Raw genomic sequence first — 115,343 nt, forward strand, 5'->3', positions numbered from 1 at the left:
ATCGGAACGCTGTTATTCTCATAAAAACCGCTATCCGCGGTCTTAATGTCCAAATCCGTAAACGGTTCTTTAATCGACATCAATTTCCTCCCATTTTCATGTTTCTTGTAGACGTTGCACGCTGGAAAATCCGGTTTGCTGTCAGCCTATCTTCTTAAAGGGCCAAGACGAGACGGTCCGATTTTGCTCTGGATACACAGGTGCACAGAAAGCCGTTCGACGCTTGCTCTTCAGGGGTCAGAATGCCGTCCCGGTGGTCCACCTCACCTTCGACAACGTCCACCATGCACGACCCGCACAGACCTTCGGAGCAACCGAAATCCACGTGAACCCCGTTGGTTCTTAGGACGTCGAGAACTGTTTCATCCTTCGACACCTTGTAGACGGCGCCCGTCGACTGGACCTCGACTTCAAAGCTGTCATTGGGCGCGTGCTCGATATCGGAAGCAGCCGCAAAACGCTCAAAGTGGATGGCCCCACCGCGCAGAGCGCTGCCAGACTCGAGGACCGCGTTCAGCATCGGTTCCGGACCGCAAGTGTAGACATCAGCGCCCATCGGCATGGATTGCATGACAGCGGTCAAATCGAACTGCCCGTCTGTGTCGTCGCAATGCAGATGGTACCACTCATCCAGACCCAAAGCGCGAAACTTGTCATCCATCGCGGCTAGATCTTTGGATCGGACCAAGTAATAGACCCGGAAATCCTGGCCCCGATTCAGCAGCTCACGCGCCATCGCGACCATCGGGGTGGCACCAATACCGCCCGCGATGAGGGTCACGTGGCGATCATGGCTTTCAAGCTTGAAGTGGTTACGCGGACCTCCGATGGCGAGCTCGACGCCCTGTTCCAAGGCGTGCATGGCCAGTGAGCCACCGCGACCACCATCCTCGCGCTTGACAGCGACGTTCAGGGTGCGACCGTCCTGGCTCCAACTCCAGAGAGAATACTGACGCACCAGATCGTCACCAAGGTGGATATCCACGTGCGCGCCGGGTTCAAGTCCGGTGAAACGCCCCTGTTCGATTTCAAAGCAGAAATCCGAAGTGTCCGAACTGAGTTCAGTTTTTCGGATCAGACGCGCTTTCTGAGTGTTCATCGGGCTACTCATCTTATCTTGCGCCGAAAAGAACCGCAGAAAGGCGGTCATTGTGTCGGCCTTGGTGTTGACTACTACCTGGCTTGGGTCGGGGCGCGCCTCGGAAGGACGGCAAAGGACTGGAATACCGCCCTTCGAGAAAGGCGGAACTTCATCGGGCGCAAAACTGCAGAAAAAAAGACAGTTTTCAATTGCAATATTTTTCGCACTCAGGTGAAGGTAGCTCAATCAAAAAAACCTCAGAGCCACGTATCCCTCATGTCGCGACGCCACTACAATCTACCTCCGCTTGCCTCGCTTTCTGCCTTCGAGGCTGCCGCCCGGCACCTCAGCTTCAAGGTTGCTGCAAGCGAATTGTCCGTCACGCCCGGCGCTGTCAGCCATCAGATCAAAGCATTGGAGACCGAGTTGGCATCCCCGCTTTTCATACGTAAACATCGCGGCGTTGAGCTGACCGAGGATGGCGCCGCGCTGCTAGAGGCACTGGGAAGTTCTTTCCTGAAAATCTCGAAAATTCTTGAGCAGATTCGCAGTGGGGATTCCGACAATCATGTCACCGTAGGGTCCACAACAGCAGTTGCCGCCTTGTGGCTTTCCCCGTCGGTCATTCGGTTTTGGCAGGACTATCCGCACGTAAAAGTGAACCAAATGGCCGAGGACACGTATTTCGCAGATCGTTCTGACGTGGACTTTTTCATTCGATACGGCAAAGACCCGAATGCCTCTCTGCCGCATACTAAGCTGTATCGGGATATCCTGACACCGGTTTGCAGCCCCGAACTGGCGGAAGAGCTCAAAGGGGCCAGCCTCCGGGACCTGACAGAACACCGCCTGATTCACCTTGCTACCAAACACAGCAACTGGACCACGTGGACGGACTGGTTTCAGGCGTTAGGGTTTAATGAAAGTATTCAGACGCAGGCGCGTGTCAGCAGCTATGCTCTGGCCCTGCAGGTCGCCAGAAAGGGCGCTGGCGTCGCCCTCGGCTGGAAGCGTTTGCTAAAACCCATGCTGGATTCCGGAAAACTTGTGGCTTTAGAGGATTTCAACATACCTGCGCCGCATAACTTCTATCTGGTTGAACGGGAAAACGATAGCCTGTCAGAAGGGGCGCTGGCCTTGAAGGAATGGCTGCTGAATGAGCTACAGGAGAATTCGGTTTAGCTCCCCTCATCCATTGGTTAGGATTTTTAGTATTGAATGCAGGGCCTCTGCGCTGCCAATGGAGACCCAGAAAAACGCCAATTCAATAGTCTTAGGAGTGACCGATGAACAAGCATGCACCGCTTTCGTCTGTTCTGACCCCGGTAAACACAGCAAAGGGGCTGCCAAACGCGCACTATATCGACCCTGAAGTGTTTGCCGAGGAACGCGACTCGGTCCTGTTTGCGAACTGGTCCGGGATCGGATTTGGCAAAGACATCCCCGAGGCAGGCGATGCCTATCCGATTGATTTCCTTGGTATGCCCCTGCTGATGGTCCGTGATCGCGACGGTCAGATTGGCGTGTTCCAGAACACCTGCCGCCACCGCGGCATGATCTTGGTCGACAAGCCTCAGAAAATCCGCGGCGCGATCCGTTGCCCCTATCACAGCTGGTGCTACGGCCTGAACGGCGAGCTGCGCACTGCCCCTCATGTCGGCGGTCCCGGCCAGAACACCCACGAAGATCTGGATTTCTCGGAACTGGGTCTGATCCGCATCCGTTCCTACGTCTGGCGCGACGTGATTTTTGTTAACGTCGACGGCAACGCCCCCGAGTTCGAAAAAGTTCACGGCGAGCTGATGGAGCGTTGGAAAGAGTTCGAACAGCCCATGTATCACGGCGGCGCAGGCGCGTCGGTCCGCCTTGAGCTGGATTCGAACTGGAAACTGGCGGTCGAAAACTTCTGCGAAAGCTACCACCTCCCTTGGGTTCACCCCGGTCTGAACAGCTATTCGCGTCTGGAAGACCACTACAACATCAACGAACTGGGCAAATACTCGGGTCAGGGCACCCTTGTATATCGTCAATTCGAAGGCGAAGACGGCTCGAAACTGGCTGATTTTGACGGCCTGAGCGAGAAGTGGCGCGAAGGCGCGGAATATATCGTGGTCTACCCGAACACCCTCTTGGGCGTTCAGCGCGACCACGGTTTTGCCTTCATCATCGACCCGATCACTCACGAGCGGTCGAACGAGCGGATTGAGCTGTACTATGCTCAGAAACCCGAAGACAGCCCCGAACACGCTGGCCTGCGCGCGCAAAACGCGTCGCTTTGGAAAACCGTGTTCGAAGAAGACGTCTTCGTGGTCGAAGGCATGCAGAAAGGCCGCCATGGCATCAAATTTGACGGTGGTCGCTTCTCGCCCGCGATGGACGGCCCCACCCATTGCTTCCACCATTGGGTTGCAACGCAGATCGAAAAGGCACGCGCGGAGGCATGACCACTTTTCTGAACGACGGCTTGGCCAGGAATTTCCTGGCCGGGTCGTGGATGGAGGGCGACAAGGGCGCCTCCATCGCAGTGGAAGATCCCGGCAACCAGGATCACGTGGCGGACTGCGCGCAGGCCGGTGAGGAATCGCTGGCTCTGGCGCTCGAGACCGCTCGAGCCTCGTTCGATCGGGGTGATCTGGCAGACATGATACCAGCCGAGCGCGGCCGTTTGATGATCCGCATCGCGCAGGAAATCCGCAACCTCGAGGATGAAGGGGCTGACTTGCTGTGCCGAGAGAGTGGTAAAACCCTGGACGCGGCCCGGGATGAGTTCATCGAGGCGGCTCAGTATTTCGAATACTACGGCGGCGTCGCGGACAAGATTGAGGGCAAGTCGATCCCTCTGGGTCCCGACTATGCTGATTTCACTGTATTTGAACCCTACGGCGTGTCGGCGCAGATCGTGCCGTGGAACTTTCCTGTTTCGATCGCCGGTCGTTCGCTCGCCCCATCTATGGCGGCGGGAAACTCGACTATCATCAAATCGTCCGAGCTGGAACCGCTTGCGCTGGCGATGCTGGGCGTTGCCTTGGAACGCGCCGAGGTGCCTGCCGGTGCGGTTTCGATCCTGAACGGTATCGGCTCGGATCTGGGCGCGAAACTGGTGGCAAGCTCGCAGGTGGATCAGATCGTCTTCACCGGATCGGTGCCGACCGGCCAGCATATCCTGCGCTCGGCCGCAGACAACGTGGTACCGTCGCTGATGGAGCTTGGCGGCAAATCCGCCGCTGTGGTCTTTGACGACGCGGATCTGGATATGCTGATGTCCAGCCTTCAAAGCGGTATTTTCTATAATGCCGGTCAGGTCTGCTCTGCCATGGCCCGCGTGTTGGTGCATCGTTCGATCTACGATCGGGCCGTGGAACGTGCGGCTGCGCTGGCCAATGGCCTAAGCGTCGGTCACGGGCTCGAGAACCCCGATCACACTCCGGTCGTGTCCAGCCTGCAGCTGCAGCGCGTGGAAGAGATCACCTCTACCGCCCGTCAGGACGGTGCGCGGGTAGCAGCCGGTGGCGCGCGACTGGATCGCAATGGGTATTTCATGGCTCCTACCATTCTGGCTGATGTCGACCCCGCCAGCCGCATCGCGCAGGAGGAGGTCTTTGGCCCGGTCACCTGCTTTACGCCCTTCGATACCGAAGAGGAAGCCGTCGCCATGGCCAATGGCACCGAATTCGGGTTGGTCGCGGGCGTCTTCACGCGCGATCTCGCCCGCGCCCATCGGGTGGCGCGCAAATTGCGGGCGGGTCAGGTTTTCGTCAACGAATGGTTCGCCGGAGGTGTCTCAACCCCGTTCGGCGGCGTCGGCAAATCCGGCTTCGGTCGCGGAAAGGGGCTCGAGGCGCTCTACAACTATGTTCGCACCAAAAACATCGCCATTTCGCTAAAGGGATAGCCATGGATCGCGAAGCCTTAGACCGTGAACTGCTAGAGGCACATGCCAATTGCGACCAAGAGGCGCTTGTGCGCCTGTACACGATTGCCGCCGACGAACGAGAGCTGGCCCAGGACATTGATGCCGCCTGTTTCTATCTAACCCATGCCTTCGTCTTTGCACTGGAATCCGGCCACCCAGAGGCAAGCAATCTGAACAAACGGCTGGCTGACTATGGCCGCGCCCACAGACTGGAGTTCTGAGCAATGTCGGCAAACTCTAAGTGAATTTGTACGCGGCACCGGCGGTGCCCGTATCCCCAAGAAGTGAATGCAGGCTGCATCTCTGGTCAAACAGGGTTCTCAGTTGACGCGTTTAGAACAGTTATGGGTCTGAATCGCCATATTCTTAACGAAAGACCGGTTCTGACATGACACAGCAAATCAGGAAGATGAAATGCGCGAAGAAGCACAGGCGGTAGTTATCGGCGGCGGGGTGATCGGTTGCTCGATCCTCTACCATTTGGCCAAATTGGGATGGTCCGATGTGGTCCTGCTGGAGCGGGATGAGTTGACCTCTGGCTCAACCTGGCATGCGGCAGCCAACATTCACGGTCTGCATGACAGCACCAATATCAGCCGCATCCAGCACTATACGATGAACCTGTATAACTCGCTGGAGGAAGAAACCGGCCAAAGCTGCGGTGTCTTCCAGCCCGGCTCGCTGTATCTGGCTCAGACTGAAGAGCGGGAACATCAGCTGAAGCTGCAGGCGGCCAAAGCCAAGCTCTATGGCATGAATTTCTATGAGATCAGTATTGAAGAGGCGCAAAAGCTGAACCCGCTGGTCAATTACGAAGGCATCCGTTGCGTGATGTTCGAGCCCGATGGCGGCAACGTTGACCCGTCGGGCGTGACCAACGCCTATGCGGTCGGTGCCCGCCAGCGCGGCGCCGAAATCCATCGTTTCACGCCCGTCACCGCGACCGAACAGCAGGGAGACGGCACGTGGATCGTCAAAACGCCCAAAGGTGACATCAAAACGCCTTGGGTCGTGAACGCGGCAGGCCTCTGGGGCCGCGAAGTCGCCAAGCTGGCTGGCATCGAGTTGCCGCTGCAGCCCACCGAACACCAGTATTTCGTGACCGAGGGGATGTCTGACGTCGAAGGCCACGGCACCCGCCTGCCCTCAGTCTCAGACCGCGATGGAGAGTACTATCTGCGTCAGGAAGGTAACGGCCTGCTGGTCGGCGCTTATGAAAAGGACATGAAATTCTGGGCCGAGGAAGGCACACCTCTGGATTTCGCTCATGACCTCTTCCCCGACGATCTGGAGCGGATCGAAGAGAATATGATGAACGCGATCGAACGCCTGCCCGCAGTGGGCGAGGCCGGGATCAAGCGCGTCATCAACGGCCCGATGATCTGGTCTCCGGACTCCAACGTGCTGATGGGGCCAGTACCTGAGGTGGATGGTTATTTCTGCTGCAACGGCATCATCCCCGGGTTCTCGCAATCGGGTGGCATGGGCCTGATGGCGGCGCAGTGGATCATCGAAGGTGAAACCCAATACGACATGTTCGCGTGGGACATAGCGCGCTTTGACACCTGGGCCACCAAGGAATTCACCAAGGCCAAGGTTCAGGACCAATACGCGCACCGTTTCGCCATTCACTTCCCGAACGAAGAACGCAGCGCTGGCCGCCCTGCCCGCGTGCGTCCGATCTACGAGACGCAGAAAGCCATGGGCGCTGTCTTTGGCCTGAACGTCGGTTGGGAACACCCGCTGTGGTTCGCTGATGAGCCGGGTGTCGTGGATAAAAACGGCTTCACTCGTCAAAACTGGTGGGCCCCGGTTGGTGAAGAATGCAAAATGCTGCGCGAGCGTGCGGGCATCATCGATATTTCGAACTTTGCCAAATACATCTGCAAAGGCCCCGGTGCTGCGGATTGGCTAAATGCTGTCTTCGCCAACAACATGCCCAAGGCTATCGGCCGGTCGTGTCTAACGCCGCTGATCTCGAAACGCGGCGGTATTGCCGGGGACTTCACCGTTACCCGCGTGGCCGAGGATGAGTTCTGGGTCATTGGATCGGGTATGGCGGAACGCTATCACAAGCGCTTCTTCAAGCAGGTCCCCCTGTCCGAAGGCACCACATTTGAAAGCCACACCGAGGCCATGTGTGGCTTCAACGTGGCTGGTCCGCAATCGCGCGAGATCCTGCAGCGGCTGACCAACACGTCGCTGGCGAATGAGGACTTCCCCTTCATGCGCTCGGCCAAAATCGAGCTGGCAGGCGTTGAACTTCTGGCCCTGCGTGTCTCCTTCACCGGCGATCTGGGGTGGGAGCTGCACTGCAAGACCGAAGACCAGGCGCGCCTATATGATGCTCTGCTTGAGGCGGGCAAAGAATTCGGCGCAGGACCTGTTGGCAGCCGTGCCCTGATGTCGATGCGCGTGGAAAAGGGCTATGGCTCCTGGAGCCGCGAATACAGCCCCGAATACTGGCCGCATGAGGTGGGTCTAGACCGTCTGTGCAAGTTCGAGAAAGACTTCCTCAACAAAGACGCCGCCCAGAAAGTTCTGGAAAACCCTGCACGTGAACAGCTTGTCCTGCTGCATCTGGATGAGGCCGACGTGACGGCCTCCAACGCGGACGCCACTGGTGGTGAGCCGATTTTCAAGGACGGCGAAGGCATCGGTCGGGTCACCTCGGGCACTTATGGCTATACCGTGGGCATGTCACTGGCCTTGGGTTACGTCAAAAACGCCCAACCCGGAGACGAAGTTGAGGTTATGGTTCTGGGCCAACCTCACAAAGCCACCATCCTGCACGAGCCGCCCTTTGACGCGGCGGGCAAAGTCCTTCGGGGCTAAACTTTAGACAATCATGTCAAAGCCAGTCCTTTTCTCGGCTGGCTTTTTCACTGTGCGTTTAAGTCGCGTGGCACCGCAAAGGCGCGTTCGATCCAGCTAAGCGCAAGCAGATTTCAGACAAACAAATGGCCAGCACCCCAAATGCTGGCCATTTTCGAGTGAGTGATAGGCCCGAAGGCCTCACCGGTGAATCTCTTGTCTTGGACAAGTTATCAAGCGGGGACGGATCAGTGTATTGGGGGAATCCCGTAGATCATGCAGTTTTAATCATGTCTTGCGGGCAAAGCTTCGCAACAGTTTGAAGCAAAAGAAAAAACTGGTTGGGTTTCCGCACCAGTGGGAAGGACCCGCGCCACTAGGGCGCGGGTCGTTTTCTTAGCCGATAATGGCGTTCAGCGTCGCACTCGGACGCATTACAGCAGCGGTTTTGGCGGGATCGGTGTGGTAGTACCCACCCAGATCGGCAGCCCCGCCCTGGGCCGAGGCAAACTCACCCAAAATCTGCTCTTCCTTGTCGGCCAGAGCACTTGCAAGCGGGGCAAATTCAGCTGCCAGTTCCGCATCATCCGACTGCGCGGCCAACGCTTCGGCCCAATAGCGCGCGAACCAGTAGTGGCTGTCACGGTTGTCCGGCTGGCCGACCTTACGGCTAGGGGACCGGTCGTTGTCCAAAATGCCCTGCGTTGCAGCTTCGGCTGCCGCACCCAGAACACCCGCCTTGGCGTTGCCCTTGCTGTCGGCGAGGAAGTTCAGCGATTCACCCAGTGCGCAGAACTCACCCATCGAATCCCAACGCAGGTGGTTTTCTTCGACCAGCTGCTGCACGTGCTTCGGAGCGGAGCCGCCTGCACCGGTCTCGAACAGACCACCGCCGTTCATCAGTTTGACGATCGACAGCATCTTGGCCGAGGTGCCCAGCTCGAGGATCGGGAACAAGTCAGTCAGATAGTCCCGCAGCACGTTGCCGGTGATGGCGATGCTGTCATTTCCGGCGGTGATCGTCTCCAGCGATTGGCGGGTCGCCTCACGCGGAGCCATGATCATGAATTTATCCGCAACACCAGCCGCTTCCAGCGCGGGCTTAACATATTGGATCAACTCGGCATCATGGGCGCGGTTTGCGTCAAGCCAGAAGATCGCCTCGGACCCGCTCAGGCGCTGACGATCCATCGCCAGTTGGATCCAGTTCTCGATGGGCGCTTTCTTCACAGTGCAGGCCCGCCAGATATCTCCGGCCTCGACCTCATGCGAATGCAGCGTTTCGCCATTGGCCAGAACAACGCGGATTGTGCCATTTGCAGGTGCCTGGAACGTGGTCGGGTGCGAGCCGTACTCTTCGGCCTTTTGAGCCATCAGGCCAACGTTGGCCACCGCACCAGCAGTGGCCGGGTTCAGCGCGCCATTGGCTTTGAAGAAATTGATGGATTCGTCATAAACCGACGCGTAGCAGCGATCAGGAATCACGCAATTGGTGTCGCCTTTGGCTCCGGTTTCATCCCAGCCTTTGCCACCTGCGCGGATAACGGCGGGCATCGAGGCGTCGATGATCACGTCGGACGGAACATGCAGGTTGGTAATACCACGGTCCGAGTCGACCATATACATGGACGGACGGTCACCCTTGATCGCGTCGATGGCGGCCACGATGTCGGCATTGTCCTTCACGCGGTCCAGCAGATCACCCAGGCCCGAGTTAGGGTTGACACCCAGGGCCTCAAGCTCTGCGCCAAATTTCTCGAATACCGGAGCCAGCCACGCACGCACGGCATAGCCGAAGATGATCGGGTCGCTGACCTTCATCATCGTCGCCTTCATGTGCAGCGAGAACATGGTGCCGTCTTTCTTGGTGTCCTCGATGGCATCGGCCAGGAAGGCCGACAACGCTTTGACCGACATGAAGGTCGCATCGGCAACGGTTCCCTCTTCCAGCGGCCAGCCGTCTTTCAGCACGGTCACGCTGCCATCTTTGCCGACAAATTCGATCTTCGCGTCACCGGCTTGCGCTGCGGTGATCGTCGCCGATTTCTCATTGGCGTAGAAATCGTTGCCGGACATTGAGGATACTTTGGTCTTACTGTCCGAGACCCATTCCCCCATCGAATGAGGGTTCTTCTGGGCGTAGTTCTTCACCGCGCGCGCCGCACGGCGGTCGCTGTTGCCTTCGCGCAGAACCGGGTTCACAGCCGAGCCTTTGATCGCGTCATAGCGCGCGCGGATCGCCTTTTCTTCGTCACTCGAAGGCTCTTCGGGGTAGTTCGGGATGTCGTATCCCTGCGACTGCAGCTCTTCGATAGCGGCCACAAGCTGAGGAACCGAGGCCGAGATGTTAGGCAGTTTGATCACGTTGGCGTCGGGCGTTTTTACCAGATCGCCCAACGCGGCCAGATCATCGGTGATGCGTTGCGCGTCGGTCAGCTTTTCCGGGAAGGTCGAAATGATACGGCCTGCAAGCGAAATATCTTTGGTGCCAACGCTGACACCCGCCGCCGAGGCGAATTTGCGAATGATGGGCAGGAATGAGGCGCTGGCCAGCTCGGGCGCTTCGTCTACAATGGTATACAATATGTCGAAGTTCGATTTATCTGCCATATTCTTTCACCTTTTTTAAGCCTTTAAGGGGCAATCGCTGCAAGAGTTTGGGCCGCTTTATTGCGGCGCGGGAGGGGCGCGAATGACATAACACCCCTGAGTGACTCTGATTTGACAGGGCTTCCCTTAAATCAGGTTTGCGTTGGGATCAATCGTCTACTGGGGGCGCAAATTGCCACGGTTGAGGAAAAACACGCCAATCGGCTTTTGATTGCGCACCTTTCAGCGCCCAACGCCCCAAGTATCACTTAACCGATATCCGCCGGGCCAAGGGTCATCCGGGTCCAGCATGTGCTGATGAACGCCGGTGATCCAACCTCGGCCACTGATCTCGGGGATGATGGCCGCGCGGTCCCCGACCTTGGCGTCCTCGACAATCCGGCCGGTGAAACGGGATCCGATGATCGAAACGGCCTCGAAGGATTGACCAACCTTCATCTGCCCTTTCGCGGCCATCAGGGCCATGCGCGCCGAGACCGCCGTTCCCGTTGGCGAGCGGTCAACTTTGCCGGGCTGGATCGCAACAGCGGATTTCCCTGTGAGTCCGGTTTCGGTTGTCTTCAAAGGCCCGCAAAACGCGCAGAAAGAGATATGATCCCAAGCCGCGTTTTGCGGGTGGGTAAAGCCAAGCTGATCATTGGCGGCATTGGTGATGGCAACGCCCAGACGGGCAATGTCATGGGCCTCGGCCTCGACAATTTCGAACCCTAAGGCCTCGGCATCGACCACCACGAAACTATCCCCTCCATAGGCCGTATCCACGGTAAGGGTGCCCACGCCCGGCACCTCCAGAAGGACCGCGATTTTGTCTGCAAAGCTTGGCAGGTTTTGCACATAGATACGCTGGGCTTTACCATCCCGACACTCTGCCCGGACCCGTACCAAACCGCCCGGAGCCTCGAGTGTCATATGCGTTTCCGGCTCTTGCATGGGAATGATGCCGCTGTCCAAAAGAACAGTGGAGACACAGATCGAGTTTGACCCCGACATGGGCGGCGTGTCTTCCGGCTCCATGATGATAAAGGCTGCTTCCGCCTGCGGATGTTTCGGAGGAACCAGCAGGTTGACATGGCGAAAGACGCCGCCTCGGGGTTCATTCAGCACGAAATTGCGCAAGCTCTGATCCTGCGCAATGAATGTGCGTTGATCCCACAGGGTTTCTCCGGGTGGTGGTTGCACGCCACCGACGATGACGTCGCCCACCTCGCCTTCCGCATGGGCCGAGATCACGTGGACGGTTTTGACGCTGCGCATGAGGCCTCTCTACTCGAAATGAGTCGGGCCGACTGGCCTCGTGTGAGCCAGTTCAGAGAACGACCCCGTTTCGGTCAAGCCTAAACCTGTACTCAGAACACCCCGGCTGAACTTGAACCGCTGCTACCTAAACCGAACGCCAGTCTCAGGGTCGAACACCATGGCACGTTCGGGTTGGACCGTGATCCCGATCTTCTCGCCTGTCGTGCTGCGTTGGTCATCCCGTTCTTCAACGATCAGCTTGTCGCCATTCGGGGTCAGAAGATAGGAATAGGACACGCCCCCAAGCGCCTCGGTCAAATCAACGGTGCAGGTATCGGCACTGCGGTCGATCTGGATGTGTTCGGGCCGCATGCCAAGGGTCACTTTGTTTACCCCAGCCGGAACTTGGGCCGATACCGGCAACGGTTGACCAAGGGCCGGATGCGTGACGTGGCCGTCTGCATAGTCGCATTCGAGAAAGTTCATCGCTGGCGAGCCGATGAAGCCCGCCACAAAGCGATTGTCCGGATCGCGGTACAGGTCCATCGGCGCGCCCACCTGCTCGATCCGGCCATCGCGCAACACGACGATTTTGTCGGCCATTGTCATCGCTTCGACCTGATCGTGGGTCACATAGATCATGGTGGCGCCGATCTCTTGATGCAGGCGTGCGATTTCGACCCGCATCTCAACCCGAAGCTCGGCATCTAGGTTGGAGAGCGGTTCATCGAACAGGAACACCTCGGGACCGCGCACAATCGCACGCCCGATGGCGACTCGCTGGCGTTGACCACCGGACAGGGCCTTGGGCTTGCGTTTCAAATATTGATCCAGTTTAAGAATGCTGGAGGCACCCTGAACCTTCTGGTCGATCTCTGCCTTGGGAACGCCATTCATGCGCAGGCCAAAACCCATATTCTCGGCGACCGTCATATGCGGGTACAAAGCGTAGGTCTGGAACACCATCGCCACGCCGCGTTTTGCCGGATCCATATGGGTCACTTCGCGCGCACCGATATGGATTTGGCCTTCCGAGGTTTCCTCGAGACCCGCGATCATCCGCAAAAGGGTGGACTTGCCGCAGCCCGAGGGGCCGACGAACACACAAAACTCACCGTCTTCGATTTCCAGATCAATCCCGTGGATCACCTGAGTCTGGCCGTAGCGTTTGATCGCCTGATTGAGCGTTACACCTGTCATGTCGATTGTATCCTGTTGTTCTGTCCATTCGGGCGGGTTTCAGGGAACCGCCAAGCCTGCGCCTCGGTTGCGATCTGGTCGGCAACGCGCCGCACCCGAGGAACCCAGGCCTCTAGTTGATTGAAATCCATCCGCCCGGTTGAACCGGTTACCGAAATCGCGCCCAAAACACGCCCGCCCGAGGTCAGAACGGGACAGGCAACGCAGATAATGCCGGGTTCATGCTCTTCGTCGTCGATCGCGTAGCCCCGTCTGCGAATCAGTTCCAAATCCGCCCGCAAATCCGCCTCGGAGGTCAGAGTCTTGTCCGTAAAACGGTGATAGCTTTGCTGCGATACGGCGCGATCCAGGGCAGGCTCATCCAGAAACGCCATCATCGCCTTGCCGACGCCCGTGCAATAGGCCGGGCCGACTTTGCCGGCCTGCGAGTACATCTCGACCGGCTGCGCAGCGTTGCGTTTGTCTACATATAGCACCTGATTGGAGTCCAGCTGCGCCAGATGCACCGTTTCCCCCGTCTCAGAGCTGAGCGTATCCAAAAACGGCCTCGCGATAGGGGCCAGAGAGCTTTGCGTCCACGCCGTATGCGCCAGACGGACCAGCCGCAGGCCCGGCGAATAGGTCTGGCGGTCTGGCTCATAGGCCAGCATGCCCTGATTGGTCAGCGATTGCAGAAAGCGATAGAGCGTCGCTTTGGGAAAGCTGCTGTTCTCCAGCAGTTCCGCGAACCGCACCGGGCGCTCGAACGAGGCCACGTGTTCCAGCACATCACATGCTTTGCCTATTGTTCCGTCACCAGCCACGGGTGTGTGTTCTCCTCCGTTTGACCGCCGTGTTTGCACGAGGGTCTTGACAAGACTAGCCGAGTCGATGTGTAGTTTTCAATATATAAAACACGGTTTCATTATTTGGAACCAAAATGGAAACTAAGGGAGGACACCATGCATTCCATGTTCAAGCGCACCGCCGCCGCACTGGCGGCGAGTGTGGCACTAGCTGCACCCGTCGCCGCCGAACTGACCGGCGAACTGCGCATCTTTCTTGACACCTCGAACCCGGCGCCGCGTGCGACGATGGAAGCGATGATCGCACAGTTTCAGGCCCAGCACCCGGATCTGGCCATTGAAACCACAGTGATCGACCGCGAGGCGTATAAGACGCAGATCCGCAACTTCCTGACGGCTGATACTCCGGATGTTGCTACATGGTATGCCGCAAACCGCATGAAGCCTTATGTTGAGGCGGGTCTGTTCGAAGATGTTTCGGACCTATGGGCCGAACCTGAGATCGCCGAAAACCTAGCCTCGACCAAAGGTGCGATGACCCTTGATGGTAAGCAGTGGGGCGTGCCCTATACCTACTATCAGTGGGGTGTTTACTACCGCAAAGACATCTTTGATGAGCTGGGCCTGACCGAGCCGACCACCTGGGAAGAAGAACTGGCGAACTGCCAGAAGATCATCGACTCGGGCCGCGCCTGCTATACCATCGGGACCAAGTTCCTGTGGACCGCCGGCGGCTGGTTTGACTATCTGAACATGCGCACCAACGGGTTCGACTTCCACAACCAGCTCGCCAATGGTGAAATCAGCTGGGAAGACGATCGCGTCAAGCAGACCTTCGCCAACTGGAAGCAGCTGGTCGACATGGGTGCCTTCATCGACAACCACCAGACCTATAGCTGGCAGGAAGCCCTGCCCTTCATGGTGAACGGAGATGCGGCCGCCTATCTGATGGGCAACTTTGCCGTTGCACCTCTGCGCGAAGCGGGTCTGACCGACGATCAGCTGGACTTCTACCAGTTCGTCGCGATCAACCCTGATGTTGAACTGGCCGAGGACGCCCCGACCGATACGTTCCACATCCCTGCCAACGCTTCGAACAAGGAAGCCGCGCGCGAGTTCCTGCGTTTTGTCGTGTCTCCGGACGTCCAGACCGAAATCAACAATGGCTCAAACCTGGGTCAGCTTCCGGTCAACGCGCAATCCTCGGTGGATGATGACAAGTTCTTGCAGCAAGGGTTCACCATGCTATCCTCGAACAGCCCCGGCGGTGTCGCACAGTTCTGGGATCGTGACGCTCCGGCGGAAATGGCCAAGGTCTCTATGGAAGGCTTCCAGGAATTCATGGTCAAGCCCGACAATCTGGACAAAATTCTGGCCAAGCTGGAACGCGCTCGTAGCCGTATCTACGACAACTGATCTGGCAGGGGCCGGGTAAAAAACCCGGCCTACGCCTTCCTCAAATGCAAGGCGAGCTTCAACTCGCCTTCGCCCCCAGATCCGAGATAGCCCATGTTAGCCGTCGACACACCGGAACAGGAAAGCTGGTTCCATCGCAACCAACAACGCATCGCGCCCTGGCTCTTCCTTGCGCCGGGCCTGTTGTTCTTCATGGTCTATGTGATCATCCCGGTCTTTCAGTCCTTCAACCTGTCACTCTATGAATGGGATGGGCTGGGCGCCGCAGAATATGTAGGATTCCGCAACTACGAGGACCTCTATTGGGAGTGGGTTGACCGCGACGCGTTCTACATCTCACTCAAGAACAACCTGATCTGGTTGATCCTGTATTTGGCAGCGATCCCGGCGGGCTTGTTCATCGCCCTGTTCCTGAACCAGACAGTCTGGGGCATTCGACTCTACAAGTCTCTGTTTTTCTTTCCGTTCGTGATCTCTCAGGTCGTTGTTGGGCTGGTTTTCACATGGTTCTACGATCCGACATTCGGGTTGCTGAACGAATTCCTGAGTTTCTTTGGCCTTGGTCCGCTGAATGTGCTGGGGGATGAAAAACTGGTCACATACGGCATCATCGTCGCCGGCCTGTGGCCGCAGACGGCCTATTGCATGATCCTGTATCTGACCGGCCTGAACGCCGTGGACCCCGAACAGATTGAAGCCGGACGACTGGACGGCGCAAAGGGAGGGCGGATGTTGTGGCACATCATCCTGCCGCAACTGCGCCCGGCCACGTTTATCGCCTTTGTCGTGACGATCATTGGCGCTCTGCGGTCCTTCGACCTGATCTCAATCATGACGCAGGGCGGGCCTTTCGGGTCGTCCCGCGTGCTGGCCTACTACATGTTTGAGGTCGCCCTGTCTGAATACGGCTTCCGCATGGGATATGGCGCCGCCATCGCTGTGATCCTGTTCCTCATCATGCTGTGCTTCATCGCCTACTTCCTGTGGTCGATGTACCGCGAAGAAAGGGGGCACTGAGATGTTTCCCAAACCCATCGAAAAACAACCCCGCGCGGCGCAGATCACTTATCAGGCTATGCTGCCCTTTGCCCTTCTTCTGTGGCTAGGCCCCTTGCTTGCAGTTGCCTTGTTCTCAATCAAGCCCGAGGCGGATTTCACCAACGCAAACTACTGGGGCTTGCCGTCCCGATTTGAAGGCGCGGTCAACTATGGACAGGTCTTCTTCAACTCGGACATGCCGCGATATCTGCTGAACTCGTTCATGATCACAATCCCAACGGTGATCGGAGCGGTTGCACTCAGCTGCATGACAGGGTTCGCGCTGGGGATCTACAAATTCAAGTCGAACCTGTGGATCTTCTTCATGTTCGTGGCGGGCAACTTTGTCCCGTTCCAGATCCTTATGGTTCCGGTCCGCGACCTGACTTTGGAGCTTGGCCTCTACAATACCAAAACCGGTCTGGTCTTGTTCCACATCGCGTTCCAGACCGGGTTCTGTACACTGTTCATGCGAAATTTCATCCGCGCGCTGCCTTTTGAGCTGATCGAAGCCGCCCGGGTCGAGGGCATCAGCGAGGTCCGTATCTTTTGGTACGTCGTCCTGCCCCTGATGAAACCCGCTATCGCAGCGCTGAGCGTGTTGATCTTCACCTTCATCTGGAACGACTATTTCTGGGCCGTGGTCCTGACTCAAGGGGCTGAAAGCCAGCCTGTGACCGCCGGGATCACCAGTTTCAACGCGCAGTACCGTGCGGCCTACCAACTGATGAGCGCGGGTTCCCTCGTTGCCGCCTTGCCGCCCGTGGCCATGTTCTTCCTGATGCAGAAACACTTCATCGCGGGTTTGACCCTTGGAGCTGTTAAATAACGCCAAACGAGAGTTTTGCAAAATGACCAAAATCACCTTTATCGGCGCGGGTTCCACGATCTTCATGCGCAATATCGTGGGCGACGCGCTGCTGACCCCTGCCCTCGCCGACAGCCATTTCGCGCTGATGGATATCGACCCGCAGCGCCTGGCCGAAAGTGATACCGTGGCGCGGGCCATGATCCGTTCAGTGGGCACCGGAGCAACGGTGACCACCCACACCGACCGCCGCGCGGCGTTAGAGGGGGCTGATTTCGTCATCACCGCCTTTCAGGTCGGCGGGTATGAACCCTGCACGGTGACGGATTTCGAGATCCCCAAGCAATACGGGTTGCGCCAGACCATCGCAGATACGCTCGGGATCGGAGGGATCATGCGCGGGCTACGCACCGTTCCAGTTCTGTGGGGCGTGGCACAGGATATGATGCAGCTCTGCCCCAACGCGACGCTGTTGCAATATGTGAATCCGATGGCGATCAACACCTGGGCTCTGGCCGAGCAATTCCCGGACCTGAAACATGTCGGCCTGTGCCATTCGGTCCAGAATACAGTCGAAGAACTTGCCCATGATCTGGACCTGCCCAAGGATGAGATCCGCTACAAGGTCGCAGGCGTGAACCATGTGGCCTTCTTCCTGCGGCTGGATCATCAGGGCCGCGACCTCTACCCCGCATTACGCCGAGGCTATGCGCACGGTACTCTGCCGAAACCACCTCTGTTGATGCCACGCTGCCCCAACAAGGTGCGGTACGAGGTGATGGACCACTTGGGCTACTTCTGCACCGAGAGTTCGGAACATCTGGCAGAATATGTGCCGTGGTTCATCAAGGACGGTCGGCAAGACCTGATTGAACAGTTCTCGATTCCGCTGGATGAATACCCAACCCGCTGTGTCGAGCAGGTCGCGGATTGGAAAGAACAGGCTAAGACACTTACAGACGGGCGCGATGTCTCGGTTATTCGCAGCCACGAATTCGCGGCGGACCTGATGAACGCCGTCGTCACGGACACGCCCTATACGGCCTATGGAAACCTGCCCAATACGGGTCAGATCCCGCAATTGCCCTTGGGCGCTGCGGTGGAAACCCCTTGTCTGGTCGATTCAAACGGCGTTCAGCCCTCGGTCGTTACCGACATACCGCCGCAGTTGGTGGCGTTGATGCGCACCCAAATCAACGTGCAAGAACTGACCGTCCGGGCGCTGACCGAGCAAAACGCCGAATACATTTACCATGCCGCTATGATGGATCCGCATACCGCGGCCGAACTGGACCTGCGCCAAATCCGAAGCCTTGTCACGGACCTTCTGACTGCACATTCGGACTGGCTGCCCGACTGGTGCCGCCCGCTCCGCGCCGCATGATCTTCAATTTTTCATGAACCGCAATTCCAACGCCAGCTAAAGAACCAAAGCCAGAATGACAAAGAAACGCCGCTCATCTCATTGGTACGGAAAACTCGACAAAGACGGGTTCATCCACCGTTCCTGGATGAAAAACCAAGGCTTCCCCGATCATGCCTTTGACGGGCGGCCCATCATTGGCATCTGCAACACCTGGTCGGAACTGACGCCCTGCAACTCGGGCTTGCGAGATCTGGCCGAAGGCGTGAAGCGCGGTGTGTGGGAGGCCGGAGGCTTCCCGGTCGAATTCCCGGTCATGTCGCTGGGCGAGACCCAGATGAAGCCCACCGCCATGCTGTTCCGCAATCTGCTGGCCATGGATGTTGAGGAATCCATCCGCGCCTATGGCATTGACGGCGTTGTCCTGCTGGGCGGGTGTGACAAGACCACGCCGGGGCAGCTGATGGGCGCGGCCTCGGTCGATCTGCCCTCGATCGTGGTAAGTTCCGGGCCGATGCTGAACGGCAAGTTCAAAGGCAAGGATATCGGATCGGGCACCGATGTCTGGAAGTTCTCTGAAGAAGTCCGCGCAGGCGAAATGACGCTGCAGGATTTCATGAAAGCTGAATCCGGCATGTCACGCAGCGCCGGAGTTTGTATGACGATGGGTACGGCCTCAACCATGGCCTCGCTGGTCGAAGCGATGGGCATGTCCCTGCCCACCAACGCCGCACTGCCCGCGGTTGACGCCCGCCGCATGGCACTGGCACACCTGACCGGCAAGCGGATTGTCGAGATGGTGGACGAAGACCTCAAGCCTTCGGACATCCTGACCAAAGAAGCGTTCGAGAATGCCATTCTGGCAAACGCCGCCGTAGGTGGCTCGACCAACGCCGTGGTTCACCTGCTGGCGCTGGCAGGTCGGGTTGGTGTGGATCTGACGCTAAAGGACTTTGAAATCGGCTCCGAGATTCCCCTGTTGGTCAACTGCATGCCGTCTGGCAAATATCTGATGGAGGACTTCTGCTACGCGGGCGGCGTGCCTGTGGTTCTGAATGAAATCAAGTCCTTCCTGCGCCCTGCCAAGACAGTTCTGAACAAAGATATCTCGGCTCACTACGACGGGGCAGAATGCTACAACCCCGATGTGATCCGCCCCTTCGATGACCCGGTGAAGCCCGCAGCCGGTCTGCGCGTTCTGCACGGCAACCTTGCGCCGAACGGGGCGATCGTAAAACCTTCGGCAGCAACGGATGAGTTGCTGGAAACCGAGGCCGAAGCCTTTGTTTTCGAAAACATCGAAGACTTGAAGGCCAATATCGACCGCGAAGACCTGCCTGTGACGCCCGAGACCATTCTGGTTCTCAAAGGGTGCGGGCCCAGGGGCTATCCCGGCATGCCCGAGGTCGGTAACATGCCGATCCCTGCCAAGTTGGTGAAAGAAGGCGTGCGCGACATGATCCGCATTTCGGACGCGCGCATGTCGGGCACAGCCTTCGGTACTGTCATCCTACATGTCAGCCCCGAGGCGCAGGCCGGTGGCACTCTGGCGCTGGTCAAGACCGGCGACCGCATCCGCGTCTCAGCCAGCAAGGGAGAGCTTGAGCTGCTGGTCAATGAGGCGGAACTCGACACCCGCCGCGCGGCCTGGCAACCGGAGGCACCGCATTACACGCGCGGCTACGCCCGACTTTACATCGACCACGTACTGCAAGCCGATCAGGGCGCTGACCTTGATTTCCTTGTCGGCAAAGACACACGCCTCGTTACAAGAGAGAGCCACTAATGGACCAACCTGCTGTATTCCAGGACCTGCAAGGGGCCTCAGTCTATATCACCGGCGGCGGCTCGGGCGTTGGCGCTTCGCTGACCGACGGGTTCATGGCGCAAGGGGCCAACGTGGCCTTCATCGGTCGATCGGACGCAAGCGCCTTCGTGGAAGAAATGCGTGCCAAACACGGTCGCGCGCCCTTGTTCATGCAAGGCGATATGACCGATACGGAACTGTTGCACGCCACCATGCAAAAGGCCGCCGAGGCCCATGGACCAATCAAAGTGCTGGTCAATAACGCCGCCAACGATCAGCGCCACTCACTGGATGAGACTACCTCTGAATTCTGGGACTGGATGATCGAGGTGAACCTCAAGGCCTACTACTTCGCCTGTCAGGAAGCCGCACGCCAGATGGAGAATGGCGGCTCGATCATCAATTTCAGCTCGATTAGCTACATGATGGGCAACGCAGGCTATCCGATCTATACCACCTCTAACGCCGGCATCACCGGCATGACCCGCTCGCTGGCGCGTGAGCTTGGACCGAAAGGCATCCGCGTCAACGCGTTGGCCCCAGGTTGGGTTCTCACGCAAAAGCAGATGGACATGTGGGCCACGCCCGAAGACCTCGCCGCACATTTGGATCGCCAATGCCTTAAAGAACATCTAAAGCCCGACGACATGATCGGACCCACCTTGTTTCTGGCCTCGGACGCCAGCCGCGCCATGACCGGACAGTGCATGGTTGCTGATGGTGGCGTCGTGGTAACGGGGTAGAACGATGAAACCAGAATGGATCGCAGCGGACTGGGGCACCTCGCACTTGCGCGTCTGGGCGATGGAGGGGTCGACCCCTATTGACCACGCCCAGTCAGACATGGGCATGGCGCGCGTCTCCAAAGGCGGGTTTGAGGACGCCCTGTTGGCATTGATCGAAGGCTGGTTGGGCAGTGCCCCTGTCGATGTCGTCGCCTGCGGCATGGTCGGCGCCCGTCAGGGATGGGTTGAAGCACCCTATGCTGCTGTTCCAACCCCGCCTGTGCAGGGCGCTCCGATCCGCGTGCCCGCCACCGACCCTCGGATCCGTGCTTTTGTCGTGCCTGGTTTGAAACAGGTGTCCCCGCCGGATGTGATGCGCGGCGAAGAAACGCAGATCGCGGGATTTCTGGATACGCACCCCAATTGGGATGGGGTAATCTGCTTGCCCGGCACTCACACAAAATGGGTGCAGGTCAGCGCGAACGAGGTCGTCAGCTTCCGCACATTCATGACCGGAGAACTTTTCGACCTGCTGAGCGGTCAATCGGTCCTTCGGCACTCGGTAAGTGAAGGCTGGGACGAGGCCGCGTTTGCTGAGGCCGTCGAGGATACTCTGTCCAAACCCGAACAGCTTGCCGCCCGCCTGTTCAGCCTGCGTGCCGCAGATTTGCTGAACGGGGAGGATGGCAGCACGGCCCGCGCGCGTCTGTCCGGGCTATTGATTGGGGCCGAACTTGCGGCCTCACGCCCCTATTGGCTGGGTCAGAAGATCGCGATCATCGGGGCCGAGGGGCTATCGGCCGCCTACGCGCAAGCGCTGCAACCGCAAGGCGCGTTTGTCGAGATGGCCGACGCCACCACATCCACTCTGGCCGGGTTGAACAAAGCCCGCAATATGACAAGAGAAACCGTATGAGCCGCCCTATCATTGCCATTCTGCGAGGTTTGACCCCCTCGAGCGCCGAGAAAGTCGGTCGACTTCTGATCGAAACCGGGATCGACCGGATAGAGGTGCCGCTGAACTCTCCAGATCCTCTAGAGAGCATCGGGATTCTGGTCGAGGCGTTCGGCGATCGCGCCCTGATCGGCGCGGGCACGGTGTTGACACCCGAACAGGTTGAGGCCGTAAGGGATGTGGGCGGCAAGCTGATTGTCTCGCCCAATGCCGATCCTGATGTGATCCGGCGCAGCCGTGAACTGGGGCTGCAATCCTGGCCGGGCATCTTCACCCCGACCGAGGCCTTTTCGGCCCTCAAAGCGGGTGCAACCGGTTTGAAGCTCTTCCCCGGTTCCTTGGCAGGCCCCGCAGGTCTGTCTGCTTTGCGGGCGGTCTTGCCAGAAGGCACGCAGGTCTTCGCGGTTGGCGGCGCGGGCACAGACAACTTCGACGAATGGATCGCAGCCAGCGCGGACGGGTTCGGCATCGGGTCGGCACTGTTCAAGCCCGACATGGAGATCGCGGAAATCTCGGAACGAGCCATCCGGATCGTAGCCGCCTATGACGAGGCCGTTGCATGAGCGTCACTTTCGACGACCGCCCGTGTATGCTGGGCGAAGGCCCCCTCTGGCATCCCGAGCGGAAGCAGTTGTTCTGGTTCGACATCCTCGGCAAACGCCTTCTGACCCGTGAAGGCGAGGCGCAGAAAAGCTGGGATTTCGACGAATATGTCTCGGCCGCAGGCTGGGTGGACCGTGATACTTTGCTGATGGCCTCGGAAAGCGGTTTGTGGAGACTTTCGCTCACAACGGGTGAGAAATCACTGGTTGCCCCGCTCGAGGCTGACAATCCTGTCACCCGCTCGAATGATGGCCGCGCCGATCCGTGGGGCGGGTTCTGGATCGGGACGATGGGCAAAAGCGCGGAACCTGGTGCTGGTTCAATCTACCGGTACTACAAGGGCGAGTTGCGCCGTCTGGTGCCGGGTATCACCATCTCAAACGCGATCTGTTTCGCTCCGGACCGGTCCTCCGCCTTCTACGCTGACACCGCAAGACGACAGGTGATGCGGTGGGGTCTGAACTCCGAAACAGGCTGGCCCGAAGGAGAGCCTTCGGTCTTTCTGGATCTGAACGAAGACGGTTTGAACCCGGATGGCGCGGTGGTTGATACCGCCGGGAACATCTGGATCGCTCAATGGGGCGCGAGCCGGGTCGCGGCCTATGATCAGGCGGGCCAGTTCCTGTGCGCAGTCACCATTGACGCCGCCCATACATCCTGCCCCGCCTTTGGCGGAGACGACCTGACGACGCTGCTCTGCACAACCGCCCGCCAAGGGCTGAGCGCGGAAACGCTTGAAACACAACCCACGAACGGAATGACCTTTGCCGAGCCGAACGCAGGCCAGGGTCAACCGGAACACAGAGTCCTTCTATGACCCCCGAACTTGGCGTTTGCTATTACCCCGAACACTGGCCCGAGGCTGTTTGGGCCGAAGATGCCGCGCGCATGGTCGAAACAGGCCTGAGCTGGGTACGCATCGGCGAATTCGCCTGGAGCCGGTTGGAACCCTCGCCCGGAGATCTGCAATTCGACTGGCTTGATCGCGCGGTCGAGGTATTGGGATCGGCCGGTTTGAAGGTGGTTATGGGGACACCCACAGCGACGCCTCCGCGCTGGATGCTGGACAAACACCCCGATATGCTGGCCGTCGACGCCCAAGGTCAGCCGCGTAAATTCGGGTCGCGTCGGCACTATTGCTTCAGCCATGCGGGCTATGTCGACGAGTGCGTCCGCATCGCCCGGATCTTTGGCGAACGTTATGGCCGCAATCCACACGTCGCCGCCTGGCAAATCGACAATGAATACGGTTGCCACGACACCACGATCAGCTACAGCGCCCCGGCGCTAAAGGCGTTTCGTCTTTGGCTGGCGGATCAATATGGCAGCATCGACGTCCTGAACGAGGCTTGGGGCAATGTGTTCTGGTCGATGGAATACGACCACTTTGACCAAATCGACCTGCCAAACCTGACTGTGACCGAGCCGAACCCGGCCCATGTTCTGGCCTTACGACGCTTCAGCTCGGATCAGGTGGTGGCCTTCAACAAGGCTCAGGCCAATGTGTTGCGCCCGCTGACCGATGCACCGCTGTCGCATAACTACATGGGACGTGTGCTTGAGTTCGACCATTTCGATGTTGGCGCGGACCTCGATATCGCCACCTGGGACAGTTATCCGATTGGGTTTCTATCGGACCGGTTGGAGGACGATACCGAACACAAGGCCAAATTCCTGCAGCAAGGCGATCCGGATATGCAAGGTTTTCACCACGATCTCTATCGCGCGGTCGGCCATGGTCGTTGGTGGGTGATGGAGCAACAGCCCGGCCCGGTGAACTGGGCCCCGTACAACCCTGCTCCCCTGCCCGGCATGGTCCGGCTTTGGTCGCTTGAGGCCGTGGCCCACGGGGCCGAGGTGGTCAGCTATTTCCGCTGGCGCCAAGCGCCCTTTGCGCAGGAACAGATGCACGCCGGATTGCTGACACCAGACAGCCGCGCGGCCCCCGGTCTGGCCGAAGCGCGCCAGACGGCGGATGAATTGAAGGCCATCGGTCCAGTTCACCAGAAACAGGCGCAGGTTGCGATCCTGTTCGACTACGCCTCGGATTGGGCGTGGACCACGCAGCCGCAAGGCGCAGGTTTTGACTATTTCCGGCTGGTATTCTCGGCCTATTGCGCTCTGCGTCGTGCCGGGCTGTCGGTGGACATTGTTTCACCTCAAGACTTGGCGAAAGGTTACGCGGTGATCCTTGCGCCAGGGCTGGCCACAATCAATGCCGCGTTGGAAGCGCGTTTGGCCGAGGCCTGCGATCTTGCCATCCTTGGCCCACGCAGCGGCGCGATCACCCGTGATTTCCAGATCCCTCTGTCGGGCCGCCCCGGCCTTGATGGCGTCGATTGCCATGTCGATCTGGTTGAAACCCTGCCGCCCAATGTCAAACGCCCGGTCGTCGGGGGCGGAGCCGCACAGCACTGGATCGACCGTCTGTCAGGAGGCGGAGAGGACCTTTTGCAGTTTGAAGATGGTACCCCTGCTTTGAAAACGGGGGACGGCATCTGGTATCTGGCGGGTTTCCCCGACGAGGCGCTCTGGGATCGCCTAATCGGGCTGGCGGCGGACCACAACGGGCTGAATTTGCAGCCGTTGCCCGAGGGCCTGAGGCTTCGGGAATCAGCCGCGCATACGTTCCTGATCAACTACAATGCCGATCCGGTGGAATGGAACGGACACACCATTGCGGGCTGCGATGTTATTGTCCTCGAAAACGCGTCACCGGAGGGTTGAGCCGGGCGCGCTACTCCTTCCAGATCGCAAGGTTGTGGGGGGCGACCGGGTCTTCTCCGACCAGAAGCGGGCGCTTTGTGTTCGCGGGCAGTGGTTGGTCTTGATCGCCAAAGTTAAAGGCAAAGCGCAGGTCCCCGCGTCGGGTGAGCCTCAAATCCTGATGCGTTTTAGAGACTTCCAGCCCAGCCCAATCCAATACGTCGCGCAGGATGTCCTGCAACAACGCGCCGCTCGGGACCATCGCAAGATAGGTCGCCCTGCTCGAGCGAATGACCGCGGGACTGCCATTCTGATATCGGCTGACGAAATGGCCGATAGCTTGTTCACTTGTCTCGACAATTTCGCGCCAACCTGTGAAGGGCAGCGGGTTTTGCTCGCCCAACTGCACGGCTTCATCCGCAAGATCGGGCAAGGACTCGACCCTCAAAACGCGAACACCTGTCAAATCACTCAACACCCCCGGCGCGAGGCTATCTGGGCTGTGCATGTCTGTCGTCTTGCTGCCCGACCGCGCACCGATCAACAGTTTCGCTGTCGTCGCTTGAAGTCTTGAGGCCAACCCGTCGCTGACAATCATGCTCTGCGGCAAAACGATCAAGGCATAGCCATCGAGGTCGTCCTCTGGCCCGACAAAATCCAGATCGACGCCGAAACCGCGCAAACCCGCGTACCAGTCTCGCAGGATGTTCGTGTTGGGAAATGCATCGTCATGCGGCAGGATGTCTGCCGCCCAGATCGACGTATAGTCGATCAACATTGCAACTTGAGCCTTCTGCCTTTTGGCCGGCGGCAAAGCCGCGCGATCCTTCACAACCTGCGCCAGCTCAACCGCTGCCTGATCCGGACTGCCATCCGACCGTAAAAGAGCGGTGTGGAACTGCTCCTGAGCATACTTCGCCTGACGCCAGCGAAAGAACATCACCGCCTGCGCGCCATGGGCATAAGCTGCCCATGTCCATAGCCGGACAACGCCATCTACTGGCGACGGGTTCTTTTCCGCCCAGTCGACGGGACCGGGTTGTTGTTCCAACACCCACATTCGACCGCGCCCTTGCGAGCGATAAAGATCGCAGTGAAACCCCTGATAGTCTGGTGCCCCGGTTCGCAAATAGCGATGCTTGTCCTGATCAGACAGGGATGATCCAAGCAGATTGCCCAGCGGGTAGCTGTCGAAACCTACGATATCCAAGTCGGCGGCCACCGCGTGGTGATCAAACTCAAAACTGCCCGCCATGAAGTTATGCGTGATATCCCGGCCCGGCGAATGCGCCCGAAGAATATCCACCTGAGCCTTGTTGAACAGTCGAACCCGGTCCGAGGAATAACGCGCAAAATCTAAAGATTGCGTCGGGTTCGCGGCCGCGACCAAGCCGTTTGGTAGCTCGATCTGGTCAAAACTTGAATACTGCGTGCCCCAGAAGACCGTACCCCATCTCTGGTTCAATTCTTCAATCGTGCCATAGCGCTCTTGCAGCCATCGGCGAAACCCATTGCGAGCACAGTTGGAGTAGCTGAGGACGGTGTCATGGTCGTTGTATTCATTGTCGATCTGCCACGCGTGAACATGCGGGTTTTGCCCATAGCGCCGGGCGTATTCGGTGGCGATCCGTTTGGCCTCCTCAAGATAGATATTGCTGGAAAAGCAATAGTGGCGTCGCGATCCAAAACCGCGCACCCGGCCATCTGGGCCGACGGGCAAAATCTCTGGATACTCGTCGATCAGCCATTTGGGGGGCGAAGCCGTGGGCGTAGACATCATGACCCGCAGGCCAGCCTCACCCAAAATCCCGATGACCTCATCGAGCCAACCCCACTTGAACTGACCGCGCCGGGGTTCGATCAGGCCCCAGGTGAACTCTGCAATCCGCACCCAATCGAGGCCCATGTCGACCATACGCGCGGCATCGTCCCGCCATTGGGACGGGTCCCATTGTTCGGGGTAGTAGCAAACCCCCAGTTCAAGCTTGCTCATCTGGTGTCCTTCGCGGTTCGCCGCTCGATCCATTTCAGGAAGCTGGCGCAACCCAAAGTGATCACGACATAGAGGATCGCCGCTGTGTTGAAGGGCGCAAATGGCAAGAAGCTAGAGGCCTGAAACTCGCGCATGCGTTGGGTCATGTCGCGCACAGACAGGATCGACAGCAGTGAGGTGTCTTTGATCATCGCGATGAACTCATTGCCCAGGGGCGGTGTCACGATCCGCAAGGCCTGTGGCAGTACGATCAGCCGTGCGGTCTGCCAGCGCGACAAACCCAGTGAGCTGCCAGCCTCAAGCTGGCCTTTGGGTATGGCTTCGATGCCAGATCGGAAGATCTCGGCCATGTAGGCGGAATACCCAACCGAAATGGCGATGATCCCGCGGGTCATGTTGGTCATGTCGATGCCACCGCCGGTGGCATCCTTGACAGCGCCTGCCAGAGGAAGGCCGATATAGAGGATGATCACCAGCATCGGAATGCCTCGGATCGTGTCCACGAAAAACTCGGCCCCGACCGCAAGTGGGTGCAGTTTGTGTTGGGACCCGCCGACCGTAAGTGTCAGCAAGAGGAAACCGAAAACGGCAAAGGCCAGCCCCGGATTTCGAAACTTGTCCGGCAGAAAGCTGGTTTGCCAGATCACCGGATAGCCCTGCGTATGGGACTCAACCGGAACAAACGCACCCGAGACGCTGTCGACTGTCTCAATCTGTTCGATCGCAGATGCAGCGTCCGGAGCGCTCCGGATCCGGATTTGCTCATCGTCGCCGCCTTCGAATTCACCGAAGCGGATCACATCGGCTTGCGCCTGAGGGGTGCCGCGCACAATGGCAATGCGGCCCTCGATATTGCCGACAAGGACGTAGCTGACCTGAGGCTGCATGAAAAAAAAGGTGGATACCGCAAGCAACGCCAGACTGATCGCGCCATAGACCATCGTTGTCCGGGCCTTTGGCTTGAATGACTGGAGCCCGACCCAGATTAGACCAAGGATCGCGGCGAAGATATAGGCAAAGATCGCCGCGCGGAACGTGATGGCGACGCCTGTTGCGAATTGCCAATGGGCCATGAACATCAGGTAGAACAGCGCGACGCCCGTCAGAATTTCGAACCCAAGCTGTACGCGCCCGCGCATTGGTTTCGTCAAACGACCAGAGATCAGGCACAACGCGATGATCACAGCATAGACCGCTAGAAGGATTTGCAGGCCGCTCTGAACTTGTGCCACCACTTCGGGAAACAAAACCCACGTCTGGTTGGTCCGATCAATCAGGGTCGAGGTGTTCTCGCTGAGCGCGTGAAAAAAAACAGACTCGGCGAAGGGCATCAGGACGTGCGGGGCAACAAAAGCCAGAATGGACAGGGCAACAGCCGCCGGAAACGCCGCCAAAGCGGAAATGCGAAGCCATGCGGGCGCTTGCGCTTCGAACCGGGTGTGCCGTGCGCAAAGATAGCCGAGGATCGCCGTAGCAAGGACCAGTAGGAACCCCACGAAAATCGGCCCTGCATTGTTGCCGATCCCCAGAATGGCGACCAGAGATCGCAGGTATTTGGATGAGGTGGCAAACAGATAGATGATAAACGGCGCGGCTGCGAGCAACACGAGGTTGCTCGGGCGGATCGAGCTGAGGCGCGACATGGGGTTCTCCGCTAAATCAAAGCCCCGGCGGCAGAACCCGCCGGGGCTGGAGGGGGGTTAAAGGATCAGTTGGTGCCCCAGTATTTGGCTTTCAGCTCATCCAAAGTGCCGTCTTGCTGAATTGCGGCCAGACCTTCGTTGATCGCATCGACAGTCGGATCGCCTTCCTGAAACACGATGCCCAGCGGGTCGGACTGCAGGCCCGTGATGCCCACGGTCAACTCGCCCGCGAACTCCTGCTCATAAGCGGTGGCCGAAGTTCCGTCGATGATCACACCTTCTACATCGGCATTCTGCAACGCCAGAATGGCGGCCGAGAAGTTGTCGTAGAGGCTGACATTCTCGCGCCCCACCAGCTCTTCCGCCAGCTGCGCGTTGGTCGTTCCGGTTTGAGCGGCCAGTTTCAGACCTCCGGCCTTGAAGTCATCCAGGGTCGTGTCGCCCTTGTCGACTTGCAGCAGGATGGCCTGGCTGACCACGATATACGGCTCCGAGAAATCCATGGTCTCTTCCCGTTCCGGCGTGATCGACACGCCCGAGATGACCAGATCGAACTCACCTTGCTGAAGGGCTGCGAAGATGCCATCCCACGCGGTGTTGACGAAATTCGGCACGCAGTTCACGCGCTCGCAAATGGCGTTCATTACGTCGACGTCAAAGCCTACGATCTCGCCCGTTGTCTCGTCGACGGTTTCCATCGGAGGATAAGTCGCATCCGTTCCGATTTTCAGAACGCGTCCTTCCAAATCGGCGGCAAAAGCGGCTGGGACCGTCATCGTGGCAACGGCTGCAGCGGCAAGTAGATGTTTGAACATGTTCGGTTTCTCCTTTGTTGGGTCAGGTCAGATCGCCGGGTTCGGCGGAGGTGTGTCAGGTTGCCGCTCGATTAACGTGGCCCTGATCTTCTTTTGAATTTCAGACGGATCGGCCCCGTCCAGTGATTTTAACATGAACGCGCCCAGCAACCGGCTGGTCTTGTCAATCGGCACGTAATAGGCACTGGGCGCCGGTACGAAATACTTGCTGAGTTGGAGGTCATCGGTCGAAATGACCACAACATCGCGCCCGACCCTGATGCCATCTTCGGCGGCGGCTGACAAAACGCCCAATGTCATCGCCTCGTTGGCGCAGATGATGCCGGTCGGGCGGTCTGCGCGTTGCATCAGGCTGCGAAAAGCCTCTTGGCCGCTTTGCGCCGTTGTGGGGCCGTTGTAGATCAGATCGGGTTGAACGGGCACGCCCGCCGTCTGTAGTGCGGCGGCATAGCCAGTCTGACGCTGTCCAGTGTAAACCAATTCGGCGGGTGGATTGATGAGAGCAATTCGTCGATGACCTAAACGCAACAGCCGCTCTGTCGCGTCGCGCGCCGCGCTTTTGCTATCGAAATCGACATAGGGATGAGGTTCAGAACTGTCGCTCATGCCATAGGTTACAAAGGGGAAATTCTGGTTTTGTAGATAGGCGATACGCGGGTCGTTATGTCGAGTGCCCGAAAAGATCACCCCATCCGCCGAGCGTTCCTGTACGATCGCGCGCAGGGCGGCCATCGCGTCGTCCAAATCGGCCACGCTGCACACGCTCAGCTCATAGCGTGATCCCTGCAAAGCGGTTGAAATACCAGCCACAATTCGGGTGAATTCCACGCCCTCCCACTCCTCGGTGGCGTCGGTGGAGACGCCCACCAGCAGTGCGATCCGGTAGGATTTGTTGGTGCGCAATTTCAGCCCGGCGAGGTTTACTTTGTAACCCTGTTCCACAGCCACTTTCTGTATCTCTTTACGGGTTTCGCGTTTGACCGAGTCCTCTCCGCGCAAGGCATTGGATACGGTCCCGACGGAGTAGCCTGTCTGCTTGGCGATAGACTTGATCGTTGCGCGGGCCATCTAGATACGACCTTTCAAAAGGTCGCTCAGAAAGCGCCTGCCTGTTGTCAGAGTCGTCGCCGGGCTCGGCGACTCGTCATGCTCAACGAACAGGTCCGAACACGCCGTACGATGCAGCGCTTCAACAACCGCGCTCCAATCTATGTCGCCCTGCCCCAGATCCCGCCACCTAGCGTCGCCCTGTTGGCTGGGGTCCACGTCCTTGGCATGGACCGAGACCACACGGTCGGCATAGCGCTCAATAATCTCAACCGGGTCCAGGTAGGCCGCCCCTAGCCAACCGATATCGGGCTGCCAAAAGACGTTTCCCTTCTCCAGGATTATCTCCAACGGCGTCTGCGAGGGGTAGCCGACCAGGTCGAAATCGTGGTTGTGATAGGCCAGCCGAACGCCCGAGCCTGACAGTTGCGCAGCCAATTGTGATAACTGGCCCGACACAGCCTTCCATCCCTCGGCAGTGTCGGGCCGCGCCTCTGGTGCCAGCCAAGGCATGACGGCAACCGGGCACTCCAATCGTTCCAGAAGGTCCTGAATTTCGGGTAAACGCCCCTCGAATTCTTCCCAGTCGAAATGCGCCGAACGTACCCGCAAACTAGATTGCGCAACGATCCGGGCCATCTTAGGCGCTGTCAGGTCGTGCAACCCCGTCGTTTCGACATCTGCATAGCCACAGGCCGCCGCCAATTGCAGTTGATCGCTTAGATCGCCACAATTCCGAACTGTGTATAGCTGCGCAGAAACCCGCATTTACCACCATTGAAACGTTTCAATAATGGTTGAACGGGGTTTTATGAGTTGTCAAGCGGCTTGAAGCAGTGCGCGCCAATTCACTTGCGCATGGAGAGACCGTTATGGAACAGATGCACTTTTTCCGGCCGTGCTGTAACCGAAACCTGCTGCCCGCGAAGGTTCCGTTGAATACCGGGCAGTTTTGCGATGACCTGATCCGCGTCATTGGATTTGGCAAAATATAGCAGGGTCACCTCACCCAATGCTTCGGTGAAATCAACCTCACCGCTCAGGATCGGGTCGCTATCCGTCAAAGTGAAATCTTCGGGCCGGACGCCGATGTTTACCTGCTTGCCTTCGTCTTCGGGTCCGGTCGGGATCGCGGAAATCGCTGAACCTCCGCCCTCCAAGGCTATCGTCGTCATCTGCCCAGTGCCCGTGATTGTTCCGGGTAACAGGTTCATCGAAGGCGACCCGATGAATTGGGCCACGAACTCATTGTCCGGGGTTTCATACAGTTCAAGCGGGGTGCCAACCTGGGCAATGCCTTTGTTGGCCAGCACAACGATGCGGCTGGCCAAGGTCATCGCTTCGACCTGATCATGGGTCACATAGATCATGGTGCTGTCGGGCATCGCCTCTTTGAGGCGCGCAATCTCAATCCGCGTGGCGACGCGTAGCGCTGCATCGAGATTCGAGAGCGGCTCATCAAACAGATAGACCTTGGGGTCCCGCACAATCGCTCGCCCGATCGCGACGCGCTGGCGCTGACCGCCGGAAAGGGCTTTGGGTAGGCGATCAAGATATGGGTCCAATTGCAGAATTTGAGCCGCGCGCTCAACAGCAGCGTCAATCTCTGCGGCGGGTCGCTTGGCGATCTTAAGCGCAAAAGACATATTCTCGCGCACGGTCAAATGCGGATAGAGGGCATAGGATTGGAACACCATCGCGATGCCGCGCTGCGCGGGCGGCACGTCATTCATGACCTGACCTTCGATCTCCAGCGTACCGCCGGTGATCTTCTCCAGCCCCGCAATCATCCGGAGCAGAGTGGATTTTCCGCATCCGGACGGGCCGACAAAGACGATCAACTCGCCCTGCTCGATATCCAGATCAATGTGTTTCAGGACATCAACTGGTCCATAGGATTTCGCCACATCTGTGAGTTTGAGTTCCGACATGACTTACCCCTTGTCCCTGCGCATCAGGCAGAATTCGGCAGGTTGCAGCGTGACGCGACCTTCACCCGTGACACTGCCAATGTCCTCACCAATTGCCTGCCAGCTGCCCGAGGGCAGATCGACCTGCCCCGCCCCTCGTCCCAGATTAAAGGCGCAAAACACCTCCTCGCTGGCGTTTTCGCGGCGGAACATCAGGATCGGGCCGACTTGCACCATCTCTGGTTGCGCCCCCGCAGCCAGCGCCGGATGCGCATGTCGCAGAGCAACCGCGCGGCGATAGTGGTGCAGCATGGATTGGTCGTCCGCCTCCATACGATCAACCGCACGTTCGGACTGCGTATCACTAACAGGCAACCATGGCTCGCCGGTGCTAAAGCCCGATTGTTCATCCTGAGTTGCCCAGACCATTGGCGTCCGGCATCCGTCACGGCCTTTGAACTCAGGCCAGAATTCAACGCCATAGGGGTCTTGCAAGCGTTCGAAGGGCACGTCGGCCTCAGGTAGGCCCAATTCCTCGCCCTGATACAAACAGGCCGAACCGCGCAGGCACATCATCAGAACCGCGTGTTGGCGCGTTGCTGCATCGCTGAGGTCCCAGCGAGAGGCATGGCGTTGAACATCATGGTTCGAGAACGCCCAGCAAGGCCAGGCATCTCCCGCCTTGGCCTGAAGCTGGTCAAACACCTGCTTCGCGTAAGCTGCTGTCAACGCGCGTTTTTCCAGGAATTCGAACGCATAGCACATGTGCATACGCGCATCACCCGAGGTGTATTCCCCCATGATCTCAAGCCCGCGCTGCGCGTCGCCGACCTCACCCAGACAGGCTCGGCCTTCGTATTCGTTGGTCAGCGCCCTCAGTCGCTCCAGGAAGGCGATGTTTTCAGGCTGACTTTTGGAATAGAGGTGGTTTTGGTGGTTATACGGGTTCACTGCGGGTGCAATCGAGGCATTGCGCTCTTCAACCGGCAGCGCCGGGTTATCGCGCAATTGCTTGTCGTGGAAATAGAAGTTGATCGTGTCCAGACGAAAGCCATCGACCCCCATCTCGAGCCAGAACCGGGCCACGTCCAGCAACGCGTCCTGAACCCGTTCGCAGTGGAAGTTCAGGTCCGGCTGCGAGGTCAGAAAGTTGTGCAAGTAGTATTGCAGGCGGCGCGGGTCCCACTGCCAGGCAGACCCCCCAAAAATCGACAACCAGTTGTTCGGCGGCGTCCCATCCGGTTTGGGGTCGGCCCAGACGTACCAATCGGACTTCGGGTTGTCCGTTGACGCGCGGCTTTCGGTAAACCACGGGTGTTGATCCGATGTATGTGACAGCACCAGATCAATCATCACTTTCAGACCCTTTGCGTGGGCCTGACCCAGTAGCTCTTGGAAATCCTCAAGCGAGCCGAACATCGGATCGACATCACGATAATCGCTCACGTCATAGCCGAAATCCTTCATCGGCGACTTGAAGAAAGGCGAAATCCAGATCGCATCGACGCCGAGCGAGGCGATATAGTCGAGCCGTTGGGTGATCCCGTTCAGATCACCAATTCCGTCGCCATTGCTGTCCTGAAAGCTACGCGGATAGATCTGGTAGATCACGCCGCCGCGCCACCACTCGGATGTCGCTTTGGTTGAGTTCGAAAGCTCTACGGTGTTTTGCACGTTCATCTGACGCCTCTATTTGACGGATCCGGCCAATAGGCCCCGGACCAGGTATTTTTGCATTGCGAAGAACACGACCAGCGGCACAAAGATCGACACGAAGGCCGCCGTCGCGAGGATTTCCCAGTTGCCGCCTCGTGTGCCCAAAAGCTCGACGATGCGGTTTGTCATAACGGTGGTCTGGCCGGTCGCATCGATCAGGAAGACCTTGGCAACCAGCAGATCATTCCATGTCCATAGGAACTGGAAGATCGCAAAGGATGCGAGTGCCGGGAAGCTGAGCGGCAGGATCAGCTTGGTGAAGATCTGGAACTCGGTCGCGCCATCGACACGGGCGTTCTCGATCAAATCCCGCGGCAAGCCGGCCATGTAGTTGCGCAACAGGTAAATCGCCAGCGGCATACCAAAGCCAGTATGGGCCAGCCAGACGCCCAGATAGCCTTTCCCGATCCCGATGTTCAGGTGGAATTTCAACAGCGGGATCAGCGCCAATTGCAAGGGCACGACCAACAGCCCAACGACGGCCGCGATCAGCAGTGCACGGCCCGGAAACTCCATCCACGCCAGTGCATAGGCTGCGAATGCCGCAACGAGGATCGGGATGATTGTCGCGGGAATTGTCACCGTTAGCGTGTTGAAGAAGGCTTTGGCCATACTGTCGGAACTACCTTGATCCAGCAGGACTTTTCGATAGTTGTCTAAGGTAAACTCTGGCGGCAATTCGGCCGTGACGAACACGCGAACACCTCGGTTTCCTGTGAACTCCTCAGTGTTCTCCATCCTGTAGGCGCCGTCCGCATCAACCGTGATCGTGCCGCCTCGACGCAGCTCGGCGGTGTCGCCGGGGACAAACGCATCAACCTCACGAGCACTGATACCCCAGTTCGAGATCTTTACCTGCTCGTCATCCCGGAAAAGTTGGCCTTCGATCACGTATAGGCCGTTCTCCAGCACCTGCGTTTCAGGTGCGGCGCTGCGTAGGGTCAGGTTCTGCTCGGACGGGAAGATTGACCGCCACCAACCACTGCCCGAGATCTGATCCGCAGTCCGGAATGATGAGATCAGCAGACCGAGGGTCGGGATCACCCAAAGCACCACCAGAAAAATGACCGAGGCATGGACGACCCAGCGCAGCGCCGGTTTGGTTCCTGCAATATCGCTCATGGCCTACTCCATTTCCTTGCGCGCGTTGCGCACGTTCCAGATCAGGATCGGAGTGACCAGCAACATGATCACCATGGCCGAGGCCGACCCCACCCCCCAATCATTGGCGCGGAACAATTTGTCGTACATGTAGTTGGCCAGCACCTGCGTCTCCCATTGGCCATTGGTCATGGCAAAGACGATGTCGAAGACCTTGAGGACGGTGATTGTAATCGTCGTCCAGACCACCAGAATGGTTGTCTTGATTTGAGGCACTTTGATCTTGAAGAAAATCTGGAACGGGTTGGCCCCGTCCAGAATGGCGGCCTCGACGGTTTCTTCAGGGATGCCGCGCAAGGCTGCCGACAGGATCACCATGGCAAATCCGGTCTGAATCCAAACCAAAACGATCATCAGGAAGAAACTGTTCCAGAACGGAACGGTTAGCCAAGTCTGCGGTTCAGTCCCGCCGAAAAAGATATAGAGGGCGTTTAGAATGCCGATTTGATCCTGTTCCGCCGGCCGAGCGTCATAGACCAGTTTCCAGATCACCGAGGCCCCCACAAAGGAAATTGCCATCGGCATGAAGATCAGCGACTTGGCAAAATTGCCCCAGCGGATGCGATCGGTCAGCTGCGCCACGAGCAAACCAAAGCCGGTCGACATCGCAGGCACGACGATCAGCCAGAACATATTGTTGCGCATGGCTTCCCAGAATTTAGGCTCAGCCGCCATCTGGGTGTAGTTCTCCAGACCAACCCATCTGTACCCGCCGCCAGGCACGCGCTCCGTGAGTGAAAGGCGCAACGTCTCAACCACCGGATAGGCCAGATAGAGGCCAAGCGCCGCCAGTGCAGGGAACAGGAACAGCCAGGGCCGGATCATGTTCGCGCGGTTGATATTGCGCCCTGCGTTCGGCCCGCGCGGCGGGAACAGGACTTTGTCCAGAAATTGGTTCGAGAGGTAGAAGTAGCCCACGCAACCCGACACACCGATGATGATGGTCAGCAGGCCCTGAAGTGCCGGTGTCATGATGCCCTCGTCGGTTTGGAAACGGGGCAGCCGCATAGCCGCCCCATAACGTCAGTTACTTCGCGGCATCCCACGACGACTGGATTTCACCCGCAACAGTGGCCGCGTCCTTCGCACCCGAGGAATAGTCGACCATGCCGGTCCAGAACGTGCCCGCACCGACTGCGCCCGGCATCAAGTCTGAGCCGTCAAAGCGGAACGTTGTGGCGTTCGTCAGAATCTCACCCTGACCGCGCTGCGTGTCATTGGCGTAGTTCTCCGGGTTTGCCCCCAGATGCGGCGTCAGGAACCCGTCCTGAGACATCATGATCTCATGCGCGAACGGGGTCTTTAGGAACTCCATGAACACTTCAGTCGCAGGGCTTGGATTCGTGATGGTGAACAGGGTGCCCGCGCCCAGAACCGGTGTGCCCAGATCCTTCTCGGCATAGGCTGGGAAATAGAAGAAATCGGCATCCACGCCCAGCTCTGTCCCTTCCGGGAAATAGGCAGGGATGAATGAGGCCTGGCGGTGCATCATGCAAGCAGGCGGGCTGTCAAACAGGCCCTTGGGGCTATCGCGGAAATCGATCGCAGCCGTATCGTCTGCGTTCCCAACCACATAGTCATCGTTGCGGGTAAAGCTGCCATATTCCTCGATCGCGGCAATCACGCGCGGATCGTCGAACTTCATCTCATTCGATACCCACTGGTCATAAACCTCTGGCGGTTGCGTGCGCAGCATCAGGTCCTCAACCCAATCCGTTGCGGGCCAACCGGTCGCGCCACCGGATGCGAGGCCGACGCAGAGCGGCGTCTCACCGTCTTCGACCATCTGATCCATAAGCGCTTTGAACTCTTCCATGGTCTCAGGGACCTCGTAGCCGAAGTCCTCGAAGTTCTCAGGGATGTACCAAACCAGAGACTTGACGTTCACGTTGAAGAAGAAGCCGTAGAAATCCTTGGCTCCGTCTGCGTTCTCAAAAGTCCCCAGATCGACCCAGGACTGACCGGCTGCGAAATTGTTCTTGATCCAATCCGCTGATCCTTCGGCAAGCGGCGTCAGATAGCCGTTCTTGGCCATGTTCGCCGCAAGGCCAGGCTGGGGGAAAACCGTCAGGTTTGGCGCTGATCCGGCTGCCGCGTCGATCAAAATCTGCTGTTCCAGCGAGTCTGACCCGACATAGCTGGAATTTGCGCCTGTTGCCTCATCGAAATAGGCGACGAGATTTTCGAAGGATTGCCCTTCGCCCGCAAGCCAGGGGCCGAAAATTGTCAGGTCCTGACCGCTCAGATCATGAGCGTCTGCAAAGGCCTGAAACCCGTTCCAGTCAAAGCCGCCCTCTCCAACGGGGTGGATCATTTGACCCTGTGCGTGAACAGCCCCGGCAGTCAGGGCAAACGTGGCCACACCTGCGTACAGCGTGCGTTTCATGAAATCTCCTCCCAATACTCTCCAGCGCCTTCGCTTCACGGTTTTCAAAGCGCTTTGAATGATTATTGTTATCCGCTAACATTTTTACTCTGTCAATGAGTCGTATTTTCGAATAAGTCAGAAAAACAGGCTTGTCTGTTATCACAAAAGGTTGGCAGGCACACAAAACAGGACCTCACCAGTAAGGCCTTCGATTTGAAGGCGCTTTGGCTACCTATGAACCTCAAGCAGCTCTCTGAAACATTGGGTCTTTCGCAAACCACGGTCAGCCGGGCACTGAACGGCTACCCTGAGGTCAACGCTAAAACACGTCTGAGGGTTGAGGCTGCAGCGGCCAAACATGGCTACCGCCCCAACAGCCGCGCCAAGGGGTTGGCGACGGGCAAGTCCATGGTCATCGGTCACGTCATCCCCAGCTCATCAAGGCATGAAATGGTGAACCCGATCTTCGGAGATTTCGTTGCCGGAGCGTCAAAAACCTATGCCGAGCATGGCTATGACATGATGTTTACTAACGCCGACGACACTTCGATCGAGGCGGCCTATCGCAACCTGTTTCAACGCGGGGCGGTCGATGGCGTCGTGCTTCAAGGCCCAAAGGTCAACGAGCCAAGGATCGAGGTTTTGACGCGGATGGCGGTGCCGTTCATCGTTCATGGCCGCTCAACCGGTGTGCAGGCTGAATATGACTGGATTGATGTGAACAACAAAAGTTCGTTCCAGCGTGCGACGCAGTTTCTGCTTGATCTGGGCCACCGTCGCATCGCCCTGATCAACGGGCTGGAGGATATGGACTTTGCCCAACGTCGTCGTGCCGGATATCTGGACGCTCTGCAGCAGGCAGGGCTGATACCGGATGCCGCCTTGATGCGCAGCGCCGAAATGACCGAGGTCTATGGCCATCGGGAAACCCATCAGATGCTGCAAATCGCAGAACCACCGACCGCGATTCTGGCATCGTCGATGATCACGGCCATTGGTGTGCGCCGCGCCTTGGAAGAAGCAGGGTTGCAGATGGGGCGGGATATTTCGGTCATCGCCCATGACGATGATCTTTCCTACCTGAAAAATGGTCAGGATGTGCCGATCTTCACAGCAACGCGGTCCTCCGTTCGGGACGCTGGGGAAATGGCCGCAGAGATGCTGATCCAGCGGATCAAGTCTCCGTCTGCGCCGGTGCAAACCAGGTTGCTTGAGGCCGAGTTGGTCGTCGGGCGGTCAACCGGGCCTGCGCCTATTGGGGTTCGATGATGAAATATACACGCAACGACTTCCCCAAAGATTTTCTGTTCGGCGTCGCGACATCCGCCTACCAAATCGAAGGCCATGCACAGGGCGGTGCTGGCCCGACGCATTGGGACAGTTTCGCGGCCACGCCTGGAAACGTCGTCAGCGCGGAAAATGGCGCAATTGCCTGCGATCACCTAAATCGGTTCGAGGAAGACTTTGATCTGGTTCAGGATGCAGGGTTTGACTGTTATCGCTTTTCGACCAGCTGGGCGCGTGTGTTGCCGGAAGGTCGGGGGCATGTAAACCATGCCGGGCTCGACTACTACGACCGCCTAGCGGACGCGCTGCTTGAACGCGGCATCCGCCCCTGTGCGACGCTCTACCACTGGGAGCTACCTTCGGCACTTGCCGATCTGGGGGGCTGGCGCAATCGGGATATCGCCGGGTGGTTCGCAGATTTCACCCAAGTGATCATGGGCCGGATCGGAGACCGCATGTATTCGGTCGCACCCATCAACGAGCCTTGGTGCGTCAGCTGGCTCAGCCATTTCGAAGGCCACCACGCACCGGGCTTGCGCGATATTCGCGCGGCTGCACGCGCGATGCATCATGTTCTTCTGGCCCATGGCAGCGCCATTCAAACAATGCGCAGCCTAGGCATGTCCAATCTGGGCGCTGTCTTCAACCTCGAATGGGCGGAGCCAGCTGATGATAGTGCCGCTGCTCAACAGGCGGCTGCGCTCTATGACGGGATCTACAACCGGTTTTTCTTGGGCGGCGTGTTTAAAAAAGCCTATCCCGACAACGTGCTGAAGGGACTGGAGCCTCATTTGCCCGCAGGTTGGCAAGATGATTTCGACACTATCGGAGCATCGGTCGATTGGTGCGGCTTGAACTACTACACCCGCAAGCTGATCACCTCGGCAGACAGTGCATGGCCAAGCCTGACCGAAGTGCCCGGCCCTCTGCCCAAAACTCAGATGGGTTGGGAAATCGACCCCGCCGCCCTGACCCGATTTCTGAAAAGGACCGCAGAAGACTATACCGGTGATCTTCCGATCTATGTTACAGAGAACGGCATGGCGAGCGCCGAGCGCCAGCAAGACGATGAGCGCATCGCCTATCTGGACGATCACTTGACGGCGGTGCAACAGGCTTTGGCTGCGGATGTGCCCGTTAAGGGGTATTTCATCTGGTCTTTGCTGGACAACTACGAATGGGCCTATGGCTATGAAAAACGGTTTGGATTGGTAGACGTGGATTTTGAGACGCTGGACCGCAGGCCCAAAGCCTCCTTCGCTGCCGTAAAGGCCGCACTTTCCGAAGGCGCCACCGACCGGCAGGCCTATCGCCAGCCGTCTGGGTCTTTGCGACCACATTGGACATTGGTGGCCGATATAGGTGGTACGAATACGCGACTGGGCGTTGTCTCTGATGGTAAGCTGACCGCATTGCACAAACATCCGACGGGGACCCTGCCCGATCTGCTGAATGCGTTGCATAATATTCGGGCTGAGATCGGCACGGCGCCACAAGCCGTGGTCGCAGCCGGAGCCGGACCGGTGCGTGACGGGCGCATCCAACTGACCAACGCGAATTTGGACCTGTCCGAGGAGGCCCTGGCCAATGCGACAGGGGCCACCAACACTTACGTAATCAATGACTTCACCGCGGCAGCGTGGTCCGTGGCCGAAGTGACAGAGGCTGATGTATCCGTCCTGCAAGGCTCTGCCACTCCGCCGATGGGCACGCGATTGGTCGTCGGGCCTGGAACCGGTTTGGGCGTCGGTACGCTGCTCTATTCTGAGGGGCATTTCCACACCGTTTCAGGCGAAGGCGGCCATGTGGGCCTGTCCCCGCGCACGCGGGATGAGGTCGATATCTTCGACGCCGCCCGCCATCTGGCACCCGAATGCTTTTTCGACGACAGCCTAGTGCTTGAGGCCGAAATGTTCCTCAGCGGAACCGGCTTGCCAATCCTGTATCGGGCCGCAGGCATGGCGGCTGGGCAAGCTCAGCCTCCAGTTCGCACTGCCCGAGATATCCTGCAGGACGCACGCAACGGCAAGGACCCGGTCGCCGTTCGCACCGCAGATTTGTTCATCAGCCATCTGGGTGCGTTGATGGGTGATATGGCCGTCACCGTGATGCCTTCCGGTGGCGTCTTCCTTGTGGGTGGCGTCGCCGAGAAAAACCGCTGGATGTTTGGCGAAACCTTCCGTAACGCGTTCAATGCAGGCGGGCGTTTCAGCGAGTTGCGGCAGTCGATGAACCTTTATATCTCGGAACAGACCGAATTTGGCATTGTTGGCGCTAACAACTTCTGTAAAAATGCGCTTCAGCGATAACTGAGCGTATTTTGGAAGAGGAAATGGGATGATCCTGTGTTGCGGAGAAGCCCTGATCGACATGATTGCCGAACCGACCCTGTCCGGGCGGGACGGTTTTGTTCCCCATTCCGGTGGCGCTATATTCAATACCTCTATCGCTTTGGGCAGGTTGGGCGCGCCCGTTGGGCTGCTGACTGGCCTGTCCTCGGACATGTTCGGGCATCAATTGGCCGATGACCTGCGGGCCAGCCATGTAGACACGACACATGTGATTGCCTCGGACAGGCCGACCACGCTGGCGTTTGTTCAACTGAAGGACGGCCACGCGACTTACACGTTTGTCGATGAAAACACTGCGGGTCGGATGCTACGTGCAGAGGATATGCCGCGCCAACTTCCCGCGGTTTCAGCGCTGTATTTTGGTGGCATCAGCCTTGCCTGTGAGCCTTGCGCGGATGCCTATGCCGCGATGCTTGCGCAACATGGCGCGAACTGTGCTGTGATGTTGGACCCCAATATCCGACCCGGTTTCATACAGGATCAGACCCGCTACCGCACGCGGTTGAACCAGATGATCGAACAAGCCGATATCGTCAAAGTCTCGGATGAGGATCTGGACTGGATCATCCCCGGCCCGGAAAACCACGATCAGAAAGTCCCTTTGCTGCTTCAAGCAGGCCCCTCCGCGGTCATCGTCACCCGTGGGAGTGAGGGCGCCTCGGGTTATCTGGCCAACGGCACGGTGGTCTCAGTCCCTGTCAAACCGGTGCAAGTTGTGGATACGGTTGGCGCGGGGGACACGTTTAACGCCGGGGTTCTGGCCTCGCTGGAACGCGCTGGCCAACTTGCAAAGCCCGGCTTGAAAGCACTGTCCCCGGATGCGCTACGCGACGCTTTGACCTTGGGTGCAGAGGTGGCTGCCGTAACCGTCTCGCGCGCCGGAGCAAATCCGCCCTGGTCGCATGAATTATAGCCCTACGAAGAGTCCGATATGAAACGATCCGAAATCAACCGTATCAAGACCGAAGCCCAGGCATTCATCAGTTCATTTGGTGCCGTCCTGCCGCCTTTCGCAGATTGGACACCTGAGCAAATGCGCAGCGCCGATGCCGACAGCATCCGCGCCCATGGCCTAGGTTGGGATATCACCGACTACGGTCAAGGCAAGTTTGATGAACTTGGGTTGTTCCTGTTCACCCTGCGCAACGGCAACGTGAACGATCTGAGCCGGGGGCGCGGTATGCTCTATGCCGAAAAGCTGCTGATCTCTCGCGACAAACAGCTGTCGCCGATGCACCGCCATATCGTCAAAGCCGAGGACATCATCAACCGAGGGGGCGGCGATCTGGTTATGGAAATCTATGCCTCGGACCCCGATGGCGGTATCGACCGCGATACCCCGGTCACCGTTCCCAGCGATGCCTGCCCTGTCACCATACAGCCCGGAGAGCATCTGCGCCTGAAGCCAGGTCAGAGCGTGACCTTGATGCCCGGCATCTGGCATGCCTTCTGGGCGGAACGTGGGGATTGCTTGATTGGCGAAGTCTCAACCGTGAATGACGACCGGACGGACAACGTATTCGAAGACCCGATCCCCCGCTTTGCAACAATCGAAGAAGACACGGCCCCGGATTTCCTTTTGGTTGCCGACTACTGACTTCATTTAGAGTTTCGCGCTTGCCTTTTCTGACTGTTTTTGTCAGCTAACGTCTGACCCAGTCAGATTCCGTTGGAATCATCGCCCGGTCCCATTTTTCGACCGAAAGATAACCCTCATGCGAAAATCCCTCGCCGACCTGTTTGCCATGGACGCCGTTGCCAGCCGCCATGGCTGCGCTTTGAAACCGAAGATGAGACAGGCGACCGAGGCCGATCACAGCTTTCCCGTCCGCGCTGCATCGCCGCGTCCTGAAACGCCGGTTGACCCAAACAATCTTCCGCAAAACGTCCACCCTTTGGTCGCACAAGCCCCCAAACCCAATAGGGAACGCGCATGAAACCCTCAGCATTTGACCACACATTGCCCCGCGTCGAATTTGACGGTTTCGAACGCGGTTTGCTGCCTGTCATGCGGCACTTCGTCCTAAGCTTAACACAGCCGAAAACGCAGGCGTGGCAACATGCCTTTTCGGTCGCAACCGAACGCTGGGGGCGCGACCAGGGGCTGGTTCTGGCGCATCTGGTTTTCAAGATCGTCAAGGCCACGCTACACACCCGCCCTATAGGTCTGGCCTGCAACGACCCGCTTTGTTTTGAGACGCGGCACGAGCTGACATGTGACGAATGCGCCCTGTTGCGAATGCTGCATCACATGCGCCGCGACGAAACTCCGGCGGCGCGCGATGCTTTGAACGAATTGACCGGAGGCTACCCGGACGCCCATCTGATACAGGCCGGTTTGACCCTGGCCAGCCAGTTCCCGACAAATGGCGTCGGACCGGGCCAAAGCGCGCGCAGGCCGACCCTACGCGTGGTCCGATAGCGCGATTCCGGCGCTTGACAATAGGAGCGTGAGCAGACTAGCTGCTCTGGATGGTTCCCAACGGCCTGTGCCTGAGGGATGAAAATGGGAATACGGTGCGGCCCGAGGGCCAATGCCGTGACTGCCCCCGCAACTGTAAGCGGAGAGCGACGCCACAGAACCACTGGCCCCTAAGGTCGGGAAGGTTGGCCAAGCAACGACCCGCAAGTCAGGAGACCTGCCATCACAGTTTAACCAACCCGGGGCGGGGTGTCCCGGAAGGAGGCTCGATGGCACATCTGCGTGCTGATGCAACTCATGGCTTTTGCCTTCACTTGACTTTTGTTCAAGTTGGCGCCCCGTGCCATGGCTGATCATTTTGTCCTGATATGCGGCACCTGCAATGGGCCGATCCCCGCACATAAGGCGAAGGAAACGCTGGATAGCCAGCTGCCCGAGGGGTTCTCGACACGCCTGATCGACTGTATGGCCGGGTGCGATCGCCCGATGACGGTCGGGATGCAGGCCAAGGGCAAGGCGCAATATCTGTTTGGCGACATTCAAACCCCCGCCGATCTGAACGCTTTGGTCGAGTTTGCCCATCAATTCCGGGAAAGCGAGGATGGTTGGACCAGCGCCTCGACCCGTCCTTTAGCGCTCTACACCAAAACCCTGTCGCGCATGCCCTGTCTTCCACCGGAGGACACGGTATGAGCTTTCTGATTGCAGAAAATCTGGAATACTACGCCCTGAACGGAGATGTTCTGCTGCGGGACACCTCGTTCACGCTTGAGGAAGGCGCGATATTGGCCGTTGCTGGCCCGAACGGGGCGGGCAAGACGACGCTGCTCAACCTCTTGTGCGGTGTCGCAAAACTGGCGCTGGGCGATGTACGTATTCAGGGTCAAAGCCTGCGGAAACTGTCGTCGCTGGAGCGGGCCCGACGGATTGCCGTTGTCGGCCAGCAGGAAATACCCGACGGGCGGCTGCAACTGCGCGATTATGTGGCCCTTGGACAAATCCCGATCAGGGACGACAAATCCGCCGAAGCTCTTAAAACGGACCTGCAGCGCGTATTAGACACCACCGAACTGTCCCATCTGGCTGGTAAACAGATGGCAAAACTGTCCGGCGGAGAGCGTCAGCGCGCCCATATCGCACGGGCTTTGGCGCAGAACCCCTCGCTGCTGTTTTTGGACGAACCGACCAACCACCTGGATCCGGATGCCAAAGGGCACATGCTGTCTCTGGTGGCCGAGTTGGGTGTGACGGTTGTGATGATCGTCCACGATCTGGTCATGATTCCCGAATTCGCCAGCCACGTCGCCCTGATGAAGAACGCGCAACTGACGGCCTTCGGCCCGGTCGCCGAGGTTCTGACACCAGACCGCGTGCGCGAGACTTTTGGTGTTGACTATCTGTGTTTCCAGCACGAAGGACGCGTGATCCCAGCGCTGGACATCCGAAAACGAAAGCTTTCATCTTAACAGGAGAGATTGATGAAACTGAAACTCTTGTCCGCTGCGGTCCTAAGCGCACTGGCGGGCGGCGCTGCCGCGCAAGAGATCACCGTCGACAATTGCGGTGAACCTCTGGTGTTCGACACCAAGCCCGAGCGGATCGTGGTTCATGACATGAACATGACCGACATGGCGTTTGCGCTGGGTCTTCAGGATAGCATCGTTGGTCTGACCGGCATCACCGGCTGGTATAAAACTAGCCCCGATTTCGACGCGCAGCGCGGCGACATTCCCGAGCTCGCCCCGAAATACCCGACGGTCGAGAACCTCGTCGCGGTTGAACCCGACATGTTCTTCGCCGGTTGGTACTACGGCATGAAACCCGGCGGTGACGTCACCCCCGACACACTGGAGCCCTTTGGCATCAAGACCTTGGTTCTGACCGAAAGCTGCATCCACCTGAACAAAGACCGCCCCGAAGCCAGCATGGATCTGCTGTTTGACGACGTTCTGCGTCTGGGCACCGTCATGCAGGTCGAAGACAAAGCGACCGCGCTGGTCTCGGGCTGGAAAGACCAACTGGCCGCAATCGAGGCCAAAACCGCCGATCTGGAAAAACCCCGTGTCTTCCTGCTGGATGGTCCGGCCGATGCGCCCTTTACCGCAGGCAAATACGCCATTCCCGACGCGATGATCGCAGCAGCGGGCGGCGTCAACGTCACCCATGACATGGACACAAGCTGGGGCCGCACCTCGTGGGAGGCTGTCGCCGCCTCGAACCCCGAATTCCTTGTCCTGCTGGACTACCAAACCGGCAACGGCGCGGCGGATACGTTCAAGTTCCTTCAGGAACATCCGGTGATGTCGCAAACCGATGCGGTCAAAAACGAGCGCTGGATCGGCCTGCGCTATGAAGAGCTGACACCGGGTCCGGCAAACATCGAAGCGATCGAGAAGATGGCAACGGCGATGCACCGGGGTAACAGCTGAGATGACGAAGACGGGCCAGGCGGTCCTGCTGGGGGCGGTCATTCTGACCGCCCTTTTGTTGCTGTCGACGATCTACGGCACTACCCCGATCCCCTTGGCCGAGGTTTTCACCGCGATTGGGCTGGGGACTGGCGTGACTGAGGGCGACATGTCCCCTCTGCACCGGATTGTCTTTGACCTGCGCCTGCCTCGCGCGTTGTTTGCGGCGGTCATAGGGGCCGGGCTGGGTGTTGTCGGGGTCGTTTTGCAAACGACTACGCGCAATGACCTGGCTGACCCGTTTCTCTTTGGCCTCTCGTCCGGGGCCGCTGCAGGTGCCGTTCTCGTTATCACTGTGACAGGCGATGTTCTGGGCATCTGGACCCTGCCGCTTGCGGCGTTTTGCGGGGGCCTGATCGCGTCCGGCATTGTTCTGGCCCTGGTTCAAAGCCTGCGCACCAGCGCGCCGGAAAAACTGATCCTTGCAGGCCTGGCTGTATCTTTCCTGTTTTCGGCCATCACCAACTATCTGATTTTCGCGGGCGACAGCCGCGCCGCGCATTCCGTCATTTTCTGGATGCTAGGCGGTCTTGGTCTTGCCCGGTGGGAGACCTTTCCACTTGTCGTGCTAGGGCTGACCCTGATCCTGGGCTATTCCCTCTATCGCAGCCGCTGGCTCGACGCGCTTCTGACGGGGGATTTCACGGCCTCGACGCTGGGCATTCCAGTGCAAGGCCTGCGATTCCGGATGTTTCTGGTCGCGGCCTTGGCCACTGCCAGCTTTGTGTCGGTGGCAGGCGTGATCGGGTTTGTCGGCCTTATGGTTCCGCATATCGCCCGAGGCATTGCCGGAACGCTCCACCGCAATCTATTGATCACATCTGCCGTCGTCGGGGCCATCTTGCTGACGCTTTCAGACATTCTGTCTCGGCTACTTCTGGCCCCGCAAGAGTTGCCGGTGGGGATCGTTACAACCTCGATCGGGTCGCTATTCGTATTCCTTTACCTGTTCAAATCCTCACGATCTGACTAGCACGGCCTTCATCCCAAGTTTTGCCGACGCTCAAGCCAGCTTCCCAACTCTTTTTCCGCCGAAAAGATGCTCTCACGATTCAGTATCTGAGAGGTCATGGCCTTTGAAACCGCCCGGACACGTTTGTTGATCGCGATATCGTTGCCATCCACCGGCAGATCGCCCACATCCAGTTTTTCATAGATCGACAGCAGCCGGTTCTGCACCGTCCTCAGGGCCAGCTTACGACGCAGCGCTATGGTCTTGTCGGGCAAACCAAGGGCGAGATCGGATAGGATTGCCAACTCAACCTCCGTCAGCGCCTCACCCGAGCGGCTCTGTTCGCGTTGGATCTGGTGGATTTCCCGGTCCACCATGATCTGCGCCTCGATCAGAACGGCGCGCAGGGCCAGATGCATTCGTGAGGGGCTAGCCGTCTTCAAAACATAGCCATAGGCGGCCTCTTTCGGAACGATCCGCGCAATGCCGCGCAGATAGGCCTCGTCCGAATAATTGGACCAGAACAGAATGCGGGTTGCGGGGCGTTCAGACCAAATGGTCCGCGCGGCTTCGATCCCGTTGCGTTCCTTCATGCGCAGGTCCATGACGATGGCCTCAACACCGTTCTGCCGGGCCTGCTCTTCCCCTTCCCGACCGTTCGAGGCGAGGCTCAGGTCGGTCACCTCGGGCAAGGCATCCTGAACCAACTCTCGCAGGTAGTTGGCGTGCATTGCGTCGTCTTCGACCAGCAGAACCTTCATACCAACACCTCGATTTTGGGGCATTCGGAGGCCGGAAGACAGACGGCAATCTCGGTCCCGCCATTGTAGCGGATGTCAAACTGCGCCGCTATCAGCCGGGCGCGGGTGCGCATGTGCGTCAACCCGCCCGAGGCCTGCCGGATTTCAATCGCTCCCATGCTGCGCCCATTGTCCCGCACGCGAAGGTGCAGCCCGTCCATGCATTCAATCTCGACCTCAATACGACTGGCCGAGGCATGTCGGACTGCGTTGTTGATGGCCTCTTGTGCGATACGGAACAATGCGATGCGTTTGGTTTGTGGCAGCCGGTCGACCATCCCGCCGGACAGGTCACGAAAGTCAATCTCAACCCCTTCATCCGGGTCAATCGCGCGTTCAAGATGGGTCCGTACGGCATGCTGAAAGCCGAACAGCTCCAGCAGAGACGGAATCGAGGTGTCGATAATCTCACGCAATCCCTGGATGCAGTTCCTCATACTGCTGCGCAGCCCGTCCAAGTCCTGAGGCGTTTCGCACCGCTCCAGATCCCGGCTGATCCGCGTCATGTCGGCAAGAGTCTGATCGTGCAGATCCATCCCGATCCGTTGGCGTTCCAGCTCTAGCGCATCTGTCAGGCTGAGCGCCCCAAGCCGCAGCCCCTCTTCCCGCGCCTGCACCTCGGTCCGCATGATCGCCTCACGCCGAGCCTGTTCATTCGCACGCAGCGCATAGAAATACGGGGCCAGAATATCCGCAATATTGCGAACTTGCTCGACGGCCTGTTCATCATAGAAATCAATCTTTTGTGACGAACAATTCAACGACCCGATCGTGCGGCCCAGCACTTTCATCGCCACATTCACGCGGCTGCGCATATTGTGTTTGAGGATGGGATCATAGTCCCCGCCTTCGAACACATATCGCGGGTCCTCCGGCGCGTTGCCGGTAAGCATGTAGTCGCAGTCGCCACGTAGAATATCGCGCACAGGCGAGACCTCAACCGGGGCGCGGGTGCGGCTCCAGCTGGTGCGCAAGCCGACCTCGTAACTTGTGTTGAGCCGCCCTTCCTCGTCGATCAGGCAGACATCCAGGTGATCGATTTCCAGAATGCGTACGATCTCGGATTTGACCGACCGCAACGCGGATTTGATATCCAGATTGCCTGCCAGATGGTTCGAAATCCGCAAATAATAGGCAAGATCGGCCATGTGTTCTCTTTCGCAGCGCCAGCCTGCCGCAACCGGCATTGGCGAGTATATCGACCGGTGGATCAGGTGTCATGCGGATCGCCGCAGCCCATTTGCGGGAACCCGCAAGGAATGCGCGCGTCCTACTCTTACTTTGCGCGTGCCCTTTAGGAATTTTAGGCAAGTCGGCCCCGTCAGGCTGGCACCAAAATCGTGCGGCGCTTGGGCCGCTTTGGGAGGAAAACATGACACTAAAGGCCATATTGCTCGGCGCTGCGGCCGGGATCATCACCCTGACAGCCCCGGCTGCCGAAGCGGATACATCCGACAAACGCATTGCTCTGTCCAACAACTATGCAGGCAATTCGTGGCGGCAAGCCATGCTGGAAAGCTGGCAGAAAAACGGAGATCAGGCCGTCGCGGATGGTGTTGTCGCCGCTGCTGACGCCTTTACGACCTCGGAAAATCAGGCCACTGAACAGGCGGCTCAGATCCAGAACATGATCCTGCAGGGCTATGATGCCATTGTGATCAACGCCGCCTCACCCACCGCAATCAATGGCGCGGTCAAGGCTGCGTGCGATGCGGGTATCACCGTTGTGTCCTTTGACGGCATCGTTCAGGAACCCTGCGCGTGGCGCATCGCGGTCGACTTTCAGCAGATGGGGCGCGAGCAGGTGAAATACCTGGCCGAGCGCTATCCCGATGGTGGCAATCTGCTGGAGATCCGCGGTCTGGCCGGGGTGTTCGTCGATGACGAGATCAGCGCGGGTATTCATGATGAGGTGAAGAACACCAATTTCGAGATCGTGGGCTCGGTCCATGGGGATTGGGCGCAGGATGTGGCTCAGAAGGCCGTCGCCGGTATCCTGCCCAGCCTGCCCGAGATCGTGGGCGTCGTAACCCAGGGTGGTGACGGCTATGGGGCCGCGCAGGCCATCGGGGCTACGGATCGTCCAATGCCGACCATCGTAATGGGCAACCGTCAGGACGAGCTTCAGTGGTGGTCAGATGAGCTGGACGCAAACGGGTATCAGACAACCTCTCTGTCGATTGCGCCGGGCGTCAGCACGCTGGCCTTTTGGGTCGCCCAGCAGATTCTGGATGGGCAAGAGGTTCAGAAGGACCTGACCGTGCCGTTCCTGAAAATCGATCAGGCCCGCTTGAAAGAAGCGCTGAAAACAACGCCCAAGGGTTCGGTCGCTAACGTGGAATACACGCAGGATCAGGCCAAAGACGTCATCGCGTCGGCACAGTAAGCGCGTGAAGACCGACGAGAATACGGGACCCGGAGCCACCACCGCTCCGGTTGTCTCTCTGGAGCAGGCCCATCTGTCCTATGGGCCTGTTCTTGCCCTGCGTGATGCGACGTTGAGCATCAGCGCAGGAGAATGCGTCGGACTGGTCGGCCATAATGGGGCCGGGAAATCCACGCTGGCGAATGTGATCAACGGCCGCCTCACGCAAACGCAGGGGGCCGTTCAGCATCGGAACGCAGATCCTGCCCTACGCAACGGTCAAAACGCGCAGAATGCAGGTATTCGCAGCGTGTTTCAGGAGCTGTCGCTCTGCCCGAACCTGACCGTTTTGGAGAACCTGCGCATCCCCTATCGCAACATGCCGCGCAAAGGCTGGCGGCGGGTTGCGCGGCAAAAGATGCTCGACGCACTGGATCTTGTCTTTCCGGGTCATGGCATCCACGCCCGCGCCACGGTTGGAAACCTGACCATAGCCGAGCGTCAGATGGTAGAAATCGCTATCGCCTTTGCCGACCGTGACCGAGAACCCACCCTTGTTATTCTGGACGAGCCAACCTCGTCCCTTGACGCAGCCATCGCGCAACAATTGCTGGACCATATCAAACGGTTCTGCACCAAAGGCGGTGCGGTGCTGTTCATTTCGCACATGATGGGTGAGATTTTCGAAGTCTCGACCCGGATCATCGTCATGAAAGATGGCCAGATCGTTGATGACCAACCTGCCAGCCAGTTCACCCGCGCCTCGATCGTGGATGCGATGGGGCATGTCGCGCCTGATGATGACACCTCGGGCGCCGGGCGGGCAGATCGGACCCTCGGGGCCGAGGTTGTACGGGCGGCAAATGGGCTGAACGCCCGTGCGGGTGAGATCGTCGGGCTGGCCGGGCTTGCGGGTCACGGACAGGCCGAAGCACTGGCGCAAATCTACTTCGACCACGCCCCAAAATGGAAGTCCGCACGCCAGCCCGAAGTGGTTTTTGTCGCCGGAGACCGCGCCCGTGACGGGATCATGCCGCTCTGGTCGATCCTGCGAAACCTCTCGCTGACCACCCTGCCCGAGTTCAGCTGGAAAGTGATGGTAGATCGCGGCAGCGAGGCGGACATGGTTCAGACCTGGAAAGACCGTATCGGCATTCGCACCGACAACCTGTTGAACCCGATCCTGTCCTTGTCGGGCGGCAACCAGCAGAAGGTTCTGTTTGCCCGCGCTCTGGCCTCCTCCGCGCCGATTGTGGTGATGGATGACCCGATGCGCGGCGTGGATGTGGGCACCAAGAAAGATGTCTATCAGATGATCCAGGCAGAAGCCGCCAGAGGCCGCAGCTTCTTGTGGTACTCGACCGAAACCGAGGAAATTCTCGAATGTGACCGGGTTTTCGTGTTCCGCGCCGGTCAGATTGCCGCCGAGCTGGTAGGGGATGAGATCACCGAGGAAAACATCCTACACGCCTCTTTCCAGATGCAGGAGGCCTGAAATGACCAGCGACCGTTTGCGCCTATTGCTGCCCGTTCTGTCTCTGGCCGTCCTGTTGGGCGCCGTATTCTACCTGCAACCCCGCGCAATGAGCTATTTTGGCCTGAACCTGCTGTTCAATCTGGCGATCCCCGTGGCCTTGGCAACCATCGCGCAGATGATGATCATCATGGTCAACGACATCGACCTGTCCATCGGCACCTTCGTAAGTTTCTGCGCCTGTGTCACAGCCACATTCGTTCACGACACGCCGCTGCTGGGCTATGGGATTCTGGCCGCTGCGATTCTGGCCTACGCGGCACTGGGGGCCTTGATCCAACTGCGCGGATTGCCCGCAATCGTAGTGACCCTCGGCATGTCTTTCGTGTGGGGTGGGCTGGCGGTTCTTATCCTGCCTTCACCCGGCGGAGCGTCGCCCGAATGGTTGAAAACCCTGATGAATTTCAAAACCCCACTAGTGCCGGTTGCCGTGATTGCTCCGCTGGTCGTTGCCTTTGCCGTACATCTACTGATCAAACGCTCCTGGGTGGGCGTGGTACTCCAAGGAGTTGGCGGCAATGAACGCGCGATGGAGCGCGCTGGCTGGTCCGTCACCCGCCTGCGGGCCTCTGCCTATGGATTGGCGGGCCTGTTCGGAGTGCTGGCAGGCATGTGCCTTGTCGGACTGACCACTGCGGCGGATGCCAATATCGCGCTGCGCTATACGCTGTTGTCGATTGCGGGCATAATCCTTGGCGGTGGCGAATTTGTCGGTGGTCGTGTCTCGCCCTTCGGGGCCGTTATCGGGGCACTGACCCTGACCCTTGCCGCCAGTTTCCTGTCCTTTCTGCGCCTCTCGCCAGATTGGCAGATCGGTGCACAGGGCGCGATCCTGATCCTCGTTCTGGCCGTGCGACTGTTCTTTGTCCGCAAAGAGGTCTCGGCATGAGCGACCAAACCACTCCTGAGACCGGACACAATCCCTTGCGGGCACTCGTTCAGAAACCGTGGCTCTGGGCTTATCTAGCTGCGGGGATCACCTTTGTTGCCACCAGCCTGCTGGCCGGGTCCGGGGCGGGGTCGCTTCTCTATGCGACGCTAACTTTTGCCTCTTTCTCGGCCATTGTCGGCATCGGGCAGATGCTCGTGATTACGCTCGGTCCCGGCAATATCGACCTGTCTGTTCCAGCCACCATGACATTGGCCGCAACACTGGCGTTAAAATTCATGGACACGCAAACCGCGTTGATCTTGCCCGGCCTGCTGGTTGCAATCGGGATAGGCATCGGCTGCGGTATCGTGAACTTCGCGTTGATCCTGATACTGCGTATCCCGCCCATCATCGCAACTCTGTCTGCCTCTTTCCTGTACCAATCGCTGGCGATCTGGTCGAACCGGGGGCTGCGTATCAAGCCACCGGAACCCCTGGCCGAGTTCGCCTCTGGCGGGACGTTCGGGGTGCCGAATGTCGCCTGGGTCGGCATCGCGCTGGCCGTCTGCGCATGGCTGCTTTTGGAACGCGCGATTGCAGGGCGGTGGATCTCGGCCATCGGGCAAAACCTACGCGCGGCAAGGCTCAGCGGAGTCCCGGTGAACGCGGTGCGCTTTGGCATCTATGTCAACTCAGCCGTTTGTGCCGCCTTGGCGGGGTTTCTGCTGGCCAGCTTCTCAGGCGGGGCCAATCTGAACATGGGCACCGAATACATGCTGATGTCCATTGCAGTCGTCGTCATTGGCGGGTCGTCCATCGGCGGAGGCAATTCGAACGTGCCCGGCATCTGGGGGGCGGCGCTGTTCATGTTTTTGATCGTATCGATGCTGAATTCATACGGTCTGGGCGCCGGAATTCGCCTGATTTTGACCGGGCTTGTGATTGTGGGTGTGGTCACTCTGGCCAGCCGAAAGGGATATAGCGCATGAAGCATTCGCAGACATATGAGGTCATCCGTCCCGTGTTTCGGGACCTGATCCACTCCAACCTCACGCTGGCACGGATCGCGACGGGCCATGTCTGGACCGAGGGGCCGGTCTGGTTTCCCGCGCATGAAACGTTGCTGTTCTCGGACATCCCGAATGCCCAAATGTATCGCTGGACCCCGCATGGCGGCACCAGCCTGTTCCGCCAGAACTCGAACTTTTCCAACGGCAACACGCGTGATCGCGAGGGGCGGCTGGTGACCTGCCAGCACGCAACACGTTCAGTGGTGCGGACCGAACATGATGGGCAACTGACAACAATGGCTGACCATCATGATGGCCGCCGATTGAATTCGCCCAACGACGTGATCACCCGTTCGGATGGTTCGATTTGGTTCTCGGATCCGACTTACGGCATCCTCTCTGATCTTGAAGGTCACAAAGCCAAGCCCGAGCAAGACGGCAGCTTTGTCTTCCGCCTTGATCCCGGCGCTCCGGAACCCACCATCGTTTCGCGAGATTTCGTGCAGCCGAACGGGCTGGCATTCTCGAAAGACGAAAGCCGCCTATACGTCGCCGAATCCGGCAGCAGCCATGACCCGGACGTTCCTTCTTTACTGAAGGTCTTTGATGTCCAGCCGGACGGCGGGCTTGGCAAACCCAGCGATTTCGCCGCGATTGATAAGGGTCTGCCCGACGGGCTACGCGTAGACCAATACGACAATGTCTGGTGCTCAGCGGCGGACGGGGTGCATGTGTTCTCGCCCGACGGAGAGCTGCTGGGCAAGGTGAAAACGCCCGAGACCGTCGCGAACCTGTGTTTCGGTGGCCCGCGCGGCAATATGCTGTTCATCACCGCAACCACCAGTGTTTACGCAGTTCACGTGAACACCAAGGGCGCTGTAGGATAAGCAAATTCTGGACTTCCGATCCTCGCCTAGACATGGTGGCGATGTGCGCAAACCCCCTCAAAAGGGTTTGCCCGAAACACGCCACCAACGAAGGTCCTCCTGATGAACCAGCCCCAAACGACGCGTATGAATGGCGCGCAGATCATCCTGAAAATGCTGGAGCTTCACGGCGTTTCCCATGTTTTCGGTCTGCCCGGTGAGACAACGATTGGCTGGTACAAGGAATGGCGCGACAATAGCGGGATTGAGTTCGTGCTGACCCGCGATGAACGCACTGCGGCTTTCGCTGCGGAGGCCTATGCAAAGATCACAGGTCGCCCCGCCGTGCTTGAAGCGCCCAGCCCCGGTGTGACCCATTGCACCCCGGGCATTACTGAGGCGTTTCTCAGCTCGGTGCCGGTGATCTATTTCAGCTCGGACATTCCGATCAATCAGGACAAAAAGCACGGTCTGACCGGCGTCGATCAAACTCGGCTCTATGACAGTATCTGCAAGGAAAGCTTCGTGCTGACCAATGCGCGCGAAATCCCGTTCCTGATCCGACGGGCCTTTCGCGTGGCGACCTCGGGCCGTCCGGCGCCGGTTCATATCCGTGTGCCGATCAACATTTTTGGCGAAGAGGCCGAGATCGCGGACCTGTATGCCGAACCCGACTACAGTACCTATCCCGCACACCGGCCGGTCGCGGATCACAGCAAGATCCGCATTGCAATCGAAGTGCTGTTGGCGGCGCAAAAACCTGCGATTGTCTGCGGTCAGGGAGCGTTGATTTCTAAAGCCTCGGACGCGATCCTTGAACTGGCTGAACGGCTGCAAATCCCGGTCGGCACCACCACGCCCGGCAAAGGCACCATTCCCGAGGATCATCCACTGGCCCTGCGCGTCATCGGTGGCCGTGGCGGGATGGAGTATTCGAACCAGTACCTGCTTGAGGCCGACACGATCTTCTTCATCGGCTCGAACACTGACAGCGCCGGAACGGATCACTGGAAACTCTATGGCGATCCCTATACCAAAAACTTTCTGCACCTTGATATTGCCGAGGCGCATGTCGGAAACACCTTCCCACTGAAAGTTGGCCTTGTTGGGGATGCCCGAGCAACCATCGAATATATGGTCGAAATTCTGAAAACCGAGCATCCCGGCGTTCAGCGGCCGCCACTGGATCTAAACCCGACCAAACAAACCGCGCTGGACAAGGTCTTCAACTCGAACATCCCAATGCCCGAAGGCACGATCTCACCGGTCAAGCTATCTCAGGTGCTGGACCGGATCATGCCCGATGACGCGATTGTCACCTCGGAACCGGGCGTCAGTGCGATCTATCCTTCGGCGCTGCTGACCTTCCGCAAACCGGGGCGGCGCTATATCACCAACTACTCGATGGGGGCACTGGGGTATTCGGTACCAGCGGGTGTTGGTGCGATCTACGCCCATGACGGCCCGGTCATTTCCTTCACAGGAGACGGATCGTTCGGGTTCGTCATCGGCGATATGGAGACCCTCAAACGCAGCGGCAAGAACATTACCGTCATCCTGACCCGCAATGACACGTTCGGCTGGATCAGGGGTGAGGCGATCCTACTCGACGATGTGGATGAGCCTTGGACCACCGATTTCGAACGCGTCGACTATTGCAAGGTGGCCGAAGGGTTCGGCTTCAAGACTGCTCGGATCACCTCCGAAGTCGATATCGAACCCATTCTGTCCGATGCCATCGCCAATCCCGGCGCGAATTTCATCGAGATGATGGTGCCCTCACAAGACAAGATCATCCCCTTCGTGCCCAATTGGGTCCGCGTCGCGCGCGCAAAAAACCTGCCCCACTTCTACTGAGGCAGGCTGTAGGTCAGCAACTCCCGCACCAGCGGGTTGGGAAAGCGGCGTTTGAAGGTGACGGCGTGAAAGCTCTCCTTGATGCGGGGATGTTCCTCGGCCTCGACAAGACGGCCCGAGGACAGCTCATCCTGCACCACGATCGGAGCCACCAACGCAAGCCCGATATCCTCGCGCGCGAGCAGACGCATCATGGCCATGTCGTCCACTTCGGCCGCGATCTGAGGCCGGACCGACATGCGGCTGGCCATCGAATCAAACGCCGTGCGGACGCTGCTATTGCTGGTTGGCAGGATAAAGGGCTGCTCCTCCAACAGATCCCGGATCGGGCGTTTTGGATCCAGTCGCGCTGGTGTGCCGACGATGCTTACGGGTTGTTCCGCCAGATGGTGCGTTTCAAAACTGGTCAGGCTGTCACTGGCAGGCTCATGATTCATGAGAACCAGGTCGAAATTCAGCGTCTCCAGCCCCTCAAGCAACTCGCTGGGATTGCCTGATCGCAGGATCACCTCGACATCTGAGCGCGCCAGCATCGGGCGCAGAAAGCCGATCTGAAAATTCCGCGACAAGGTCGCCTGCGCACCAACCCGCAGCGCCGTGCGCGCGTTGCCTTCATCCTGCAGAGTGGCCACAAGTTCTTGCCCTGTCGCGAAAATTGCGTCCGCATGGTCCAGCGCGATGCGCCCGGCCTCGGTCAGATGCAGCTTGCGCCCGCGGCGTTCAAACAGGGGGTGACCCAGCCGTTCCTCAAGCTCTTTGATCTGAACGGACAGTGCGGATTGCGACAGGTTCAGCCGTTGGGCTGTGCGGGTCAGGTTGCCATCATGGGCGACCGCCCAGAAGTAACGTAGGTGATGATAGTTAAGCGGCATATCGTTCTATTTAGTAGAACGTAATCTCTATAACAATGTATTTTTCATACACAGGATTGCGCAATATGTCCTGCTCAACCGGCCAAATCAGGCTGGACTCACAAGGAACGCGCATCATGACCTACCTGTTTCTACCCCTGCTCAGCCCGCTGATCTTGCTGGCATCGGCCTACTATGCCAGCCGCAATCCGGGACTGCGGCCAACCCATGCCTCGAGACTGTCGGAATGGTCAGCATTGGCGGGTTTCGGAGCGGCTGCGCTGTCGGCCCTGATGCTGGTTCTTCACGGCCCCGGCACCTCGGGGCTGGTTGGGTTCTGGGGTGTTGGCCTCTCCGTGCGGCTTGATGCGGTCAGCGCCATCATGCTGGTTCTGGTCAGCTTCATCGGATGGATCGTCCTGCGCTACTCAGCCACCTATATGGATGGAGAGGCCCGTCAGGGCGCGTTCACCGGCTGGATGTCGGCAACACTCGCCTCGGTTCTTTTGCTTGTGATGTCGGGCAACCTGATCCAATTGCTCGCCGCGTGGATTGCGACCAGCCTGCTGCTGCACCAACTGCTGCTGTTCTACCCCGAGCGGACCACCGCCCGAAGGGCCGCGCGGAAAAAGGCCGTTGTGGCGCGTATCAGTGAAGGCGCGCTGGCCCTCGCGGTGGTCCTGTTGATCGCAACCTATGGCACCACAGACATTGTCTCGATCCTGTCCTCGGCTCAGCCCAACGGGCTGACCATCGCCGCTGCCCTGCTGATCGCACTGGCGGCCATCATGGCCTCGGCCCAGTTCCCGGTCCACGGTTGGCTGACCGAGGTGATGGAGGCCCCGACCCCCGTCTCGGCCCTGCTGCATGCTGGTGTTATCAACGCTGGAGGGTTCCTGCTGATCCGCTTTGCCGATGTGATGCTGGCGGCACCGGGTATCATGGCGCTGCTGGTGATGCTGGGCGGGTTCACCGCGCTGTTCGGCGGTCTGGTGATGCTGACGCAACCGGCGGTGAAGACCTCTCTGGCGTGGTCAACCATTGCCCAGATGGCCTTCATGATCATGCAATGCGGGCTGGCCCTGTTCCCTCTGGCACTACTACACATCGTGGCGCATTCGCTATACAAGGCGCATGCCTTCCTCAGCGCGGGTGAGGCCGTGCGCAACGTAGCAGCCATCCGCCGGCCCGGCCCAGTCGCTGTGCCAAGTGCGCGGAACGTGCTGCTGGCCTTTGCCACCGGCATCCTGATCTACGGCATCGCCGCCATGACCTTCGGCGTAGACAGCAAATCTGTTCAGGCGATTGCCCTTGGCGTGATCCTGATCTTCGGCGTCGCCTATCTGCTGGCGCAGGGCTTTGCCGACGCTGCACCCGGCGCGTTGACCCGCCGCACCGTTGTCTATGCTGGCGTGACCTCGGTCAGCTACTTCGTCCTGCAGATCATCGCCGTGCATCTGACCAAGGGCACCCTGCCCGCAGCGCCTGCGCCCGGGCCGTTAGAGTGGACGTTGATCATTCTCGCCCTGATCAGCTTTGGCGCGGTCGCTCTGGCGCAATCCACCTTCCCGCTTTGGGCCTCGCACCCGGCGGCGGCAGGCATTCGGGTGCATCTGTCAAACGGGCTCTATGCCAACGCAATCTTTGACCGGCTGCTGGACGGATGGTCCAAGCGCCAGACCGTTTAAGAGGGGTTTCTCAAAATGTATATGAAGCACGAAAGCTATCCTGCAGCCCTCCTGGAACTGGTCGCACTGGCCAATGACGCGGTGCGTCAAATCCCGCCGCTGTTCCCGCTTGCCTCCAACGTCGCGGTGAACCCATTTCTGGGGCAAACACAAGAGACGCTAGCCGTGACCTCTGCCCGGTTGGCGCGGGTTGCAGGCACGCAGGTCACGCCTGACCGGGCGGTATTTGCGCAGAAGCTGGCAAGCGGAGAGATTTCTGAGGTCGATCTGCGGGATGCCCTCGCCAGTGTCGAAAGCCGCTTTGACACGCCCAGTTTCGAGGATCTGCAAGCCGCACTCGGGTCCGAGACCGCGAAGCTGTCCCCCCTGCCCACGGTTGCCGATCTGGCCGCCGAGGTTTCCGGGATCGACTGGCCCGGTCTGATTGACGAACGGATCGGGGCCTGGGCCGCCAGCCATTTCGATCAGGGTCAGGCCCTGTGGCAACCCAACCGCACAGGCGGTGCCTATGGCGCGTGGCGTGAGTTCGCCTCACGCGATCTGACCCCAGAAATTCACGGCTTGAAAGAGTTCGGAGCCTTCGTGGCTGGCACCAACCGCTCGCAATGGCGGGCGATTGGCCGCGCCTCTGAGGCACTGGGTGTCACCCCTGAGGCGGCAAGCACGGCCTTCCATCGCTGGCTGATGACACTGGGCGGTTGGGCGCAATATGCCCGCTATCTGCTGTGGCAGGCCGAGTTGGAAGGGCAGACGGATACGAGCACAACCGAACTGCTGGCCATTCGCATGGTGTTCGAAGAGGCTCTGTTCGGTCTCTACCACGATCAGATTGCCGATCGCTGGGCCGAAACCATTGCCCAGCATGAGGCCCCCATCACCCCGACCCGCGATCTGGTGATCGACGCGGTGCTGCAGGACGCCTCGGAGCGCGCGCAACAGCGCAAATTGGCGCAAACCCTAAGCGCAGGTCAGCCGCGCAAGGTCGAAGGCCGCCCCGAGGTACAAGCCGCCTTCTGCATCGACGTCCGCTCCGAAGTCTTCCGCCGCGCGCTGGAATCGCAGGACAGCGGGATTGAGACCATTGGTTTTGCTGGCTTCTTCGGCCTCGCCAGCGCCCACAAGGCGGCTGGCTCGGACGTGACTGAAATACGGGGGCCAGTCCTGTTGAACCCGAACGTTTGTTCCCACGCGGCCGAGGGCGCGCAGACCGACCTGAACCGCCGCTACACCGCACGGGCCAAACGGGCCTGGGGCCGGTTCAAACTGGCTGCCGTCTCCTCCTTCGCCTTTGTCGAGGCAACGGGCCCCGTCTATGCAGGTAAACTGCTGCGTGACGCCCTGGGCAAGGGCCAGGGCGCCGCGAAGTTTGACCCCGCGCCGAAGCTTGACGACGGGATCGACCTGCCTACACGTGTCGCCTCGGCCAAGGCCATCCTTGGGGCGATGTCTCTGACCAGCAACTTCGCTCGTATCGTGATGCTCGCCGGTCATGGCGCGGATGTGACGAACAACCCCCATGAAAGCGCCCTGCAATGTGGCGCATGTGGCGGTCATGCCGGTGACGTCAGCGCCCGCCTTCTGGCCGGTTTGTTGAACGATCATGCGGTACGTGAAGGGCTACGCGCCGAGGGGATCGACATCCCTGCGGACACTCTGTTTCTGGCGGCGATGCACCACACCACAACCGACAAAGTCTCCCTGTTCGATCAGGATCAGGCGACGGGTCAGTGGGCCGCGCAGATCGCGCAATTGAAAACCTGGCTGACCTCGGCCGGACAACTGGCCCGGTCTGAGCGCGCCGCGCGTCTACCGCGTGCCAAAGGGGCCAATGATATCGCCCGCCGCGCCACCGATTGGGCTGAGCTGCGCCCCGAATGGGGGCTGGCCGGATGCCGCGCCTTCATTGCCGCGCCGCGGTCCCGGACTGATGGCACGGGTCTTGCGGGCCAGTCCTTCCTGCACAGCTATGACTGGCGCGCGGATGAGGGCTTTGGCGTTCTGGAACTGATCATGACCGCCCCGGTCGTAGTCGCCAGCTGGATCAGCCTACAGTATTACGGCTCGACCGTCGCGCCTGGCCTGTTCGGCGGCGGCAACAAACTGCTGCACAATGTGGTCGGCGGCATCGGCGTGGTCGAGGGCAATGGCGGCGCGCTGCGTCCCGGCCTACCATGGCAATCCGTACATGACGGAGAAACATTCCAGCACGACCCGCTGCGTCTGTCGGTCATCATTGAGGCCCCACGGGAGGCGATGAATGACATCCTCAGACGCAACGAAACCGTTAGAGAGCTGTTCGACAATCGTTGGCTGCACCTGATTGCCATGGATGAAAACGGCGATCTGGCCTGGCGCTATACCAAGGATTTGGAATGGGTCGCGATGGCGCGCACCGAGATCAGCGCTATGGCGGCTGAGTAACAACTGGAAGGCCCGGCGAGGAAATCCGCCGGGCCGTCTTACCTAAAGCGCGGCGTGGAACAGTTGCGTCAGGCTCTCTTTCGTCAGCTCAATCGGATTGCCCCCGCAGGAAGGGTCAATGATCGCGCCTTCGACCAGCTCGGAAATCCGATCCTCAGTCACACCCAGTTCCGACAGCTGACGCGGAATCCCAAGCGCATCGTTGAACTCCTGCACGAAGGCGCGGAAGCCATCGAAACCGCCCTCGATCCCCAGATAAGCGGCAGCCTGTTGGAACCGATCCGCGATGGCGGGTGCGTTGAATTCCAGCACTGCGGGCATGCAGACCGCGTTTGTCGTGCCGTGATGAGTGTTGAATACTGCGCCAATCGGATGGCTCATGGCGTGGATCGCGCCGAGGCCCTTCTGGAAGGCTGTGGCCCCCATCGCCGCCGCGCTCATCATCTGCGCGCGCGCCTCAAGATCAGTGCCATCCGCATAGGCGCGCGGCAGATAGTCCTTGACCAAACTCATGCCCTCAAGCGCGACGCCTTGACTCATCGGGTGGTAATGCGGGCTGGAATAGGCCTCGACACAATGGGCAAAGGCGTCCAGCCCGGTGCCTGCGGTGATGAATTTCGGCATACCCACGGTCAGTTCCGGGTCACATATCACCACAGTGGGCAGAACCTTTGGGTGAAAGATGATCTTCTTGGCGTGGGTCTCGGAATTGGTAATGACACTTGCGCGCCCCACTTCGGACCCGGTTCCGGCAGTTGTCGGCACCGCGATGATCGGCGCGATGACATCTGCATCCGCACGGGTCCACCAATCCCCGATATCTTCAAAATCCCAAACCGGTCGCGTTTGACCCGCCATGAAGGCAACCATCTTGCCCAGATCCAGCCCCGAGCCGCCACCAAAGGCAATCACCCCGTCATGCCCGCCCGCATTGTAGAGGGCGACTCCAGCATCGAGGTTCTTTTCATTCGGGTTCGGGTCCACATCGCTGAACAGACCCCGACCCAGACCAGCGGCCTCAAGAATATCCAACGTCGCCGTCGTGATTGGCAAATCGGCCAACCCCTTGTCCGTCACCAGCAGAGGGCGCTTCATCCCTGCCGCCGCGCACGCCTCGGGCAGTTCCTTGACGCGGCCAGCACCGAATTTGATCGCGGTCGGGTAGGACCAGTTTCCAACAAGGCTCATGATGTTACCTTCTTCAAATGGTAGGATTTTGGACGGGTCAGGTTGTGATACCCAATGACCGACAGGCCACCACCCCGCCCTGTATTCTTGCAGCCAGTCCAGCACAGACCCGGGTCCAGATAGTCGGCCCGGTTCATAAATACAGTGCCCGTTTCGATCTGATCGCCCACTCGCGCGGCCCGGTCCACGTCACGGGTCCACAGGCTGGCGGTCAAGCCGAATTCGCTGTCATTCATCAGCGCGATGGCCTCTTCGTCCGACGACACTTTCATAATCCCAACGACCGGCCCAAAACTCTCATCCCGCATCACGCGCATATCATGGGTGACATTGGTGAGAATCTGAGGCGTCAGATAGGCACCACCGTCATCCTCGGGGAATGTCTCGATGTGGGCCACCGCGCCATCCGCCACAGCCTCGGCAATCTGAGCGCGCACCTCATCGGCAAAGCGCACATTGGCCATCGGGCCCAGCGTCGTCTCAGGGTCCAGAGGATTGCCTAGCTTGTAGCCGTTCACAATCTCGACCGCCTTCGCAACGAAACCGTCGAAAAGACTTTCATGCACGTAAATCCGCTCAATCCCGCAACAACACTGACCCGAATTGAACATGGCACCGTCGATCAAGGTATTCACGGCGGCATCCAGATCGGCATCCTCCATGACATAGCCCGGATCTTTTCCGCCAAGCTCGGTTCCAACGCCAGTGAAGGTGCCAGCGGCTGCACGTTCCATCGCCTGCCCGCCGCCGACCGAACCAGTGAAGTTCACGAAATCAAACGCATTTCCGGCAATCAGATCATTGGTCACATCGTGGCTGAGGAAGACATTCTGAAACACATCCTCGGGCACACCGGCCGCGTAGAACGCCTGCGCCATCCTCTCGCCCACCAACAGCGTCTGAGTGGCATGTTTCAGGATCACGGTATTCCCAGCGATCAGCGCCGGAGCCACCGTGTTGATCGCCGTCATATAGGGATAGTTCCAAGGGGCCACCACAAAGACCACCCCATGCGGAACGCGCTTGATGTACCGCCGAAACGTCTCATCCTCGCCCACCGCAATATCAGCAAGCGAGCTTTCAGCAATCTCCGCCATATGGCTAGCGCGTTCATTGAACCCACCAAATTCACCACCATAGCGTACAGGGCGGCCCATCATATGCGCAAGCTCAGGCACGATCTCATCATTCATCGCACCAACAGCCGCCACACCGGCCATTACCAGATCAACCCGCTCCTGCAAGGACCGCGCCGCCCAAGCCGCTTGCGCGGCGCGCGCCAGACCCGCCGCCGCGAACGCCGCGTCCCGAGATAGCACCTCCCGCTCCGCAAAAACCGACCCATCAATCGGCGAGACACATTTCAACATCTGCCCCATAGTCACTCCATTTTCCGAATAAACAGGATCCCTGCTTCATCTGGCTAAAAATATCCCGGGGAGCGTGAGGGGCTGGCCCCTCACTCCCGTCCTTTACGCGCGCTCAAACCCACGGGCAACTTCCCAATCGGTCACCACACGCGCAAATTCTTCGATCTCCACCTCAGCGGCCCGAGCGTAGTGATCCACCACCTCATCTCCCATCGCTGCGCGCAACATGGCTGAGCTACGCAAAGCGCCAAGTGCCGCGCCCAAGTTGCCGGGGATCATCCCCGTATCGCCCTGGTAGACGTCGCCGGTTGCCGCAGGTTGCAATTCCAGTCCCTCTTCAATGCCCGCAATTCCCGCCGCAAGCATACCGGCCATCACCAAATAAGGGTTCATGTCAGAACCGGGGATCCGGCATTCCACCCGAATGGCCTTGGTCCCATCTCCACACAGGCGGAAGCCAGCCGTGCGATTGTCTACGGACCAAATGATCCGTGTCGGCGCAAAGGTGCCCTTCATGAACCGTTTGTAACTGTTGATGTAAGGGGCCATGAAATACGTGTAATCCGGGGCATATTTCAGCAGGCCAGCCAAGTAGCTTTTCATCACATCCGACATGCCAAGCGGATCATTCTCATCGTAGAAAGCAGGTGCGCCGTCCTTCCACAGGGATTGATGCACATGGCTGGAACTGCCGACCTTGTCGTGATGCCATTTCGGCAGGAACGTTGCCGCATGACCATGCTGCCAGGCGATCTCTTTCACCGCATTCTTGGCGATTGAGTGGTACTCGGCCGTGTCCATCGCTGGCGCGTATTTGATGTTCAGCTCTTCCTGCCCGGTTTCGGCCTCACCTTTCGAGTTCTCAACCGGTATTCCCGCATCCCACAAATGGTTGCGGATCGGACGCATCACATGCTCTTCCTTGGTGGTTTGGAGGATATGATAATCCTCATTGTAGCCGGAAATCGGCTCAAGATCGCGAAAGCCGTTTTTGCGGATTTCGTCGAAACTCTTCTCGAAAAGGAAAAACTCCAGTTCCGTCGCACACATCGCCTCATAGCCCATGGCCTTCAAGCGGTTGACCTGCGACTTCAACATCGCCCGTGGCGCATGCGGCACCTCTTCATGCGTGTGATGGTCGAGGATATCGCACATAACCATCACAGTGCCCTCAAGCCACGGCACCGGGCGCAGGGTCGAAAGATCGGGCTTCATGACGTAGTCGCCGTAGCCCCGCTCCCAACCAGTCGAGGCGTAGCCACCCGGTGTGCCCATCTCAAGATCTGTAGCCAGCAAGTAGTTGCAGCAATGGGTTTCTTCCCACGCGCCCGCTACAAAATGACCCGCGTGAAAGCGCTTGCCCATCAGACGGCCCTGCATGTCGACAAAGCACACCAGAGCAGTGTCTACCTCACCCGCTGATACCTGTGTTTTGAGATGTTCGAATGTAAGTGTCGCGGTCATTCTGCCCCCTCCTTCAAATTCCTGATGGCGGGCCACGGCAACGCCAAAATCTCAAATGCTACCGTGGCGACCTGTGGCCGCGAACGCAACAGATCATTGCGACGTTTCGGTATGAGATTTCACAATCTGCGCCTTAGTGCCTGCAAACGCTGAAAAGACGGACGCGTGGTAGTAACCACGAGGCCTCAGACCTGCGGCTTGCGCGCGACGATCCAGACGGGATGATAGCTGAGAGAGACGCCGTTTTCGGTCTGAAACCGGCGTGTGTACTCTGCCTCGAACAGGGCGAGTGTGGATTTGGTCCAGACGCTCTGCGCGCGCCCGTTGACGCCGGTCTTACGCAGGTGGCGCAGAACATGGCGCGGTGTGGGGAAGTACGAGGGTCGCAGGGCCTCTCCTGTCGAAAGGACCTCCAATTGCACCCCAACGGCGGCGGCCATTTGATCGGGGCTGCACAAACCGGGGGCACGGGCCGAGGTGCCGATTTGACTGAGTTCCCTGTATTGTTGCGGCCCAAATCCCGAAATCACCAACCAGCCGCCCGGTGCGAGGGATCGCGCCGCCCGTTCCAAAAGCGCCTGCGGGTCTTCCATCCACTGGATCATCGACGCCGAGGCAAAAAGATCTGCCTTCTCGGGCCAGTTGACCTGCCGCGCATCGTCGCAGATGAACTTCGCACCAAGCTCATCTGCCGTTTGGCCGGCTTCTGGTGCGATATCATTCAAGGTGAGGCTGTCAAAACGGTGGGCCTTACACAGAAGCCGCGTGAAATGCCCGGTTCCGCAACCCAGCTCAAATCCACGTTCAAACTTTGCCGGGGCGCCGTGTTGGCGCATCTCTTCCACCAGTTTCTCGGCGACCCAGGCCTGTTGGCAGGCGGTGTCGTGATAGCTTTGAAAGCTGCGGCTGAAGCTACGCTGAACCCGGTCCGAGAGTTGCACTGTCATGCCAGCCACTCCGCCCAGCTTTGACCCGCGCGGAACGGGACATGAGGACCTTCGATCGTTCGAACCCTATCAGCGCGTGAAGCCCATGCGGCCTGTTGCGCGTTTGTTGGCACGATGCGGTCGCGGGTGGGAATCCAAATACGATCAAAACCCGGATCTTCAGCTGGGCCACGATCGATCACCGCAAGTAACTCGGCCCGAGCGGATGGGATATCCAGATCGTCAACATCACCGCTGAGGCCCGCACGGCGGCAGAATTTGGCAAAGCTGGCCTGAGACAATTGATCTGCAGTCGCTCGGATCATATCGGGTGCGATCCCATGCTCGGCACTTGCAGGGTTCAGCGTCCCGCTGACTGCAACCAAGCGATCTGGGCGCATCCCCGTTTCGTTCAGCCAATGCGCGGCCGAGGCGACGCCGAAAGAGAAGGCCAGCAAGTTTACGCGATCGAACCGCGACAAGTCTGGCAGCGGGTCATCCAGCCGGTTATAACCCTCAACAAACAGCACATTTTCCCCACCTGTGAGGCAGGAGAACGGCGCAGGACCCAACCCCCATCCCCCGAACACGAGGATCAGATCGGGGCTATCCGAGCGTGCCAGCCAGTGATGCCTCATCCGGCGCCTCCGGCGAGATCGACCATGGCGGCAGTCACTAGACTCAGCTTATCTGGCGAGATGATGTAGGGCGGCATGCAATAGATATTGCGCCCAAACGGACGCAGCCAGACGCCTGTTTTTGGGGCGAGGCCATGGGCCACGGCAGGGTCGACACGGTCCTTCATCTCGATCACACCGATGGCGCCCAGAACCCGCACATCCGCCACGTCGGGCAGGTCACGAGCCGGAGCGAGTTCGACCTGCATCTGGTGCGCAATCCCCGTGACCTCGGCCCGCCAGTCGCGTTGGACGAATTGATCGAGGCTGGCAACACCTGCCGCGCAGGCCAGAGGGTTGGCCATATAGGTCGGGCCATGCATCAACACACCGGCCTCGCTTTCGCCGATGCCGCGCGCAACCGCCTCGGTCGCGATGGTGACAGCCAGAGTGACATGCCCTCCGGTCAAAGCCTTGCCGAGGCACAGGATGTCCGGCACCACGTCTGCGTGATCCATGGCAAACAGCTCGCCACTGCGGCCAAAGCCCGTGGCGATTTCATCGAAAATCAGGAGAACATCATACGCGTCACACAGCGCCCGCGCACCCTTCAGCCAGTTCGGGTGGTAGAAATACATGCCACCCGCACCCTGCACGACAGGCTCCAGGATCAGCCCTGCGATCCTGTCGCCAATTTCGTCCAAAAGCTGTTCGAGCGCCGCTAGCCCGTTTTCGACGGGATCCTCCGACCAGTCCTGATCGAAAAGGATGGTCGGGCGCGGCAGGAAATGCTGGATGGACAGAGCACCCTTGAACAGTCCGTGCATCCCGTTCACCGGGTCGCAAACGCTCATCGCTTTCCACGTATCGCCGTGATAGCCGCCTCGGACGGTGGCGAACTCTGACCGCGCGCCGCGGCCTTTGGCGATCTGGTACTGCACCGCCATTTTCAACGCGACTTCGATGGCGACCGAGCCGCTGTCACTGTAGAAGATGCGATCCAGACCGTCGGGTAGCATTCCGATCAGCCTTAGGCCCAGCTCGACTGCGGGCGCGTGAGTCAGGCCTCCGAACATGACATGCGGCAGTTGCGCCAGTTGGGCCTGCATCGCCTGGATAATGGCCGGGTGACGATGGCCGTGAACGGTACACCACCAGGATGACATGGCGTCGATCATCTGCCCACCGTCCTCACGCGTCAGCCAGACGCCCTCGGAGCCGGTGATCAGATGCATCGGGCCGGGATCCAGCACGTGAGTGTAGGGGTGCCACAGGTGGCGGGCGTCAAATTCCAGCGGGGTCATAGAGCCCTCCGGATCGCATCAAGGTCGATGGTCTGGAACGCATCCGCCAGATTTTCACGGGTCAGATCCGAGAGATAGGGTAGACGTCCCAAATGCCGGGGCTTGCACATCTGCGCGATGGTTTGTTCGACCTCTGGCTCGGGGTCGCCAACGAAGGCAACGCCAACAACCTCGCACCCCGCATTGCGTAGGGCCATAAGGGACAAAGCCGTATGGTTGATCGTACCAAGCGCCGTGCGCGCAACCAGAACCACCGGGGCTTGCCATTGCGCGAAGAGGTCCAGATAGAACGCCCGCCGGTTCAGAGGGACCATCACCCCTCCTGCCCCTTCAACGACCAGAGGGCCATCGACCTGCGGCAGCGCCAGTTGGGCAAGGTCAATCTCGACCCCCATATCCTCGGCGGACAGATGCGGCGAGGCGGGCATGTTCAAACGGTAGGCCTCAGGCAGCACTTCGGCCCCGGACAGGTCGCGCACGATGTCGGTATCGGTTGCATCCTCAAGCCCGGATTGCACCGGCTTCCAATAGGTGGCTCCAAGGGCGGCGGTCAGACCTGCGGAGTAGACAGTCTTGCCGACGCCCGTGTCAGTTCCGGTGATGATCAGCGCGCTCATGCGGCCTCCGATTGATATGCCGCTAAGGCTTTGAACAGGGACGATATATCGGCGCGATCCACGTTGCCGGTGATGGAAATCCGCAACCGCGATGTCCCAAGCGGTACGGTTGGCGGGCGGATGCCCTTGACGTCGAACCCTTGCGTTTGCAAGCCCTGCGCCATCGTCATCGTACGCGCATCATCGCCCAGAATGATCGGAATGATCTGACTGTTGAGCGCAGCCTCGGGTATCCCAATTGCGCGCGCCGAATCATGGGCATGGCCAATGCGCTCTTGGGCGGCGTCGACCAGACCTGTCTGAGTAGCCAGCGCCGCGAGGGCCGCACGAACCAAAGCAGCATTCAGAGGCGACGGCGCGGTGGCAAAGATGAAGGGGCGTGCGCGGTTGATCAGCGTGTCGATCATGACCTTCGGGCCGCAGACCAACCCACCGGCTACGCCCAGACCTTTGCCGCAGGTGTGCAGCGTCAACAGAGGACAGTCGAGGTCATGCGCCAGTCCCCGTCCCTGAGGTCCGAACACGCCGGTCGCATGGGCTTCGTCTACGACCAAAACGGCGTCCTGTTCCCGCGCCAAACCCGCCAGATCGGAAAGAGGGGCAAGATCCCCCTCCATCGAATAGACGCTTTCAACTGCGATCCAGATTTGGCCTGAGCCTCCCTCGGCCAGCCATTCCTGCACCTTTTCACGCGCGTCCGCGATATCGTTGTGTCGAAACGACCGCTGATCGGCCCGGCAAGAGCGCATGCCCTCATGCGCGCTGGCGTGAACCAGAGCGTCATAGAGAACCAGATCATCGGCCGCAGGAAGGGTTGCGAAAATCGCCTGATTGGCCTGAAACCCGCCACCCATGAACAAGGCAGCCTCGGCCCCGAAGAACGCGGCGGCCTCGGCTTCCAGCGCTTCATGCGCGGCGTGGTTGCCGCGCAATAGCCGCGAGCCGCCAGAGCCAACCGGAACACCGCGCGCCAAAGCCTCTTGCGCGGCTTCTTGCAGAAGCTGCGATCTGGCGAGGCCCAGATAGTCATTCGACGCGAAATCCAATCCCGACGAAGGCGTCAGGACCCGGCGGCGATGCCGGGCCTGCAAGTTGTCGAGCATGGATTCGAGCCGAGCAGCAGCCTTCATTCAGCGGCTTCCCGGCCCGCCTGATCGCCGGCTTTCTCGGCCTGTAGACCAAGTTTGGCGAACAGGACCATATCGGTGTCCTCTTCGGGGTTTTCGGCCGTCAGCAGTGTTTCGCCAACGAAGATCGAGTTCGCACCGGCGAAGAAACACATCGCCTGCATCTCGTCGCTCATCTCGCTGCGGCCTGCAGACAGGCGAACGTAAGAGGTTGGCATCAGGATACGCGCCGTTGCGATGATGCGCACAAAGTCGATCGGGTCGATCGGCTCGGCATCGGCCAGAGGTGTGTCGGCCTGCGGCATCAGCATGTTGATCGGAACCGAATCCGGCGCAGGCTGAATATTGGCCAGCGTCAGCAGCATGTCGATGCGGTCGCCTGTATGCTCACCCATGCCCAAAATGCCGCCGGAACACACCTTGATCCCCGCTTCCTGCACCCGGTTCATCGTATCGATCCGGTCGGCGAAGGTGCGGGTCGTGATGACCTCGGAGTAGTAGCGCTCGGACGTGTCGATATTGTGGTTGTAGTAGTCCAGCCCGGCGTCGCGCAGCTGCACGACCTGAGTGTCGTCCAGCATGCCCAGCGTCATGCAGGTTTCCATTCCCATAGCCTTGACGCCTTCGACCATCGCGACCAGAGCCGCCATATCGCGCGCCTTGGGCTCACGCCAGGCAGCGCCCATGCAGAACCGCGTCGCGCCACCATCCTTAGCCTTCTTCGCCTCGGCCAGAACACGCTGCACCTCGATCAGTTTGGAGGCAGGCAGGGTCGAGCCATTGCGGGCCGATTGCGAGCAGTAAGCACAATCCTCGGCGCAGCCTCCGGTTTTGATCGACAGCAGTTTCGAGGTCTGGATCTTGTTGGGATCGAAATGCTCACGATGGACGGTTTGCGCCCGGAACAGCAGATCCATCAACGGGAGATCATGAACAGCTTGCGCGGATTTTTTGGTCCAGCCGGAATGGGGGATGATCATTTTATCTATAAAACTCTCGGCAGCTTGCGTTGCGTCGAGTTTATTATCTACAAAATGTCACGACGCAACCCGGCAGGCATCACAAGTTCAATATGACGCATCAATTCGCTGATCGCTGACCGAGGCTCTATCCCAGAATCCCCGGCAACCGCAGCCCATGTTCGCGGGCACAAGCCTTAGCATCCTCATACCCCGCATCCGCGTGGCGCCACACACCCGAGGCCGGATCGTTCCACAAAACCCGCTCCAACCGTTTGGCCGCCGCATCGGTGCCATCTGCGCAGATCACAACACCCGCGTGCTGGCTAAAGCCCATCCCGACCCCACCGCCATGGTGCAAAGACACCCATGTGGCGCCTGAGGCCGTATTCACCAGCGCATTCAGCAACGGCCAGTCCGAAACAGCGTCCGAGCCGTCCTTCATCGCCTCGGTCTCGCGGTTGGGTGAGGCAACGGACCCGCTGTCGAGGTGATCGCGGCCAATGACAACCGGGGCCATTAGTTCTCCGGTGCGGACCATTTCGTTGAAGGCCAGCCCAGCCTTGTGGCGATCCCCAAGACCGATCCAGCAGATCCGTGCGGGCAGGCCTTGGAAGGCAATACGCTCCTGCGCCATGTCGAGCCAGTTGTGCAGATGCGTGTTCTCGGGGAACAGCTCTTTCATCTTGGCATCGGTTTTGTAGATATCCTCGGGGTCGCCAGACAGGGCGCACCAGCGGAACGGTCCGACCCCGCGGCAAAACAGCGGACGGATATAGGCCGGCACGAAACCGGGGAAAGCAAAGGCATTCTCGAGCCCTTCATCCTGCGCCACTTGGCGAATGTTGTTACCGTAGTCCAGCGTCGGCACGCCCGCGTTCCAGAAATCGACCATCGCAGCGACATGTTGCTTCATCGAGGCACGCGCTGCGGTTTTCACCGCTTGGGGATCGCTTTCGCGTTTGTCCTTCCACTGCGCCATGGTCCAGCCCAGCGGCAGGTAGCCGTTTACCGGGTCATGGGCGCTGGTCTGGTCAGTGACGATATCAGGGCGCATGCCACCGGCCTGCATCCGACGGTAGATCTCGGGGAAGATCTGGGCAGCATTGCCCAGCAGGCCGACCGATTTCGCCTCACCCGCCTTGGTCCAGCGGTCGATCATCTCGAGCGCTTCGTCCAGCTTTTCGGCCTTTTCGTCCAGGTATTTGGTGCGCAGGCGGAAGTCGATGCTGTCCGGATTGCATTCAACAGCCAGACAGCAGGCCCCGGCGAAAACCGCCGCCAAGGGCTGAGCGCCACCCATTCCACCCAAACCGCCGGTCAGGATCCACTTACCGGTCAGGTCGCCGTCATAGTGTTGACGACCGGCCTCGGCGAAGGTCTCATAAGTGCCCTGAACGATGCCCTGCGTCCCGATATAGATCCACGAGCCAGCAGTCATCTGGCCGTACATCATCAGACCCTTCTTATCGAGCTCGTTGAAATGATCCCAATTGGCCCAATGCGGCACGAGGTTCGAGTTCGCAATCAGCACCCGAGGCGCATCTGTATGCGTTCGCACAATGGCCACGGGTTTGCCGGATTGCACAACCAGTGTCTCGTCTTCTTCCAGATCCTTGAGGCTGGCCACGATCGTATCAAAATCATTCCAAGTCCGGGCCGCGCGCCCGATGCCGCCGTAAACGACCAACTCATGCGGGTTCTCGGCCACGTCCGGATGCAAATTGTTCATCAGCATCCGCAGCGGCGCTTCGGTCATCCAGCTTTTGGTGTTCAACTCTGGCCCGGTGGGAGGATAGATATCACGGGTGTTCTTGCGAGGGTCGGTCATGATGCAAGCTCCAATGCTGTGTCTTGGACGGCGTCCAGAATATCGAATAGCCAGCGGCGCAGACGGTCGGCTTTGCGGTCGTCATAGGACCATGGCGGGCGCTCGGTTGTAAGGTAGGTGGATTGCGCCAGCTCCATCTGAATAGCGTGCAACCCTTCGGCCGGGCGGCCATAGTGGCGCGTCGTCCAACCGCCTTTGAAACGACCGTTCAAGACGGTGCTGTAGGGTGATGAGGCGGCAAACTCATCGGCCGCTGCCTCGATCTCCGGCGCGCAGGTCGTGCCGTTGTTTGTCCCCAGATTCATATCGGGCAAAACCCCGTCAAACAGGTACGGAATGGTGCTGCGGATCGAGTGGCAGTCGTGGAGGACCGCAATGCCGTAGATCGCTCGGACCCGCTCCAGCTCGGCTGCTAGCGTCGCGTGGTAGGGCGTGTGAAATGCGGCGAGGCATTCCGCAATTTCCTCATCGGATGGCGGCTGATCCCAGATGCCATTCCCATCGAAATCGGTCAGCGGAACCAGTGTGGTCGTGTTCTGACCGGGATAGAGCGACACGCCCGACGGATCGCGATTGGCATCAATCACATAGCGGTGGAAGGTCGCGCGGACCGTCGTCGCCCCGGGCAACAACCCGTCGTAGAGCGTGTGGATGTGCCAATCCGTATCCGTCAGCGCCCTGCCCCGCTTGTTCAGCTTGGTCTGAATCTCTGGCGGCACATAGGTTCCGGTATGGGGCAGACCCAGAACGATGGGGCTATCGCCCCGGGTGACCTCAACCGGATCCGTCACGCGCCCAGCTCCGGCATGGCAACACGTGTGCTATGCGCGATCTCGCCACTGGAAATAAGGGTCGAGGCCGCCTCGATATCCGGCGCGGTATAGCGGTCGTCCCCCAAAGGCGGCACCACAGCGCGTAACCGGGCCATCACGTCTTGTAGCGTCTCACTGGTGGGCAATGGCGCGCGGAATTCGATCCCTTGCGTGGCGCAGAGCAGCTCTACCCCCAGAATACGTTCCAGATTGGTGACCATCTGCCTCAGACGCCGCGCGCCGTGGGCCGCCATTGAGACATGGTCCTCCTGATTGGCCGAGGTCGGCGTCGAATCCGTCACGCAGGGGTTGGCGAGATGCTTGTTTTCGCTCATCAAAGCCGCCGTCGTGACTTCGGCAATCATCAGGCCCGAGTTCAGCCCCGGATTGGGGGTCAGGAAGGGCGGCAGATCAAAGCTGAGCATCGGATCGACGATCAGTGCGATGCGGCGTTGGGCTATGGCTCCGATCTCGGCCACGGCCAGCGCGATCATGTCGGCGGCGAAACCAACTGGTTCGGCATGAAAGTTACCGCCCGAGACGATCAACCCGGCCTCGGACAGGACCAGAGGGTTGTCGGTGGCGGCGTTCGCCTCAAGTTCAAGCGTCGTGGCGGCCTGTCGGATGACATCCATTGCCGCACCGACGACCTGCGGCTGGCAGCGGATACAATACGGGTCCTGCACGCGGGTATCGCCGTCGCGGTGGCTTTCGCGGATCACCGATCCGGCAAGCAGGGCACGCATCGTGGCTGCGGCCTCAATCTGGCCGCGATGTCCTCGAAGGCTGTGGATTTCAGGCTGCAACGGCGCGGTGGACCCCATGATCGCGTCTGTGGTCAGTGCCGAGGTGACCAGCGCGTTCTGGGCCGCTTGCCACGCGCCAAACAGGCCCGCCAAAGCAAAAGCGGTCGAAAACTGGGTGCCGTTGATCAGCGCCAGACCCTCTTTCGGGCCAAGCCCCACCGGCGTCAGGCCAGCTGCCGCCAACGCCTCAGCACCCGGCAAGACCTCGCCGCCATATTCGGCCTCACCCTCGCCCATCATGACAGCCGCCATATGCGACAGCGGCGCCAGATCACCAGAGGCCCCGACCGAGCCCTGCGCTGGGATCACAGGCGTGACGCCCTTGGCCAGCATAGCCTCGAGAAGCGTGATCAACTCCAGCCGCACGCCCGAGGCTCCGCGCCCGAGGCTGAGTAGCTTCAGGACCATCATCAACCGTGCATGCGCCCGCGGGATCGCAGGGCCGACGCCGCAGCAATGCGACAGGATCAGATTGCGCTGCAAGGTCGCCGTATCCTCTGCCGCGATCTTGATACTGGCTAGTTTGCCGAAGCCTGTGTTGACGCCGTAGACTGCGGCCTCACCCGCTGCCGCATCCGCGATGCGCGCGTGGGCAGCCTTAATGCCGGGATGGCAGGCTGGGTCGAGCTGCACAGCACATTCCTCACGGAACACCTGCTCCAACTGCGCCAGAGAAACAGCGCCGGGCGTAAGGGTCAGGGTGGTCAAACTGCGCCTCCGAAAATGCGAGTGTGTAGCGGGTTGAAGCCGATGCGATAGGACAGCTCGGCCGGGTGAGTGACGTTCCAGATCGCCAGATCAGCGCGCATGCCGGGTGCGATCTGGCCGCAATCGCGCAAACCCAGCGCGCGGGCGGCGTTGAGGGTCACGCCTTTCAGTGCCTCTTCGGGTGTCATACGGAACAGAGTGCAAACCATGTTCATTGCCAGAAGCAGAGAGGTCATCGGGGCCGAACCCGGATTACAATCCGTCGCTAAAGCCATCGGGACATTGTGCTTGCGCAGCAGATCAATGGGCGGAGATTGCGTTTCGCGCAGGGTATAGAAAGCACCAGGCAGGATCACACCAACCGTGCCAGCGCGCGCCATCGCCGCTGCGCCCTCATCATCGAGATACTCGATATGATCCGCTGACAGTGCCCCATAGCTGGCCGCCAACTTTGCGCCGCCGAGATTGGACAGCTGTTCGGCGTGGAGTTTGATCGGCAAGCCAAGTTCACGCGCCACATCAAACAGCGGCACGAGTTGGTCGGGCAGAAAGGCAATCCCTTCGCAGAAGGCATCCACCGCATCAACCAGCCCCTCGGCATGGGCGGCCCGAAGGGTTGGAATGCAAACCTCAGTTATATATTCGTCCGGATTGCCCTTGTACTCCACCGGCACGGTATGGGCGCCAAGAAAACTGGTCACAACCCGCACCGGACGGTGGTCTTGCAAAGCCCGCGCGGCGCGGAGCATGGTCAATTCGGTCTCGCGATCCAAGCCGTAACCGGATTTCACCTCGATTACCGAGACACCTTCGGCGAGCATCGCATCCACGCGCGGCAGCGCCTGAGCAATCAGGTCGTCAAGAGTGGCGGCGCGCGTGGCCGTTACCGTCGAGATAATGCCGCCTCCGGCGCGGGCGACCTCTTCATAGCTCGCCCCATTCAAGCGCATCTCGAACTCGACCGCGCGGTGGCCGCCGTGGATCACATGCGTGTGGCAGTCGATCAGAGCGGGTGTCACCAGACGGCCTGCACAGGACGTCTCAGACAACCCGGCACAGGCTTCGGGCAATGCGGCCTGCGGCCCAACCCATGCGATTTTTTCGCCCTCGATCACGATTGCCGCTAACTCGATCACCCCATAAGGCGCGCCATTCTCCACCATGGTTGCGACGCTCAGGTTCTTCAGGATGTGGGTTGTGGGCATTTGATTCTCGCAGTGGATGCAATTCTCTCTTTTCTAGTACATTCCATTATGTTTTATGTCTATTCATAAAATGGAGAGCCAAATGACCATCTTCGCGAAGCGCGCATTGCTACCAACAGGTTGGGCAGAAAATGTTAGGCTGGATTTGAAAGACGGGCATATCGCCACTGTGGTCGCAGGCGCAAAAGCGCAGGACGCAGATGTCACGGTCGACACCCTGTTGCCTGCGCTGGCCAACCTTCACAGCCATGCCTTTCAGCGTGCCATGGCAGGGATGACCGAATACCGGCGCGCCGGGCGCGACAGCTTCTGGACGTGGCGCGATGTGATGTATCGTTTCACTGCCCAACTGACGCCCGATCAAATTCAGGCCATCGCCGCACTTGTCTATATGGAGATGCAGGAGGCCGGGTTCGCCTCGGTCGGAGAATTCCACTATCTGCACCATCAACCCGGCGGCGCGCCCTATGAGCGGTTGGCCGAGCTATCCGACCGCATCATGGAAGCCGCCGTCGAAACAGGCATCGGCCTCACGCATCTGCCCGTCCTCTACTCCTATGCAGGGGTCGGAGAAGTGCCTTTGGAACCCGGGCAACAGCGGTTCGGCAACGACGTGACCCGTTTCCTGCGACTGGTGGACGAGGCCAAAGCGGCCAGCGCCGCATTGCCAGAGGATGTCCGGGTGGGAATTGCCCCGCATTCCCTGCGCGCGACCTCACCCGCCGATTTGAAAGAAGTGCTGAGCCATCACACAGGTTTGGTTCATATCCACATAGCCGAGCAGCCCAAGGAAGTTGCACAGGTGCAGGCTGGCCTGGGCGCGCGCCCGGTCGAATGGCTGCTGGGAAATGCCCCTGTTGACGGGCAGTGGTGCTTGATCCACGCCACACACATGACCGATGAAGAGACGCGCGCCTTGGCGGTCTCCGGCGCTGTCGCTGGCCTTTGCCCAATCACAGAAGCCAATCTGGGCGACGGCCCGTTCAACGGCGCTGTTTACCTCGCTGCAGGCGGCGCATTCGGTGTGGGATCGGATTCAAATGTCCGGATTTCACTGACCGAGGAGCTTCGGACGCTGGAGTATTCCCAACGCCTACGCGACCTTTCACGCAATGTGCTGGTGGTTGGCGAAGGGTCCGTGGGACAAACTCTCTATTGCGGCGCCGCGACTGGTGGAGCGCAAGCGCTGGGTCGCGACGCAGGGCAGATCGCCGAGGGCGCCTTGGCGGACCTTGTTGCCATCGACAGCAGTGATCCGGCGCTGTGCGCTTTGCGACCTGACCAGTTACTGGACGGGCTTGTGTTTGCCGCACAGGACGGAATGGTGACCGACCTCTGGTCGGCTGGGCGGCATAGGGTCAAGGATGGGCATCACGTGGCACGCGACCAGATCGTGACGCGGTACAGAAAAGCCATAGCCGAGATATTGCCTCACTTGTAACGCTCGGCATCCTCTTTACGCGAGGGTCGCCTGCGATACATATTATGAATAAGCTTATTGAGGAAACGGGATCAGATCGTGACGGAACAGAAGAATATCGGTTTTCAGGATATCCGAGACGAGGTGATCAACCGTATCCAAAGCCGCATCTGGCCTCAGGGTAGTTTACTTCCGACCGAGCTGGAACTGGCCGCCGAGTTCGGCTGCGCCCGTGCCACCGTGAACCGCGCGCTGCGCGAATTGGCGGAACAGGGCATCATTACCCGTAAACGCAAAGGCGGCACCCGGGTCGTTACGACCCCGGTCAAACAGGCCAAACTGCCGATCACCGTGGTCCGCCAGACGATTGAGGATATGAATGCCGAATACCGCTATGCGCTTGTCAGCCGCACACAGATCGACTGCCCAGCGTGGCTGCAAGCCAAGCTAGGCCTGCAGGAAGGCGCGCAAATCCTGCATCTTCAATGCATGCATCACGCCGACAACCGCCCCTTTCAGTTCGAAGAACGCTGGATCAGCGTTGATGCCGTACCTCACGTGGTGAATGAGAGCTTTCTGACCGCCGGCCCCAATGAATGGCTGCTATCCGAGGTTCCCTTTTCCAACGCTGAGATCGCCTTCTCGGCGGTTCCGGCCACCGGGCAGTTGCAGGACTTTCTGTCAGTGCCACCGGGCACACCGTTGTTCCAACTGGAACGCACGACATGGTTCCAAAGCAAACCGGTCACATTCGTCAGAATGACCTTCCATCAAGGTTATCAGATGCAGACCACCTACTAACCCCTTTGCCGAAAACGCTCAGACCGTCGCTGGCTGTTTCGGCGGATCAACTTCCTCGGGTTGATAGGTCGGGATTACTCCGATCGGGGGTTTTTCGCGAATGTATTCTCCGATCCGCGCCAACATCGGTTTGCGCGGGCAATTCGGTCGCGTCGCCGCCCCCAGATCGCGCAGATGGCCTGGCCCTTCGAACGGAATAAAGCAAAGCGGCCAATTGTCCCGCTTGAACTGCTCGGCCGCCAGGGCGGAAACAATCGTGCAATCGTCTGAGTGGCAGATATGACGGCAGATCGTCTCGAACCGCAAAGCGGTCAGATCAAAGCGCTTGCCGATACGGCTGGAGGGATCCTGCTTTGGCAACCGATCTTCCAGCGCATAACCGAAACTATGGGGCAGACGGATGAAATCATGCACCGGCACTTCATCGGCAGAGATCCAGGGTAACGTATGCAGCGGATGCCCCTCGCGCAGTGCCAGAAACAGAGGTTCGGACCAGATCGAGGTGAAATCCAGCGCGTCGCTGTTATTGATCTTGGCGACAAGCGCCAGGTCCAGCGTGTGGTCTTCGACCATCTGCAACATGTTTTGCGGCAGGTCTTCGATCATTGTCACCCGCATGCGCGGAAACAAAGTGCTGAACAGCTCCGAAAAATACTGTGTCAGGTACGGCGCCAACGTGGGCGTCATGCCGATGGTAAAAGGCACTGCCTCAGGGTCACGGAACTCGGTCGCTGCGTCACGGATTTTTTGCGCGTCATTCAGCATCCTTGTTGCGATGTCGACGATCCGCGCGCCGCAGGCCGTCGGGCGGACCTCGTTGTTCAGACGCAGGAACAGCTCGACCCCCAACTCCTGTTCGAGTTTCTTGATCTGATTGGACATCGCTGGCTGGGACACGTTGCAGGCCGCGGCGGCCTGACTGAACTGGCCATGCTTTGCGATGGCAATGACGTATTCCAAGTCTCTCAGGTTCATGACGGGGCAATTCAAACAAATGTATAGGTCAAGGTACCTGTGACACTATGCGCTGCCCCCTTGTTTCAGAAGCCCGGACAGCGATTTGAGGGGGATTTGACCCCCACAATTCGTCACAAATAGGTGAAAATTCGTCATCAAATAAGTGAGCGACTCGCGTTTTCCCTCAGCATCGCCGTTTAAATCAAGGCCGCGGCTCGTGAAGACTTCACGAAATCCGTGAGTATTTGCGTTGGTTATACCCCCGATTTGGACCATGAATTTCCGCTGACCACGGGCCAGGCCTACTGATTTGATGCGTCGGTTGCCCGATCAAACGGGCCACCTGCATCACGCATCAAACCAGACGGAGTGACCCATGCTGTCCCAATTCGTAGAAAGCCTGCGCGCCCGTCTCTTGACCACGTCAACACTGGCGCAAGAGACCACACGTGACGGCCAAACCCTTTTCAACAACTTCTTCCAGAACACGATCGTGGATGACACGCCCGCCTTTGTTCTGGCAAATGACTTTTCGCGCCTGCTGAACTTTGGCGAGATCGTCACCAACAACTCCGTCGCCGCCGTTCAGGCGCAGGGTCAGGATGTTGACGTATTCAACTTCCGCTCAGGCGTGATCGAGGCGAATAGCGGCCCCGATGCACTGGCCACAGGTGTTCAGGTCACCGGCAGCGCAGCCGTGCGCAACTTCGGTGAGATCTCGGGCGACTTTAACGGCGTTCAGTTTGCAGGCCCCGACAGCTCGGGCAGCCTGGACAATTTCCGTGGCGGTGTGATCTCCTCCGACAGCCGCTCTGTGGACATTCAGGGCCAGGGCATTGATGTGCGCAACTTCGGCGACATCCTTGGCACCGGAGATCAGCGCAACGGCACGATCTATACCAACAGCACCGCCGAGGATATCTCGATCTCGAACTTCACGGGCGGAACAGTGGATGCCGGTGAAGGAAATCAGGGCGCCGGGATCTCTCTTCAGGTCGGGGATGAGGTTGGCGACCGTGTGGAAACCGATATCTTCAACGGCTTTGGCGGCACCATTCAGGGCCGTGGTCAGGCGGCATCGAACACCGGTCTGGCAGGTGACGGTATCCGCATCAACAACGGTGCCGAGGGCACGATCCTCGAGACCGAGATCCTAAACAGCGGGCTGATCACATCGGAAAGCACCCAAGGCACAGCAGCCGGTATCCGCATCGCGGATGGCGCAAGCGCCGAGGGCGAGATCCTGAACACCTCGACAGGGGTGATCGAGGGTGCTGCAAACGGGCTCTACATCGGTCAGGGCACGCATGATCTAGATGTTCTGAACTTCGGCACGATCCAATCCGACAGCCGCGCGGTGAATATCGATGGCACGGGTGTGAACCTAGTGAACGGCGGCGATATCCTTGGCACAGGCGATCAGCGCAACGGCACCGTTTATGCCGACGGCACCGCTGATGACTTCGCAGTCAACAACCTGATCACCGGCACGATCGACGCTGGCGAAGGCAATGAAGGGTCGGGCTTTGGCGTTGAGATCGGCGAAACTGCGGATGGCGCGTCCTCGTTCACGCTAGACAATTCGGGCACCATTCAGGGTCGCGGCAATGCGGCGGCGGGCTCCAACGCAGCAGGCGATGGTATCCGGGTCGGCAATGTGGGCAACATTGGCGTCACCGATGCGGTCATCAACAACTCGGGCACCATCGACTCCGAGGGCGCAAATGGCACCGTCGCGGGTGTGCGTTTTGTCAACGGCGTGTCGTTCCAGGGTGAGTTCAACAACTCGGGCCAGATTTCGGGCGTTCAGAACGGTGTCTATTTCGGCAACCCGGTTGCCGGCGAAGGTGCGGATCACACTGGTGGTGTTTTCAACAATCTCGAAACCGGAGTGATCTCGTCCGACAGCCGCGCGTTCAATATCGACGGCATCGGGTTGGAAGTGAACAACGCAGGCGAGATCGTCGGCACCGACAGCCAGCGCAACGGCACCGTCTATGCTGATGGCACGGCACAAGACTTCACCTTCAACAACAAAGAAACCGGCGTCGTCGATGCGGGTGAAGGCAATGAAGGGTCTGGCTTTGGCGCGGAGATCGCGGGCGAGAACGCGTTCACGCTGAACAATGACGGTCTGATCCAGGGTCGCGGCAACGCGGCGGCAGGCACCAATGCCGCAGGCGACGGTATCCGCATCGGCAATGTCGGCAACGCTGGCACGTTCACCGGCTCCATCACCAACGCGGGCACCGTCCTGTCGGAAGGTGCAAACGGAACCGTTGGCGCGTTCCGCGCTGTGAACAACGTCAACTTCCAAGGCCAATTGTTCAACGAAGAAGGCGGCGTATTCGCAGGCGTGCAAAACGGTGTCTACTTCGGGACCGGCGATCATAACGGCGGCTCGTTTGTGAACCGTGGAACAGTCACGTCGGACAGCCGTGCGGTGAATATCGACGGTGAGGGGCTTGAGGTCGTCAACGAAGGCGAAATCTTGGGCACCGGCGATCAGCGCAATGGCACCGTCTATGCCGATGGCACTGCCGACAACTACACCTTCAACAACACCGGTCTGGTTGATGCGGGTCTGGGCAACAACGGCTCGGCCGTGTCGCTGCAAACCGGCAATGTTGAAGGCGATATCGTGTCGGCAGCCATTCTGAACGAAGGCACCCTGCAAGGTCGCGGCGACGCGGTTGAGGGCAATCAGGTCGGCGATGGCCTGCGCCTGTTTACCAGCCAGTCCGAGGCCGGATTTGCCGGGGTGGTCGTCAATGAAGGCCTGATCGCAGGGTCCGAGACCTCGGATTCAGCCGCAGGTATCCGCGTTGACGGTGGCCTGAACCTTCTGGGGGCGATCCTGAACGAAGGTGAGATCCGCGGAACGGTCAATGCAATCGACGCCTCAGATGCGGGTGACGTGACCATCGTCAATGACGACGAAGGCGTGATCAACGGCAACGTCCTGCTGGGCGCTGGCGATGACATCTTTGTCGATCTGGGCACCACCAACGGCACTATCGACGGTGGCGCGGGCGACGACGTGCTGATCGCAGGCGATGCGGACAATGTTCTGACCGGTGGTCTGGGCAATGACTTCATCGACGGTGGCGAGGGCATCGACACGGCCGATTTCTCGGATCTGGATGTCGCGGTCGAAGTGCGCCTGGGCGCCAATGGCAACGGCACCGCAACCCGCGATACGGGCTTCAATGTCTCGGTCAAGGACGCCGTGGTCTCTGCCCCCGGTCAGTTCGGCGCGAACATCGCCAATGGTGCGGCTTTTGTGGAACAGGCGCTTCAGGGCAACCTGTACTACAACATCCACACATCGGACTTCCCCGGCGGCGAAATCCGCGGGCAGCTGCTGGTGGACAGTGTCGAGACCGAGCATGGCATCCGCACCGTCACCCTGAGCGGCGGTCTGGACGCGGCGCAGGAACCGGGGCCGACCTCGGACAGCGAAGCCACCGGCGAAGCCTCTCTGGTCATCACCCAAAACCTGAACACAGGTGAGGTGACCTATTCCAGCGAGCTGAGCGTTGTGGGCCCGAACGAGGCCGACCTGAACACCCCGATCCCGGGTGTTGTCTCGGCCATCCATCTGCACAACGCTCCGGCTGGCAACAATGGCCCGGTCGTGCAGGACACGCTGGTGGATGCAGGTGCCACGCTGGATGTGAACGCCACAGGCGGCACGGGTGTCATCGGTCAGGACGTCATCGACAACCAGATCGAGGTCGATGTTCTGCAGTCGATCGAGAATGTTATCGGGTCCGACGATGGTGACATCATCATCGGCAGCGATCTGGACAACAAACTCAGCGGTGGTGACGGCGATGACCTGATCTCGGGTGAGGGTGGCAATGACATCCTGATCGGTGGCGAAGGTGCGGATACCTTCACCTTCGGCGCGAACTTCGGAAACGACGTGATCCAGGACTTCGAAGTTGGCCTCGACCAGCTGCAATTCGGAGATTTCGGTCCCGATTTCGGCGGCGCGGTGAATGTCGCACAGGATGGCAACGACGCCGTGATCTCGTTCGGCACCGAAGGCTCGGTCCGTCTGGCGGGCGTCAACACCACCGACCTGACCGAAGACGACTTCGTCGCTTAATCGAAAACGGACGGGGCGGGTCACACCGCCCCGTTTGCCAAACCGGAAAAGGGCAAGACGATGTTTCAGAAATCCAACCCCGTACAAACCGCATGGGCCTCGTTGCGCAAAGGGTTTGTTGCCGTCGCTTTCTTCAGCCTGTTTCTCAACCTGCTGATGCTGGCCGGGCCGCTTTACATGCTGCAGGTCTATGACCGGGTCCTGACCAGCCAGAATGTCGATACGCTGATCGCGCTGACCCTTTTGCTAGGTGGCGTCTTTGTCGTGATCGCCTGTCTCGACCTTATGCGGATGCGTATCCTTGGCCGCTTGGCCGCCCGGTTCGAAATGGCCGTCGGCGCGCCTGTTCTGGGGGCCGCCATGCGCCGCCGGGTTCAGGGCGAAGCGCAAAGCGCCGAGAATCTGGTCGACGACGTTAACGGATTTCGCGAGTTCATCTCTGGCTCGACCCTGACCGCCTTTTTCGACGCGCCGTGGATTCCCATTTACCTGCTGGTCCTCTATGTCCTGCACCCCCTGCTGGGTCTGCTGGGACTGGCCGGAGCTGTCACCCTGACCGTCATGGCGCTGATCAACAACGCCCGTGCGCAGAAACCGATGCGAAACGCCGCCGAGGCCCGAGGGCGCTCGGACGCGCTGTTCAAGACTTCGGATCGCAATGCCGAACTGGTCCATGCGCTGGGCATGAAAACCGATCTGGTGCGCCGCTGGACCGCCCTGCAAATCGACGCGCACGCGCATAAAACATGCGCGGCTGACCGTATCGCTGGCTTTTCGGTCCTGTCCAAGACCATCCGTATGGGCCTGCAATCGGCCATTCTGGGTCTGGGTGCAGCCCTTGCCATAACGGGCGAATCCACTGCAGGCGTCATGATCGCCGCGACCATCGTTTTGGCCCGCGCGCTGGCACCAATTGATCAGCTCATCGGCCAATGGCGTGGTTTTCTGGCCGCGCGCGGATCCTACGCCAAGATCAAAGCTCTGACAGAGGACTTTGCCGAGGACGCACCCAACCTGCACCTGCCCCGCGCCTTCAAGACACTTGACGTGAAAATCGCTCAGGCCGGTCCGCCGCGCGCAATCAATGCCACCATTCTGGGTATCGACTTCGATCTGGCCGCAGGCGACGTTCTGGCTGTCATCGGCCATAGCGGCTCCGGCAAGACGACGCTGGGCAAGATGCTGGCCGGAATCTGGCATCCGCAACGGGGTGAGATTTTACTGGATGGCAGCCCGATGTCGAAATGGAACGCCGAGGATCTGGGCAAACAGATCGGCTATCTGCCGCAGGATGTCGAGCTGTTCGACGGCACGATCCGCGAAAACATCGCTCGTTTTTCTGTCGCCATCGACGACGCCGAGGTTTTCCGCGTCGCGCAGGAGGCTGGCATTCACGAGATGATCAGCGCTTTGCCCGACGGCTATGAAACGCGCATCGGTCAGGGGTTCTTTCTGTCCGGCGGTCAGCGGCAGCGTCTGGCCCTGGCCCGCGCGCTCTATGGCGATCCGTTTGTGCTGGTGCTGGATGAGCCGAACTCGGATCTGGATGCCGAAGGGGAACAGGCCTTGCGCGTTGCCATTCTGGCCACTCAGGCCCGCGGCTCCATCGCCATCGTCATGACCCACCGCCCCGCAACCTTGCAGGCCGCTAACAAGGTCATGGTCATGCGCAACGGCTCCCAGACCCAGTTTGGCGACAAGGACGACGTGCTGAAAGTCAATCGCCGCAATGTTCTGGACAGCTCGGGCAAGGGCACTCGCCCGACCCCTCAACCCGTCCCGGAAACGCAAATCACAGGAGCAGCCCAATGACACAGATTGTCCCGCACAACGCCTCTCGCAATGCGCTGTCGCTGAATGAGGCAGAGTTCATCGACATCTCGGACGCTTCCCCCCGGATTGGACGCTATGTCTGGGTTGGCGTGATCACCCTAATGGCCTTTGTCGGAGGCAGCGCCTACTGGGCCTTCGCCTCGAAACTGGACGGGGCGGTGGTTGCCCCTGCCTCATTCGTGGTCGAAGGCGATCGCAAAACGGTGGAGCATCTGGACGGCGGCATCATCCGTGACATCCTGATTGCCGACGGAGATTTCGTTCAGGCAGGCCAACCCCTGATCCGGCTGGACAGCACCGATATCGACGTCGACCTGAACGTGTTGGGCAGCCAGATGGGCGAGCTTTCGGTCCGCCGCGCCCGCCTGCTGGCACAGATGAGCGGTCAGGACCGGTTTGATGAGGCCTCGGCCATGGCCGGTTTTGAGGCGGGAATGGAGAGGCTGCATTGGACGTCCGCCTATCTGACGCAGAAGCAGCTGTTTGACGCCGAAGCCCGCGCCCGCCAGACAGAAATCCGGATCAACGAACAGCGGATATCGGGCCTGAAGGATGAGGCGCAGGGGCTGGCCGAACAGCGTGTCAGGACCCAGAACCAAATCGAGATCACGCTGACCGAACTGACCAACCTGCAGACCCTGCTGGGCAAAGGGTTGGTGGCAGCCACCCGCGTCAGCTCGCGCCAGATTGAGCTGCAGCGTCTCTACGGCGTCGATGCTTCGCTGCGCACCCAGATCGCGCAGGCTGAAAATCAAGTTAGAGAGCTGGAACTGACGCTGATCAGCCAGCAAAAGCTGCGGGATGAGGTGATCGCGGGTGAGCTTGCGGTCGTCGAAGCACAGCTTGATCTGGTGCGCCCGCAATATGCAGGCACCGCCGAGCGCCGCAAGCGGATCGAGCTTTTGGCCCCAACCGGCGGACGGGTGGTCAATCTGGCGGCCTCGACCACAGGCGGTGTTATTCGTCCGGGCGAACACATCATGGAAATTGTCCCGGCGGATCAGGCGCTGATTGTCGAGGCACGGGTCAAGACCGGTGACATTGACAAGCTGCGGATCGGCCAGTCCACCCGCATTCGTCTGTCCGCATTTGCACAGGCAGACGTCCCCGAGGCCAGCGGCAAGATTTTCGATATCTCGGCCGACGCTTTGGAAGATGAACGCACGGGCGAGCCCTACTACAAGGCGCGGGTCAAACTTGGCGCCCAGCAGCCCGAAGCGGTGGCCGCGCTGGATCTCGTGCCCGGCATGCCGGCTGATCTGTTCGTCAATACCGGCGAGAGGGCCGTGATCGCCTATCTGTCACAGCCCATCAGCGACCGGTTGGCGAAAACCTTTATCGAGTGAGTGGGTACTCAGTTAACGAGTAAAATGTTAACCAGTGGGAATGGTCTGCAGATGGGGCTGCAGGCCATTTCACTTTGTCAAACGCCGTAGCGGGCCATGAACATGTCGACAGCTTGCAGGGCAACCTCGTCGATCTCGGCCTGAGAGAACTCTTCCTGAATACCAAAGGCAGCGCGCAGCCACAGGCGCACTTTGCACAGCTCGGCGAATTGTTCGGCCGCGATCGTCACGTCCTCGATTACCAGTTCACCCTTTGCAACGGCCTTTTCCAGATACTCGACCATCTTGCGCTGACCGTTCTGAGGCCCAGCTTCATAAAAAACGCGTCCAAGTTCCGGGAATCGATCCCGTTCAGCCACGCAAACGCGGAATATCTGGCGATTGAAATCCGACACGAAAAAGCTGACCAACTGCGTCGCGGTAATCGTCAGAACCTCGCGCACGGGTTTGGTTTCGTCGATCATCGAGATTACACGCTCGGCCATGCGGCTGCATTCAGTCTGTGCCACCTCGATAAACAGCAGACGCTTGTCGGGAAAATAGCTATAGAGCGTCGCCTTCGAAACACCCGCCGCCCTTGCGATGTCATCCACGCTGGCCCCCTCGAACCCATCCGCGAGAAAAACTTCTCGGGCCCCGCGCAGAACCTGGTCGAATTTTCGGCCGGTGCGCAGGATGGTGGCGGATTGGGTCATGATGGCTCCTTCAGCGGGTTGTGGATCGAATTTATAAACCGATCTGTTCAGACACAAGGATTCTTGGTGTTTTCTGACGGGCCGTCACGCAAAACGCCGTTCGATCCGTGACTTGAAGGTCGCGCAATCCATGTTAGGAGGGTACCCATGGTCGAGATTTTTCTGCGCACCCTTCCCTTCTTCGTGATCATCGGCCTGGGTTACTGGGCCGGGCGCACGCGGTTTTTCACAGAGGAAGCCACCGCCTATCTGACGAAATTCGTCTTTTTCTTTGCCCTGTCGGCCATGCTTTTCCGATTTGCCGCCACCCTACCCTTTGCTGAGATATTCAATGGGCGGCTGATCATCGGTTATCTGATCGGCACACTAGCGGTCTATGCTCTGGCGTCACTGGTGGCATGGATACGGGGCCTCGACATCCCGACCGCCGCGGTTGAGGCCCAGTGTGCCGCCATCGGCAATGTCGGGTTTCTCGGCCTACCCATGCTGGCCATGCTGCTGTCCGAGGCCGCGATCGGACCCGTCATGCTGATCCTTGCGGTGGATCTGGTCGTGTTTTCCTCGCTCATTGTAATCCTGATCAATGGCGGCCGGGACGGAAAGCTGACGGTCAAAACGCTGCGCCTGATCGGGGTCGGGTTGCTTAAGAATCCGATGATCGTGTCGATCTCGGCCGGATTGATCTGGTCGGCGCTGCAGATCCCGGTCCCTGGTCCGATGAATGATTTTCTGACCATTCTGGGTGGGGCCGCAACGCCCGGCGCACTGTTTGCAATCGGCGCCTCGCTGGCTGGTAAATCGGCGGAGCGGGTCCAAATCGCGGGCTGGCTGAGCTTTTGCAAGCTGATCGTCCACCCCGCCTGTGTCGCTGTCGCCCTGCTGTGGCTGGTTCCAGTCGATACATTCTCGGCCACGGTTGCAATTGCCGCCGCTGCGTTACCGGTTGCGGGCAATGTCTACATGCTGGCCGCACATTATGGGGTCGCGCCTCATCGCGCCTCGGCTGCGATCCTGCTGTCTACGGCGGCCAGTATTTTGACGGTTCCGCTGATCATCGGATGGCTTACCGCTTTGTGAACTTGCAACCCCACCAAAAAGTCATGCACATGGCGGCCACCGCACTTTACGCGACGTCCTTAGGGCGATAGCCATGGCGCGACCCTAGATTAAGGACTCGACCAGATGGAAACCCTTTCGGAAAATGCCTGTTTTGGTGGTGTGCAAGGTGTCTACCGCCATGCCTCAACCGCTTGCCAATGCGATATGACTTTTGGCCTGTTCCTGCCTGCCGAGGCCAAGGACGGCCCCGTTCCGGTGTTGTGGTACCTGTCTGGCCTGACCTGCACCCATGAAAACGCGATGACCAAGGCCGGTGCACAGGCCTGGGCCGCCGAACAGGGCATCGCCATCGTGTTCCCCGACACATCGCCCCGCGGCGAAGGCGTCGCCGACCACGAAGACTATGATCTTGGCCAAGGCGCGGGTTTCTACGTCAACGCAACGCAAACCCCGTGGGCGCCCCATTTCAACATGTGGGACTATATGGCCGAGGAACTGCCCGCTCTGATCGCTGAGAATTTTGCCATCGACACGGACCGTCAGGCCATCACTGGCCATTCGATGGGTGGCCATGGTGCGCTGACACTCGCGATGAACCTGCCGGGACGCTATCGCTCGGTCTCAGCCTTTGCGCCAATCTCGAACCCGACCGGCGCGGATTGGGGCCGCAAACAGCTGAGCGCCTATCTGGGCGATGATGAGGCCGTTTGGGCCAAGCATGACGCCTCGCTCCTGATGAAAGAGGTCGGGTTTGACGGCCCTGTTCTTATCGACACCGGTGCCAGCGACCAGTTCATCGACCTCCTGCGCCCCGAAACTTTGGCGTCGGCCATCGCCGAGCGCCGCCAGCAGGCGACCTATCGTCTGCAACCAGGCTATGACCATTCGTATTTCTTCGTGTCCACCTTCATGGAAGACCACATCACGTTCCACGCCGAAGCGCTGTACGGAGACTGAGGCATGAGCAAATATGACTATGACCTGATCATCATCGGGTCTGGCCCCTCGGGCCGGTCGGCAGCGATTCAGGCGGGCAAGCTGAAGCGTCGGGTGTTGGTGATCGACCGGCACGACCGTTTCGGAGGCGTCTCGGTGCATACCGGCACGATCCCGTCCAAAACCCTGCGTGAAACCGTGCTGAACCTTTCGGGTTGGCGCGAACGCAGCTTTTACGGCCGTTCTTATCGGGTCAAGGAGCAGATCCGCGCTGAGGACCTGAAGGCCCGGCTGCACATGACACTCGACCACGAAGTTGACGTGCTAGAGCATCAGTTCAACCGAAACCATGTAGATACTCTGAACGGGCTGGCCTCGTTCACGGGCCCGCATGAGATCGAAGTGGCGACGGATAGCGGTGAGAAAACCCGCCTGACCGCCGCAAAGTTTCTGATTGCGACCGGAACCAAGACCTATCGCCCTGACTATGTGCCTTTCAACGGCAAAACCGTTGTGGATGGCGATGAGTTTCTTGAAATGGCCGAGATCCCTCGGTCGCTGGTCGTGATCGGTGCCGGGGTGATTGGCGTAGAATACGCAACTATGTTCTCGGCCCTGGATGTCCGTGTCACCCTGATCGAGCCGCGCGACACCTTCCTTGATTTCATCGACAAACGCCTGATCCACGATTTCACTCATCAAATCCGCGAAAACGGGGTGGATCTGCGGCTCGGCTCGGCCGTCGAAAAGATCGAAGATGCGGGCGAGCATGTCGAGGTCACTCTTGAGAACGGCCGTCACGTTCGGGCCGAGATGCTGTTGTTTGCTGCCGGACGCATGGGCGCGACCTCGACGCTGCATCTGAAGGCTGTTGGCGTTGAAACCGATCACCGCAACCGGATCAGCGTGGATCGCAAGACCTACCAGACCGAAGTACCGCATGTTTACGCTACAGGAGACGTGATCGGGCACCCTTCGCTAGCCTCTACCTCTCTGCAACAGGGACGCGTGGCGGCCTGTCACGCGCTTGAAACCCCGACTCTGCCGGAAAGCCCGTGGTATCCGTATGGGATCTACTCCGTGCCCGAAATCTCGACCTGCGGCATGTCCGAGGAAGAATTGCAGGAGCGCGGCATCCCCTATGAGGTCGGCGTGGCGCGGTTCCGCGAAACCTCGCGCGGGCATATCATGGGGTTGGAACATGGCATGTTGAAAATGCTGTTTTCCCTGAAGACCCGCCGGGTGCTTGGTGTGCAGATAGTGGGCGAAGGCGCGACCGAGCTGATCCATATCGCGCAGGCTGTACTGAACCTGAAGGGTACCGTGGATTACTTCGTGCAGAACACGTTCAACTATCCGACGCTGGCCGAGGCCTATAAGATCGCGGGCCTTGATGCCTTCAACCGGATGCCGATCCCCGAAGAGTTCAAGGTCAAGAAAAAGCCTGTTGAGCCTGCAAAGAAAGAGGCAAAGAAGGCGTGACAACGCTCTATGTCGATGGGGACGCCTGCCCGGTCAAAGCTGAGGCTGAGCGGGTCGCGAACCGGCACAAGGTGCCTATGGCGCTGGTGTCGAATGGCGGGTTGCGGCCATCGGCAAACCCTCTGGTGCAGGTCGTCATTGTCGCCGAGGGCGCGGATGAGGCGGACAAGTGGATCGCAGAGCGTTGCGGTTCCGGCGATGTCGTGGTCACCTCGGACATCCCGCTGGCCGCCAAGTGCGTCGAGGCCGGTGCCCGTGTGCTGCGGCCCAATGGCGAGGCATTCACAGCCGCCAATATCGGCCAGCAACTGGCGATGCGCGACCTGATGGCGGATTTGCGGGCGGCTAACCCTCTGGGCGCAGGGGGTGGCGGCAAACCGTTTCGAAAAGCCGATCGCTCGCGTTTCTTGGATGCGTTGGAGCGGGAATTGCGGGCGGCGCAACGCAGCTGACCCTCCCGCCAGTTAAGGACGCATCAAAGATGCGCCCTCGCCTGTTGGGCCAGGCAGCGCGTGCCGCGCTGCGGGTGCGCCCAGCTATGCAGCGGCAGGGGTCGGCCCTCGGTTCTCGCGAATGGGCAGGTGGACAATCGCGCTGAACGCGCCCACGGCGATACCGATCCACCAAACCATCGTGTAGTCGCCATAGACGTCATACATCCGCCCGCCCAGCCAGATACCAAGGAAACTGCCAAGTTGGTGGCTGAGAAAAACAATTCCATACAGCGTACCCATGTAGCGCAGACCATAGAGATGCGCGACCAGACCGGATGTCAGCGGTATTGTAGCCAGCCAGAGAGAGCCCATAACCAACGAAAAAACGATGACCGAAACTGGGGTGATCGGAAACATGATGAACACGACAGCAGCCAGCGTGCGCGCCGTATATACGATGGCCAGCAAGTATTTCTTTGGAAAGTGGTTCCCCGCCCAGCCTGCCAATAGCGTGCCGCCGATATTAGCCAGCCCAATCAGCGAAATGGACAACGCACCCAAGGCGGACGTGGTCGTAATGCCTATCGAATGCAGCACGCCACCCGGCTGGATGGGGCCGCACATCTCGGTCACGAATGCTGGGAAGTGAGCTGTGATAAAGCCGAGCTGATAGCCACAACTGAAAAAGCCGAGTGAGATCAGCGTGTAAGACGGATCTCGGAGAGCACGCCCCAAGATCTGGCCCATGCTTTCTTCCAACTCTGCTTTACTGCTTGGCTGAGGCGCGCGCATGAAAGGCAGGATCAGCACCAGGCAGAGAATTGCGACGGCGAACACAATATAAACCTGATGCCAGGGCAGGAAGGTCAGCATCCATTCGGCCGTAGGCGCACCGAGAACCTGACCGAAACTGCCCGCAGCCGTGACGATGGCTAAAGACATGGATCGGTTTTCGTCAGAGGACGCCCGACCAACCACAGCCAGAACCACGCCGAAGCCGGTCCCTGCAATGCCAAACCCGACCAACCATGCGTAGATCTGGTGTTCAAACGGAGTGACGGACCAGGCTGAAAGCACCATACCAGCGGCATAAGTCAACGCACCAAGAACGATGGCCTTTCGGTCGCCGATCTTTTCAGCGATAGCGCCAAAGATCGGCTGCCCGATCCCCCAGGCCAGGTTCTGGATCGCAATTGCCATTGAGAAATCGGTGCGCAGCCAGCCGAACTCAGAGGCGATCGGAATCTGGAACACCCCAAACGAGGCGCGCACCGCGAAACTGACTGTAATGATGATACAGCCCACGATCAGAATTGGATTCAGCAGACGTGCGGAGTGCGGCATTAGGACCTCAGACAAACAAGTCTTGCGACGCTACTGTTTTTCGTCGGCCCGTCAATTCAGTAGATTTGCGGTTCGGCATAAGGAAAATTGATGCGTGCCTGAAAATGCCTGCTTTTCAACGCGTAGTGCGGGCGCTATGGCTCAAACCCATGACGGATCTGATTTCGCTTTATAACGAACGTATCTCCGATGGGTCTCTGACGCGGGATGACGCGCAGGAAGCCGTTCTGCCGCATTTCGAGCGTATCCGGGCCGAGTTGAGCGCGCCGGTGAAGCGGGGATTGTTCCGCAAGGCTCCGCCGCCGCCCAAAGGGTTGTACCTGTGGGGCGGGGTTGGACGTGGGAAGTCCATGCTGATGGATATGTTCGTCGATGCGCTGGAAGATATACCGGCGCGGAGGGTACATTTTCACGCGTTCATGCAGGAAATCCATGCGGGTATGCACAAGGCACGCAAGGATGGTGTTGAAGACGCGCTAGCCCCGGTCGCGCAGGATGTCGTGAAATCGGTAAAGCTGCTGGCGTTTGACGAAATGCAGATCACCGATATTACCGATGCCATGATCGTCGGACGCCTGTTTGATCTGCTGCATGCGGGGGGTGTGGTCATCGTAACGACCTCGAACCGCCATCCGGATGATCTGTACAAGAACGGTTTGAATCGACAGCTGTTTTTGCCCTTCATCGCCCATATCAAAGAGCAGCTTCAGATATGGGAGCTGGTCTCGCCGACCGACTACCGCCAGAACCGTCTTGAGGGCGCGCCGGTTTATTTCTCACCAATCGGCCCGGAGGCGCGTGAGAAGATACGCGACGTTTGGGCGGATTTGTCGGGAGGCACGGCAGAACCCTTGGTTCTGCAGGTCAAAGGTCGCGCCGTTGAACTACCAGCTTTTCGCAATGGGGTCGCGCGGGCTTCGTTCTATGACCTGTGTGGACGGATGTTAGGGCCTGGGGACTATCTGGCCATCGCTGAAACGGTCAAGGTTCTGGTGCTAGAGGATATTCCCCGTCTGTCCCGCAACAACTTCAATGAGGCCAAACGCTTTGTGACGCTGATCGACGCGCTGTATGAGGCCAAGGTTCGGTTGATCTGTTCTGCAGCGGCTGAGCCCGAGATGCTGTATGTTGAGGGCGAAGGGACCTTTGAGTTTGAGCGCACCGCGTCGCGCCTAAGGGAAATGCAGGATCAGGATTGGGGGAAGTAGGGGCGTTGCCAAGTCGTCGATCGCACTGTTGGTTGGCACACGTCGCACTTGTCAATTTTGGCCAAATGCCTTGATGCCGCAGCAAATAGATTGGTGCCAAGGCGATAACCGCGCTATCAAGCTGATGTGTTCGGTAAATTTGGACGGCGAGGGCGGCTGCTTGCTCTAATTGACTATTGCCGCGGCGAACGTCAGCCTAGAGCCCAAAGCGAACTTTCTGATCCGCTTTTATCGCTCAAACCTGTTGTACCTTATAACGCAACAGCACGAGACGATGTATCCAAACACCCTAAGACTGCGGAGTGGTCATGCCAGGATGTCTACCGATACGGAGTTACGTCAACCTTTGTTGCTGGGTTCAAATCATCGTTCGGGTCCGTAAAGACGCCTTCTGGAAAGGACACTGAGATGGGCCGATCTTTCGTGTCCATGCAAAGCATGTGATTGTTGTCCCCGTCACCCAGGTTGGCCAGCGCGAGCGGCTTCACTTCACGACGGGTCCCATCGGCGGCCTCAACGGTAATAGTATATAGATCGCGTTCTGCCTCACCTGGTTCGCTGCCATCCTTCAGCGTCACACCCCCTTCCCACGTCACACGGATCGCCTGAACTATACCTTCCGTCGGGCAGAGGCTGCCCCTGACGCGACGCGGACCCAAAGTGCCGACTAATGTCCAGTCCTCCACGACTTCGGCCAAAACAATCGATGGTCCGTCTTCTAAGGGTATGACCGATACACTAGCTCCCTGAAAATCAAGTATGCCGTCGATCGACTGCAAATGCCCGACGACGTCAACCCTAACCGGTGGGTCGCTTTCGGCAGGTCCCAATTGCCCTATCAAAAGAACCGTGCGCAACTCACCAGGGTCTGTAGCTGGGAGCACGGAAGCGCAGTGCATCTTCCCCGATGCGCCTGACCGTGTTGTGACTTTAAAATCCCCGGCTTGCATAGTCGCGATGTCTATCTCAGTAGAAAAGATCACGGGCATTCCGGTGTTGCCCTCAGACCCCCTGCAAATCACATTGGAGACGCGTGGAAGTGCGTCAAGCCCGTGGAAGGCCGAGAGGAGTTTAGCGGATTGTCCATTCATCTCTCTAGGCAGGCCAGCATCTGGCGTCGTGTCAAAGAGGTCGCGATTGGATATGTTGTCAGTCCAAGACCCCGGTCCATACATTATGAACCAAACAACTCCGGCGCTGATTGCCGCCGTCACACCTAGCGAGCCGGCGATGATGGTCCGCTTCGGAATGCCCTTGATCACACAAGTTACCTCTGCACGCTGTGGGTCGCGGATTCAATTCTTACCGTAAGCTTCCTGTCCCTAGAAGAACAGTCTGGTAAGAAACCGCAAGAGTAACGAAGCAAGCTCATTGGGTAGTGAGAGTATACTCGTTTGGACTTCAATTGGCAGAACCATCGCCAATTGCATCGACCATACCTACACAACTGAACGGCCTGAAAATGGCAGCTTCGTCCGCGTTACCGTTTTTCAAAACAAGCCCGGCGCAGGACCGGTTCGTTCCACTGAACTAGGTTGCCGAACTGATCAACTTTCATGCCAACTAAGCGCACTGCTGAAACAGCGGGACTCCGGGCGTGGATTTGCCGTTTCGGATCATGTTGACCAGTTCAATCCCACTAAAAGCCCATTTCGCAAAGGTAATTGACTGGAGACCCAACGTCGGTTTTCTATTTTTTAGAGATAAGAGCAAACAGCCAAACCCAGGGATCAAACACCTTTCCCTCCATTTTTGGGTCACGCATCCGCCTGTATCAAGTCACTAGCCTTTTCTCCGATCATGATGGCTGGCGCATTGGTGTTACCACTGACGATTTCCGGCATGATCGAGCAGTCTGCCACACGCAGGTTTGCTATGCCGTGTACTTTTAGTTTTGCATCTACGACCGATGCTTCGGTGCTTCCCATCGCGCAAGTGCCGGTAGGATGATAGATGGATGCGGTGTTTGATCTTACCCAGTCCAGGGTGCCTTCATAGTCGTCGCAACTCAGCTGAGCCGTTGGCCGAAATTCCTCTGAAATCTTTGAGGCCAAAGGATTATGCTTGGCTATTCTGCGGGCGATGTTCACCCCGTCAACAATGGTTCGGCAATCCGTTTCAGTGGACAGATAGTTCGGTATAATTTTGACATATTTAGATGGATCCGGGCCGTTCAAGCGTAGCTCCCCCCGGCTTTCAGGGCGCAGTTGGCAGACCGACATGGTGAAGGCTGAGAACGGATGAACGCCCTCGCCAGGGCTGTCGGCGGACCAGGGCTGAACGTGAAACTGGATATCGGGCGTTTCTACATCCTCACGTGTTTTCATGAACCCGGTGGCAAGGCTGGCGGCCATTGTCATAGGGCCGGCACGGAACAGTGCGTATTTCAGGGCGATACGCGCCTGATTGAACAGGCTGCGGACTTCATCATTCAGTGTCGGTTCATTGCATTTGAACACTAATCGGGCCTGCAAATGGTCCTGCAGCCCTTTGCCGACACCTGGTAGGGCGTGCAGCGGTTCGATGCCGTTGTCTTTCAGGTGGTCCGGGTCTCCGATCCCTGAAAGCATTAGGATCTGTGGCGAGTTTATCGCTCCGCCGGACAGAATGATTTCACGCCGGACGGTCAGAGTTTTCTCTGTTCCAGTGCGATCCCGGTACACCAGGCCGGTTGCTTTCTTTCCCTCCAGAACCACGCGCGTTACGAGCGCATTTGTAATGATGTTTAGGTTTTGTCGATCCCGAATGGGTTTCAGATAGGCTACGGCTGCACTGCACCGGCGGCCATTGCGGGTGGTTAGTTGGAAATACCCCACCCCCTCTTGTTCCGCGCCGTTGTAATCGGGGTTGAGCGGATAGCCCGCCGCCTGCGCTGCGGCCACCCACGCGTCACAGATCGGGCGTTGAATGCGCATGTTGGATACGGACAAGGGCCCACCAACGCCATGGAACTCGTCTTCACCTCGCTCTTGGTCCTCGCAGCGCTTGAACAGGGGCAGGACATCGTCCCAGCCCCAGCCCTCATTGCCCATTTGGCGCCAGCGATCATAGTCCTCTTTCTGCCCACGCACGTAGAGCAAGCCGTTCAATGAAGATGACCCGCCCAGCACTTTACCACGTGGCCAGTCGATGGATCGACCGTTAAGCCCAGGATCAGGTTCGGTGCGATAACACCAATCGACCGATGGGTTGTGCATGGTTTTGAAGTAGCCAACGGGGATGTGAATCCATGGATTGGTATCGCGGCCACCTGCCTCTAGCAGTGCAACGGTCGTGTTAGGATCAGCGCTCAGCCGGTTGGCAATGACGCAGCCCGAAGACCCGGCGCCCACAACCGCATAATCCACTTCCATGACTGCCTCCTCCTCACGCCGTCGAAAAAACTCTATGCAAGATGCAAGAAATATACTAGCCTTTTTTGATACAAAACGTCTCAATAATTGCGATCAGGGAGGTAAGCAATGGAGATCGGTAAGAAACTAAGTGGGATTTCGCGGCGGGATTTCTTCCGCGTGGCGGGCCGTTACGGTATGAGTTCTACTCTGCTGGCAGCCGGTGGGTTCGGTGGAGCGATGAGCTTGGCCAACCTGGCGCAAGCCGCTGAATCCACGTATGAAAAGCGGTTCTCAAAAGAGCCCAAGCACACGCTGAAGTTTGGCGCTTCAGGCTTCAATACTCGCAACCTTCTGATCGAACGCGCCGGCGCTATCGAATTCGCGCGCGATCTGGAAGAACGCACAGATGGTGAGATTCGGATCGAGTTCATCGGCGACAATCAGATCTGCGGACAACTTAGCTGTGTTGAAAAAACGCAGCAGGGAATCGTCGATATCTACGCAGCTTCGACCCAGAACTCGGCTGGAGGTGCGCCTTATCTGAACGTGCTGGACTACGCCTATATGTTCCCAAGCCGTGCGGCGCAGTACCATTTCTTCTACAGCCCCGCGAGCCAGCGCATTCTCCGCGACCCCCTGGAGAAACGGCATGGGCTGAAGTTCCTGTTTACCCATTGCGAACTGCGCGGCCTGCAAATGGGCTCGACCTTTGCGGACAAGCCCACAGTAACCAAACTGGAAGAGCTGTTTGGCACCAAGAACCGCGTGACCGGCACGCAGTTGGGCCGGATTGCAATGCAGTTGCTGAACCTGAACCCGGTTCCGGTGGCCTGGGAAGAGACGTTGGACGCTCTGAAAACAGGTCTGATTGACGGGGCCGAAACTTGGGCCTCTGCTGTGGCTTACGCCAATATGGCGCCGGTGGTATCGCAGTCGGTGAACCTGAAGTTCTTCTGCGGCACCGAGCACACCTCGATGTCCGCTAAGGTCTTCGACAGCCTCGGAGGCGAGTTGCAGGACGCAGTGATGGAGTCTTCCTACTTCACTCAGGCGTTGATCCAAGGTGCGAATGAGGCTGCGTTGTTGAACACAGTTGGCTTCTCGGAGCCGCAGCTTCCCAACACGATCTTTGCTGAAAACGGTGTCCGCCCGGCCTTCCTGCCGGACGATCAGATCAAACTGGCTGAAGAGATGTGCGCTCCGAACTACAATCCTGAGCCTTGGGCGCAGTGGCGTGAACGCCTGAACAAATGGGCAGGCGGCATCGATACGTATCAGGAAATCTACGACATCGCGCGTGAAATTCCGGCCGATACCCTGCCGGAAAACGTCGAGCCGCGCCGTTGGTGGATGGGCCAAGCTTGATAAGCTGATGTGAACCGGCCCGCAAACGGGCCGGTTCCAAAAAACACACCGACTGGGAGGACGGGGTACATGTCTTTATGGGCAGACATAGGCGCGATCTTCAGCGCCTTTCTCAGCCAGGATTCGTTCGAGATTCAATCCGCTCTGGAATCTGACGCTGCTTGGGTTCTGGGTGCAGTTGCCTCCGCACTTGGCGGGCTTCTGGTCATGCTGATCTATCGAAAGGTGCCCTTCATAGAACGCCATCTGGAACGATCAGTGATGGTTTATTCGTATCTTGCCATTGCACTGATCATCTTCTGGGGTGTGATCGACCGCTTCGTGTTTAATGACCAAGAGCCATGGTCAACGACCATTCCACCCCTGCTATTTATGGTCATGGCGTGGTTCGGGGCGTCTTACAATGTACGCCTTCGCACGCATCTGAGTTTCAGTGAATTCCGCACCGCGATGCCGAGGGCAGGGCAACTCACTTGCCTGATCCTTGATGCGGTTCTGTGGTTTATCTTCGCGGTAATTGTCATTGTTACAACAACCCGATTGGTCGCCCTGTCTGCGTCAAATTTCCAGATCGTATTGGGTACCGACAACGTCATGCAGTGGTGGTTCCTTCTGGCTGCACCGCTGTCTTTCTTTTTGATGGTCGGGCGCGTGTTTCAAAACCTCGCGGATGATCTGCACAACTGGAAAACAGGCGAGCCGCTAATCAAACAGGCCGTGATCGGAGCAGACTAATGACAGATGGAACTATGGTCACACTGATCTCGCTTGGGGTCACTTTTCTATTCATGCTGGGCGTACCGGTTCTGCTGGTCATCGGCTACTGGGTTATCGGTTGTTCGTTTGTCCTTGGCTTGACGCTCGACAATATGGGAGCCGAGTTGCTGAACGTCTTCAACAAAGGTTTCGCCTTGCTGGCGATGCCGCTGTTCATCCTGACAGGAGACTTGATCAACAAATCCGGCATCGCGAGGCGGCTCAGCGACTTCGCCTATGCCTGTCTGGGCTGGATACGCGGCGGATTGGCAATGGCCTCGTTGGGGGCCTGCGGGTTGTTTGCCGCTATCTCGGGCTCCAACTCTGCCACGACCGCCACCATTGGTTCCATGTTGCACCCGGAGATGGTCAAGGGCGGTTATGATGAGCGGTTCAGCGCGGCCACTGCGGCAGCGGGCGGCACCGTGGGAATCATCATTCCGCCGTCGATTATTTTCATTGTCTATGGGTTCCTGATGAACCTGCCGATTTCGGAGCTGTTCGTCGCGGGTATTCTGCCCGGTGCGTTGATGGTTTTTGGTATGCAGTTTGCCTGCTGGATCATCTGCCGAATGAACGGCTGGGGCCACTTGATCCCGCTGCAACTGAACCGGGTGCTGAAAACCGCGTTCGGCGCATGGCTGGGTTTCTTCGCCATCGGGCTGGTTCTGTGGGGCATCTACACAGGAAAGTTCTCACCCACCGAAGCGGCGGGTGTGACCGTTGGTTTCTGTGTGATCGCCGGGTTGGTCAGCTATCCGATCAACCGGATCATGGGCGCACGGAACGATATTCCGCCGACCGAAAAAAGCTACGCCGAGATGTTCGTGGTAGAAGGCTTTACGATCCCCGAGATCCCCTCAATTGTGATCCGGTCAGCCCAGATCACAGGTATCCTTGCCCCGCTTATCGCAATTTCAGTGGTGATGCAGCAAATCCTGTCGCTGCTGGGGGCGCAAGAAACCATTGGGAACTTTGTAACCTCAATGGGCGGCTACCACGCGGTTCTATTTACCTCGATGGTGATCGTCTTCTTTTCCGGTATGGTGCTGGAAAGCTTGCCGGTGACGATCATCCTTGCGCCAATCCTCGCGCCAATCGCGGCCTCGGTTGGGATAGATCCGATCCATTTCTCGGTGATCTTCCTGGTGGGCGCGTCTATCGGCTTTATCACTCCGCCCTACGGTTTGAACCTCTATGTGGCATCAGGCGTGACGGGTGTACCCTACTTCCGTCTCTTGCGATACACGGTGCCTTATCTGGTGGCTTTGCTGTCCGTATGGATATTGGTGTCGCTTGTGCCCGATCTGGCCTTGATCCTGCTGCCAAATAACTAGAATGTTGCGGGATGGCCGAGACGGAAACACAAGACAAAGAAACTCAGATCCCGACCAACCTGCGCCTTCTTCTCATCCTCGAGGAGGTGGCGCGGCGCGGGGTCGCCGTCAAACCATCGGACCTGATCGAGACACTGGGACTGGCCAAGCCCACAATCCACCGTCTGCTGCAAACCGCAGAGGCCGAGGGTTTCCTGCAACGAGATCTGGATGGCCGCTCGTTTGGTCCTGGGCGCCGGCTACGGTCGCTTTCGGTCAATACCATGTCTGCCGAACACTTGCGCACGGCACGTTTGGCGATCTTGCGCAGCGTCGCTGAAAAGGTTGGTGAGACTTGCAACTTAGCCATCCCAGACCGCGAAGGGATGATCTACCTCGACCGGGTTGAAACGAAATGGCCGCTACGCATCCAATTGCCAATCGGCACTCAGGTGCCCTTCCATTGCACAGCTAGCGGCAAAATGTACCTGTCTACTCTGCGTCAGAAGACGTTGGATGGGTTTCTCTCTGCAGGCAATTTGCAACCGAAGACTGAACAATCCCTAACGAACCCAAACGCACTGCGCGAGGAAATCCGCGGAATCGCTGAAAACGGTTACGCGACAGATGATGAGGAATTCATGGCCGGAATGACGGCCATCGCTGTGCCCATTCGTGATGGTCAAGGCAGATTAATAGGCACACTTTCGGTACATGCTCCAACCCAACGTCACGACGTCACCAGCCTGCTTTCCTTTCTGAACACCCTGCAAAAAGGAGCAGGTGAGCTCTCCGAAATGTTAGCCAACTGATTTCTGCTCGTGACCATGGTCAAAGCTTTCGTGAGATCAGACAAAAAATGATCGTTTCATGCGAGCTGAAATTGCGAGTGCGTTCGACGCTCTCCTAAGGGATCGTGCGATCACGGCGAAGGGTTGGTTGTATCGGAAGCGGATGTCTGTGCTTCGTGGAATGCCCGTGGATCAGATGAAGCAGATCGCGAGCGGAGTGCGGACTGAAAAGGGGTAAGCCGTTGGGCGGCCTAGCCGCCCCATATGCATGGGCGCGCCGTTTCAGGATGCATAAAAGATCTCAGAGCACTAGTGCCGCAAAAGTCTGCTTTGAGCCCAAAGTGGACACTTGGGAAAACAGGCTCCAATTAGTGCATGAGAGCGACTTGAGTCAAATTGGAACAACTAAGACCGGCTTGAACGTGCCAACTACCCTGAGCTATTGCCCACTAGAGCGTTCGGCCCTATTGACGTCGGAAGAAGCATGGAAATTTTTGCATCTAAATGCTTGAATTATTGTTATTTACTGAATCTGAAATCTAATATCTTTACAAAAACAATTGACTGAGGAAAAGAAGTTTACAAAATTTTGTTTCATTTCCAGTAATTTGTTGTGAAATTTTCCTTCGGTTTCTCATTATTGATTTGCACACAAGTGCGCTTTCGTCTGCTGGAAGAGGAGCCAAACGACGAAAGAAAGGGAAATGGGAGGAATTAATGACCAATAAATCTGTCACACGCCGCGGCGTGTTGAAGTCTGGTGCCGTCGCAGGTACCGGTCTGGCCCTGCCTACGATCTTCACGGCTTCGTCGGCTGCTGCATACACCAACGAACCTACCGGAGGGTCCGTAACCCTGGGTTTCAACGTTCCCCAGACCGGGCCGTATGCTGAAGAGGGTAATGACGAGCTACTGGCGCAACAGTTGGCCGTCGAACATCTCAATGGTGAAGGAGATGGGGGTTGCTTGAATACCTTCACCTCGAAGGCGCTGAAAGGTAACGGAATCCTTGGCAAGAAGGTCGAATTCGTCACAGGCGACACGCAGACCAAATCAGACGCTGCACGTGCATCGGCGAAGTCGATGATCGAAAAAGACGGTGCCATCATGATCAACGGCGGCTCGTCATCGGGCGTAGCCGTTGCTGTGCAGGGCCTCTGTCAAGAAGCAGGCGTGATCTTTATGGCAGGCCTGACCCACGCCAACGACACGACTGGCAAAGACAAGAAAGCCAATGGTTTCCGCCATTTCTTCAACGCCTACATGTCAGGAGCTGCGCTCGCGCCGGTGTTGGCCGCCGAGATGGGCAAAGAGCGCCGTGCATATCACCTGACGGCTGACTACAACTGGGGTTGGACCCAGGAGGAGTCGATTGTTGCTTCGACCGAAGCCTTGGGATGGGAAACTGTCAACACTGTCAAAACACCGCTCGCCTCTACGGACTTCTCGTCCTACATCACCCCCGTATTGAACTCGGGTGCTGATGTTCTGGTTCTTAACCACTACGGCGGCAACATGGTGAACTCGCTCACCAATGCGATTCAGTTCGGCTTGCTCGATAAAGTTGCCAACGGAAAGGACTTCAAGATCGTCGTTCCGCTATATTCGGAACTGATGGCCGCTGGTGCGGGCGAGAACATCAAGGGCGTGCTGGGTTCAATGAACTGGAACTGGCAGCTGCAAGATGAGGGCACCAAGGCCTTTGTGAAGTCCTTTGGTGAGAAGTACGGCAAACCGCCGTCCAACTCTGCACAGACCTGCTATGCACAAGTTCTGCTTTACGCGGATGCCTGTGAGCGTGCCGGTACATTCAACCCATGCGGCGTTGTCGAAGCCCTGGAAGACTTCGAGTTCGACGGTTTGGGCAACGGCCCGACCTGGTATCGCGGCGCCGACCACCAGTGCTTCAAGGACGTGTTGGTTGTACGTGGCAACGAAAACCCGACCAATGCCTACGACACTCTGGAAATCGTCGAGATCACGCCACGCGCGCAGGTCGAATACGACCCCGAGCATCCAATGTTCTCGGGTGGCTCACTGGGTGAGTGTAATCCAGGCGCGTAAGTCCGCGTGTCTAAGTCTGGCCGCCAATGCGGTGGCCAGACGTCTTAAACAGGGCTGATCCTGTTACACCACTTTATTCACACTGACCAATCCTGAGGTGGGGCCAATGGACGCCATCCTATTGCAAATTTTGAACGGTCTGGACAAAGGGTCGGCCTATGCGTTGATTGCGCTGGGGCTGACGCTCATTTTTGGAACGTTGGGCGTTGTGAACTTCGCCCACGGCGCACTGTTCATGATCGGTGCGTTCTGTGCCGTTACTCTGCAAAAGCTCATGAACCTGAGCTTTGTGACCATCGACGAGAGTCAGACCGACTTTCTGGGTAACCCGCTGAAGGTTGAAACACCCTACGTCGAGGCTTGGTTCGGCCCAGAGACCGGTGCGACGATCATCGATTGGTCTGTTCCACTGGCTGTCTTGTTTGCGATCCCGATCATGTTAGCCGTGGGCTACTTGATGGAACGCGGGTTGATCAAGCACTTCTACAAGCGTCCTCACGCTGACCAGATCCTTGTAACGTTTGGTCTGGCGATCGTGTTGCAGGAAATCGTGAAGTATTTCTTCGGCGCCAATCCAATCCAAACTCCACCGCCCGACGCGCTGAGCGGTTCGATCGATCTTGGCATAATGGTTGGATTTGACCCTAACGCCATAATCTATCCAATTTGGCGTCTTGTGTACTTCGGATTTGCCGTTGCGATTATTGGCGCAGTTTTCTCGTTCCTGCAATTCACCACGTTTGGCATGGTCGTGCGCGCTGGGATGGCCGACCGCGAGACCGTAGGTTTGTTGGGTATCAATATCGACCGGCGCTTTACGATTATGTTCGGTATCGCTGCCGCAGTGGCCGGTTTGGCAGGTGTGATGTACGGGCCGTTAAACCCGCCAAACTATCACATGGGTATGGACTTTCTGGTCCTAAGCTTCGTTGTGGTTGTTGTCGGCGGCATGGGCTCGCTGCCCGGAGCCGTGCTGGCTGGCTTTCTGTTGGGCATTCTGGAGAGTTTTGCTTCAACAACCTGGGCCACCACAACTATCCCCGGGATCAACCAAATCATCATTTATCTTGTTGCCATCATTGTGCTTCTGACACGCCCGCGTGGGTTGATGGGACGCAAAGGCGTGATGGAGGAATAATCGATGTTTGGACTGAACAAAAAAGACACCAGCCTTCTGATCATCGTCGGCCTTCTCACTCTGCTGGCCCCGTTCATCCTAAACCCGTTCCCTGAAGGCAGCGCCATGGCGCAATTTAACGCAGGTTATCCAGACTTGATGCAGCGTTTCGTGATCTTTGGCATCTTTGCCATCGGGTTCAACATTCTGTTCGGCCTTACAGGCTACCTGTCATTCGGTCACGCAGCCTTTTTGGGTGTCGGATCGTATTCAGCCGTATGGATGTTCAAGTTGCTGAGCTACAATATCATTCCGGCTATCGCGCTCAGTGTTGTGGTCGCTGGAGTGTTCTCACTGCTGATTGGTTATGTCAGTCTGCGTCGGTCGGGCATCTACTTTTCGATCCTGACTCTGGCTTTTGCGCAGATGAGTTTCGCATTGGCCTACTCTGTCTTGTCGAATCCCAAGTTCAACCTAACCAACGGTGAGACTGGTCTGCAGGTCTACGCAGACGATCCACAAATCTTGCAAGGTGCCACCTCACCGGACCTGCCACATCTATTCGGGCTGCCGATGCGCGCAACCTATACTATGGACGTGGGAGCTTGGAGTTTTGATTTTAACGCGGGATACTATCTGTGTGCGATAATCATGATGGTGGTATTCTACCTGTCCATCCGCATCTTCCGCTCGCCCTTTGGCATGATGCTTAGGGCTGTCAAATCAAACCAGCAACGGATGAACTATACCGGCCTAAACTCAAAGCCGTACACATTGGCGGCGTTTGTTATCTCTGGCATGTATGCCGGTCTAGCTGGTGGCCTGATGGCCGCAATGGACCCGCTGGCAGGCGCAGAGCGTATGCAGTGGACCGCTTCGGGTGAGGTCGTTTTGATGACGATCCTCGGTGGTACAGGCACTTTGATCGGTCCAGTACTCGGTGCGGGATTTATCAAATACTTTGAGAATATTTTCTCGAAGATCAACGACAATGTGTTGCACAGTTGGTTTGCATTCCTGCCCGACGGTTTGGAGGACGCGGTAGTGTTCGTGATCCATCCGTTCATTGGAAAAGGCTGGCATCTGACGCTTGGCATCCTTTTCATGCTGGTCGTAATCTACTTGCCGGGTGGTCTTGTCGAAGGTGGTCAGCGTTTGCTCAACCGGATCAAGCGCAAGAAATCAAAAGCTGGCGATACAAAGTCAGGCAAAACGGAACCGGCGGAATAAGGGGCAAGCCATGGCAATTCTAAAAGTCAAAGACGTCAGCAAACGCTTCGGCGGCCTCAAGGCATTGACGGACGTGAACCTAAGTGTAGAGGAAAACTCGGTTCACGCGATCATCGGACCTAATGGTGCTGGGAAGTCGACTTTGCTAAATTGTCTGGTGGGCAAGCTTATGCCAGACACAGGCTACGTACTGTTCGACAACGCCTCAGTGTTAGGACTTGAACCCTTCCAGATTAACCAGATGGGTATTAGCCGTGTGTTCCAGACACCGGAGATTTTTGGTGAACTGACGGTGATGGAAAACATGTTGATCCCGATTTTCGCAATGCGGGACGGTGCATTTCGGATGCATGCATACGAGACCATCGCAAACGAACGCGAGATCGTCGAACAAGCCGAAGCCATGTTGGAAGAGATGAACATGGCGGACAAACGCGAAATGCATGCAGCCTCGTTGTCGCGCGGTGACAAGCGGCGGCTTGAGATTGGTATGTGCCTCAGCCAAAACCCACGGCTATTGCTGCTTGATGAACCCACGGCTGGGATGGCAAGGGCGGATACGAACAACACAATCGACCTGCTAAAACAAATTAAGGATGAGCGCGACATCACAATCGCAATCATCGAGCATGACATGCATGTGGTCTTCAGCCTTGCCGAGCGCATCACAGTGCTGGCTCAGGGTACACCTTTGGTTGAAGATACTCCTGAAAATATCCGCGGAAACCCCAAGGTTCGCGAGGCCTATCTGGGCGAGGCTGCGTAAGGAAAAGCTATGAACGAGAAACCTGACTTTTCGAAAAATGCCAATTTAGCCAGCACCGCCCCTGCGTTTCTCTCCGTTTGGGATATGCACTCCTACTATGGAGAAAGCTACATCGTGCAAGGCGTCAGCTTCAATGTGCATGAAGGTGAAATTCTTGCTCTTCTTGGGCGCAATGGTGCGGGTAAAACATCGACACTTCGTTCGATAGCAAGAGTTGGAGAGCCTGAAGTAAGACATGGCGAAATCTGGCTGGACCACAAGCCACTGCACAACATGACAAGCTACGAAGCCGCGGCGGCAGGCCTAGGTCTTGTACCGGAAGATAGGCGCATTATTCCTGGGCTTACTGTTGAAGAAAACCTACAGCTTGCCCAAATTGCCCCGCCAATCGGATGGTCACTGGAACGGCTTTACGAGCTATTCCCACGTTTGGGAGAGCGCAGAAAACAAGAGGGAATTACGCTGTCAGGAGGCGAACAGCAAATGCTGTCAATCGCCAGAGCCTTGGCGAGGGACATAAAGGTCTTGCTCTTGGATGAACCGTATGAGGGATTGGCTCCTGTTATTGTAGATGAAATCGAAAAGACTCTTATTCACGTCAAAAAACAGGGTATGACCACGATCATTGTTGAGCAGAACGCCGTACGCGCTTTGGAATTGGCAGACCGTGCGATCATACTAGATACCGGGACCATAGTATTTGATGGTACAGCTAAAGAGGTGCTTGAGGACAGCAACCTTCGAGAGGAATATCTGGCGATCTAGCTCGCATATTCCACAGCAATCATCCCAAAAGCGCAGTTTAGAAACGTATCCAAAACAATTGATTGCTCCGGGCGAAAATTTTTTGACTTTCATTAAAAGGACAGGCGGCATCCGTTTGGTCGAGCAATCTAAGACTGCGCCGAAGGTCGGCTATGGACCAAATTTGACGTTCGTGCTTGGGCACTGCCCAAGAGATCATGGCCAGGGGTGATAACTTCTAGCCCAAAATTGAAAGTGGAACTATCGAACCGGCTAAGATCTCTGCCACCGCAGCCGCTGGCGGCTACCCTGGGATGTTTTCAGCCAGATGAAGCCCTGCGGGCGGATCTTAACCGTTTTCGCGTAGGATATTGCCCGCAAGGTAGAGAGACCCGCAAATCAAGATACGTGCATGCGGGTCCTTTGCAACGATGGCGTCGAGCGCCTCGGCCACGCTGTTGGCGGTTGATGCGGGCAGATCAACCTTGATCGCGGCGGCGGCTGTTTCGTCGGCGCTGAGAGTTGCGGCCTCGCCCAGGATGGAAACGGCGGTCAGGCATTGCGCTTGTTTGGCAAGCGGTGCGAGGTAGCCTGTTACGTCTTTTGTGTTCAGCATACCGCAGATCATATGGGTCGGGCGTTTCGGTAGGTTCGACAGAACCTCGGCCAGAGCGATCCCAGCCGCGGCGTTGTGCCCTCCGTCCAGCCAAAGCTCGGCCTGCCCTGCAGCTTGCACGAGCGGCCCGGTTTTGAGGCGTTGCATTCGAGCGGGCCATTCTACCTTGGTAACAGCGGCCTCATAAGCTGCGTCACCAAGGTTGAGGTGGCGCAGAACGGCCAGGGCCACTCCCGCGTTCTGAATCTGGTGTGCACCCAACAGGTTGGGCAGAGGCAGGTTACGCAGGCCGGTTTCGTCCTGATAAACCAGGCGACCATTTTCTTCAGTGACGTGCCAATGTTGACCATATGCAACGAGAGGCGCTCCGAGGCGTGCGGCGGTCTGCTCGATCACCTCCATCGCCTCATACGGTTGCGGGCCGACGATGCAAGGCACGCCGCGTTTGATGATACCGGCCTTTTCAGCGGCGATTTTCGCCAGCGTATTGCCCAGAAACTGTTCATGGTCGATCGAGATCGGGGTGATCACCGTCACTGCTGGGTTTTCGATCACATTGGTGGCGTCCAGACGTCCGCCGAGGCCGACCTCGAGAAGGGTGTAATCCGCTTCGGCTTGTGCGAACGCCGAAAGGGCCGCGCAGGTCGTAATCTCAAAATAGGTGATGTTCTCGCCGCCGTTGGCCGCGTAACACTCATCGAGCACCGCCGTCAGGTCGGGTTCCGAGATCAACTCTCCGGCCAAGCGAATGCGCTCGTGAAACCGGGCGAGATGCGGTGAGGTATAGGCATGTGCCGACAGCCCTGCCCCCTCAAGCCCGGCTCGGATCATCGCTTGCGTTGAACCCTTGCCGTTGGTTCCCGCGATATGGATCACCGGCGGCAGCTTGTTCTGCGGGTTGTCCAACGCCCCTAGCAAACGCCAGACGCGGTCCAAGGTCAGGTCGATGATCTTGGGGTGTAGCGCCATCATCCGGTCAAGGATGGCGTCCGATGTTTGGGCGGTCATTTCTGATCCGTATCTTCAGCAGGCGCGTCTACGGCTGCCTCTTCCGGTTCCGGCGCAGGCAAATCGCCTTTGATCGCCGGAGGCTGGTTCATCAGCATGCGCGTGATGGTGATCAACTCTTCACGCAGCTCGGTGCGTTTGGTCACACGATCGAGCATACCGTGGTCCAGCAGGTATTCGGCGCGCTGGAACCCTTCGGGCAGTTTCTCACGGATGGTCTGCTCGATCACGCGGGGACCAGCAAAGCAGATCAACGCGTTGGGTTCCGAGATATGCACGTCGCCCAGCATCGCATAAGACGCAGTCACACCACCGGTGGTCGGGTGGGTCAAAACGACGATATAGGGCAGGTTCGCCTCTTTCAGCATTTCGACGGCCACGGTGGTACGTGGCATCTGCATCAGGCTGAGGATACCTTCCTGCATCCGGGCACCGCCCGCGGCCGAGAACAGGATCAGCGGACGCTTCAGCTTCACCGCCTCTTGCGCGGCGGCGATGATCGCGTTGCCGACATACATGCCCATCGACCCGCCCATGAATGAGAAATCCTGCGCGGCGGCAACAATCGGGGTACGCCCGATTTCGCCCGTAGCGACCAGCATGGCTTCTTTTTCGCCAGTTTTCTTCTGGGCCGCCTTCATGCGATCGGGGTATTTCTTCTGATCCCGAAACTGCAACGGGTCATCTTTCGGCGCGGGCACTGCAATTTCGGTGAAAATCCCGCCATCGAAAAGGTGGCCGAACCGGTCGCGCGGCGTGATTGCCATGTGGTGGCCGCACTGGGTGCAGACGTTCTGGTTTTCGGCCAATTCGCGATGGAACAGCATCGTTCCGCATTCGCCGCATTTGTGCCACAGGTTTTCTGGCACTTCTCGGCGCGAGAAGATCGAGTTGATCCGGGGGCGGACGTAGTTTGTGATCCAGTTCATATCAGAGCCTTGGATTGTGCGGCGTTGACGTCAAATAAGACGCTACGGAAAGAAATGCAATCAGCGCCTGATGACTAGTCGGGCTGTCAGCCAGCAAACCAACATCGAGCCGAAATCCACCCACAACCACTGCCGCAACACCCCACCATCCGACATATCGTAGGGCAACACGAAAAGGGCAAGACCGCTGAGCGTATCGGGCAGTGAGATAATCAGGAGGGAGATCACATTATTGAAGAAATGCAAGGCGATAGCTGGGCCCAAAGTGCCGGACCGTGCCGTCAGATCAGCCGCCAGAACGCCGAACACGCAGGACCAAACTGCCACCAAGAGCGCGTTGTCGCCAGCGATCCCCGGCGCATAGTGACCCGCTGCAAACAAGGCCGAAGGCACGCCTACCCAGATCAGCGGTGACTGAAACCGCGCGGCCAGAGATTGCTGCAGGTAGCCGCGAAACAGTATCTCTTCGGCGCTGGTCTGAATCAGCACGGCGCCTGCCGCGAACGGCAGCAGTACGACCCAGGTCGAGAACGCCAGGTTCTGGGTCAGCGGATCCCCCATTCCGTAAGGCGGTAGGGCTGCCAATGCCAGACCGAGAACCACCAGGGCCACCAAAACCCGTGTGAATTGACTGATCGCCCGGCGGCGCTCTCCGAGAATCGCCCAAAGCGACCTTTGCTGCATCTGTTTTGCAGCAACAGCGACGCCTATCGTCAGAAACCCAAAACTGGCCAGCAGGACAAATGTCGCGAGGGGGGACGTGCCGCGCAAAAAACCTTGGGCCTGAGAGGGCGGGATTAGGGCTCCGATAACCGCAAAAAGAACCGTGTTCGCCGCCAAATAGAGCGCGCAAACAATCACCAGCCCGACCAGCAACCGCCACAGATCAGGGCGCGCGCGGGCGTCGCGCACCAGATGTTCATGCGCGGCATAGGCGGCGGGTTCAATCATTGTCATCGGCCTCATCAAGAACGGTCTCCTGCACAACGTCAGGAAAGACATCCGCCGGATTGGCAACCGTGTTCACGCGCGTGGCGAGCGTAGTCAGGTATCCCGCGACGGTTTGCAGCAACTGCGTCGCGACCGAGGCGTCGCTTTCGACAACGGCGCGCAGTTCTTCGGCTCCGATACGCAGGAAGGCGCAATCTGTGTTGGCGACCAGATCAAGTTGTCGGCGGTCACCGGTAATGATCGACAGGTCCCCGATCAGGCGGCCCGGTTCAACAATCGAAATGGGACGTTTGTTGCCATCTTCATCCGACCAGTCCAACCGGGCCTGACCCCGAATGCACAGGTAGGCTGCGTCCGCCGTCTGCCCGCGCGAAAAGATCACCTGCCCCGCCGCAACGTCATACCATTGCGCCGAGAACGCCAGCAGCCGTTGGTTCCGCGCGTCGATGCCCGAGAAAAGCTCGGTGGTCGAGATGATTTCGAGCTTTCTGCTGAGGTCAGCAGTAGCCCCCTCTTGATGCAGAACCGGCGTGCGTGAGACACCGTCGATGCGGCCATCTTTGACCTCGACGAACAGATCATAGGCTTCGGGATGGGCAAAGTGATCCTCCATGAAGATCATGATCGACTCGGGCAGCAATTCCCGCAGGCGCAGCCGGGTGCGCAGGCGACTTTCCGAATCGTGGCTGGCCAGCGCCTTATCGAGGATCAGGATATCAGGACGTTTGATCCCCGCACGCGAGAAAGATGCGCGTTCTTGGAACACCGTAGGCAGGTTGTTCCCCCCCAAACCCGAGGGCAGGTCGAACATGGTAGCCGCAGCGCGGCGGCGCAGACCGGCCTCATTCACGACCTGGGCAACCAGATCCTCAATCTCTTCGGCGTGGGCACCCGCCATGAGAGAGACGCGCCCGTAAAGGACATTCTCGATCACGGTCAGGCGCGGGAAGTAGGCGTCAGGCGACAGAGGAACGAACATCCCATCCAGCGCCTCATGCATGGCAGCGGATTGCTGTTTTCGGATCGCAAGGATCTTGTCCTTGTATTCATCCGGAAAGTCGGGGCCAATTTGCTCGGCCGTCAACAGGAACGGGACCGTCAGCATCAACGCATAATCCGGTTCTGAGACCGCATCGTCCCCTTTGGTTTTCAGGCGATCCTTGATGTCCAAAAGCCGATGATACATGTCTTTGGACATGCCCAACCGCAGGAAAAGCGGGTGATCGGTGCCATCGCGACCAAAGGCCTGGTCCAACGTCTCGATCACGGTGCTGGCCATGTTCATTGCTTCCTCGGCTAGATCATGGCTGCGCAACATGTTGCGGAACCGCTGATCGCCGGCCAAAGACTCGGGCGTGATATCCCGCGCGGGCGTTGCAAACAGCAAGTTGCCACCCAAAGGCACCGCCGGATTGAACTGATCCGGATCGAACCGATAGACATAGCGATCGAGGCCCTTGTCCCGCAATTTCTGAGCTACGGTCTCGCGCAGTTTCACAAGCTCTTGCGCCAAGCGCGGATGCAGTTTCGGATCAAACTGCGTGCGAAGGGTGCGTCGCAACATGAACTCGTCAATGCCCATCGCCTCGACCAGTTGGAACCACCACGCGCGGATGTCGTCGATATCGTCCAGCCCGGCCAGCCCCGGATCGACCCACTCATCCTCGAGCGAATCTATCGGATTGCCGGACCGCACGGCCTCGATCTGGCGACGGGTCGGAGCCTTCTTGGCCTCAGTTTCGTGCTTAGGATAGGGGCGCAGCGGCATCAACAGGTTGTCACCCAGAGTTCCATCGAACAGGTAAGGCCGCGAATACGCATACCCAATCCGAGCAGCAATCACCGCCTGATGCAGTTCGTTCAGATTGTGCCCGGCCAGGAGGACCTCGCCCTGAACCGGCATCACCTCACGCGTCAGAAGCTGCGCCAGAGCGGTGCGTTCGGCCGCGTTGGTCGACTGAATCGCCACCCGCGCGCCCTTGGGAATTCTCAGATCGATATCTTCCAGAATGGTCTTGCCGTCATCATCGCGCACGGTGATGTTCCGCAGTTCGATATCGCCGGTGAGGTGCGGGATGACCTCGGGCCGGCCCTCGAATAGGTGTTCGGGGATCATGTTGGTCGGGGCGAAGCGTTCGGTCACGATCTCCCAGCGCAGCGACATGTCCTGCACCTGATTGTAATAGGTCAGCAGATCCTTCCACGGGCCACTCAGATCCTTGTACGCCCCCAAAGCGGCGACCAGAGCACCCACCGTCACCTCACCCGTGATCGCCAGATATCCACCGACCGAGTAGAACAGGAACGGCGTCATCTGAGTGATCAGATTGTTGAGGAACTTCATGAAGAACTTTTTGTTGTAGATCTTGAAGCGGATCTCGAACAGGTTCCCCAGACGGTAGCTAAATTGCGCCAATCGGTAGCGCCAGCCGCCATTGGTGCGTAAATCGCTGATCCCAGCGGCACTTTCCCCGATCTCGGAACTCAGGTGGCGGACCTCCTGAATGCGTTCTTTGTTCAGCAGGTTAATCTGGCGCTGCAGTTTCGGGATCAACCACGCCTGCAGCGGGATGAGGGCGATACTGGCCAGCCCGAACCAGACGCTCTGCATGAACAGGAAGGTGACAATGGTCATCATCTGACCGAACTGAAACACTGGCTGAGCGATGGCGTCGCCCATCAGACCGCCCATTGGCTCGGCTTCGGAGGTGATCATCGACACCAACTCACCCTGACTGGTGGTGGCGAAATACGATTTCGGAAAGCGCATCGACCGGTTGATCAGGGTGAACCGCAGGCGGCGCAACATCCGCTCGGCCAAAACGCCCTTCATCGTGTTGATGCGCATCTTCATCAGGCCGCTGGCGATCACAGTGGCCAGAAAGGCAAAACACAGGATCATAAGGTATTGAATCTGAGTGACGGTCACCCCCCAGATCGTGACCGTATCCGCGGGCGCACCAATGGCGTCGTTGATGATCTGCTTGGGCAGCTCAAGCGAGGCATAAAGGAACGGAAACGAAAGAACCGTCAGAACCAACAGCACAAGCTGTTGTTTTTTGGAGTGTTTCCAAATGAACGAAAACAGGGTGGGTTCCATGGCCGGGCCTTGTCGAATGAAAAACTGATGCGTGACGTGGTTGCTGGCGACCCGCTTTTTCAAGAGGCCCGACCCTAAGCAGAGACCCGACGTAATGCAAGAACCGACGGTGGCCTTACGCACCGAAAACCGACAGATCCAAATTCCGGGTTTGTCCCTCGCCCGCTCTTTGACTAAAGAGGTCCTACGTCGGACGAAGGGACCATGGGCAGGATTCTCGAACGCTATTTTCACCGCAGGGTTTTGGACCGCTGGCGCAGGGTCGCGCAAATGGCGGTTGAAGCCCCTCAGGCCGAACTGCGACGCCAGCGCGACAGCGCGCGCGCCCTGCAAACACAGCTGAGGCAGGTGATTGACACCGCGGATATGCGGCTGCGCGACCCTCAAATCGGCTCGAACCAGTTTCCCAAACCGATCGGCACGGATTGGAGCTGGCGCCCCGATCCGTGGCGCTGGCCCCTTACAAGCCCTGGCCTTGCCTCACCCCCGCGCAAAGCGTCCCTAAACGATCAGGTGCAGGTGTTTCATGACTGCCCACAGGCCGAGATCGCCCTGCGTCAGAACCGAAACCGTCTGCCCAGTGATCTGGCCCCTTTCAATATGGGCGTGGAGGTCTTTGGTTTCGAAGGCAGCTTTTTTTCGCTTTCGATCCAACTGCCAAGCGATGCTTGTCAAGGTCTTAGCCTACAGCACCTTGTCCGCCTGGACACGCATATTGACGCGGAGCAGGAGATCGACCTCTTTGCCCGGCTGAACATCCTCAGCGGTCCGAATACCGAACAGGTTCTGCGCAAGCTTGATCTAGCCAGCCCGTCGCTCAGCGTCGATTTCGATCTGGCCCATCTGCCGTTGAATGAGAAACGGATCGAGAAGATCTGGTTGGACCTAATCCTTGAAAACCCCGGCATGAACAGCGTCACTCTGCGCGATCTGACTTTGTGCCGCCACCATCGCGCTGATTTATGAGGTCCTAGGGAATGACTGAGCCACTACTGACCCGGACCCGGTTTGAAAACGGAATTTGGCAAGGGCATCTGCGCGCCCAGACCCAGCCGGATATCCAGGTGCTCTACCGTGGCGCAGATGTCGAGGGCGTTACTCTCTCGGATGCAGAGGACGGCTGGACCGTGACCATCCCGGTGCCGGTCGCGGCCCTCTCGGACGGAGTCCACAGCTTTGTCATATCCGAGCGTGCAACGGCCCGAAAACTGGGTGATTTCACGGTGATATCGGGCG

94 protein-coding genes, 1 pseudogene and 1 riboswitch (1 of these 96 running past the window's edge) are annotated in these 115,343 nt (G+C 58.6%); of the genes and pseudogenes, 55 read left to right on the plus strand and 40 right to left on the minus strand.

Translation table 11 applies throughout. The annotated features are described in order from the left end of the window. Positions 1 to 154: 154 nt before the first annotated feature. Positions 155 to 1,099 carry a PDR/VanB family oxidoreductase gene (locus ACR0JF_RS06125; protein ID WP_170659252.1) on the minus strand — a complete coding sequence of 315 codons (945 nt, stop codon included), beginning with the start codon at positions 1,097 to 1,099 and terminating at the stop codon, positions 155 to 157. 258 nt (positions 1,100 to 1,357) lie between these two features. On the opposite strand from ACR0JF_RS06125, the gene ACR0JF_RS06130 reads away from it, so the two are divergent. The 5 genes from ACR0JF_RS06130 (at position 1,358) to ACR0JF_RS06150 (ending at position 7,829) form a co-directional block, all read left to right on the plus strand. Continuing rightward, a complete protein-coding gene (locus tag ACR0JF_RS06130) occupies positions 1,358 to 2,263 on the plus strand; it encodes a LysR substrate-binding domain-containing protein (protein ID WP_170659254.1) in 906 nt (301 codons plus the stop codon). A 104-nt stretch (positions 2,264 to 2,367) separates the two neighbouring features. Next, complete coding sequence (locus tag ACR0JF_RS06135) at positions 2,368 to 3,525, plus strand: aromatic ring-hydroxylating oxygenase subunit alpha (protein WP_170659255.1); 1,158 nt, start codon at positions 2,368 to 2,370, stop codon at positions 3,523 to 3,525. Further along, a complete protein-coding gene (locus ACR0JF_RS06140) occupies positions 3,522 to 4,973 on the plus strand; it encodes an aldehyde dehydrogenase family protein (RefSeq protein WP_170659256.1) in 1,452 nt (483 codons plus the stop codon). Before ACR0JF_RS06135 ends, ACR0JF_RS06140 begins: the two co-directional genes overlap by 4 nt. 2 nt (positions 4,974 to 4,975) lie before the next feature. After that, on the plus strand, positions 4,976 to 5,215 hold the full coding sequence (locus ACR0JF_RS06145; RefSeq protein ID WP_170463900.1) for a hypothetical protein: 240 nt from the start codon (positions 4,976 to 4,978) through the stop codon (positions 5,213 to 5,215). Between the two features lie 193 nt (positions 5,216 to 5,408). Further along, the gene (locus ACR0JF_RS06150) at positions 5,409 to 7,829 is read left to right on the plus strand and encodes an FAD-dependent oxidoreductase (RefSeq protein ID WP_170659257.1); all 2,421 of its coding nucleotides are present in this window, start codon (positions 5,409 to 5,411) and stop codon (positions 7,827 to 7,829) included. Between the two features lie 375 nt (positions 7,830 to 8,204). Here the strand turns inward: ACR0JF_RS06150 and ACR0JF_RS06155 are convergent, their stop codons facing one another. The 4 genes from ACR0JF_RS06155 to ACR0JF_RS06170 form a co-directional block, all read right to left on the minus strand. Then, positions 8,205 to 10,418 (minus strand): NADP-dependent isocitrate dehydrogenase, encoded by a 2,214-nt coding sequence (locus ACR0JF_RS06155; protein WP_170659258.1) that lies wholly within the window; start codon positions 10,416 to 10,418, stop codon positions 8,205 to 8,207. Positions 10,419 to 10,640: 222 nt separating this feature from the next. Continuing rightward, positions 10,641 to 11,672: a trans-3-hydroxy-L-proline dehydratase gene (locus ACR0JF_RS06160; RefSeq protein WP_170659259.1), complete on the minus strand. Its 1,032-nt coding sequence runs from the start codon at positions 11,670 to 11,672 to the stop codon at positions 10,641 to 10,643. A gap of 123 nt (positions 11,673 to 11,795) precedes the next feature. Next, a complete protein-coding gene (locus ACR0JF_RS06165) occupies positions 11,796 to 12,854 on the minus strand; it encodes a sn-glycerol-3-phosphate ABC transporter ATP-binding protein UgpC (RefSeq protein WP_170659260.1) in 1,059 nt (352 codons plus the stop codon). Then, entirely contained in the window at positions 12,851 to 13,657 is an 807-nt protein-coding gene (locus ACR0JF_RS06170) for an IclR family transcriptional regulator (protein ID WP_170659261.1), read from the minus strand. The genes ACR0JF_RS06165 and ACR0JF_RS06170 overlap by 4 nt, the downstream gene beginning before the upstream one ends. A gap of 138 nt (positions 13,658 to 13,795) precedes the next feature. Between ACR0JF_RS06170 and ACR0JF_RS06175 the strand changes: the two genes are divergently transcribed. The 10 genes from ACR0JF_RS06175 (at position 13,796) to ACR0JF_RS06220 (ending at position 25,081) form a co-directional block, all read left to right on the plus strand. Beyond that, positions 13,796 to 15,055 (plus strand): ABC transporter substrate-binding protein, encoded by a 1,260-nt coding sequence (locus tag ACR0JF_RS06175; protein ID WP_170659262.1) that lies wholly within the window; start codon positions 13,796 to 13,798, stop codon positions 15,053 to 15,055. Positions 15,056 to 15,148: 93 nt separating this feature from the next. Next, a complete protein-coding gene (locus ACR0JF_RS06180; RefSeq protein ID WP_170659263.1) occupies positions 15,149 to 16,072 on the plus strand; it encodes a carbohydrate ABC transporter permease in 924 nt (307 codons plus the stop codon). Position 16,073: 1 nt separating this feature from the next. Next, on the plus strand, positions 16,074 to 16,922 hold the full coding sequence (locus tag ACR0JF_RS06185; protein WP_170659264.1) for a carbohydrate ABC transporter permease: 849 nt from the start codon (positions 16,074 to 16,076) through the stop codon (positions 16,920 to 16,922). A 22-nt stretch (positions 16,923 to 16,944) separates the two neighbouring features. Further along, positions 16,945 to 18,285, plus strand: a complete 1,341-nt coding sequence (melA, locus tag ACR0JF_RS06190) for an alpha-glucosidase/alpha-galactosidase (RefSeq protein WP_170659265.1) — start codon at positions 16,945 to 16,947, stop codon at positions 18,283 to 18,285. Between the two features lie 55 nt (positions 18,286 to 18,340). Beyond that, positions 18,341 to 20,050 carry an IlvD/Edd family dehydratase gene (locus ACR0JF_RS06195; RefSeq protein ID WP_170659266.1) on the plus strand — a complete coding sequence of 570 codons (1,710 nt, stop codon included), beginning with the start codon at positions 18,341 to 18,343 and terminating at the stop codon, positions 20,048 to 20,050. Further along, a complete protein-coding gene (locus tag ACR0JF_RS06200; RefSeq protein ID WP_170659267.1) occupies positions 20,050 to 20,814 on the plus strand; it encodes an SDR family oxidoreductase in 765 nt (254 codons plus the stop codon). Before ACR0JF_RS06195 ends, ACR0JF_RS06200 begins: the two co-directional genes overlap by 1 nt. Before the next feature lie 4 nt (positions 20,815 to 20,818). Further along, complete coding sequence (locus ACR0JF_RS06205) at positions 20,819 to 21,712, plus strand: 2-dehydro-3-deoxygalactonokinase (RefSeq protein WP_170659268.1); 894 nt, start codon at positions 20,819 to 20,821, stop codon at positions 21,710 to 21,712. Continuing rightward, complete coding sequence (locus tag ACR0JF_RS06210; protein ID WP_170659269.1) at positions 21,709 to 22,314, plus strand: 2-dehydro-3-deoxy-6-phosphogalactonate aldolase; 606 nt, start codon at positions 21,709 to 21,711, stop codon at positions 22,312 to 22,314. Before ACR0JF_RS06205 ends, ACR0JF_RS06210 begins: the two co-directional genes overlap by 4 nt. Next, complete coding sequence (locus ACR0JF_RS06215) at positions 22,311 to 23,171, plus strand: SMP-30/gluconolactonase/LRE family protein (RefSeq protein WP_170377440.1); 861 nt, start codon at positions 22,311 to 22,313, stop codon at positions 23,169 to 23,171. Before ACR0JF_RS06210 ends, ACR0JF_RS06215 begins: the two co-directional genes overlap by 4 nt. Next, positions 23,168 to 25,081 carry a beta-galactosidase gene (locus ACR0JF_RS06220; RefSeq protein WP_170659270.1) on the plus strand — a complete coding sequence of 638 codons (1,914 nt, stop codon included), beginning with the start codon at positions 23,168 to 23,170 and terminating at the stop codon, positions 25,079 to 25,081. Before ACR0JF_RS06215 ends, ACR0JF_RS06220 begins: the two co-directional genes overlap by 4 nt. Positions 25,082 to 25,091: 10 nt before the next feature. Here ACR0JF_RS06220 and ACR0JF_RS06225 read toward each other — a convergent pair whose 3' ends face one another. From ACR0JF_RS06225 to ACR0JF_RS06270, 10 genes are all read right to left on the minus strand, one after another. Next, positions 25,092 to 27,053: a beta-galactosidase gene (locus ACR0JF_RS06225; RefSeq protein ID WP_480668985.1), complete on the minus strand. Its 1,962-nt coding sequence runs from the start codon at positions 27,051 to 27,053 to the stop codon at positions 25,092 to 25,094. After that, positions 27,050 to 28,696: an amino acid ABC transporter permease gene (locus ACR0JF_RS06230; RefSeq protein ID WP_170659272.1), complete on the minus strand. Its 1,647-nt coding sequence runs from the start codon at positions 28,694 to 28,696 to the stop codon at positions 27,050 to 27,052. The genes ACR0JF_RS06225 and ACR0JF_RS06230 overlap by 4 nt, the downstream gene beginning before the upstream one ends. 65 nt (positions 28,697 to 28,761) lie before the next feature. Continuing rightward, entirely contained in the window at positions 28,762 to 29,511 is a 750-nt protein-coding gene (locus ACR0JF_RS06235; RefSeq protein ID WP_419740815.1) for a basic amino acid ABC transporter substrate-binding protein, read from the minus strand. 27 nt (positions 29,512 to 29,538) lie between these two features. Beyond that, positions 29,539 to 30,579 carry a LacI family transcriptional regulator gene (locus ACR0JF_RS06240; protein ID WP_170659273.1) on the minus strand — a complete coding sequence of 347 codons (1,041 nt, stop codon included), beginning with the start codon at positions 30,577 to 30,579 and terminating at the stop codon, positions 29,539 to 29,541. Continuing rightward, a complete protein-coding gene (locus ACR0JF_RS06245; protein WP_170659274.1) occupies positions 30,580 to 31,326 on the minus strand; it encodes a sugar phosphate isomerase/epimerase family protein in 747 nt (248 codons plus the stop codon). Positions 31,327 to 31,406: 80 nt separating this feature from the next. Then, positions 31,407 to 32,489: an ABC transporter ATP-binding protein gene (locus ACR0JF_RS06250; RefSeq protein ID WP_170472581.1), complete on the minus strand. Its 1,083-nt coding sequence runs from the start codon at positions 32,487 to 32,489 to the stop codon at positions 31,407 to 31,409. A gap of 3 nt (positions 32,490 to 32,492) precedes the next feature. Beyond that, entirely contained in the window at positions 32,493 to 34,148 is a 1,656-nt protein-coding gene (locus ACR0JF_RS06255) for an alpha-amylase family glycosyl hydrolase (protein ID WP_170659275.1), read from the minus strand. 9 nt (positions 34,149 to 34,157) lie between these two features. Next, positions 34,158 to 35,306, minus strand: a complete 1,149-nt coding sequence (locus ACR0JF_RS06260) for a carbohydrate ABC transporter permease (protein ID WP_170659276.1) — start codon at positions 35,304 to 35,306, stop codon at positions 34,158 to 34,160. Between the two features lie 3 nt (positions 35,307 to 35,309). Beyond that, complete coding sequence (locus tag ACR0JF_RS06265; RefSeq protein WP_170641325.1) at positions 35,310 to 36,317, minus strand: carbohydrate ABC transporter permease; 1,008 nt, start codon at positions 36,315 to 36,317, stop codon at positions 35,310 to 35,312. 55 nt (positions 36,318 to 36,372) lie between these two features. Then, entirely contained in the window at positions 36,373 to 37,731 is a 1,359-nt protein-coding gene (locus ACR0JF_RS06270; RefSeq protein ID WP_170659277.1) for an ABC transporter substrate-binding protein, read from the minus strand. A gap of 216 nt (positions 37,732 to 37,947) precedes the next feature. On the opposite strand from ACR0JF_RS06270, the gene ACR0JF_RS06275 reads away from it, so the two are divergent. The 11 genes and pseudogenes from ACR0JF_RS06275 (at position 37,948) to ACR0JF_RS06325 (ending at position 47,214) form a co-directional block, all read left to right on the plus strand. Then, a complete protein-coding gene (locus ACR0JF_RS06275) occupies positions 37,948 to 38,982 on the plus strand; it encodes a substrate-binding domain-containing protein (RefSeq protein WP_170659278.1) in 1,035 nt (344 codons plus the stop codon). Beyond that, positions 38,982 to 40,283, plus strand: a pseudogene (locus ACR0JF_RS06280) (GH1 family beta-glucosidase); the annotation flags it as partial. The gene ACR0JF_RS06275 and the pseudogene ACR0JF_RS06280, both read left to right, overlap by 1 nt. Positions 40,284 to 40,349: 66 nt before the next feature. After that, entirely contained in the window at positions 40,350 to 41,309 is a 960-nt protein-coding gene (locus tag ACR0JF_RS06285; RefSeq protein WP_480669095.1) for a glucokinase, read from the plus strand. Between the two features lie 28 nt (positions 41,310 to 41,337). Continuing rightward, a complete protein-coding gene (locus tag ACR0JF_RS06290) occupies positions 41,338 to 42,264 on the plus strand; it encodes a carbohydrate kinase family protein (protein ID WP_170659280.1) in 927 nt (308 codons plus the stop codon). Positions 42,265 to 42,282: 18 nt separating this feature from the next. After that, complete coding sequence (locus ACR0JF_RS06295) at positions 42,283 to 42,948, plus strand: D-lyxose/D-mannose family sugar isomerase (RefSeq protein ID WP_170659281.1); 666 nt, start codon at positions 42,283 to 42,285, stop codon at positions 42,946 to 42,948. 118 nt (positions 42,949 to 43,066) lie between these two features. Next, positions 43,067 to 43,288, plus strand: coding sequence for a hypothetical protein (locus ACR0JF_RS06300; protein WP_170659282.1), 222 nt, complete (start codon positions 43,067 to 43,069; stop codon positions 43,286 to 43,288). Next, on the plus strand, positions 43,285 to 43,773 hold the full coding sequence (locus ACR0JF_RS06305) for a hypothetical protein (RefSeq protein WP_170659283.1): 489 nt from the start codon (positions 43,285 to 43,287) through the stop codon (positions 43,771 to 43,773). The genes ACR0JF_RS06300 and ACR0JF_RS06305 overlap by 4 nt, the downstream gene beginning before the upstream one ends. 34 nt (positions 43,774 to 43,807) lie before the next feature. Next, a riboswitch (cobalamin riboswitch) is annotated at positions 43,808 to 44,012 on the plus strand. Between the two features lie 106 nt (positions 44,013 to 44,118). Next, positions 44,119 to 44,466: a DUF1636 family protein gene (locus ACR0JF_RS06310; protein WP_170659284.1), complete on the plus strand. Its 348-nt coding sequence runs from the start codon at positions 44,119 to 44,121 to the stop codon at positions 44,464 to 44,466. Next, a complete protein-coding gene (locus tag ACR0JF_RS06315; protein ID WP_170659285.1) occupies positions 44,463 to 45,239 on the plus strand; it encodes an ABC transporter ATP-binding protein in 777 nt (258 codons plus the stop codon). Before ACR0JF_RS06310 ends, ACR0JF_RS06315 begins: the two co-directional genes overlap by 4 nt. A gap of 12 nt (positions 45,240 to 45,251) precedes the next feature. Then, positions 45,252 to 46,202 carry an ABC transporter substrate-binding protein gene (locus ACR0JF_RS06320; protein WP_170659286.1) on the plus strand — a complete coding sequence of 317 codons (951 nt, stop codon included), beginning with the start codon at positions 45,252 to 45,254 and terminating at the stop codon, positions 46,200 to 46,202. 1 nt (position 46,203) lies between these two features. Further along, positions 46,204 to 47,214, plus strand: a complete 1,011-nt coding sequence (locus ACR0JF_RS06325; protein WP_170641305.1) for a FecCD family ABC transporter permease — start codon at positions 46,204 to 46,206, stop codon at positions 47,212 to 47,214. Between the two features lie 8 nt (positions 47,215 to 47,222). Here ACR0JF_RS06325 and ACR0JF_RS06330 read toward each other — a convergent pair whose 3' ends face one another. Next, the gene (locus tag ACR0JF_RS06330) at positions 47,223 to 47,954 is read right to left on the minus strand and encodes a response regulator transcription factor (protein WP_170377404.1); all 732 of its coding nucleotides are present in this window, start codon (positions 47,952 to 47,954) and stop codon (positions 47,223 to 47,225) included. Then, positions 47,951 to 49,141 carry an ATP-binding protein gene (locus ACR0JF_RS06335; protein ID WP_170659287.1) on the minus strand — a complete coding sequence of 397 codons (1,191 nt, stop codon included), beginning with the start codon at positions 49,139 to 49,141 and terminating at the stop codon, positions 47,951 to 47,953. Before ACR0JF_RS06335 ends, ACR0JF_RS06330 begins: the two co-directional genes overlap by 4 nt. Positions 49,142 to 49,365: 224 nt before the next feature. On the opposite strand from ACR0JF_RS06335, the gene ACR0JF_RS06340 reads away from it, so the two are divergent. The 6 genes from ACR0JF_RS06340 (at position 49,366) to ACR0JF_RS06365 (ending at position 56,496) form a co-directional block, all read left to right on the plus strand. Beyond that, positions 49,366 to 50,379, plus strand: a complete 1,014-nt coding sequence (locus ACR0JF_RS06340; RefSeq protein ID WP_170659288.1) for a substrate-binding domain-containing protein — start codon at positions 49,366 to 49,368, stop codon at positions 50,377 to 50,379. 4 nt (positions 50,380 to 50,383) lie between these two features. Further along, positions 50,384 to 51,853 (plus strand): sugar ABC transporter ATP-binding protein, encoded by a 1,470-nt coding sequence (locus tag ACR0JF_RS06345; RefSeq protein ID WP_170659289.1) that lies wholly within the window; start codon positions 50,384 to 50,386, stop codon positions 51,851 to 51,853. Between the two features lies 1 nt (position 51,854). Continuing rightward, complete coding sequence (locus ACR0JF_RS06350) at positions 51,855 to 52,781, plus strand: ABC transporter permease (RefSeq protein ID WP_170659290.1); 927 nt, start codon at positions 51,855 to 51,857, stop codon at positions 52,779 to 52,781. Further along, positions 52,778 to 53,752: an ABC transporter permease gene (locus tag ACR0JF_RS06355; protein WP_170659291.1), complete on the plus strand. Its 975-nt coding sequence runs from the start codon at positions 52,778 to 52,780 to the stop codon at positions 53,750 to 53,752. Before ACR0JF_RS06350 ends, ACR0JF_RS06355 begins: the two co-directional genes overlap by 4 nt. Then, positions 53,749 to 54,660, plus strand: a complete 912-nt coding sequence (locus ACR0JF_RS06360) for an SMP-30/gluconolactonase/LRE family protein (protein ID WP_170659292.1) — start codon at positions 53,749 to 53,751, stop codon at positions 54,658 to 54,660. The genes ACR0JF_RS06355 and ACR0JF_RS06360 overlap by 4 nt, the downstream gene beginning before the upstream one ends. 102 nt (positions 54,661 to 54,762) lie before the next feature. After that, positions 54,763 to 56,496 carry a thiamine pyrophosphate-binding protein gene (locus ACR0JF_RS06365; RefSeq protein WP_170659293.1) on the plus strand — a complete coding sequence of 578 codons (1,734 nt, stop codon included), beginning with the start codon at positions 54,763 to 54,765 and terminating at the stop codon, positions 56,494 to 56,496. On the opposite strand, the gene ACR0JF_RS06370 is transcribed toward ACR0JF_RS06365, so the two are convergent. Next, the gene (locus ACR0JF_RS06370; protein WP_170659294.1) at positions 56,490 to 57,368 is read right to left on the minus strand and encodes a LysR family transcriptional regulator; all 879 of its coding nucleotides are present in this window, start codon (positions 57,366 to 57,368) and stop codon (positions 56,490 to 56,492) included. The genes ACR0JF_RS06365 and ACR0JF_RS06370 overlap by 7 nt on opposite strands. Before the next feature lie 116 nt (positions 57,369 to 57,484). Here ACR0JF_RS06370 and ACR0JF_RS06375 point away from each other — a divergent pair, with 116 nt between their 5' ends. Both ACR0JF_RS06375 and ACR0JF_RS06380 read left to right on the plus strand, forming a co-directional pair. Beyond that, the gene (locus ACR0JF_RS06375) at positions 57,485 to 59,035 is read left to right on the plus strand and encodes a proton-conducting transporter transmembrane domain-containing protein (RefSeq protein WP_170659295.1); all 1,551 of its coding nucleotides are present in this window, start codon (positions 57,485 to 57,487) and stop codon (positions 59,033 to 59,035) included. Positions 59,036 to 59,050: 15 nt separating this feature from the next. Then, on the plus strand, positions 59,051 to 61,456 hold the full coding sequence (locus tag ACR0JF_RS06380; RefSeq protein WP_170659296.1) for a DUF2309 domain-containing protein: 2,406 nt from the start codon (positions 59,051 to 59,053) through the stop codon (positions 61,454 to 61,456). Between the two features lie 42 nt (positions 61,457 to 61,498). Here ACR0JF_RS06380 and ACR0JF_RS06385 read toward each other — a convergent pair whose 3' ends face one another. From ACR0JF_RS06385 to hutI, 13 genes are all read right to left on the minus strand, one after another. Next, positions 61,499 to 62,644: an iron-containing alcohol dehydrogenase gene (locus tag ACR0JF_RS06385; RefSeq protein ID WP_170472519.1), complete on the minus strand. Its 1,146-nt coding sequence runs from the start codon at positions 62,642 to 62,644 to the stop codon at positions 61,499 to 61,501. After that, complete coding sequence (locus ACR0JF_RS06390; RefSeq protein WP_170659297.1) at positions 62,641 to 64,023, minus strand: aldehyde dehydrogenase family protein; 1,383 nt, start codon at positions 64,021 to 64,023, stop codon at positions 62,641 to 62,643. The genes ACR0JF_RS06385 and ACR0JF_RS06390 overlap by 4 nt, the downstream gene beginning before the upstream one ends. A 93-nt stretch (positions 64,024 to 64,116) precedes the next feature. After that, positions 64,117 to 65,478 carry a glutamine synthetase family protein gene (locus tag ACR0JF_RS06395; protein ID WP_170659298.1) on the minus strand — a complete coding sequence of 454 codons (1,362 nt, stop codon included), beginning with the start codon at positions 65,476 to 65,478 and terminating at the stop codon, positions 64,117 to 64,119. Positions 65,479 to 65,663: 185 nt separating this feature from the next. Continuing rightward, positions 65,664 to 66,425, minus strand: a complete 762-nt coding sequence (locus ACR0JF_RS06400; RefSeq protein WP_170659299.1) for a methyltransferase domain-containing protein — start codon at positions 66,423 to 66,425, stop codon at positions 65,664 to 65,666. Then, positions 66,422 to 67,042 (minus strand): pimeloyl-ACP methyl esterase BioG family protein, encoded by a 621-nt coding sequence (locus tag ACR0JF_RS06405; protein WP_170659300.1) that lies wholly within the window; start codon positions 67,040 to 67,042, stop codon positions 66,422 to 66,424. The genes ACR0JF_RS06400 and ACR0JF_RS06405 overlap by 4 nt, the downstream gene beginning before the upstream one ends. Continuing rightward, positions 67,039 to 68,325, minus strand: coding sequence for an adenosylmethionine--8-amino-7-oxononanoate transaminase (gene bioA, locus ACR0JF_RS06410; protein WP_170659301.1), 1,287 nt, complete (start codon positions 68,323 to 68,325; stop codon positions 67,039 to 67,041). The genes ACR0JF_RS06405 and bioA overlap by 4 nt, the downstream gene beginning before the upstream one ends. Beyond that, positions 68,322 to 68,942, minus strand: a complete 621-nt coding sequence (gene bioD / locus ACR0JF_RS06415; protein WP_170659302.1) for a dethiobiotin synthase — start codon at positions 68,940 to 68,942, stop codon at positions 68,322 to 68,324. The genes bioA and bioD overlap by 4 nt, the downstream gene beginning before the upstream one ends. Beyond that, positions 68,939 to 70,072, minus strand: a complete 1,134-nt coding sequence (locus ACR0JF_RS06420) for an 8-amino-7-oxononanoate synthase (RefSeq protein WP_170659303.1) — start codon at positions 70,070 to 70,072, stop codon at positions 68,939 to 68,941. Before ACR0JF_RS06420 ends, bioD begins: the two co-directional genes overlap by 4 nt. Continuing rightward, positions 70,069 to 71,049: a biotin synthase BioB gene (gene bioB / locus ACR0JF_RS06425; RefSeq protein ID WP_170659304.1), complete on the minus strand. Its 981-nt coding sequence runs from the start codon at positions 71,047 to 71,049 to the stop codon at positions 70,069 to 70,071. Before bioB ends, ACR0JF_RS06420 begins: the two co-directional genes overlap by 4 nt. A gap of 127 nt (positions 71,050 to 71,176) precedes the next feature. Continuing rightward, positions 71,177 to 72,859, minus strand: coding sequence for a urocanate hydratase (hutU, locus tag ACR0JF_RS06430; protein ID WP_170747522.1), 1,683 nt, complete (start codon positions 72,857 to 72,859; stop codon positions 71,177 to 71,179). Further along, positions 72,856 to 73,650 carry an N-formylglutamate deformylase gene (hutG, locus tag ACR0JF_RS06435; protein ID WP_170659306.1) on the minus strand — a complete coding sequence of 265 codons (795 nt, stop codon included), beginning with the start codon at positions 73,648 to 73,650 and terminating at the stop codon, positions 72,856 to 72,858. The genes hutU and hutG overlap by 4 nt, the downstream gene beginning before the upstream one ends. Then, a complete protein-coding gene (gene hutH, locus ACR0JF_RS06440) occupies positions 73,647 to 75,185 on the minus strand; it encodes a histidine ammonia-lyase (RefSeq protein ID WP_170659307.1) in 1,539 nt (512 codons plus the stop codon). Before hutH ends, hutG begins: the two co-directional genes overlap by 4 nt. Next, a complete protein-coding gene (gene hutI / locus ACR0JF_RS06445) occupies positions 75,182 to 76,390 on the minus strand; it encodes an imidazolonepropionase (RefSeq protein ID WP_170659308.1) in 1,209 nt (402 codons plus the stop codon). The genes hutH and hutI overlap by 4 nt, the downstream gene beginning before the upstream one ends. A gap of 82 nt (positions 76,391 to 76,472) precedes the next feature. On the opposite strand from hutI, the gene ACR0JF_RS06450 reads away from it, so the two are divergent. Both ACR0JF_RS06450 and ACR0JF_RS06455 read left to right on the plus strand, forming a co-directional pair. After that, entirely contained in the window at positions 76,473 to 77,831 is a 1,359-nt protein-coding gene (locus tag ACR0JF_RS06450; RefSeq protein ID WP_170659309.1) for a formimidoylglutamate deiminase, read from the plus strand. A 78-nt stretch (positions 77,832 to 77,909) separates the two neighbouring features. Further along, a complete protein-coding gene (locus ACR0JF_RS06455; RefSeq protein WP_170659310.1) occupies positions 77,910 to 78,611 on the plus strand; it encodes a GntR family transcriptional regulator in 702 nt (233 codons plus the stop codon). A gap of 18 nt (positions 78,612 to 78,629) precedes the next feature. Here ACR0JF_RS06455 and ACR0JF_RS06460 read toward each other — a convergent pair whose 3' ends face one another. Next, positions 78,630 to 79,586 carry a LysR substrate-binding domain-containing protein gene (locus ACR0JF_RS06460; RefSeq protein WP_170659311.1) on the minus strand — a complete coding sequence of 319 codons (957 nt, stop codon included), beginning with the start codon at positions 79,584 to 79,586 and terminating at the stop codon, positions 78,630 to 78,632. 358 nt (positions 79,587 to 79,944) lie between these two features. On the opposite strand from ACR0JF_RS06460, the gene ACR0JF_RS06465 reads away from it, so the two are divergent. From ACR0JF_RS06465 to ACR0JF_RS06475, 3 genes are read left to right on the plus strand one after another with little or no spacing between them, the layout of a single operon-like run. Beyond that, positions 79,945 to 83,682: a CHRD domain-containing protein gene (locus ACR0JF_RS06465; protein ID WP_170659312.1), complete on the plus strand. Its 3,738-nt coding sequence runs from the start codon at positions 79,945 to 79,947 to the stop codon at positions 83,680 to 83,682. Positions 83,683 to 83,742: 60 nt separating this feature from the next. Further along, complete coding sequence (locus ACR0JF_RS06470) at positions 83,743 to 85,494, plus strand: type I secretion system permease/ATPase (protein WP_170659313.1); 1,752 nt, start codon at positions 83,743 to 83,745, stop codon at positions 85,492 to 85,494. Beyond that, positions 85,491 to 86,861 carry an HlyD family type I secretion periplasmic adaptor subunit gene (locus ACR0JF_RS06475; protein ID WP_170659314.1) on the plus strand — a complete coding sequence of 457 codons (1,371 nt, stop codon included), beginning with the start codon at positions 85,491 to 85,493 and terminating at the stop codon, positions 86,859 to 86,861. Before ACR0JF_RS06470 ends, ACR0JF_RS06475 begins: the two co-directional genes overlap by 4 nt. 77 nt (positions 86,862 to 86,938) lie before the next feature. On the opposite strand, the gene ACR0JF_RS06480 is transcribed toward ACR0JF_RS06475, so the two are convergent. Beyond that, the gene (locus ACR0JF_RS06480) at positions 86,939 to 87,556 is read right to left on the minus strand and encodes a TetR/AcrR family transcriptional regulator (RefSeq protein WP_170490072.1); all 618 of its coding nucleotides are present in this window, start codon (positions 87,554 to 87,556) and stop codon (positions 86,939 to 86,941) included. Between the two features lie 147 nt (positions 87,557 to 87,703). On the opposite strand from ACR0JF_RS06480, the gene ACR0JF_RS06485 reads away from it, so the two are divergent. The 4 genes from ACR0JF_RS06485 to ACR0JF_RS06500 all read left to right on the plus strand — a co-directional run bounded on the left by ACR0JF_RS06485 (position 87,704) and on the right by ACR0JF_RS06500 (position 91,485). After that, positions 87,704 to 88,633 carry an AEC family transporter gene (locus ACR0JF_RS06485; RefSeq protein ID WP_170659315.1) on the plus strand — a complete coding sequence of 310 codons (930 nt, stop codon included), beginning with the start codon at positions 87,704 to 87,706 and terminating at the stop codon, positions 88,631 to 88,633. 105 nt (positions 88,634 to 88,738) lie between these two features. After that, a complete protein-coding gene (gene fghA / locus ACR0JF_RS06490) occupies positions 88,739 to 89,572 on the plus strand; it encodes an S-formylglutathione hydrolase (protein ID WP_170659316.1) in 834 nt (277 codons plus the stop codon). 3 nt (positions 89,573 to 89,575) lie between these two features. Further along, entirely contained in the window at positions 89,576 to 91,033 is a 1,458-nt protein-coding gene (gene sthA / locus ACR0JF_RS06495) for a Si-specific NAD(P)(+) transhydrogenase (protein WP_170659317.1), read from the plus strand. Further along, positions 91,030 to 91,485, plus strand: a complete 456-nt coding sequence (locus ACR0JF_RS06500) for a YaiI/YqxD family protein (protein WP_170659318.1) — start codon at positions 91,030 to 91,032, stop codon at positions 91,483 to 91,485. Before sthA ends, ACR0JF_RS06500 begins: the two co-directional genes overlap by 4 nt. An 84-nt stretch (positions 91,486 to 91,569) precedes the next feature. Here ACR0JF_RS06500 and ACR0JF_RS06505 read toward each other — a convergent pair whose 3' ends face one another. After that, positions 91,570 to 92,811 (minus strand): MFS transporter, encoded by a 1,242-nt coding sequence (locus ACR0JF_RS06505; RefSeq protein WP_170659319.1) that lies wholly within the window; start codon positions 92,809 to 92,811, stop codon positions 91,570 to 91,572. Between the two features lie 149 nt (positions 92,812 to 92,960). Here ACR0JF_RS06505 and zapE point away from each other — a divergent pair, with 149 nt between their 5' ends. Then, on the plus strand, positions 92,961 to 94,019 hold the full coding sequence (zapE, locus tag ACR0JF_RS06510; protein ID WP_170659320.1) for a cell division protein ZapE: 1,059 nt from the start codon (positions 92,961 to 92,963) through the stop codon (positions 94,017 to 94,019). A gap of 320 nt (positions 94,020 to 94,339) precedes the next feature. Here the strand turns inward: zapE and ACR0JF_RS06515 are convergent, their stop codons facing one another. Then, entirely contained in the window at positions 94,340 to 95,281 is a 942-nt protein-coding gene (locus tag ACR0JF_RS06515; RefSeq protein ID WP_170747521.1) for a hypothetical protein, read from the minus strand. Between the two features lie 495 nt (positions 95,282 to 95,776). Next, positions 95,777 to 97,372, minus strand: a complete 1,596-nt coding sequence (locus ACR0JF_RS06520) for a GMC family oxidoreductase N-terminal domain-containing protein (protein ID WP_170659322.1) — start codon at positions 97,370 to 97,372, stop codon at positions 95,777 to 95,779. Positions 97,373 to 97,480: 108 nt separating this feature from the next. Here ACR0JF_RS06520 and ACR0JF_RS06525 point away from each other — a divergent pair, with 108 nt between their 5' ends. From ACR0JF_RS06525 to ACR0JF_RS06565, 9 genes are all read left to right on the plus strand, one after another. Next, positions 97,481 to 98,719, plus strand: a complete 1,239-nt coding sequence (locus ACR0JF_RS06525) for a TRAP transporter substrate-binding protein (protein ID WP_170380876.1) — start codon at positions 97,481 to 97,483, stop codon at positions 98,717 to 98,719. 69 nt (positions 98,720 to 98,788) lie between these two features. Next, entirely contained in the window at positions 98,789 to 99,454 is a 666-nt protein-coding gene (locus ACR0JF_RS06530; RefSeq protein WP_170555588.1) for a TRAP transporter small permease, read from the plus strand. After that, a complete protein-coding gene (locus ACR0JF_RS06535) occupies positions 99,454 to 100,812 on the plus strand; it encodes a TRAP transporter large permease (protein ID WP_170380872.1) in 1,359 nt (452 codons plus the stop codon). The genes ACR0JF_RS06530 and ACR0JF_RS06535 overlap by 1 nt, the downstream gene beginning before the upstream one ends. An 11-nt stretch (positions 100,813 to 100,823) precedes the next feature. Further along, entirely contained in the window at positions 100,824 to 101,603 is a 780-nt protein-coding gene (locus ACR0JF_RS06540) for an IclR family transcriptional regulator (RefSeq protein WP_170659323.1), read from the plus strand. Positions 101,604 to 102,299: 696 nt separating this feature from the next. After that, on the plus strand, positions 102,300 to 103,646 hold the full coding sequence (locus tag ACR0JF_RS06545) for a substrate-binding protein (protein WP_170659324.1): 1,347 nt from the start codon (positions 102,300 to 102,302) through the stop codon (positions 103,644 to 103,646). 106 nt (positions 103,647 to 103,752) lie between these two features. Next, on the plus strand, positions 103,753 to 104,784 hold the full coding sequence (locus ACR0JF_RS06550) for a branched-chain amino acid ABC transporter permease (RefSeq protein ID WP_170659325.1): 1,032 nt from the start codon (positions 103,753 to 103,755) through the stop codon (positions 104,782 to 104,784). A gap of 3 nt (positions 104,785 to 104,787) precedes the next feature. Further along, entirely contained in the window at positions 104,788 to 105,993 is a 1,206-nt protein-coding gene (locus ACR0JF_RS06555; protein WP_170659326.1) for a branched-chain amino acid ABC transporter permease, read from the plus strand. Between the two features lie 10 nt (positions 105,994 to 106,003). Next, on the plus strand, positions 106,004 to 106,759 hold the full coding sequence (locus ACR0JF_RS06560; protein ID WP_170659327.1) for an ABC transporter ATP-binding protein: 756 nt from the start codon (positions 106,004 to 106,006) through the stop codon (positions 106,757 to 106,759). Between the two features lie 9 nt (positions 106,760 to 106,768). After that, complete coding sequence (locus ACR0JF_RS06565) at positions 106,769 to 107,524, plus strand: branched-chain amino acid ABC transporter ATP-binding protein (protein WP_170659328.1); 756 nt, start codon at positions 106,769 to 106,771, stop codon at positions 107,522 to 107,524. Between the two features lie 328 nt (positions 107,525 to 107,852). Here the strand turns inward: ACR0JF_RS06565 and ACR0JF_RS06570 are convergent, their stop codons facing one another. The 4 genes from ACR0JF_RS06570 to ACR0JF_RS06585 are packed head-to-tail and all read right to left on the minus strand — an operon-like array spanning position 107,853 to position 114,107. After that, on the minus strand, positions 107,853 to 109,127 hold the full coding sequence (locus ACR0JF_RS06570) for a bifunctional folylpolyglutamate synthase/dihydrofolate synthase (protein WP_170659329.1): 1,275 nt from the start codon (positions 109,125 to 109,127) through the stop codon (positions 107,853 to 107,855). Continuing rightward, a complete protein-coding gene (accD, locus tag ACR0JF_RS06575; protein ID WP_170659330.1) occupies positions 109,124 to 110,056 on the minus strand; it encodes an acetyl-CoA carboxylase, carboxyltransferase subunit beta in 933 nt (310 codons plus the stop codon). The genes ACR0JF_RS06570 and accD overlap by 4 nt, the downstream gene beginning before the upstream one ends. Positions 110,057 to 110,116: 60 nt before the next feature. Further along, positions 110,117 to 111,022: a CPBP family intramembrane glutamic endopeptidase gene (locus tag ACR0JF_RS06580; protein WP_480669012.1), complete on the minus strand. Its 906-nt coding sequence runs from the start codon at positions 111,020 to 111,022 to the stop codon at positions 110,117 to 110,119. Then, positions 111,000 to 114,107 carry an ABC transporter transmembrane domain-containing protein gene (locus ACR0JF_RS06585; protein WP_170659331.1) on the minus strand — a complete coding sequence of 1,036 codons (3,108 nt, stop codon included), beginning with the start codon at positions 114,105 to 114,107 and terminating at the stop codon, positions 111,000 to 111,002. The genes ACR0JF_RS06580 and ACR0JF_RS06585 overlap by 23 nt, the downstream gene beginning before the upstream one ends. 204 nt (positions 114,108 to 114,311) lie before the next feature. Between ACR0JF_RS06585 and ACR0JF_RS06590 the strand changes: the two genes are divergently transcribed. Both ACR0JF_RS06590 and ACR0JF_RS06595 read left to right on the plus strand, forming a co-directional pair. Beyond that, positions 114,312 to 115,073: a DUF6478 family protein gene (locus ACR0JF_RS06590; RefSeq protein WP_170659332.1), complete on the plus strand. Its 762-nt coding sequence runs from the start codon at positions 114,312 to 114,314 to the stop codon at positions 115,071 to 115,073. Positions 115,074 to 115,084: 11 nt separating this feature from the next. Beyond that, positions 115,085 to 115,343, plus strand: partial view of a hypothetical protein gene (locus ACR0JF_RS06595; protein ID WP_170659333.1) — the 5' portion only. Its footprint extends 101 nt past the window's final position; 259 of the gene's 360 nt are visible here — the first part of the coding sequence; its start codon is at positions 115,085 to 115,087; its stop codon lies off the right edge, out of view.

Source organism: Ruegeria sp. BG11, from assembly GCF_056538565.1.

Bases quoted from the DNA above. Each gene is read 5' to 3' on its own strand.
- ACR0JF_RS06125 (WP_170659252.1), bottom strand. From the start codon at position 1,099: ATGAACACTCAGAAAGCGCGTCTGATCCGAAAAACTGAACTCAGTTCG.
- ACR0JF_RS06130 (WP_170659254.1), top strand. From the start codon at position 1,358: ATGTCGCGACGCCACTACAATCTACCTCCGCTTGCCTCGCTTTCTGCC.
- ACR0JF_RS06135 (WP_170659255.1), top strand. From the start codon at position 2,368: ATGAACAAGCATGCACCGCTTTCGTCTGTTCTGACCCCGGTAAACACA.
- ACR0JF_RS06140 (WP_170659256.1), top strand. From the start codon at position 3,522: ATGACCACTTTTCTGAACGACGGCTTGGCCAGGAATTTCCTGGCCGGG.
- ACR0JF_RS06145 (WP_170463900.1), top strand. From the start codon at position 4,976: ATGGATCGCGAAGCCTTAGACCGTGAACTGCTAGAGGCACATGCCAAT.
- ACR0JF_RS06150 (WP_170659257.1), top strand. From the start codon at position 5,409: ATGCGCGAAGAAGCACAGGCGGTAGTTATCGGCGGCGGGGTGATCGGT.
- ACR0JF_RS06155 (WP_170659258.1), bottom strand. From the start codon at position 10,418: ATGGCAGATAAATCGAACTTCGACATATTGTATACCATTGTAGACGAA.
- ACR0JF_RS06160 (WP_170659259.1), bottom strand. From the start codon at position 11,672: ATGCGCAGCGTCAAAACCGTCCACGTGATCTCGGCCCATGCGGAAGGC.
- ACR0JF_RS06165 (WP_170659260.1), bottom strand. From the start codon at position 12,854: ATGACAGGTGTAACGCTCAATCAGGCGATCAAACGCTACGGCCAGACT.
- ACR0JF_RS06175 (WP_170659262.1), top strand. From the start codon at position 13,796: ATGCATTCCATGTTCAAGCGCACCGCCGCCGCACTGGCGGCGAGTGTG.
- ACR0JF_RS06180 (WP_170659263.1), top strand. From the start codon at position 15,149: ATGTTAGCCGTCGACACACCGGAACAGGAAAGCTGGTTCCATCGCAAC.
- ACR0JF_RS06185 (WP_170659264.1), top strand. From the start codon at position 16,074: ATGTTTCCCAAACCCATCGAAAAACAACCCCGCGCGGCGCAGATCACT.
- melA (WP_170659265.1), top strand. From the start codon at position 16,945: ATGACCAAAATCACCTTTATCGGCGCGGGTTCCACGATCTTCATGCGC.
- ACR0JF_RS06195 (WP_170659266.1), top strand. From the start codon at position 18,341: ATGACAAAGAAACGCCGCTCATCTCATTGGTACGGAAAACTCGACAAA.
- ACR0JF_RS06200 (WP_170659267.1), top strand. From the start codon at position 20,050: ATGGACCAACCTGCTGTATTCCAGGACCTGCAAGGGGCCTCAGTCTAT.
- ACR0JF_RS06205 (WP_170659268.1), top strand. From the start codon at position 20,819: ATGAAACCAGAATGGATCGCAGCGGACTGGGGCACCTCGCACTTGCGC.
- ACR0JF_RS06210 (WP_170659269.1), top strand. From the start codon at position 21,709: ATGAGCCGCCCTATCATTGCCATTCTGCGAGGTTTGACCCCCTCGAGC.
- ACR0JF_RS06215 (WP_170377440.1), top strand. From the start codon at position 22,311: ATGAGCGTCACTTTCGACGACCGCCCGTGTATGCTGGGCGAAGGCCCC.
- ACR0JF_RS06220 (WP_170659270.1), top strand. From the start codon at position 23,168: ATGACCCCCGAACTTGGCGTTTGCTATTACCCCGAACACTGGCCCGAG.
- ACR0JF_RS06225 (WP_480668985.1), bottom strand. From the start codon at position 27,053: ATGAGCAAGCTTGAACTGGGGGTTTGCTACTACCCCGAACAATGGGAC.
- ACR0JF_RS06230 (WP_170659272.1), bottom strand. From the start codon at position 28,696: ATGTCGCGCCTCAGCTCGATCCGCCCGAGCAACCTCGTGTTGCTCGCA.
- ACR0JF_RS06235 (WP_419740815.1), bottom strand. From the start codon at position 29,511: ATGTTCAAACATCTACTTGCCGCTGCAGCCGTTGCCACGATGACGGTC.
- ACR0JF_RS06240 (WP_170659273.1), bottom strand. From the start codon at position 30,579: ATGGCCCGCGCAACGATCAAGTCTATCGCCAAGCAGACAGGCTACTCC.
- ACR0JF_RS06245 (WP_170659274.1), bottom strand. From the start codon at position 31,326: ATGCGGGTTTCTGCGCAGCTATACACAGTTCGGAATTGTGGCGATCTA.
- ACR0JF_RS06250 (WP_170472581.1), bottom strand. From the start codon at position 32,489: ATGTCGGAACTCAAACTCACAGATGTGGCGAAATCCTATGGACCAGTT.
- ACR0JF_RS06255 (WP_170659275.1), bottom strand. From the start codon at position 34,148: ATGAACGTGCAAAACACCGTAGAGCTTTCGAACTCAACCAAAGCGACA.
- ACR0JF_RS06260 (WP_170659276.1), bottom strand. From the start codon at position 35,306: ATGAGCGATATTGCAGGAACCAAACCGGCGCTGCGCTGGGTCGTCCAT.
- ACR0JF_RS06265 (WP_170641325.1), bottom strand. From the start codon at position 36,317: ATGACACCGGCACTTCAGGGCCTGCTGACCATCATCATCGGTGTGTCG.
- ACR0JF_RS06270 (WP_170659277.1), bottom strand. From the start codon at position 37,731: ATGAAACGCACGCTGTACGCAGGTGTGGCCACGTTTGCCCTGACTGCC.
- ACR0JF_RS06275 (WP_170659278.1), top strand. From the start codon at position 37,948: ATGAACCTCAAGCAGCTCTCTGAAACATTGGGTCTTTCGCAAACCACG.
- ACR0JF_RS06290 (WP_170659280.1), top strand. From the start codon at position 41,338: ATGATCCTGTGTTGCGGAGAAGCCCTGATCGACATGATTGCCGAACCG.
- ACR0JF_RS06295 (WP_170659281.1), top strand. From the start codon at position 42,283: ATGAAACGATCCGAAATCAACCGTATCAAGACCGAAGCCCAGGCATTC.
- ACR0JF_RS06300 (WP_170659282.1), top strand. From the start codon at position 43,067: ATGCGAAAATCCCTCGCCGACCTGTTTGCCATGGACGCCGTTGCCAGC.
- ACR0JF_RS06305 (WP_170659283.1), top strand. From the start codon at position 43,285: ATGAAACCCTCAGCATTTGACCACACATTGCCCCGCGTCGAATTTGAC.
- ACR0JF_RS06310 (WP_170659284.1), top strand. From the start codon at position 44,119: ATGGCTGATCATTTTGTCCTGATATGCGGCACCTGCAATGGGCCGATC.
- ACR0JF_RS06315 (WP_170659285.1), top strand. From the start codon at position 44,463: ATGAGCTTTCTGATTGCAGAAAATCTGGAATACTACGCCCTGAACGGA.
- ACR0JF_RS06320 (WP_170659286.1), top strand. From the start codon at position 45,252: ATGAAACTGAAACTCTTGTCCGCTGCGGTCCTAAGCGCACTGGCGGGC.
- ACR0JF_RS06325 (WP_170641305.1), top strand. From the start codon at position 46,204: ATGACGAAGACGGGCCAGGCGGTCCTGCTGGGGGCGGTCATTCTGACC.
- ACR0JF_RS06330 (WP_170377404.1), bottom strand. From the start codon at position 47,954: ATGAAGGTTCTGCTGGTCGAAGACGACGCAATGCACGCCAACTACCTG.
- ACR0JF_RS06335 (WP_170659287.1), bottom strand. From the start codon at position 49,141: ATGGCCGATCTTGCCTATTATTTGCGGATTTCGAACCATCTGGCAGGC.
- ACR0JF_RS06340 (WP_170659288.1), top strand. From the start codon at position 49,366: ATGACACTAAAGGCCATATTGCTCGGCGCTGCGGCCGGGATCATCACC.
- ACR0JF_RS06350 (WP_170659290.1), top strand. From the start codon at position 51,855: ATGACCAGCGACCGTTTGCGCCTATTGCTGCCCGTTCTGTCTCTGGCC.
- ACR0JF_RS06355 (WP_170659291.1), top strand. From the start codon at position 52,778: ATGAGCGACCAAACCACTCCTGAGACCGGACACAATCCCTTGCGGGCA.
- ACR0JF_RS06360 (WP_170659292.1), top strand. From the start codon at position 53,749: ATGAAGCATTCGCAGACATATGAGGTCATCCGTCCCGTGTTTCGGGAC.
- ACR0JF_RS06365 (WP_170659293.1), top strand. From the start codon at position 54,763: ATGAACCAGCCCCAAACGACGCGTATGAATGGCGCGCAGATCATCCTG.
- ACR0JF_RS06370 (WP_170659294.1), bottom strand. From the start codon at position 57,368: ATGCCGCTTAACTATCATCACCTACGTTACTTCTGGGCGGTCGCCCAT.
- ACR0JF_RS06375 (WP_170659295.1), top strand. From the start codon at position 57,485: ATGACCTACCTGTTTCTACCCCTGCTCAGCCCGCTGATCTTGCTGGCA.
- ACR0JF_RS06380 (WP_170659296.1), top strand. From the start codon at position 59,051: ATGTATATGAAGCACGAAAGCTATCCTGCAGCCCTCCTGGAACTGGTC.
- ACR0JF_RS06385 (WP_170472519.1), bottom strand. From the start codon at position 62,644: ATGAGCCTTGTTGGAAACTGGTCCTACCCGACCGCGATCAAATTCGGT.
- ACR0JF_RS06390 (WP_170659297.1), bottom strand. From the start codon at position 64,023: ATGGGGCAGATGTTGAAATGTGTCTCGCCGATTGATGGGTCGGTTTTT.
- ACR0JF_RS06395 (WP_170659298.1), bottom strand. From the start codon at position 65,478: ATGACCGCGACACTTACATTCGAACATCTCAAAACACAGGTATCAGCG.
- ACR0JF_RS06400 (WP_170659299.1), bottom strand. From the start codon at position 66,425: ATGACAGTGCAACTCTCGGACCGGGTTCAGCGTAGCTTCAGCCGCAGC.
- ACR0JF_RS06405 (WP_170659300.1), bottom strand. From the start codon at position 67,042: ATGAGGCATCACTGGCTGGCACGCTCGGATAGCCCCGATCTGATCCTC.
- bioA (WP_170659301.1), bottom strand. From the start codon at position 68,325: ATGACCCCGCTGGAATTTGACGCCCGCCACCTGTGGCACCCCTACACT.
- bioD (WP_170659302.1), bottom strand. From the start codon at position 68,942: ATGAGCGCGCTGATCATCACCGGAACTGACACGGGCGTCGGCAAGACT.
- ACR0JF_RS06420 (WP_170659303.1), bottom strand. From the start codon at position 70,072: ATGAAGGCTGCTGCTCGGCTCGAATCCATGCTCGACAACTTGCAGGCC.
- bioB (WP_170659304.1), bottom strand. From the start codon at position 71,049: ATGATCATCCCCCATTCCGGCTGGACCAAAAAATCCGCGCAAGCTGTT.
- hutU (WP_170747522.1), bottom strand. From the start codon at position 72,859: ATGACCGACCCTCGCAAGAACACCCGTGATATCTATCCTCCCACCGGG.
- hutI (WP_170659308.1), bottom strand. From the start codon at position 76,390: ATGCCCACAACCCACATCCTGAAGAACCTGAGCGTCGCAACCATGGTG.
- ACR0JF_RS06450 (WP_170659309.1), top strand. From the start codon at position 76,473: ATGACCATCTTCGCGAAGCGCGCATTGCTACCAACAGGTTGGGCAGAA.
- ACR0JF_RS06460 (WP_170659311.1), bottom strand. From the start codon at position 79,586: ATGAACCTGAGAGACTTGGAATACGTCATTGCCATCGCAAAGCATGGC.
- ACR0JF_RS06465 (WP_170659312.1), top strand. From the start codon at position 79,945: ATGCTGTCCCAATTCGTAGAAAGCCTGCGCGCCCGTCTCTTGACCACG.
- ACR0JF_RS06470 (WP_170659313.1), top strand. From the start codon at position 83,743: ATGTTTCAGAAATCCAACCCCGTACAAACCGCATGGGCCTCGTTGCGC.
- ACR0JF_RS06475 (WP_170659314.1), top strand. From the start codon at position 85,491: ATGACACAGATTGTCCCGCACAACGCCTCTCGCAATGCGCTGTCGCTG.
- ACR0JF_RS06480 (WP_170490072.1), bottom strand. From the start codon at position 87,556: ATGACCCAATCCGCCACCATCCTGCGCACCGGCCGAAAATTCGACCAG.
- ACR0JF_RS06485 (WP_170659315.1), top strand. From the start codon at position 87,704: ATGGTCGAGATTTTTCTGCGCACCCTTCCCTTCTTCGTGATCATCGGC.
- fghA (WP_170659316.1), top strand. From the start codon at position 88,739: ATGGAAACCCTTTCGGAAAATGCCTGTTTTGGTGGTGTGCAAGGTGTC.
- sthA (WP_170659317.1), top strand. From the start codon at position 89,576: ATGAGCAAATATGACTATGACCTGATCATCATCGGGTCTGGCCCCTCG.
- ACR0JF_RS06505 (WP_170659319.1), bottom strand. From the start codon at position 92,811: ATGCCGCACTCCGCACGTCTGCTGAATCCAATTCTGATCGTGGGCTGT.
- zapE (WP_170659320.1), top strand. From the start codon at position 92,961: ATGACGGATCTGATTTCGCTTTATAACGAACGTATCTCCGATGGGTCT.
- ACR0JF_RS06520 (WP_170659322.1), bottom strand. From the start codon at position 97,372: ATGGAAGTGGATTATGCGGTTGTGGGCGCCGGGTCTTCGGGCTGCGTC.
- ACR0JF_RS06525 (WP_170380876.1), top strand. From the start codon at position 97,481: ATGGAGATCGGTAAGAAACTAAGTGGGATTTCGCGGCGGGATTTCTTC.
- ACR0JF_RS06530 (WP_170555588.1), top strand. From the start codon at position 98,789: ATGTCTTTATGGGCAGACATAGGCGCGATCTTCAGCGCCTTTCTCAGC.
- ACR0JF_RS06535 (WP_170380872.1), top strand. From the start codon at position 99,454: ATGACAGATGGAACTATGGTCACACTGATCTCGCTTGGGGTCACTTTT.
- ACR0JF_RS06540 (WP_170659323.1), top strand. From the start codon at position 100,824: ATGGCCGAGACGGAAACACAAGACAAAGAAACTCAGATCCCGACCAAC.
- ACR0JF_RS06545 (WP_170659324.1), top strand. From the start codon at position 102,300: ATGACCAATAAATCTGTCACACGCCGCGGCGTGTTGAAGTCTGGTGCC.
- ACR0JF_RS06550 (WP_170659325.1), top strand. From the start codon at position 103,753: ATGGACGCCATCCTATTGCAAATTTTGAACGGTCTGGACAAAGGGTCG.
- ACR0JF_RS06555 (WP_170659326.1), top strand. From the start codon at position 104,788: ATGTTTGGACTGAACAAAAAAGACACCAGCCTTCTGATCATCGTCGGC.
- ACR0JF_RS06560 (WP_170659327.1), top strand. From the start codon at position 106,004: ATGGCAATTCTAAAAGTCAAAGACGTCAGCAAACGCTTCGGCGGCCTC.
- ACR0JF_RS06565 (WP_170659328.1), top strand. From the start codon at position 106,769: ATGAACGAGAAACCTGACTTTTCGAAAAATGCCAATTTAGCCAGCACC.
- ACR0JF_RS06570 (WP_170659329.1), bottom strand. From the start codon at position 109,127: ATGACCGCCCAAACATCGGACGCCATCCTTGACCGGATGATGGCGCTA.
- accD (WP_170659330.1), bottom strand. From the start codon at position 110,056: ATGAACTGGATCACAAACTACGTCCGCCCCCGGATCAACTCGATCTTC.
- ACR0JF_RS06580 (WP_480669012.1), bottom strand. From the start codon at position 111,022: ATGAGGCCGATGACAATGATTGAACCCGCCGCCTATGCCGCGCATGAA.
- ACR0JF_RS06585 (WP_170659331.1), bottom strand. From the start codon at position 114,107: ATGGAACCCACCCTGTTTTCGTTCATTTGGAAACACTCCAAAAAACAA.
- ACR0JF_RS06590 (WP_170659332.1), top strand. From the start codon at position 114,312: ATGGGCAGGATTCTCGAACGCTATTTTCACCGCAGGGTTTTGGACCGC.